Consider the following 115,343-nt stretch of genomic DNA (forward strand, 5'->3'; position numbering starts at 1 on the left):
CCATCGCCCCCTTCATGGCCGCGTAGGTCCCTGAGCCCGGCTGGGTAAAACGGGCCAGCCCGCTGGAGACGTTGAGGATACGTCCCCCGTCGTTAAGCAGCGGCAGCAGGCGCTGGGTCAGGAAGAAAGGCCCTTTGAAATGAATGTTCAACGCTTCATCAAACTGGGCTTCCGTCGTGTCGGCATAGGGTGCATATAAACCCGTCCCGGCATTGTTCAATAAATAGTCAAAGGTTTCACGCTGCCAGACGGTCCTAAGAGTTTCCTGAAGCTGTTGGGCAAAATGTTCAAATCCCGTGATATCCCCGACGTTAAGCTGTAATGCCGCTGCGTTGACGCCTTTTTGCTGAATTTCATGCACAACATCCAGCGCTTCCTGCTGGCTACGGTTGTATGTCAGGATGATTCCCGTGCCGTCTGCCGCCAGCTTTAATGCAGCGTTTTTACCCAGACCACGACTACCACCCGTCACTAATGCGATACGTTCACTCATCATAAACCTCGTTTTGGCTGTTAAGGAGATTGAGAAAGAGCTTATTAGGTGATAGAAAATCAATAAAGATGGATTAAAACGCTTCACTGTTTCAGCAGAAACAACAATGAGCTTCGTCTATGGATAAAATTCACGCAATGCAGTTGTTCGTCCGCGTCGCGGAACTGGAGAGTTTTTCCCGCGCAGCCGAAACATTAACCCTGCCAAAAGGCAGCGTCTCACGGCAGATTCAGGCCCTGGAAAACCGGCTTGGCACTCAGCTATTACACCGCACCACGCGCCGCGTCAGCCTGACGCAGGACGGCATGGTCTATTACGAGCGGGCAAAAGATCTGCTGGCAAACCTTGATGAACTCGACGGTATGTTTCAGCACGATCCCTCCAGCATCAGCGGCCGGCTCCGCGTGGATATGCCCGTCGGCGTTGCTCGAAATTTGGTCATCCCCAAACTGCCTGCTTTTCTGCAGCACTATCCTGGCATTGAACTGGAGCTCAGCAGCAGCGATCGTCTGGTGGATGTGATCCGCGAAGGGTTTGATTGCGTGGTACGCGTCGGCACGCTGAAGGATTCAGGGCTGATTGCCCGTCCACTGGGCAAGCTGTCGGTGATTAACTGCGCCAGCCCGGACTATCTGGCGCGTTTTGGCTACCCGGAAACCCTGGACGATTTAGGCTCGCACGCCGTTATTCACTACACCGCTACGCTGGGAACACGCCCACAGGGCTTTGAGTTTTATAACGGCAGTACAACACAGTGGATAAAAACGGGCGGGGTCTTAACCGTCAACAGCACGGAAACTTACCAGGCTGCCTGTCTCGCCGGACTGGGCATTATTCAGGTGCCGCGGGTTGGGGTGCGCGATTTACTGCGCGCGAAGAAGCTGATTGAGATCCTCCCGCAATACCGGGCCGAACCGATGCCTGTTTCCCTGATTTATCCCCACCGGCGCAACCTCTCCCGCCGGGTCCATCTGTTCATGGAGTGGCTAACCGAACTCACAAAAGCTTACGTGGACTAGTCGCAAGCTATAATTCAATAACATCCAGCCAAACGAAAAGGAAAAGACGCGTGACGCCGGAAAACAACCCGCAACGACCCACCCAACATTTAGAGTATGAGCCCGTCAAAAAGATGGAAACCGGGCCCGAAGAGGCCAAAACGCCAGGTACCGCCAGCAAAGCGCTGGGAACCGTAACCGGCATCGCCGCGAGAATTCAGCAGTTTCCCATGATTGCGCATCTGATACGCGCGACCGAACGCTTTAATGACCGCATGGGAAACCAGTTTGGTGCCGCCATCACCTATTTTTCCTTCCTGTCTATGATACCGATCCTGATGGTGTCGTTCGCGGCAGCCGGTTTTGTCCTCGCGTCGCACCCGACGCTGCTGCAGGATATCTTCAATAAGATCCTGAATAACGTCAGTGACCCGACCCTTGCCAGTACGCTCAAAAGCACTATCAATACCGCCGTTCAGCAGCGTACCACCGTCGGCATCGTCGGCTTGCTGATTGCCCTTTACTCCGGCGTTAACTGGATGGGCAACCTGCGCGAGGCCATTCGCGCCCAGTCGCGCGACGTCTGGGAGCGTAAGCCGCAGGACCAGGAGAAAATCTGGGTCAAGTATCTCCGCGACTTTGTTTCGCTGATTGGCCTGCTGGTCGCGCTCATCGTGACGCTTTCCATTACCTCCGTGGCGGGCTCGGCGCAGCAGATGATCATCTCCGCGCTCTATCTGGATTACATCGAATGGCTGAAGCCCGCCTGGCGCGGCATTGGGCTGGCTATTTCCATCTTCGCCAACTACCTGCTGTTCTTCTGGATCTTCTGGCGCTTGCCCCGGCATCGGCCGCGCAAGAAGGCGCTGCTCCGCGGCACATTGATTGCGGCGATCGGCTTTGAGGTGATCAAAATCGTGATGACTTACACCCTGCCGTCACTGGTTAAATCCCCTTCCGGCGCGGCGTTTGGCTCGGTGCTGGGACTGATGGCCTTCTTCTACTTCTTCGCCCGCCTGACACTGTTCTGCGCGGCATGGATTGCCACCGCCGAGTACAAAGGCGACACGCGAATGCCCGGCAAAACGCACCGCTAGGCCCGCCATCGGGCTGAAATTTCAGCCCGATTCATCATTTCAGCATATAAATCCAGCCCGTAACTTTTATTTAACCGAAAACCAGTTTAATTGACTGGTATTTAAAATCTGTGAAGCATTTCATAGACGTGTTTTGGCTGGTCTGAAAATTATCCGCTTTTTGCTGTTTTTATCACCGGGTCGCGGCTTTGTTACAGATTGAAATGTCGCTTTTGCTGTGCGTAATATGGCCTTTTGTTCGACAAAAATAAGAAAATATTATGCAAGCAACCGCCACCACACTCGACTCAGAAACTGAAAACGTTCCGGTAAACTCGCGCAATAAAGTCGTCGTCGCCTCGCTGATTGGCACCGCCATCGAGTTCTTCGACTTTTATATTTATGCCACCGCCGCGGTCATCGTCTTCCCGCATATTTTCTTCCCGCAGGGCGATCCGACGGCGGCCACGCTGCAGTCTCTGGCGACCTTTGCGATTGCGTTTGTTGCGCGTCCGATTGGCTCCGCGCTGTTTGGACACTTTGGCGATCGCATTGGCCGCAAAGTCACGCTGGTGGCCTCGCTGCTGACGATGGGGATCTCCACCGTAGCCATCGGCCTGCTGCCGACCTACGAAACCATCGGTATTCTGGCGCCGGTCCTGCTGGCGCTGGCGCGTTTTGGCCAAGGTCTGGGGTTGGGTGGTGAATGGGGCGGCGCGGCGCTGCTGGCCACCGAGAACGCCCCGGCGCGCAAGCGCGCGCTGTACGGTTCATTCCCACAGCTTGGCGCTCCGATTGGCTTCTTCTTTGCCAACGGGACGTTCCTGCTGCTCTCCTGGCTGCAGACGGATGAACAGTTCATGAGTTGGGGCTGGCGTATTCCGTTTATCTTCTCAGCCGTGCTGGTGCTGATTGGCCTGTATGTGCGTGTTTCTCTGCATGAGACCCCTGTTTTTGCGAAAGTGGCCGCGGCGAACAAGCAGGTGAAAGTGCCGCTGGGTACGCTTCTGACCAAACACGTTCGCGTGACCGTGCTGGGCACGTTTATCATGCTCGCCACCTATACGCTGTTCTACATCATGACCGTCTATTCCATGACGTTCAGTACCGCCGCTGCGCCGGTTGGGCTGGGGCTGCCGCGTAACGAAGTGCTGTGGATGCTGATGATGGCGGTGATCGGGTTTGGCGTGATGGTTCCTGTTGCGGGCCTGCTGGCGGATAAATTCGGTCGTCGTGCAAGCATGATTACCATCACCACGCTGATCGTTCTATTTGCCCTGTTCGTCTTCCCGCCGCTGCTGGGTTCAGGTAGCCCGGCGCTGGTGATGGCCTATCTGCTGATTGGCCTGAGCCTGATGGGGCTGACCTTCGGCCCGATGGGCGCGCTGCTGCCCGAGCTGTTCCCGACTGAAGTACGTTATACCGGCGCGTCGTTCTCCTATAACGTCTCGTCTATACTGGGTGCGTCCGTTGCGCCATATATCGCCACCTGGCTGCAGGCAAACTATGGTCTGTTCTATGTGGGCGTCTATCTTGCGGCCATGGCGGCGCTGACGCTGATTGCGCTGCTGCTGACGCACGAGACGAAGCACCAGGCTCTGTAATTCACTGCGGCCTGATGCCCTCACCCCGGCCCTCTCCCACAGGGAGAGGGAGAAAGGGAGCTATTTCTTCATCTGCGACAAAATGGTCCGGCACTGATTCGCCTCGCCCTCTGACGGCGAAATCAGTGCCAGCAGCGCTGCGGCTGGGGTAACCAGCGTCGCAAGGGCCGCAGCCACCGCACCGCGCGCAATCAGCGGCCCTGGCTTCACGCCCGCCTGCGGATTTTTGAAGGTCCCGCGCACGTACAGCGGCGAGCGCAGCGTGATAATACGGATCCCCTTACTCTCCGGGTCAATCGTCAGATCAAGCTGCTCCGAAGCCATGCTGGCGGTACCGGTCACGTTAATCACCGCGTTTTCCGTGTCTAAGGCAAAAATCTGCGGGCGCGCCACGCCGTTCACCAGATCCAGATTGGCCGCCGCGCAGTTCACCCGTACCTCATCATCCCCGAAGATTTGCCCGACGACGTAGTTACCGACGTTCAGCCCCAGGATCTCCATCAGGTTTCGGCTCACCAGTCCGTCGTTCATCAGCAGCTTCAGGTTTCCGTTGCCGCTGCCCAACAGCGCCGCCACCGAGTTCCCCACGCCGCGAATGTCGGCATCACCGTTCATTTCACCGAGGGTTTTCTGCATCAGCTCTACGTTCGGCATCAGCTCTTTCAGCTTCAATCGACGCGCCTGGATCTCCGCCCGTCCCTGCATCGGCTTCTTATCGCCTTCCAGGTGAATGTTCGAGGAAATCGTCCCACCCGCCATGCCGAACTTCAGTGGCTGAAGGCGCAGGTCGGCGTTTTTGAGGAGGATATGGGTCGAAAGATTGCTGATCGGCAGCGTACTGCCATGTTCAATTTTCCCGCCTTTGAAACGTACATCCGCATCCATCACGTTCCATTTGTCGGTTTCAAAGCGATCGTAAGGCAGCACTTTTCCCGCAGGCTGAATGTCCTTTTTCACCTCTTTTGATTTTGTGCCTTTGCCGGAATCCACACCGATCAGCGGGCCGAGATCGGCCAGACGCAGCTGACGGGACTCAACGTCCCCTTCCAGTTTCGGCCTCGGTTTTCCGGTGGTGTAGGTCAGCGAGCCGTGGATATCACTGTCGCCGATGCGGCCGTTAAAATCACGGTAGTCAAAAACAGACGCTTTTTCGGTATCGATTTTGGCGACCAGATGCCCGTCCGTTTCGAATGGCGGGGTATCCGGCAGCAGTACGCCGGTCAGTTCATACAGCTCGCCCAGCGAATCACCGGCAAATTTAAGCTGAAGGTCAACGCCGCCCATGTTCATCGGGTCGTTAACCGTTCCCACGAACGCCACGCGGGTGTTACCGGAACGGAAGTCCGCCTGCACAGGGAACGGCGTGCCCTCGCTCCGTAGCGCCAGCATGCCGCCAATTTTCCCTTTACCGCTGAGAGGCTGATCGTTGTAGCGTCCTTTTGCCGTCAGGCCGAAGACATAGTCACCTACGCTTGCCGCGTCGCCTTTTGCTTTCGTGCCCGTGACCTCGCTAAACGGCAGCGGTTTGCCCAACGGATCGACCAGGATCTCCACATCCGCCTTGCTGACCTTATCGTCGATGGCGATCCGTCCGCGATCGAAAAGAATATTGTCGAGATGGAATGACCAGGAAGAAGGCTGGGCATTCGGATCCTTGTCGCCATCGCTGGCAAGGTTAAACGTCCAGTTGTTGGTTTTTTCTGAGAGTCGGATCAGACGCGCATCAGGCTGCTGAAGTTTGATCCACGGCAGATAAACGGTTTTGGTCAGAAGCGCTAACGGCGCTAGCGTGGCCTCCACGCGCGGCAGGTGGACCATGGTGACGTCCGGGATGTCCGGCGGGTTGCCGAGAATGATGTCGTCGGCATGGACGTGTGGCCAGGGGATCCAGCTTCGCCAGCCTGGCTCCTCTTTCTGACGCTCCCATACCACACCTAAATCACCGCGTATGGCGAAGGGGCGGTTCAGTTCGGTTGAGACTTTCTGGTTGATGGTCGGCTTGAGACGGTTCCAGTCAAACGTCGCAATAATGATGGCGACGACCACGATCAACAACAAGAAAATCCCTGCTGTCCAGGAGATTACCCTGGTTGTTCTTGTCATTTTTATCCCCTTTCCTGATGACCTGTCCTGTAAAACTATAGTCCAGACAAAGGGAAGCGGGCTTATCAGAGGGTCGTTATAACGTTATCGAGGCGATCCATGGGCACCGGGCGGGAGAGATAGTAGCCTTGCGCCGCCGCTGCGGGAGAGTTTTGTACATCACGCCACTCTTCCAGCGTTTCCACACCTTCAACAATCACACCCTGGCAATAGCGGTTCATCAGCTGTAATAACAGCGTAAACAGGTTCCGACCTTCCGGGGTCTGACGCAGCATAATGAACAGATCGCGGGCCACTTTAATGTAGTCGTAGCGCACCTCACTGAGGGCGGAGAAATTCGCCATGCCGGTGCCAAAGTCATCCAGCCACAGCGGGCCGTATTCGCATATCGAAGCAAACGAGGAATCCTGCGGCAGACGGACATGCTCCACCAGCTCAAAGCGCATCCACGGCAGGGTGGCGATCAGCTCCTGCAATTTTGCGTTCTGCCGCAGCGCCAGCAGGGTTGGGCCGTCGACGTTCACCGAGGCGAGGATATCGTGCTGTTCGAAAAAGGACTGCTTCGTCGCCAGCATGCGAAGCTGTTCTTCCAGCACATCCAGACGCTGGCGAACGGCAACTTCGGCAAAATAGCGATCCGGCGCGATGCGCTGAGTGGGGTTTGAGGGGTGCGTAACGACGGTCAAAATTTCAATTGCCATCAGTCGACCATCTGTTCGGTAGATCGGCTGATAGGTGTACGCACGCTCACATTGCAGCCAGTAGCGATGCTCCTGCAAGTTCTCAATACTTGCCTCAGGCGTAGTGCTCAGCCGCTGGATAACCTGCTCTGACTTCATTTCAGATGTCCTGTTGTTGGGATAGCCTTTCTGGACTCGTCACAGGATTATCGGCGCGGCAATTGAGAACTTTATGTTCAATTCACCGGGAAAATGAAATTAAGATGACAGAAATGCGCGGGAACACGCGCTGGCTCAAATAAAATAATGGAACGTTGTTTTAATATAGTTGACCGGTTAATTCACTCAGCGCACACTGCTGATTATTCTTCTGTTCAGGTTCACGACTATGTCCAAAAAAATTGCCGTGATTGGCGAATGCATGATTGAACTGTCACAAAAAGGCGCTGAAGTCAGCCGCGGATTTGGTGGCGATACGTTAAACACGTCCGTTTATATTGCCCGCCAGGTCGCGCCTGAGGCGCTCACCGTGAACTACGTTACCGCCCTGGGAACGGACAGCTTCAGCCAGCAGATGCTGGAGGCGTGGCAGAGTGAACATGTTGAAACGTCGCTGATTCAGCGTATGGAAAACCGCCTCCCGGGACTTTATTACATCGAGACCGACAGCACCGGCGAACGCACGTTTTATTACTGGCGTAACGAAGCCGCGGCCAAATTCTGGCTGGAGAGCGACGTGGCTGCGGCCATCTGCGAAGAGCTGGCGACCTTTGACTATCTCTATCTGAGCGGGATTAGCCTTGCGATTTTAAGCCCCACCAGCCGTGAAAAGCTGCTCTCGCTGCTGCGCGAATGCCGTGCAAACGGCGGCAAGGTTATTTTCGATAACAACTACCGCCCGCGCCTGTGGGGCAGCCGCGAAGAGACGCAGCAGGTCTATCAACAGATGCTGCAGTGCACCGACATCGCCTTCCTCACGCTCGACGATGAAGACGCCCTGTGGGGTGAGAAACCGGTAGAGGACGTGATTGCACGCACGCAGGCGGCTGGCGTGAGCGAAGTGGTGATTAAGCGCGGTGCGGAGTCTTGTCTGGTCGCGATTGCGGGTGAAACGCTGGTTGACGTTCCGGCGGTGAAGCTTGCCAAAGAGAAAGTGATTGATACCACGGCGGCGGGGGATTCATTCAGCGCGGGCTATCTGGCGGTACGTCTGACGGGTGGAACGCCGGAAGCGGCGGCACGGCGTGGGCACCTGACGGCCAGCACGGTGATTCAGTATCGCGGGGCGATTATTCCGCGCGAGGCGATGCCAGTTTAAGTAAGGTGCGGGCTGATGCCCTCACCCTAACCCTCTCCCACAGGGAGAGGGAATGTTTAAGCATTACTGCCCCTGCGGAATATCCGACGCGTCCTGGTGTAGATCATCAGCCGTTGCAGCCTGCGCTGGCTGCGGCGCGGTAGCCATAATGGAATCCCATGTCGTCTGAAGTTCCTTCATGTCATATTCCGGCTCGCCCTTCGGCTGCAGGAGGATCAGCGCCATCTCCTGTGACAGCTGCTGACGGAGGTCCTGATTGAGCATCTCGACGGTCAGACCGTTCAGGAAGTCCTGACGCAGCTTCTGGTACTGTTCCGGCGCAATGTCCACCACCTGATTCTGCAGGGAGCGAATACGCTGGCTGATCAGAATGTCGGTATCGGCACGTGCGTAGGTCGCAAACAGCTTCTGCAGCTCGAGTTTTTTCTGAGCCACGAGAGCATTGAATTCCTCTTCGGAAAGCCCCTCTTTACGCACTTTTGCCAGCTCTTTCGCGACCACGCCCAGATTGGCATTCAGCTTATCGCCCGGCGATTCAACGTTAATGGCACACTGCGCGCGCTGGAACAGCACGCGGCAGTCAAAGCCAAGACCAATATTCTTGACGTTGTTCTTGCTCAGCGTCTGCTGAACGTGCCAGAACAGCGCCTCACGCGCCAGATCGGCACGCCAGTAGCGCAGCATTGCCGCTGACTCACGGATGGGCTGCCAGGCGTTATCCCACATGACGGAGAGGCGATCCTGACGCACGGCGTCCGTCATAATGCTGACAGGCTCTGCACGCAGCGGAGAGAGCGTCGGGACAGGGGCTGGCGTTTCACGCTTACCTTTCAAATCACCAAACGCTTTGTTGATCTGCTCCACCACCGCGCGGCTGTCCACGTTACCTACCACGATCAGCGTCATGGCGTCCGGGGTGTACCACTTCTGGTAGAACGATTTTACCTGTTCGGCATCGACCGGCTGTTTCAGCGGTTCGGCCGGGTCATGTCCCAGTAACGTTGAGCCCTTCAGGCGGTAGCGCCACCAGCCCTCTTTGGTATCTCCGGGCCAGGTCGCCACCATGTCACTGTTGCTCAACGCATAGTTAACGGTGTCCGGCGTAATCGCCAGATTGCCAGAGGCATCGGAGAGATACGTAAGCGCTTCTTTAAGCAGGTCGTTACGGTTATTAGGCAGGCTCAGGTTAAACATGGTGTAGTCATACGAGACAACAGCCGGAGGAAGCGGGCGCTTCGGATCGATGGCCTGCTGCCAAAGTGAGCGCACCTGGACCGCTTGCAGGCTGCCGCTCTGCGTGAGCGCCAGTCGGGGAATAAAATGGCTAAAACCGGTTTGCTGGGTGCTTTCCGTGAGGGAACCGGTATTAATGGACAGACGGATTTCTATACGGTCACTGGGACGTTGCGGAGTGGCTAACACCTGCCACTGAAAACCGTTCGCTAATGTCCCTTGTTGCCAGGCCGGGTCTGGCTGGAGCGCATCTGCCTGCACATAACTGGCTGCTGCCATCATCAGCAAACCGCCGGTTAAGAGTCGAATTTTTGTGCCCTGCATGTGAACCCCTGATCAACATTCCTGGTTAAAAAAGAGTGCCTCGCGACGCGCTTCACTCTTAAAGATGACGATGAAAACACGTCGATTAGACCGCGCGTTCGGCAAAACGTCACGGTCCGAAGTGAAATATACCCAAAAAAATCTTGTCGAATTATGACAGGTACGAACAGTTATTATGCGCAGGAGCCCGCATCCCGACAAGGGAATACGGGCATTTGTGACAAGATTAAGAGGTTAAGCCAGGATTTTTGCTGTCAGTTGAACGATTATTCAGAGTATCGTCGAGCTTTTTGTGATCCAGCTCTTTCACCCATTTCGCCACCACCACCGTTGCCACGCCGTTACCCACCAGGTTGGTTAACGCACGAGCTTCTGACATGAAGCGGTCGATACCCAGAATCAACGCCAGACCCGCCACCGGCAGGTGACCTACAGCGGAAATGGTGGCAGCCAGCACGATAAAGCCGCTGCCCGTCACGCCTGCCGCGCCTTTAGAGGAGAGCAGGAGAACCACCAGCAGGGTAATCTGATGGAAAATATCCATATGGCTGTTGGTCGCCTGAGCGATAAACACGGCCGCCATCGTCAGGTATATCGAGGTGCCGTCCAGGTTGAAGGAGTAGCCCGTCGGGATCACCAGCCCGACCACCGATTTACGGCACCCCAGCTTTTCCATCTTGTCGAGCATACGCGGCAGCGCCGATTCTGAAGAGGAGGTCCCCAGAACAATCAGCAGCTCTTCACGGATGTAACGAATAAATTTGAAGATGTTGAAACCCGTCGCGCGGGCGATGGAACCCAGCACCACGACTACGAAAAGGATACAGGTTATATAGAAGCAGATAATCAGCTGACCCAGCTGCACCAGCGTACCGACGCCATACTTACCGATGGTGAAGGCCATCGCACCAAAAGCACCGATCGGCGCCAGGCGCATGATCATATTGATGATGCCGAAGATCACCTGCGAGAAGCTTTCGATTACGTTAAAGATAAGCTGGCCTTTGCTGCCCAGACGGTGCAGGGCAAAGCCAAACATCACGGCGAACAGCAGCACCTGGAGGATGTTTCCGCTGGCGAACGCGCCAATGACGCTGCCCGGTATCACGTCCAGCAGGAAGGCTACCACGCCCTGATCCTTCGCCTGCTCGGCATACACCGCGACCGCTTTGGCATCAAGCGTTGACGGGTCTACGTTCATTCCCGCGCCTGGCTGCACCACGTTGACGATGATCAGACCGATAATCAGCGCAAGTGTACTGACCACTTCAAAATAGAGAAGCGCCACTGCACCGGTACGACCAACCGCCTTCATGCTTTCCATGCCAGCGATGCCCGTTACTACGGTACAGAAGATCACCGGAGCGATGACCATTTTGATGAGCTTAACGAACGCGTCGCCAAGCGGTTTCATTTGCGCGCCCAGCTCAGGGTAATAGTGACCCAGCAGAATACCGATGGCGATGGCTGTCAGGACCTGGAAATAAAGACTTTTGAAGAGTGAGGTTTTCATAAGGTGTCCTTGGGAAGAAAAACCACAGGTTTTGTAAGGTTATGGTTAACCTGCGGCTTTAAAATAACACCCACATAACAGGACAGAAATAAACTCAGTTCAAATTTGAAACACAAATGTTAAGAACTTTGAGCTGGCTCGCACAAGCCAGCAACAAAATTACACTTTTGCGTTATTGTCAGCACCAGAAAGGTATCGTTCTTCAAAGATATCCGAAGGGACTGCGGGGGCAAAAAGGAAGCCTTGTCCGCTCTCCACGCCCGCCTCTGCAAGCCAGGCGCGTTGCGCTTCGGTTTCAATCCCCTCGGCAATAAGATGCAGGTTGAGGCTACGCGCCATCTGGATAATCGCCTGCACCATGCTGCTGTCGCCCGGCAGACCGTCGACAAACGCTTTGTCAATTTTGAGCACATCTACCGGAAGGGTTTTCATGTGCTGAAGCTGACGCAGCCCGGCGTATCCCATGCCAAAATCGTCCAGGGCAATGCGAATACCGGCATTACGCAGCGGTTTGAGAATCGCGACCGCCTGATTAGGATCGTCGATGCGTCGGCTCTCCGTCACTTCCAGAGTTAACGTATCAGGCTTGATTCGGTAACGATGGATCAGCTCCAGCATCTCTGAAACCATGGTCGGGTGCATAAGCTGCATGGCAGACAAATTGACCGACAGCGGCAGCGTCACGCCGCGCTCCTGCCAGGCGGCCAGCTGACGGCAGGACTCTTCCAGCACCCAGTAGCCGACGGTAACCATCAGGCCGCAGGACTCAATGCGCTCAATCAGCCCTTCCGGCAGTTCCCATGAACCATCCGGCTGCTGCACGCGCAGCAGTGCCTCGGCGCTTTTCACTTCTCCCGTCAGCAAATTCATCTGCGGCTGTAGCCAGAGGGCAAACTGCCGGTTATCCAGCGCGGTCAGGATGTCGCTCTCTTCCGTCAGGCGCTGCTGCGCCTTTTCCATCTGCTCCGGTTCAAAGAACTGGATCTGATTTTTCCCTTTGCGCCGGGCGGTAAACGCCGCCGAGAACGCGCGACGATAAAGCTGCTCCGCCGTTAAATCACCATAGTACATGGCGATACCGATACTGGCGCTCGGACGAAGCTGGATACCCTGAATGGGCAACCGCTCATTAATGACAGTGAGTACTTGCTGACCTAAGGTGATCGCATGCCACGGTTCTTTTACACCGTTGGCAATCACCACCAGATCGTAACCGCTGACCTGTGTCAGCACCATGCGCGGGGCAAGGACAGATTTGATCTTTTCCACCAGGGTGAGCAGCAGCATTTCGCGCTGGCTCTCCTGAAGCACGCCAGCCGTATCCTGCAAGGTTTCACAGGCGATAACCATCAGCGCCGTAGTTTGCTGACGGGCAACGGTCTGCTCCAGCATCGCCATCAGGAAGGCTTTATTGGGGAGCTCCGATACCGGAAAACGGGTGGCGCTGCTGTTTAATTCATCCTGCTGACGCTGGATGCGCTGCTGATTGAGGTTGTAGCTGCGCACCAGCATACCTATCTCATCGTCATGATGCAGACGCGGCAGCTCAAGCTGATGTCCCATCTGATCCTGCGGCGCAAGCGTATTCAGCTCACGGGCGATACGGCGCAGCGGATGAACAATCAGCCGGTTAATGCACCAGGTGAGCGCCACGCTGAGAATAAGCGTCATAAGTAAGCAAGTGGTCACTAACGTTACCACCCAGCTCATGACGAATTTATACATGCGGTAGGAGTCCGCCTGCAAAACCAGGTAGGCCAGCGGCTGCGGATTCGCAGGGCGTTCAAGCGAATAAACGGGAAGCGAAATTTGCACCGGCAGTTCAAACAGGCGCATCACCATCATCGGGACGGGACGCTCAGGGATAAAGCTCATCCGCAGCGCCTGAAACTGGTTGGGCAAGACGACATCGGCGCGGCTAACGACGCCGGCAGGCTGAATACGTTTTAAAATGGTTTCCGCTTCGGGAATATCCCCTTTCAGGATAGAGGCAGAAAGCGGGCCACGCACCGAGCGGGCGATACTTTCTAACTGCGAAGCCGTGTTATAGCGATTCTGCTGTACGGAATGAAACAGCAAAATTACGCAGAAGAGCAGGACAAACAGCATGGTGACGGCAGAGACCATCGCCATCTGTTTGATTGTTAAGGAACGGCTGACACGCAAAATGACTCTCCACAAAACTCGAAGCGCAGGGCGCGCCAGGGTGTAAACCCGGCGCGCCTGAGTATACCCGATTGCCGCGCTATTAAGAGAGACTTACAAATGGATTAAGGAAAATCCGATTACCAGTCCGCGTAAGGGATGAGCGGCTGCGGCGGTAAGTCCATATCGCCCTGCCAGCCTGCGGCAGAGTAGCGCACATAGATCAGCGCATGGCTTGGGGTATAGTCTTTCGCCTCCTGAATATCCACGCCCATGCCTACAAACCAGTTGGACGTTACGCGGCGCTCGATAATGGCCCGCGCGGTATAACCCGTTCCTGATGAACTGCTGCCGGTTTCCATTGCGCCCCGGTCGGTATAGCGGTCTGGCTCATCGGTCGGGATCAGATTCTGGATCGGGTAGCGCAGTTCGTCTTTGGTTTTCGAGTGAGACCAGGAGACCGAGCCACCCAGCTCCCAGGACCAGTTCTCCGTGCGTTTACGCCACGTCACCGGCAGTGCGAAGGAGACGTACTCCTGCGGACTGTAGTAACCGCCCTGACCCAGGGTATACCCGCTCAGGTCTTTGTCGTAGTGCCAGAGCATATTGGAGACGCCGACCGTCAGGCGCTCATTGTTTTTATTAATGAGCTTGTAGTAGTAACCCGTCATCCAGCGGACGCGCCAGTTATCCTCAACATTTTTACCCGTCAGCGTTTCCGCATTCAGGCTCGACCAGATGCCGTTCGCTTCACCTTTGTCATAGCTCATGCTTACGCCGCCACCGGTGGCACGTACGCCGCCCCAGGTGGTGCCGGTGTTGGTATCTTTTTGCCCGGCGAACGCCAGCAGAGAGCTGGAGATTGGGCGGCGATGGGCGTTAACGGTATAGCCGATGGGGCCCAGATCGCTGCTGTAGCTTATGCCGCCCACCACGTCGACAACGTCAAAGCCCATCGGCGTGGTGCCAATATCCATCGCCCAGGTTTTATTCTGCCAGCCGACGGCAACGCTTGCGCCATTGTCGGACTGATGGGTATTGCCGCTACACGGCGTTTCGTAGCAGGTCCCCCATTTAGGATCGTAGGTCCCGTTATTGTTATCAAATGAACCAGCGTCCATGTTGACCAGATCGCTTCTGAAGAACATGCGCCCGTCAGAGAGCGGGGCATCCACCTGCAGCATGGTGGTATGCGCTTTCAGGTCGGAATAGCCGCCCGTGCCGCTGGAGCCCCAGTAGTCGTGCTGCAGCGTGACGTTAACATCCTGCTGACGGTACAAGTCACCGGCATCACTGCGCACGCCGCGTTTCAGCCAGTCGTCTTTTTCATCGTTACGCGTCAGACGAGTGAAACTGTCGTTATCCACCGGTCGCGTCGTGGTGATGCCAGACGACACCATCGCGTCTTTGTAGGTTTCCAGTGCCTGCTGAGGCTGCCCGTTCTGCGCCTGGAAACGCGCGGCATCACGCAGCACCAGCGCGTTTTCCATGGAGCCGGGCTGCGATTTAGCCTGCGGAATAATTTTATTGAAGGTCTGTTCTGCGGCGGCGGAATCGCCCAGACCCGCCTGCGCCATCGCGATGCGGCGCTGCATATTGAGCGACAGCGGCTGACCGTTTTGCGCGGCGGGCAGCTTCGCCAGCTCCGAGCGCGCGGCATCTTTGTTACCCTGAGCGCTATAAATCTCGGTCAGGCCGAGGATGGCGTCTTCGTTCTGCGGTTCACGCTGCAGAACGGCGTTGTACGTCGTTTTTGCCGAGTCCAGATCGCCACGCTGCTGCGCCCAGTCCGCCAGCGTCAGGTCGATGCGGGTGGAGGTTGGCTGCTGGCGCAAAAGGTTTTCAGCCTCCTGCTCTTTGCCGCTGTCGCGCAGACGGTTGGCGGTTTCCAGCACCTGGTTACTTTGCAGACGGTCAGCAAGCTCCTGAATATTGCCGTTCCACTGGCTTCGCGGCAGCGTATCCAGATGCGCCAGCGCGGCGCGGTCCTGATCGTTTCCGGAAAGATAGAGCCCGTTAGCATAAACCTGATCCGGGTCGGACGGTTTCTGGCTGGCAAGCTGACGCATAAGGGTATCCGCCTGGCTTCGCTGACCCGCGCTGTAGAGATCGCGCGAGAGACGATAGGTTATCCACACATCGCCGGGAGAGAGCGCCAGACGACGACGCTGAATCTCTGCCGCCTGAGCGTATTTCCCCTGATTTTCAAGCTGCTCGGCCTGGGCGGAGAGCTGTTCGTTGGTCAGGCTACGTTCAATATCATCTATGCTTCTGCGCTGGCTGGCGGAGAGAGACTGGATAAACTGCGAGGCCTTCTCCGGGGACTGCGCGCGGTAAATATTGGCCAGACCGCGGACCGCATTGCTGTTGCCGCTGTCCATTCGCAGCGCCTGACGGTAAAAACGCTCCGCCGCCTCGTTATCTTTACGCGCCGCGGCGGCGTCGCCCAGCCCCAGCACGGCATAGCTGTCGGTATTGTCGATACTGCGTGCCTGCTGATAGTAACGCTCCGCCTGCGCCGGGTTATTCGCCTTCAGCGCCGCATCGCCCTGCTGGATCAGCAGCCAGTAGCGGTTAACCTTCAGCAAACTGTCCCATTTACCCCGGTTATCGCTCTGGGGATCGAGGGCAATTGCCTTTTCAAACTGTGCCACCGCGCGGGCGCGGTCGCCTTTCTGGGAATAAGCCTGTCCCAGGGCACCCACCGCTTCACTGTCGGCATGGTTGGCGCTGACGGCTTTTTGCAGCTCCGCCACCGCCTTACTGCCCTGCCCGGCATCCACCGCCGCCAGCCCTTCCGCTTTCGCACGGAATGCAGGGTCAGCGAGCTGTTTTTGCTGGGCTTCAAGCTGGGCACGCGCCGCCGCGACGCTATCACCGTCGCTGAATACGCTCAGGTATTTTTGCAGCGCGCTAACGCTCGCGCTGCTGGCAGACTGGTCTTTAATTTGGTCATACCACATATCAGACGCCTGGCTGCGCCCGTTGGTGGATTTGGCCATCTCCTGCAATACCGCAAAGCCTTCATCACGGCGTCCGCTCTGGAACAGAAGCTGGGACAGCGTCGCCTGCAGCTGTGTATTTCCGGGGCTGCTGCTGTTTATTTTCTTGAGCTGGTTAATGGCTGCATTCCGGCGAGCAGGATCTTTCGCCACCACGTTCCAGTATTCCGTCGCCACGTCGCCGCCCGGCGGGTTGCCGTCAAACAGCTTGTCATAGGCTGCAATCGCCTCCTGCGTGTGTCCCGTGGTGGCGAGCAATCGCGCCTGCTGGAGCTGCTGGCGGCCATCCGGAGTGGAAAGCAGCATCGTGTTGCGTGATGACTGGTACGCGCTCGAGCCCGGCGCGATCCCTTTCAGACGATCCAGCTCTTTTTGCGCGCCGGCGTTATCGCCCTGGCGCAGCAGGTAGCGAAAGCGTGCGGCAATAACGTCAGGGTTGTTCGGGTCAATCAGCTCCAGACGATAAAGCGACTGACGAACCAAATCCTCACGCTGTGTCGATTCGCCCAGCCGAACCTGTTCCAGCAGCTGTTTCTGCTGCGGTGAGTTGGCGGCCTCAGCCATCGGCATCAGTGCCAGGCCAAGCGATAAAGTGAGTAGATTTACTGTGAACTTGCGCATTCCTGGCCCCAATCCGGTATTAATTCACCTTTTGCGGTGAAGCGAAAACGATGCTCATCCCATCCTTGCCCAAAGAGAGTCAGCACGAAGCTGTAATAGGCATTATTATCGGGAAAATGGTCTGCAACGCGCTGGCGCTGAACCGCCTGGGCATCACGTTGTTGTAAAAACGGCAGCATGGCGGCAGAGAACCCGACCGGACCATTCCCGGTGCGTTTACCCGTCGCCACATCCACTTTCTCCGGCGGCACACCCCGTTTCATTGTCTTGGCCGCCATCGGCTGGAAGCGCGTCAGCAGCCGGGCTTTCTGAGGATCTTTATCACTCATCATTCCCACCCAGAGATAAACGCGGATGGCATCGTAGCCGCCCACCAGCGATTTATCCTGCTGTAACCGCCAGCCTTTGTTTTTCTGATACTGCACCCAGTCCGGCGAAAATCCTTTCGGCGCACTCTCCAGCAGCAGGCGCTGATTGGTTTCACGAAGCGTGGTCCACGGGGTACCAAAACGCGTGAAATAACTCGCTAGCTGCGGAGGAAGATAGCTGGGATTAAAGCGCCATACGTTCTCATCGGCAAAGCCGACTTTACCGGGAAGCAGCATTGCGCCGAGCCCCGGGACTTTCACCACTTCCTCGCTGACAATGCGTTTCAGCAGCGCTTTACCCGTGCGGGTATAATCCGGATGTTTCCACAGTCGACCCGCTTCGAGCAGTGACCAGGCGATCCAGACATCGGCGTCAGAGGCGGAGTTGGTATCAATCACCGCCCACGTCTCTTTATCTTTCTGACCCCATAGCCAGGCGGGCAGATGGTCGTTGAGATCGCCGCTGGCAAGATTATCGCGCGTCCACGTCAGCAACTGGTCAAAAGATTTGCGATCGTTCGCCGCCAGGGCAAAGAACAGGGCGTAGCTTTGCCCTTCCGAGGTCGTAATTTTGCGCGTGTCGCTGGGATCAACGACACGCCCGCCCTCGCTGATGTAGTCCTTTTTAAACTGCTCCCAGGCAGGCCAGGTACAGGCGGCGCGAAGAGGTAGCGCCGCCAGCATCACCGCTGCTAATACACACCAGCGAAAGGCTTTCATCACATCTTACTCATCCGGGTTCAGACGACGACGGCTGATGATTCGCAGCAGACGCCACAGCACCCATGCCAGCAAGACCACGCTGACCGCAGCCAGGATGGCGAGCAGAACCGGATGGTTAGCCAGCGCATACCACAGGCGTTCAAACCACGGCAGATGGCCTACGTAGTACACATCGCCCACGCGCAGGCTATTGACGCCGGACTCACGGATCACCGACACGGAACCAAACATCGCGGCACGTTTACCGCTGTCGTTCATGGCCGTATTGAGCAGTTCATACCCGCGCGGGCTGTCCGCGAGGAGAGCCACCACGCTACGCTGTTCGTTGTAAGGTGACTGGAAGCCCACCACCGCGGCCATTGCCCCCTGAGACGTTACCGTCGTCTGCGCGCTGGCCTGACGATCGTTAACATCCGGCATAATGCTCGGGAACTCGGTCTGGCGCAGCGGCGTGTTAACCCAGGACTGGGCCGCTTTCACCAGCAGATCGATACGTTTGTCATCCTTCAGCTTGTCCGGAATGGTACCGATCACCATGATGTCAGCGTCTTTGTTCTGAATCTGGCTGCCATCGTCCGTCAACGTAACGTTAATCGCCGGTAATCCCGTCTGTCCTCCAACGGTCGCCATGGTATCCAGCAGGGTCGTTACCTGCCCTTCAGTTGGCGCTTTTGGCATTACTACGATGGACTCAGAAAGATCGGCCATGCGGCTGAACGGGAAGCCCGCGTTAGCAAAGGCGCGCAGATCCGGCATCGCCAGGAAGTGATAGTACTTCGAGAAGTCGATGGTCGACTCATCGCCAATCACAACGTGGTTCTGTACGGGCTGGAAGGTGATGCAGTTTTCCGCAGAACCGCCAGGCATTGGGTTCATGTACTGGAAGTCAAAGCGCAGCTGGTTTATCGCGCCAAGCTTCAGTGCCGGAATAGAGACATCCGTTTTGCCATCCAGAAGACCCTGCAGCACCGGCAGGCGAAGCATCAGGCGGTTAGTATCCTGCGTGCTTTGCAGGCTGAAGGATTGCAGGAACTGGTTGTTCAGGCTGATATCCATGCGCGAGCTGTCTTTGGTCGCTGGCGCGGTATAGCGGTAGTTCAGATTGATATCAATGCCGTTGGTACGCAGCAGGTACAGATCCGGCGGCAGATTCAGCGACAGGCTAATCGGCGCTGGCTCAAGCCCCGTCGCCTGCAGCTGTTCTTCATAGGTTTTCAGCTCACCGAATGTCACCGCACGGTCGGTACGCACCCAGTTTGGCGCATCATAAGGTTTACGCGCCAGCAGCGGTTTGACCTCATCCACCACCACGCTGTTGCCGCGGAAAAGGACGTTACCCTGAGCAATGGCTTTTGCTGCCTGCACCAGGTCTTTATCATCACGACCAAAGACCACCAGCAGCTTCACGTACGGGTTTTCCGGGTGGCTTATCATCTCAACGGTCGGCGCTTTGACGTCCGGACGATCGCGCAGGAAGGCCGGGCGTTTCGCGTTGGTCGCAAACACAATGGCATTTCTGTCCGGCAGTTTGTCATACATCGCCGGGAAGCTCTGTCCACGCCAGCCCGCGCGTGAACCAAACCAGGACGCCACAATGGTGGCCGCCAGCTGTTCGGTCACGTCCGGGGACGAGGCAAACACCATCGGCAGCGTGAGCGGACGGTTATCACGCGGATCAAAGAACGGAACCGGGAATGCGGAGAGATCGTTTTTCAGCGCCAGCGACTGGTAGGTCATCTGCAGCGAGGAGTTACGTCCGACGTCCATCCACAGCGTGTTGCTGGCCGGGTTTTCGCAGACATCGCGGTAGTGACCGACAAACTCCAGGCGAATACGGTTAAAATCGGTGATGAACAGCGGGTTGATCGGCACCTGAGCCTGAGTTTTCTTGCCCAGCTGCTCTTTCGTGACCGGCAGTACGTCCATCAGCTCGTCATTCAGGTAGACCTTCAGCTGAGACTGCGTCGGCAGCAGAGACGGCGACGGGGTGTATTCAAGGTTCAGCACCGCATTAGAGACGACCTCATCGCTGCGCATGCCAAACTCAATGCCGCCGTTAGGGTTGATGCCGCGCAGCACCATGCTGCCCGGAGGCGGCGCAATTTGCGCGAAGGTCAGCTTCACGTCGCGCGACGGCGCATTGTCCGCAACGACGGGCGCATTCGCCCCCCGGACGCCCGGCATCACCTGCCCGATGACCTGGCCGTCTGCCGGCAATGTGTTCCCCTCCGTCGGCTGGTTCGGCATGATATTTTCTGTTTGGCTAGGTGCCGCGGTGACAACCGGATCGGTTGCTTGCGCGACGACAGGTACCGTTGGCGCAGGCGTTGCCGCTGCGTTACCCGGGGCTGCGTTAGCCATTGTTGCGGGGATCGCATTCATCCCCATTGCCACTGCACATAACCAGGAAAGTTTTGTTTTCATCGCGTTATCATCATTGTTGAGCCATAACCGGGTCCGCCTGCTTCGCCTCATCCCGCTCAGGACGACGAGGAATGAACGACACGACCCAGGAAACCAGCGAAGTAAGTGACCGGAAAATTAATTTCACCGACGACGGGGCAAATTCTGCAAGGTGACGATAGCCACGGAACCCCAGCTTCAGAATATCCAGCAGGCTTTCCAGAGGTTTATCTTCCGGGAAGCTGTCCTGCCAGAGAGCCCACGTATCCGCGCGGGCAAACGTACACTGCACAAAATCGATATGTTGCTTTTTGGTCAACGGCATCAGCTGCAGACCGACTTCATTGCCCGCCACGCGAACAACCTGCGTCGGGAAGACATACTCCTGCTGACCGCGCTTAAGCAGCAGGTTAACTTTTTGCCCTTCCAGCACCTTCGCCTGGCCGTTGATTTTGATCCCCAGACCGCCGTCAGAGAAGTCATGCACGGTACAGGAGAAGAGGTGGCCATCTTCACGGGCAATCGCCGCAGGCATGCAGATTTCAACACGATGCGCACGACGAACCTGTTTGCTTTCCACCGACACCGCCACCGCGCCGCCGAGGATAATCAGGTTGTAGAAGACCCATGCCATACTGACGAAGACGGTCAGGATTTCGTTTTCCGGGCCGTAGAAGTAACGCCAGATACCCGCAATGACGCCCACGATATTCAGCAGCACCAGGAAGATATACGGCCGGGAGATCACCCAGTCGACGTACTCCTCCTCCACCAGCCCGCCCTTCGCGGTGACGTTGAATTTACCTTTGTGCGGATTAATCAGCGCCACCATCGTCGGCGGCGCGATGTACCAGGCCAGCACCGTTTCGTAGATTTCACTCCAGAAGGAGTGGCGGTATTTACCCTGTATCTTCGAGTTCGTCAGGCTCGCGTGGATCATGTGCGGCAGAACAAACAGCGCAATCATCAGCGCGGGAGCGTAGATGATATAAGCGTGAAGAAGCAGGAACGCCAGCGGCGCGGTCAGGAAGATTAGCCGCGGAATGCCGGACAAGAAGTGGAACATGGCGTTGACGTAGCAGAGACGCTGCGCCAGCTTGAGTCCTTTCCCGATCAGAGGGTTATCGAGACGGAAAATCTGCACCATCCCGCGCGCCCAGCGAATACGCTGGCCAATGTGCGCCGACAGTGACTCCGTTGCCAGACCGGCTGCCTGAGGAATACGCATATAGGCAGAGGTATAGCCACGACGGTGCAGGCGCAGAGAGGTGTGCGCATCTTCAGTTACCGTTTCGACGGCGATACCGCCAATTTCATCCAGCGGTTTACGGCGGATAACCGCACAGGAGCCGCAGAAGAAGGTGGCATCCCACATGTCGTTCCCGTCCTGCACCAGGCCATAGAACAGCGTACCTTCGTTCGGGGTCTTACGGAAGCGGCCAAGGTTACGTTCAAACGGGTCCGGCGAGAAGAAGTGGTGCGGCGTCTGCATCATCGCCAGCTCTTTCTCCTTCAGGAACCAGCCCATGGTCATCTGCAGGAAAGAGCGCGTCGGCACGTGGTCACAGTCAAAGATCGAGACAAACTCCCCGGTGGCATACTTCAACGCGTTGTTGATGTTACCCGCCTTAGCGTGTTCGTGAGTCGGACGGGCGATGTATTCGACGCCGACCTCCTCCGCGAACTGGCGGAACGCCGGGCGGTTGCCGTCATCCAGGATCCAGACCTTGAGCTTGTCTTTCGGCCAGTCGATACCCAGCGCAGCATAAATCGTGTTCTTCACCACGCTCAGGTCTTCGTTGTAGGTCGGCACGAAGAGATCGACGGTTGGCCACTGGGTCGTGTCCTTTGGCAGCGGAACCGGCTGGCGGTTGAGCGGCCAAATCACCTGGAAATAGCCCAGCACCAGCACGATCCAGGCGTAGGTTTCTGCAAACAGCAGCACCAGACCGCATACCAGGCTGACCGGGTCGTCCCAGTTCAGGGTTGAGGTATAACGCCACCAGATGTAGCGACAGGAGACGGTCAGCGACAATACGATCAGCATCAGCGCCGAGAAGCGACCCGGAATACGGCGGACCAGCAGCGCCACGCCCCACAGCAGGATCAGGAAGGTGAACTGCGCCAGAGGGTTGAAAGGTTGCGTAATACAGACCAGCGCCAGAATGAGCGAGAACACGACGATCACACCGAGGATAAAACGCCGCAGGCCCGGATGGAGATGTCCGAGCTCTTTATGGTTATCCAGATGGCTGGTCTTATCGCTGACGCTGTTGGGCAGTCTGTCCAGCCACTGGTGGTAGCGCTCACGTAACTGCTGCACGCGGGAGAAGCTGCGCCAGTGCGGCGTTATTTTCTCTGAGCGCGATGATGTGACCACCAGCCAGATAGCCTGAATGAGATAACGCGCCGGATCCAAAGGACGCGGTCGGTTGGGATTAATGTGCGGATATAGCTCACTGTGGCGGGCGCGTATGCGCTGCCAGCGAGGGTGTTCGAGTGGAATAAACATCCAGGCCAGAATCATCCAGAAACAGCCGAGCGCGGCGCTAAATGCCGACGCACCGTGACGGCGAAAATGCCGGTAATGTTCACTCAAACGCGAACTGACCGGCGGGATGAGTAACCAGCTGGCGAGACGACTCATACATCACTCCCTGCATGCTCCGCCCGGTTGGCGAAGTTCAGCAGACACCAGTTAGCCAGCGTCAGAATCTCTTCTGCCGCCAGTGAATCGCTGCGGTATTCGCCGAGCGGTTGCTTAGACGCAAGACATTCCGCCATTCCCTCATCACGATGAATGACAATAGGAAGCAAACGGCGCTGGCTTTGCAGCCACACCTGATAGAGATCGTCCTGGATCTGGCTGCCAATACGCAAATCGTTAATCAGAATATGAGCGTTCTGAGGTAGCCCCTGCTGGTGCAGGCGGATATGGCAGTTCGCATCAACGTTAACGATCGAGAGGATATGATCGCACTGGGCGATAAGCTGTCTGGTCAGCGTACCGGCGCCGTGGGGCAGATCCAGCAGGATCCATTTGTAGTGCCCCTTTTCTTTCAGGGTCTGCAGCGCCAGCGTGAACTGCGAAAACAGGCGCTGATACGCGGCTTCATTTTCGCGTTCCGTGGTGGTCAGTTGACCAAACGGCAGCAGATCGAGCTGGGAGGTATAGCGCATCCCCGCATCCTGCCAGTCTTTATCATCAAGCAGCGCGCGGGCCCAGCCCTCTTCACGAGTAAAGTCAACGTTAAACGACATACGCAACAAATTATCGGCGCAGGCGTCAATAACCAGCACCGATTCACCTAAAAGCTGTAATGACCACGCCAGCGCCGCGGTAACTGATGTGGTACCCACACCGCCACGGACACCCTGTAATCCGAGTATGGCCATCAATGGCTCCCTTATTGTTGATGGGCGAATTCAGCTAATAACGGCCAGCGTTTAATAGCCGCGGCCAACTGTTCCCGCTGGGAAATATCGGTGTAATCTATTTCAGGTAAAGAAAAGGCCTGCGTCAGCGCCAGAAAATCGTTTTGGAATGTGTAACCCAGAGTCGAGTCGACTGGGGTTCCGGGTTCGTTATTATCCATTCTTTTTCCATCCCTTTAAGGAAAATCGCACGCTAAAGAAGTTGCGGGGCTTCCTGCCCTGACAAATTTCATTTACATGCTAAATCTGATGTTCTTTAATTTCAATGTTAGGTTTATTTCTACGCTTTCGCTAGTAAACTGAGATACAGATAAATTAGACGAAAAGAGGGACACCGTGGACTCCATATTTTCTATTGGCATCCAGTCATTATGGGACGAATTGAGCCACATGCCAGTCGGAGGAGTCTGGTGGATTAATACGGACCGAAATGAAGATGCTATCAGCCTGGTTAACCAGACAATTGCTGCCCAGGATAAGGATTCCCGCGTGGCCGTCATTAGCATGGGCGAAGACCCGAAGAAAATTATCACGCTGGAAAACAATCGCGGGCCTCAGACGGTGCGATTATTTTCCATGACATCGGAAGCCGATAGTCTATACTTTTTGTCCCGCGACGTTCAGTGCTCTATTGATCCGGATCACCATTTGGTGATTCTTAAATGTGCAAATAACGTCCTGCAAAATATCCCTGCTGAAAAACTGTTGCCATGGCTTGAAAAAATCAATAAATGGGCAAAATTTCAAAATTGCACGCTATTGATAGTCAATCCTGGCAGTAATAATGACAAGCTGTTCTCACTTTTAATGGGCGAATATCGCTCCCTGTTCGGTCTGGCAAGCGTTCGCGATCAGGTGGGTAGCTATCTCTACGATATTGCATTCTGGTGTAATGAAAAGGGCGTGAGTGCCAGGCAACAGCTTACCCTGAAACATATTGAGGGCGAGTGGCACATTGCACAGCAGGAAGAAACCGTGGTCCAACCGCGCAGTGATGAAAAACGCATTCTGAGCCATATCGCGGTTTTAGAGGGGGCGCCCGCCCTGTCGGAAAACTGGACACTTTTTGAGTCTAACGAAGCCCTTTTCCATGAAGCCCGAACAACCCAGGCGGCGACCCTTATTTTCTCGCTGATGCAGAATAACCAGATTGAGACGCTGGCACGGCAAATCCACACCCTACGCCGCCAGCGCGGAAGCGCGTTAAAAATCATCGTGCGCGAAAATAATACCAGCCTGCGCGCCACCGATGAGCGCCTGCTTCTGGGCTGCGGCGCCAATATGGTTATCCCATGGAATGCGCCGCTGTCACGCTGCCTGACGCTTATCGAAAGCGTTCAGGGCCAGCAGTTTAGCCGCCATGTACCGGAAGATATTTCCACGCTGCTCTCCATGACGCAGCCGATGAAGCTGCGTGGGTACCAAAAATGGGATACCTTCTGCGACGCCGTCGGCAACATGATGAACAACACTCTTCTTCCTGCTGACGGAAAAGGCGTCATGGTTGCCCTGCGTCCTGTACCGGGTATTCGCGTTGAACAGGCTCTCACCTTATGTCGTCCGAACCGTACAGGGGACATCATGACCATTGGCGACAATCGCCTGGTGCTATTTTTGTCCTTTTGCCGGGTTAACGATCTCGATACGGCGCTTAACCATATCTTCCCCCTGCCTACCGGGGATATTTTCTCGAACCGTATGATTTGGTTCGAAGATAATACGATTAGCGCGGAGCTGGTGCAGATGCGTGCGCTCCAGCCCGAACAATGGGCTAAACCGCTCGCTATCACGAGCGATGCGAAACCGATCCTGAATGCCAGACATGATGGACACGTCTGGCGTCGGGTTCCGGAACCCCTTCGCTTATTAACAGACAACGCGGAGAACGCATCATCATGAATATCAGCGATATTATTCAACTGGTTATATTCTGTGCGCTGATCTTTTTCCCGCTTGGCTACTATGCGCGCCATTCCATACGCCGTATCCGTGATACGGCCAGAGTGCTGTTTATAAAACCTCGCTATGTAAAACCAGCCGGAACACTGACACGGGCATCACACGTCAAGGCAGACCGAAAACATGACTAATTCTACCTATACCGCTTCGTCACCCTCGCCGCTCTGGCAATACTGGCGCGGCCTTTCCGGCTGGAACTTCTACTTTCTGGTGAAGTTTGGTCTGCTGTGGGCAGGCTATCTGAATTTCCATCCCCTTCTCAACCTGGTGTTTATGGCCTTCCTGCTGATGCCGCTGCCGAATATCAGGCTGCATCGATTACGTCACTGGGTCGCCATTCCTGTCGGCTTTGCGCTGTTCTGGCATGATACCTGGCTACCGGGGCCGGATAGCATTATGAGCCAGGGTTCGCAGGTGGCGGGCTTTAGCGCCAGCTATATCCTCGATCTGACCGAGCGCTTTATTAACTGGCAGATGATTGGCGCGGTATTTGTGCTGCTGGTTGCCTGGCTGTTCCTGTCACAGTGGATCCGCGTCACGGTGTTTGTCGTCGCGATTATGATCTGGCTTAACGTGCTGACGCTGGCTGGGCCAAACTTTTCTCTGTGGCCTGCCGGTCAACCAACCACCACGGTGACTACCACTGGGGGAAGCGCAGCGGCAACCGTCACAACGGCAGGCGATACGCCTGTCGTGGGCGATATCCCAACCCAGACCGCACCGCCGACTTCTACCAACCTGAACGCCTGGCTCTCCAGTTTCTATACCGCGGAAGATAAGCGACAGACTAAATTCCCGGATGCGCTTCCGGCGGATGCTCAGCCGTTTGAACTGCTGGTGATAAACATCTGCTCTCTCTCCTGGGCCGACGTGGACGCCGCCGGTTTGATGTCTCATCCGCTGTGGTCACACTTCGATATTCAGTTTAAAGATTTCAACTCTGCCACCTCGTACAGCGGCCCGGCAGCAATCCGCCTGCTGCGTGCTAGCTGCGGTCAGACATCTCATAAAAACCTGTATCAACCCGCCGGCAACCAGTGTTATCTGTTCGATAATCTCGCAAAACTGGGCTTTACGCAGCATCTGATGCTGGGGCATAACGGCCAGTTCGGTAACTTCCTGAAAGAAGTACGCGAACAGGGTGGCATGCAGGCACCGCTGATGGATCAAACCGGTCTTCCAGTCTCTCTTCTGGGCTTCGACGGCTCGCCCGTCTATGACGATACCGCCGTCCTGCAGCGCTGGCTGCAGACCGTCGAAAAAGACAGTAATCCACGCAGCGCGACGTTCTTTAACACCCTGCCGCTCCACGACGGTAACCATTTCCCGGGCGTGAGCAAAACGGCTGATTATAAAGTGCGTGCGCAGAAGTTCTTTGACGAGCTGGATGCGTTCTTCACGGAACTGGAAAAGTCAGGCCGTAAAGTGATGGTGGTAGTGGTACCTGAGCACGGCGGCGCGCTGAAAGGCGACAGAATGCAGGTTTCAGGTCTGCGTGATATCCCAAGCCCGTCGATTACCAACGTGCCTGCTGGCATTAAATTCTTTGGTATGAAAGCACCCCATCAGGGCGCACCGATTGAAATCACCCAGCCGTCCAGCTATCTGGCGATTTCAGAACTGGTTGCCCGTGCCGTTGACGGGAAGCTGTTTGTGGGAGATAGCGTGAACTGGGATCAGCTCACCAGCAACCTGCCGCAAACGGCAGAAGTCTCTGAGAACGCCAACGCGGTCGTCATTCAGTATCAGAACAAACCGTACGTTCGCCTGAACGGCGGAGATTGGGTACCGTATCCGCAGTAACTGATTTACGCCTCACCCTCTCCCCATTGGGGAGAGGGGATAGTCAGTGCGTTATTATTGCGCTGAAATCCACACCAGCATTTTCAGACTTGCCGAATAGTAGTCGTCTTTAGCGGTGATTTCGGGTTCGCCGGAAGACTGTCCCATCGTTAAATCGCGTACAGCCAACAGGCCGCCTTCCATCATATAGGGCGCATATTCGTTGGTCGTGACGTTAACCCAGGCGGGCGTTTGTTCCCGGGGGAACTGACCGAACCAGGCCTTCCACGACGTCAGCAGCGGGCTTTGCTTATCAGACCAGGCGACATACAGCGGAACACGAATCGCGTCATAGCTCATTCGCGGTGGCCAGCCTTTAGCAGGGGTCAGCTTGCCACCTGATGCCAGTGAAACCCAGTCAGTGGGCAGATTCGCTTTACCCGAGCCCATTTTCCCCAGCAGGCGTTTACCATCCTTAATCAAATCACGCCAGACTGGCAAATGACTGCGTCCGGCGAAGGCCTGCCAGGCCGGAAACACAAAATAGGAAGGATTAAGGACCACTTCACCGTCAAGCTTAAATCCCTGGACGCCGGGCAGCATCACGCGGTAACCCGCATAGCGGATCACGCTATGGGCAACCAGCGCTTTTGTAATGGCATCCGATGCGGCGCTGTAGCGTTTGTCATGCCAGCGGGCGTCGGCTTTAAGCAGCGCCCAGGCAATCAGAACGTCACCATCGGCGGCGTTGTTTTTGTCCGCGACCGGGTTGGACTCTGCGGGGTTATACCGCCAGTAAAAGAGACCATTCTCTTTGTTCTTCAGCTGGCTGTCCGTCCATTGCCAGAGCTTATCGAACGTGGCTTTATCGTCGTTGGCGACTGCCATCAGCATGGCAAAGCCCTGACCTTCCGTATGCGACACCCCACCATTACCGGTATCGACAATGCGGCCTTCCGGTTTGAAAAAGCGGGCCTTGTAACGCTCCCAGGCCTGATCCGCCAGAGAGAGAGGCGAGAACAGCACACTCATCATGACGGCCAGCGTCGCGCAGACGGGTTTTCGCATAATTAACTCGATCCGGTTATTCGGCACTTCGCAGGGAAATCTCACCGCCCACCCAGGGTTTAATCGCGCCATCCTGTTCCAGGAGCAGCGCGCCCTGTGCGTCAATACCGCGGGAAGTTCCGTAGATCTCTTTATCACCAATCAGCAATTTCACAGGGCGGTTGATGAAGTTATCCAACTTTTCCCAACGAGACAGGAACGGTGCCAGCCCTTCCTGCTCAAAAAGCGTGAGTGAGCTACGCAACTCTTTAATCATACGCACGGCAAGGGTATTACGATCGATGACAATCCCCGCCTCCTGGAGGTTAGTCCAGGCCTGATTCACCACATCACTTTGTACATTGCGCATCACCATATTGAGGCCTGCGCCAATGACGATTTGCGCCGCGTCGCCCGTTTTCCCCGTCAGTTCGACCAGAATGCCGGCAAGTTTACGATCGTTGAGGTACAGGTCATTAGGCCATTTAACACGTACTTTATCCGCACCCAGATCGTGCAGCACTTCCGCCATGACGATGCCGATAACCAGACTCAAGCCAATGGCAGCGGCCGGGCCCTGATCGAGTCGCCAGTACATGGACAGATAGAGGTTGGCACCAAAGGGGGAAAACCACTTGCGACCGCGACGACCGCGACCGGCCTGTTGGTATTCAGCAACGCAGGCATCTCCGGATTTCAACTCAGGCAGCCGATCCAGAAGATACTGGTTCGTCGAGTCAATCACCGGCAGCACAGCAACATTGCCGTGTCCAATCTGGCTGCGGATCGCTTCTTCATTCAGCAATTGAATCGGCTCCGGCAGGCTGTAACCTTTTCCGGGAACCGTGAACACATCAACACCCCAGTCGCGAAGCGTCTGGATATGTTTATTGATAGCAGCACGGCTCATGCCAAGCTGTTCACCCAGCTGCTCGCCAGAATGAAACTCACCGTCAGCAAGGATGCTAATCAGGGTTAAGGGGATAGTATTGTCCTTCACGCGATAGTCTCCACGGCATTGACTTCACCTGTGCGGCCAATGAAGCGAACTTCTGGCTCCAGCCAGACGTTGAATTTTTCGCCCACACGCTGACGAACATAATGAGCCAGCTGTACAACATCATCGCTGGTCGCATCGCGTTGGTTAATCAGCACCAGAGCCTGATGTTGGTGAACGGCGGCACCGCCTACTGAAGTACCTTTTAGCTGGCATTGATCGATAAGCCACCCCGCGGCCAGCTTCACGCTGCCATCCGCCTGAGGGTAATGTGGCGCAGTTGGCCATCCTTCAAGAAGAATTTTTGCATTTTCGCTGCTGATAACCGGGTTTTTGAAGAAACTGCCAGCGTTTCCGTTAACTTTAGGATCGGGAAGCTTGGTCATCCGCATATGGCAAACTGAGTCAAAAACGTCGCATGCGGTAACGGTAGCCGGATCGAGACGCGTTAAATCTCCGTAGGTCAATACGGGCTGCCAGTTCTTCGACAGACGCAGCCCCACGGCGACAATCACGTAGCGATCCTGATATTCATGTTTGAAGATACTGTCACGATAGCCAAATCGGCACTGTTCTGCCGTTAAACGCTTAGCCGTTCCGGTCGCCAGTTCGATGCAGTCGACATATTCACAGACATGTTTCAGTTCGATGCCGTAGGCGCCGATGTTTTGAATAGGTGACGATCCGGCGCAGCCTGGAATAAGCGCAAGGTTTTCCAGGCCCGGCATCCCTTTTTCGAGGGTAAATTGCACCAGCTGATGCCAGTTTTCTCCGGCCCCCACGTGCAGGTGCCAGCTATCGGCACTCTCTGCAACATCAATTCCCATGATGCGGTTAACGATCACCGTTCCCGCAAAATCGTCGAGAAACAGGACATTACTTCCTTCGCCCAGAATCAGTACGGGTTCGTTATTTTCTGTTGCGCTTTGCCATGCATCCAGCAGCTGATGTGCGGTATCGGCACGTACAATTTGATTAGCATTGCGTTGAATGCCAAAGGTATTCCAGGGCTTAAGGGAGTGGTTCATAGACGCTATCCTGATGCAAAAACGCAGGTAGTTTACCGTATAAGCAGGGCGTTGGGGGATTAGTTTGTGCAGCGCATAAACGCAAAAAGGCCATCCTTTCGGATGGCCTCTTCACTTGTTTGATGCCTGGCAGTTCCCTACTCTCACATGGGGAGACCCCACACTACCATCGGCGCTACGGCGTTTCACTTCTGAGTTCGGCATGGGGTCAGGTGGGACCACCGCGCTAAAGCCGCCAGGCAAATTCTGTTAAATCTGTATCAGGCTGAATTTGATTGTTCTGTCTCTTCGCCAAAACACCTTCGGCGTTGTAAGGTTAAGCCTCACGGTTCATTAGTATCGGTTAGCTCAACGCATCGCTGCGCTTACACACCCGACCTATCAACGTCATAGTCTTTAACGTTCCTTCAGGAGACTTAAAGTCTCAGGGAGAACTCATCTCGGGGCAAGTTTCGTGCTTAGATGCTTTCAGCACTTATCTTTTCCGCATTTAGCTACCGGGCAGTGCCATTGGCATGACAACCCGAACACCAGTGATGCGTCCACTCCGGTCCTCTCGTACTAGGAGCAGCCCCCCTCAATTCTCCAGCGCCCACGGCAGATAGGGACCGAACTGTCTCACGACGTTCTAAACCCAGCTCGCGTACCACTTTAAATGGCGAACAGCCATACCCTTGGGACCTACTTCAGCCCCAGGATGTGATGAGCCGACATCGAGGTGCCAAACACCGCCGTCGATATGAACTCTTGGGCGGTATCAGCCTGTTATCCCCGGAGTACCTTTTATCCGTTGAGCGATGGCCCTTCCATTCAGAACCACCGGATCACTATGACCTGCTTTCGCACCTGCTCGAGCCGTCACTCTCGCAGTCAAGCTAGCTTATGCCATTGCACTAACCTCCTGATGTCCGACCAGGATTAGCTAACCTTCGTGCTCCTCCGTTACTCTTTGGGAGGAGACCGCCCCAGTCAAACTACCCACCAGACACTGTCCGCAACCCGGATCACGGGTCTACGTTAGAACACCAGCCATTAAAGGGTGGTATTTCAAGGACGGCTCCACGCAGACTGGCGTCCACGCTTCAAAGCCTCCCACCTATCCTACACATCAAGGACCAGTGTTCAGTGTCAAGCTATAGTAAAGGTTCACGGGGTCTTTCCGTCTTGCCGCGGGTACACTGCATCTTCACAGCGAGTTCAATTTCACTGAGTCTCGGGTGGAGACAGCCTGGCCATCATTACGCCATTCGTGCAGGTCGGAACTTACCCGACAAGGAATTTCGCTACCTTAGGACCGTTATAGTTACGGCCGCCGTTTACCGGGGCTTCGATCAAGAGCTTCGCGTTGCCGCTAACCCCATCAATTAACCTTCCGGCACCGGGCAGGCGTCACACCGTATACGTCCACTTTCGTGTTTGCACAGTGCTGTGTTTTTAATAAACAGTTGCAGCCAGCTGGTATCTTCGACTGATTTCAGCTCCACCCGCAGGGGCTTCACCTACATATCAGCGTGCCTTCTCCCGAAGTTACGGCACCATTTTGCCTAGTTCCTTCACCCGAGTTCTCTCAAGCGCCTTGGTATTCTCTACCTGACCACCTGTGTCGGTTTGGGGTACGATTTCGTGTTACCTGATGCTTAGAGGCTTTTCCTGGAAGCAGGGCATTTGTTACTTCAGCACCGTAGTGCCTCGTCATCACACCTCAGCGTTAATAAACGACCGGATTTACCTGGTCGTTCCGCCTACATGCTTAAACCGGGACAACCGTCGCCCGGCTAACATAGCCTTCTCCGTCCCCCCTTCGCAGTAACACCAAGTACAGGAATATTAACCTGTTTCCCATCGACTACGCCTTTCGGCCTCGCCTTAGGGGTCGACTCACCCTGCCCCGATTAACGTTGGACAGGAACCCTTGGTCTTCCGGCGAGCGGGCTTTTCACCCGCTTTATCGTTACTTATGTCAGCATTCGCACTTCTGATACCTCCAGCATGCCTCACAGCACACCTTCAACGGCTTACAGAACGCTCCCCTACCCAACAACGCATAAGCGTCGCTGCCGCAGCTTCGGTGCATGGTTTAGCCCCGTTACATCTTCCGCGCAGGCCGACTCGACCAGTGAGCTATTACGCTTTCTTTAAATGATGGCTGCTTCTAAGCCAACATCCTGGCTGTCTGTGCCTTCCCACATCGTTTCCCACTTAACCATGACTTTGGGACCTTAGCTGGCGGTCTGGGTTGTTTCCCTCTTCACGACGGACGTTAGCACCCGCCGTGTGTCTCCCGTGATAACATTCTTCGGTATTCGTAGTTTGCATCGGGTTGGTAAGCCGGGATGGCCCCCTAGCCGAAACAGTGCTCTACCCCCGAAGATGAATTCACGAGGCGCTACCTAAATAGCTTTCGGGGAGAACCAGCTATCTCCCGGTTTGATTGGCCTTTCACCCCCAGCCACAAGTCATCCGCTAATTTTTCAACATTAGTCGGTTCGGTCCTCCAGTTAGTGTTACCCAACCTTCAACCTGCCCATGGCTAGATCACCGGGTTTCGGGTCTATACCCTGCAACTTAACGCCCAGTTAAGACTCGGTTTCCCTTCGGCTCCCCTATACGGTTAACCTTGCTACAGAATATAAGTCGCTGACCCATTATACAAAAGGTACGCAGTCACACCACGAAGGTGCTCCCACTGCTTGTACGTACACGGTTTCAGGTTCTTTTTCACTCCCCTCGCCGGGGTTCTTTTCGCCTTTCCCTCACGGTACTGGTTCACTATCGGTCAGTCAGGAGTATTTAGCCTTGGAGGATGGTCCCCCCATATTCAGACAGGATACCACGTGTCCCGCCCTACTCTTCGAGTTCACAGCCTGTGTGCTTTCGTGTACGGGACTGTCACCCTGTACCGTGCGACTTTCCAGACGCTTCCACTAACACACAAGCTGATTCAGACTCTGGGCTGCTCCCCGTTCGCTCGCCGCTACTGGGGGAATCTCGGTTGATTTCTTTTCCTCGGGGTACTTAGATGTTTCAGTTCCCCCGGTTCGCCTCGTTAACCTATGTATTCAGTTAACGATAGTGCAACGAATTGCACTGGGTTTCCCCATTCGGACATCGCCGGGTCAAAGGTTCATATCACCTCGCCGGCGCTTTTCGCAGATTAGCACGTCCTTCATCGCCTCTGACTGCCAGGGCATCCACCGTGTACGCTTAGTCGCTTAACCTCACAACCCGAAGATGTTTCACTTCAAGATTGCGAAAATTTGAGAGACTCGAACACACCATTAAGATGTGTCGTTTCAATTTTCAGCTTGATCCAGATTTTTAAAGAGCAAATATCTCAAACATGACTCGCAAGTCAGTTTTGAGATATGACGGCAGGTGACTTTCACTCACGAACCAGCAAGTGGCGTCCCCTAGGGGATTCGAACCCCTGTTACCGCCGTGAAAGGGCGGTGTCCTGGGCCTCTAGACGAAGGGGACGTGTAGTCTCAATCGCAAGACGCCTTGCTATTTACTTTTCATCAGACAATCTGTGTGAGCACTACAAAGGCAGGTTCTTTAAGGTAAGGAGGTGATCCAACCGCAGGTTCCCCTACGGTTACCTTGTTACGACTTCACCCCAGTCATGAATCACAAAGTGGTAAGCGCCCTCCCGAAGGTTAAGCTACCTACTTCTTTTGCAACCCACTCCCATGGTGTGACGGGCGGTGTGTACAAGGCCCGGGAACGTATTCACCGTAGCATTCTGATCTACGATTACTAGCGATTCCGACTTCATGGAGTCGAGTTGCAGACTCCAATCCGGACTACGACGCACTTTATGAGGTCCGCTTGCTCTCGCGAGGTCGCTTCTCTTTGTATGCGCCATTGTAGCACGTGTGTAGCCCTACTCGTAAGGGCCATGATGACTTGACGTCATCCCCACCTTCCTCCAGTTTATCACTGGCAGTCTCCTTTGAGTTCCCGGCCTAACCGCTGGCAACAAAGGATAAGGGTTGCGCTCGTTGCGGGACTTAACCCAACATTTCACAACACGAGCTGACGACAGCCATGCAGCACCTGTCTCAGAGTTCCCGAAGGCACCAATCCATCTCTGGAAAGTTCTCTGGATGTCAAGAGTAGGTAAGGTTCTTCGCGTTGCATCGAATTAAACCACATGCTCCACCGCTTGTGCGGGCCCCCGTCAATTCATTTGAGTTTTAACCTTGCGGCCGTACTCCCCAGGCGGTCGACTTAACGCGTTAGCTCCGGAAGCCACGCCTCAAGGGCACAACCTCCAAGTCGACATCGTTTACGGCGTGGACTACCAGGGTATCTAATCCTGTTTGCTCCCCACGCTTTCGCACCTGAGCGTCAGTCTTTGTCCAGGGGGCCGCCTTCGCCACCGGTATTCCTCCAGATCTCTACGCATTTCACCGCTACACCTGGAATTCTACCCCCCTCTACAAGACTCTAGCCTGCCAGTTTCGAATGCAGTTCCCAGGTTGAGCCCGGGGATTTCACATCCGACTTGACAGACCGCCTGCGTGCGCTTTACGCCCAGTAATTCCGATTAACGCTTGCACCCTCCGTATTACCGCGGCTGCTGGCACGGAGTTAGCCGGTGCTTCTTCTGCGGGTAACGTCAATCGATGAGGTTATTAACCTCACCGCCTTCCTCCCCGCTGAAAGTACTTTACAACCCGAAGGCCTTCTTCATACACGCGGCATGGCTGCATCAGGCTTGCGCCCATTGTGCAATATTCCCCACTGCTGCCTCCCGTAGGAGTCTGGACCGTGTCTCAGTTCCAGTGTGGCTGGTCATCCTCTCAGACCAGCTAGGGATCGTCGCCTAGGTGAGCCGTTACCCCACCTACTAGCTAATCCCATCTGGGCACATCTGATGGCAAGAGGCCCGAAGGTCCCCCTCTTTGGTCTTGCGACGTTATGCGGTATTAGCTACCGTTTCCAGTAGTTATCCCCCTCCATCAGGCAGTTTCCCAGACATTACTCACCCGTCCGCCGCTCGCCGGCAAAGTAGCAAGCTACTTTCCGCTGCCGCTCGACTTGCATGTGTTAGGCCTGCCGCCAGCGTTCAATCTGAGCCATGATCAAACTCTTCAATTTAAGTTTGATGCTCGTGAATTAAACTTCGTAATGAATTACGCATGTTCACTCAGAGACTTGGTATTCATTTTTCGTCTTGCGACGTTAAGAATCCATGTCACTTTGAGTGCCCACACAGATTGTCTGATAAATTGTTAAAGAGCAGTGCCGCTTCGCTTTTCGCAGCAGCGCGGGGTGTGCATATTACGCTTTCCCGCTTCAGAGTCAAGCGTTTATTTACGCTGTTCTCTGCTGACCCGGCGGCGTGTGTGCCGTTGTTCCGTGTCAGTGGAGGCGCATTATAGGGAGTTATTCCGACGTGACAAGCACAAAATACAAAAAACTTATCGTTCGCTCACTTTTCAAGCTTAACGCTTATTTAAGTCGCGAATCGCCCGTTAAATGTGCGATTTCCCGGGCAAAACTAGCCACCTGCGACCAGTCGGTATAAACCACTTCTTTACGCGTATCGGTTTCACCTCCGGTCATCTTCATAATAAGACGGATCATAAAGCGGTCATACCAACGATAGCGAGGGTAGCGCAGCGCGCCGGCAAAGACAGCGCAAAGGTCTGGCTGCCACGGCGAGCTGAGTAAAAACTTGCGCGTGTAGCTGTTAGTCTGCGGCGTACGCTTCTCTGCTTTACGTGCGACCAGATTTACCGAGTAAAACGCTCCGGGCAATTTATTGAGCGCCGCGGTGTGCTTTTTCACAAAGCGATCCAGCGCCGGATGGAAATGCCCGTAACGAATTGACGCGCCAATTACCACGCGATCGTAATCCTGCCAGGCTATCTGATCCGCACGGTTCAGGTTTACCACATCCGAATATATCCCCAGCTCTTTGAGTTCAGATGCCAGATACGCGGCAATCTCACGCGTTTGCCCGTCTCGCGTAGAGAAAAGAATGAGTGTTTTCATCAACGGCTCCTTACTCGCGCCAGAATGTAGGGGTGAAGAGCACCAGCAGCGTAAAGACCTCAAGGCGACCAAACAGCATATTGGCGATGAGGATCCATTTCGCGACGGGGTTCATACTCGCAAAGTTATCCGCCACAACCCCCAGGCCAGGCCCGAGGTTATTTAATGTTGCCACCACGGACGCAAAGGCGGAGAAATCATCCACACCCGTCGCGATAATCGCCAGCATACTGACGATAAAGACCAGCGCATACGCCGAGAAGAATCCCCACACCGCTTCGAGGATACGTTCCGGCAGCGCGCGGTTCCCTAGCTTAATGCTGTAGACCGCGTTCGGGTGGACCAGGCGCTTCAGCTCACGGTTGCCCTGCTTGAACAGAAGCAGAATACGAATCACCTTCAGGCCACCGCCCGTGGACCCCGCGCAGCCCCCAATAAATGCAGAGCATAAAAGCAGCACCGGCAGGAACAGCGGCCAACGGGCGATACTGTCCGTGGTAAACCCGGCTGTCGTCGCCATCGATACCACCTGGAAGAACGCCTGATTTAGCGTGGTCAGCGCGGAGTTATAGACATCATGGAACCACAGCACCAGAGTACAGATGATCACCAGCGTAAGCTGGACCCCAATGAACATGCGGAACTCAGGGTCACGCCAGTACACCTTCAGGCTGCGCCCGCTCAGTAAAGAGAAGTGCAAACCGTAGTTACAGCCAGAGATCAGCAGGAAAATGGCAATGATAGTGTTAATCGTTGGGCTGTCGAAGTAGCCCACGCTGGCATCGTGGGTAGAGAACCCGCCAATAGCAATCGTCGCGAAACTGTGTCCGATGGCGTCGAAAGCAGGCATCCCGGCAAACCATAGCGCCAGCGCACAGGCTACCGTCAGCAAGACATAAATCAGCCACAGGGTTTTCGCCGTCTCGGCAATACGCGGGCGCATCTTGTTATCTTTCAGCGGCCCGGGCATTTCGGCGCGATAGAGCTGCATGCCACCAACGCCCAGAATAGGGAGAATAGCCACCGCCAGGACGATGATCCCCATACCGCCGAACCACTGCAGCATCTGGCGATAAAAGAGAATCGCGTGCGGCAGCGAATCCAGCCCGACCAGCGTCGTCGCCCCAGTGGTTGTTAAACCCGAGAACGATTCAAAAAAGGCATCCGTGATGCTCAGATTAGGCTGTTCAGAGAAGATAAAGGGCAGCGAACCGACGCTCCCCAGCACCGTCCAGAACAGGACCACAATCAAAAATCCTTCGCGGGATTTCAGTTCACCTTTCTGACGACGGTTTGGCCACCACAGCAGCGAGCCAATCGCCAGCGCGACAAAGAAGGTCTGGGTGAATGCCCGCCCCGCACCGTCCCGGTAGATAAGCGCCACCAGTCCTGGGAGAATCATCGTCCCGGAAAAGAGTATGACCAGCAGTCCAACGATTCGGGTTATGGCACGAAAATGCATCTCTGCCGCTTCCTTTGGTATTCAAAAGTGAGGTGGGGATTATTCTTCAATCGGCAGCAATTGCAACGAACCACGACTAAAATCAGCCAGTTTTGCTGAAAAAGCAGCCAGCTCCGCCTGAGGAAGCGCCACGCGTAATTGCACCATTGCCTGATATTCGCTGTGTGCGATGACACCGTTAAACTGCCGCAGCAGCGCTTCAATACCCGATAGCTGGGCGTAATCGCATAATAAAGTATATTCGGTAAGCGGCGTTTTGCGGGTAGTGACCAGCATATTAAGCGCCTGCTGCACGCCCCCGCCATAGGCTTTTACCAGCCCACCGGTGCCTAACAAAATGCCGCCGTAGTAGCGCACCACCACGGCGGTTATTTCGCCCACGCCGCTGCCCATCAGCTGCGAAAGCATAGGCTTACCGGCCGTGCCCGCCGGTTCACCGTCGTCGGAAAACCCCAGCTGTTGTGAATCGTCCGGCGGCCCTGCTACCCACGCCACGCAGTGGTGGCGGGCGTCAGGATGCTCAGCCCGAACGGACTCGACAAACGCCTTTGCCGCCTCTACGCCGTCGGTATGCGCCAGCAGCGTAATAAAGCGGCTTTTCTTGATTTCCTCAACAAAGGTGACCGGTTCAGCCGGTATCAGCCAGCTTTCCATCAGGCCAGCTTCAGGTCTCGCGTCATGTTCTCGATACCGTTTTCATGAACCACAACGTTATCTTCGATGCGAATACCGCCAAACGGCTTCAGCGCGTCAATTTTTTCCCAGTTGAAGTACTTGCTGAACTGACCTTCACGCCACGGCGCCAGCAGGGATTCGATAAAGTAGATCCCCGGTTCAATCGTCAGCACCATACGCGGCTCCAGAATACGGGTGCAGCGCAGGTAAGGATATTTAGACGGTGCCGCCAGGTGCGTGCCGGTATCATCCTGCATAAAGCCCGCAACGTCGTGAACCTGCAGGCCCAGCGGGTGGCCGATACCGTGCGGCATGAATGGCCCGGTCAGATCGTTCTCGACCATCGCCTCTTCGCTCATGTCTTTCACAATCTGATGCTTACGCAGCAGTTTAGCAATGCGCTGATGGAACTGAATGTGGTAATCCACATAGCTGGTTCCCGCCTTCATGGTGCCAATAAGCGCCAGCTGTTCATCGTTTACGTCTTTAATAAGCTGCGCGAAATCGGTATCCGCATTCGCCGCCCAGGTACGGGTCAGGTCAGCCGCGTAGCCGTTATATTCTGCCCCTGCGTCCAGCAGGAAGCTGCGCATTTCCGACGGAACATGGTGATCCAGTTTGGTGTAGTGAAGCACAGACGCGTGCTCATTCAGCGCGACGATGTTGCTGTACGGCACGTCGGTATCGCGATGACCGGTGGCGGTCAGGTACGCCTGGTTGATATCGAACTCGCTCATGCCGGACTGGAAGGCTTCATGCGCCGCACGGTGACCGTTCACCGCGGTCTTTTGCGCTTCACGCATGCAGTAAAGTTCGTAGTCGGTTTTATACGCGCGGTAATAGTGGAGGTAATCCAGCACCCCTTTCGGGTTGAGTTTGTCTGCCGCAATATCCAGGCCTAATACACGCTCCGGAACAGGGCCAATATAAGCGATGTTGCCACGCGCGGCAGGCAGCTGGCTGCCAATGCCGTCCGCTTTTGGCAGCGCAATCACCTCAATTTCTTCCGTCCAGAAAGAGGTCGGCAGCGGCTCAACGTTGTGCCAGTAATCAACCGGCAGGTAGAACCACAGTTTCGGCTTGTTCACACCATCTACCAGCAGCCAGCAGTTGGGAACCTGCGTCACCGGCACCCAGGCCTTAAACTGTGGGTTCACCTTAAACGGATAAGCGTGGTCATCCAGAAAGGTATTCATTAGCTCGCCGGAGTGGATCAGCAGCGCATCCAGCTTAAAACGGGCCAGTACATCGCGGGTACGTTCCTGTAGGGTAACGATATGATTTTTATAAAGCGAAGCCAGTGAGTCCATCATTATTCCTTTCGTTTTTTGACCTCAAGTCATCGCATCTTAGCACACCTCACTCCGGCTGCGTGATTTCCACCGACCGTGATCAATGCAGCATTTTCTTAATGAGTAATTTGCATTTTATTAACATAAATCCCACACTCCGATTCATCTGGTATGACCAGATCCAATTGCTGGATTCAGGAGACTGACATGCTCTACAAAGGCGACACCCTGTACCTCAACTGGCTGGAAGATGGCATTGCCGAACTGGTGTTCGATGCCCCCGGCTCAGTGAACAAGCTTGATACCGCGACGGTGGCCAGTCTTGGCCAGGCGCTGGATGTTATTGAAAAACAACCTGAATTAAAAGGGCTGCTGCTGCGTTCGAACAAAGCGGCCTTTATCGTCGGTGCCGATATCACCGAGTTCCTTTCGCTGTTCCTGGTTCCGGAAGAACAGCTGAGCCAGTGGCTGCACTTTGCCAACAGCGTCTTTAATCGTCTGGAAGATCTGCCTGTCCCGACCATTTCCGCCGTTAATGGTTATGCGCTGGGCGGTGGCTGCGAATGCGTGCTGGCGACCGACTACCGCCTGGCGACGCCGGACCTGCGCATCGGCCTGCCGGAAACCAAGCTGGGCATCATGCCGGGCTTTGGCGGCTCCGTGCGTATGCCGCGCATGCTGGGTGCCGACAGCGCCCTGGAGATCATTGCCGCAGGTAAAGATGTCGGCGCCGAACAGGCGCAGAAAATTGGCCTGGTCGACGGCGTTGTAAAACCTGAGAAGCTGGTTGAAGGCGCACTCGCCATTCTGCGTCAGGCAATCAACGGCGATCTCGACTGGAGAGCCAAACGTCAGCCGAAGCTGGAACCGTTAAAACTCAGCAAGATTGAAGCCACCATGAGCTTCACCATCGCCAAAGGCATGGTGATGCAGACGGCGGGTAAACACTACCCGGCGCCGATCACGGCGGTGAAAACCATTGAAGCGGCTGCCCGCCTTGGTCGCGATGAAGCGCTGAAGCTCGAAAATCAGAGCTTTGTCCCGCTGGCGCACACCAATGAAGCTCGCGCGCTGGTCGGTATCTTCCTTAACGATCAGTTCGTGAAAGGGAAAGCCAAACAGCTGACTAAAAACGTTGAGACGCCAAAACATGCGGCGGTACTCGGCGCAGGCATTATGGGTGGCGGCATCGCTTACCAGTCCGCCTGGAAAGGCGTGCCGGTGGTGATGAAAGACATCAGCGAAAAATCCCTGACGCTGGGCATGACCGAAGCGGCCAAGCTGCTGAACAAACAGCTTGAGCGCGGAAAAATTGACGGGCTGAAGCTCGCAGGCGTGATCTCCACCATCCAGCCCGTGCTGGAATACAGCGGTTTTGATCGTGTCGACGTGGTGGTCGAAGCCGTCGTCGAGAACCCGAAGGTCAAAAAAGCGGTGCTGGTGGAAACGGAAGACAAGGTTCGCCCGGATACCGTGCTGGCCTCTAACACCTCCACCATTCCAATCAGCGAACTGGCGAGCGTGCTGAAGCGTCCGGAAAACTTCTGCGGTATGCACTTCTTCAACCCGGTACATCGTATGCCGCTGGTCGAAGTGATCCGCGGGGAAAAAACCTCTGACGACACCATCGCCAAGGTGGTGGCGTGGGCCAGCAAGATGGGCAAAACCCCGATCGTTGTTAACGACTGCCCGGGCTTCTTCGTCAACCGCGTGCTGTTCCCTTACTTCGCCGGATTCAGCCAGCTGCTGCGCGACGGCGCGGACTTCCGCAAAATCGACAAAGTGATGGAAAAGCAGTTCGGCTGGCCGATGGGCCCGGCGTATCTGCTGGACGTTGTAGGCATTGATACCGCCCACCACGCCCAGGCGGTGATGGCGGCAGGCTTCCCGCAGCGCATGCAGAAAGACTATCGCGACGCCATTGACGCGCTGTTCGACGCTAACCGCTTCGGCCAGAAAAACGGTCTGGGCTTCTGGCGCTATAAAGAAGACAGCAAAGGCAAACCGAAGAAAGAAGAAGATGCCGCGGTGGATAGTCTGCTGGCCGACGTTAGCCAGCCAAAACGCGACTTCACCGACGATGAGATCATCGCCCGCATGATGATCCCGATGATCAACGAAGTGGTGCGCTGCCTCGAAGAAGGCATCATCGCCAGCCCGGCAGAAGCCGACATGGCGCTGGTTTACGGCCTGGGCTTCCCTCCGTTCCACGGTGGCGCGTTCCGCTGGCTGGACACGCTCGGCAGCGCTCGCTATCTCGATATGGCTCAGCAATATCAGCACCTTGGCCCGCTTTATGAGGTGCCGGAAGGTCTGCGTAACAAAGCGCGCCATAACGAACCCTACTATCCCGCAGTTGAGCCAGCCCGTCCGGTTGGCGAGCTGAAAACGGCTTAAGGAGTCACAATGGAAAAGGTTGTCATTGTTGATGCGATTCGCACCCCGATGGGCCGTTCAAAAGGCGGCGCGTTCCGTAACGTGCGTGCGGAAGACCTCTCCGCGCACCTGATGCGTAGCCTGCTGGCGCGTAACCCGGCGCTGGATCCGGCTACGCTGGACGATATCTACTGGGGCTGCGTGCAGCAGACCCTGGAGCAGGGCTTCAACATCGCCCGCAACGCGTCGCTGCTGGCGGAAATCCCGCATTCGGTTCCGGCCGTCACCGTTAACCGCCTGTGCGGTTCATCAATGCAGGCGCTGCACGACGCGGCCCGCATGATCATGACCGGTGATGCGCAGGCCTGCCTGGTGGGCGGCGTCGAGCATATGGGGCACGTGCCGATGAGCCACGGGGTCGATTTCCACCCGGGGATGAGCCGCAACGTGGCGAAAGCCGCGGGGATGATGGGTCTGACCGCCGAGATGCTCTCCCGCCTGCACGGCATCAGCCGCGAAATGCAGGATGCCTTTGCCGCGCGCTCTCACGCTCGCGCCTGGGCCGCCACGCAGTCCGGCGCCTTTAAGAACGAGATCATCCCGACCGGCGGCCACGATGCAGACGGCGTTCTGAAGCAGTTCAGCTACGACGAAGTCATCCGCCCGGAAACCACCGTCGAAGCGCTTTCCACGCTGCGTCCGGCGTTTGACCCGGTCACCGGTACGGTCACAGCAGGGACCTCGTCGGCGCTGTCAGACGGTGCCGCCGCGATGCTGGTGATGAGCGAAAGCCGCGCCCGCGAGCTGGGTTTAACGCCTCGCGCTCGGGTACGCTCGATGGCGGTCGTGGGCTGCGATCCTTCAATCATGGGTTACGGCCCGGTTCCGGCTTCAAAGCTGGCGCTGAAAAAAGCGGGCTTAACCGCCAGCGACATCGATCTCTTTGAGATGAACGAAGCGTTTGCCGCGCAGATCCTGCCGTGCATTAAAGATCTGGGGCTGATGGAGCAGATCGACGAGAAGATTAACCTCAACGGCGGCGCGATCGCCCTCGGTCACCCGCTGGGCTGCTCCGGGGCGCGTATCAGCACGACGCTGATCAACCTGATGGAACGCAAAGATGCCCAGTTTGGTCTGGCAACGATGTGTATTGGGCTGGGTCAGGGTATCGCGACGGTGTTTGAGAGAGTGTGATAAAAAACCGGGTCGCAAATGCGACCCGGCAGAAGTTTAGTTGCCGTTCTTCCCGCCTGTCAGGGGCGGGTTTTTTACTTAAATGAAGGCAAACGCATCGCCAAACAGGCGGTCTTCACGCGCGTCACGTTCGTTACAGAACAGGTCACGGGCAATTTTCGCCATCTCAAAACGGCCAGCGATATAGATATCGTGTCCTGCCAGCGTGCCGTGATCCTGCAGCACCGCCGTCAGCACCGTCCCGCTACGCCCGCGCCAGCCCTCTTCCGGCTGCTCAACCACCGGCTCAATCCGCAGGTTAGGATGGGTTACGCTCAGCGCTTCCAGTTCAGACAAGTCATACAGGTGTTTCTCTTCACGGCCACCCCAGTAGATCGTGATATCACGGTCCGGGTTACGCGCCAGGGCGGTTAACAGAATGGATCGCACGTAGGAGAAGCCTGTACCACCGGCAATCAGGATCAGCGGACGGTCTTCGTCATCGCGCAGCCACGCATCGCCGTGCGGAATATCCACCACGATTTCACGTTCCTTCAGGATCCGATCCATCACCGCCATTGCATACAGGTTAAGCTCTGACGCACCAATATGAAGCTCAATAAATTCCTGCTCCGCTGGCGTGGAGGCCATGGAGAAAGGACGCTTATCACGCTCATCCATCACAACCATCAGGTACTGACCCGCGCGGAAAGAGAATGGCGCTTCTGGCACTAAACGGACGCGATATACGGTGTCGGTGATGGCATCTACCGAGGTCACTTTACAGCTTAAGGTTGTCATTCGCTCTCTCTGTCGGGAAGTCTATAGGGCTTAACGGTCAGCTCAGGGTTTACCGTTATTCATTATGGCCAGCTCGTCCCAGATCGCGTCAATGCGCGCGGTCACAGCAGGATCTTTTTTGATCGGGCGACCCCATTCACGGTCGGTTTCGCCAGGCCATTTATTTGTGGCATCCAGTCCCATCTTTGAGCCAAGACCGGAAACCGGCGAGGCAAAATCCAGATAATCAATCGGCGTGTTTTCGACTAACACGGTATCGCGCGCCGGGTCCATTCGCGTGGTAATGGCCCAGATTACGTCATTCCAGTCGCGGGCGTTAACGTCATCATCGCAGACAATAACAAATTTGGTATACATAAACTGGCGCAAGAAAGACCACACACCCATCATCACGCGTTTCGCGTGACCAGGATACTGCTTCTTCATCGTGACCACCGCCATGCGATACGAGCATCCTTCAGGCGGCAGATAAAAATCAACAATTTCCGGGAACTGCTTTTGCAGAATCGGCACAAACACTTCGTTCAGCGCCACGCCCAGTACCGCGGGTTCATCCGGTGGACGCCCGGTATACGTGGAGTGATAAATCGCATCTTCACGCTGCGTAATGTGCGTTACGGTGAACACCGGGAAGTTATCCACTTCGTTGTAATAGCCGGTGTGGTCGCCGTAAGGGCCTTCTGGTGCCATTTCACCCGGTTCAATGTAACCTTCCAGCACAATTTCTGCACTGGCCGGGACTTCGAGATCGTTAGAGATACACTTCACAACTTCCGTTTTCGTCCCGCGCAGCAGGCCTGCAAAGGCATATTCCGAGAGCGTATCCGGTACGGGTGTGACGGCCCCCAGAATGGTGGCCGGATCGGCGCCCAGGGCGACAGATACCGGGAAACGTTCACCCGGGTGTGCAGCACACCACTCCTGAAAATCCAGCGCGCCGCCGCGATGCGACAGCCAGCGCATGATGAGCTTATTCTTGCCAATCAACTGCTGGCGGTAAATACCAAGATTCTGGCGTTCTTTGTGCGGGCCGCGCGTGACGGTCAGTCCCCAGGTGATCAGCGGCGCAGCATCTTCCGGCCAGCACTGCATGATAGGGATTTTAGTCAAATCAACCGCATCGCCTTCCAGCACCTTCTGCTGGCACGGCGCGCCGCGCAGGCGTTTGGTGGGCATGTTCAGCACCTGCTTAAACTGCGGCAGCTTGTCGAACAGATCGCGGAAGCCTTTCGGCGGCTCCGGCTCTTTCAGGAAGGCCAGCAGCTTACCGACTTCACGCAGCGCCGTGACGTCTTCCTGCCCCATCCCCAGTGCGACGCGACGCGGTGTACCAAACAGGTTGCACAGAACCGGCATTGAGTAACCTTTTGGATTTTCAAACAGTAATGCGGGGCCACCGGCACGCAGGGTGCGGTCAGCAATTTCTGTCATCTCCAGATAAGGATCAACAGGAAGTGTAATACGCTTGAGTTCACCCTGCTTTTCCAGCAGCGTCAGGAAGTCGCGGAGATCGTGGTATTTCATGCAGTTAATCATGGCCTCTCTGTAAGCGCTTCATTATACGGCGTAAGCCTGCTTGATGCTGTAATTTTGTTAAATAAGCGTGAACTTATGCGTTCTGTTCCATTTTCCCCCATTATAATCAACTTAGCGATCCCGCCAGGGTTTTGATATGCTTGCGCCCCGAACTAAGGGAAAGAGTGATTATGCAGGCCTGGTATTTACTGTATTGCAAACGCGGGCAACTTCAGCGCGCGCAGGAACATCTTGAACGTCAGTCTGTAAATTGCCTGACTCCCGTGATCACGCTTGAAAAAATGCAGCGCGGGAAGCGCACAACCGTCAGCGAGCCGTTGTTCCCGAACTACCTCTTTGTGGAATTCGACCCGGAAGTCATCCACACCACCACCATCAGCGCAACGCGCGGCGTCAGCCACTTCGTTCGTTTTGGTGCCCACCCGGCAACAGTTCCGTCGACGGTTATTCATCAGCTGTCGATATATCAACAGCCCGAAGGTCTCACCGACCCGGAAACACCCTATACGGGCGATAGCGTCGTGATTACCGAAGGGGCTTTCGAAGGCCTGCAGGCGATTTTTGCCGAGCCGGACGGGGAAGCGCGCTCTATGCTGTTGCTTAATCTGCTGAACAAGCAGGTGCTGCAGAGCGTTAAAAACACCGACTTCCGTAAACTTTAAACATTTATCCCGAACAGCTTACGCACGTTGTCATCCGTCTGTGCCGAAAGCCAGTGCGGATCGTCTCCGCGCCACTTCGCGACGCTCTCAATAATGTGCCCCAGATAAGCGGGCTCATTTCGTCGCGATGCCGGTTTGGGTTTCATATCGCGCGGCAGGAGATAAGGTGCGTCCGTTTCAAGGAGCAACCGGTCAGCCGGGATCGCTGGCAACAGCTCCCGAAGCTCAAGCCCGCGGCGCTCATCGCAAACCCAGCCGGTAATCCCCAGATAAAGCCCACGCTCCAGGCATTCCAGCGCCTCCTGCCGTGAGCCGGTGAAGCAGTGCAGCACCGCGCCGGGCAGTTTCTCGAGCCACGGATCAAGCAGAGTCAGAAAACGCTCATGCGCGTCGCGGCAGTGCATAAATACGGGCATTTCAAGCTCTGCCGCTAGCGCAAGCTGGGCAGTGAATGCCTTTTCCTGCTCTTCAGGCGTGGAAAAGTTACGGTTGAAATCGAGGCCGCACTCGCCAATCGCCACCACTTCTGGTGTCTTTGCCAGCCTGCGTAGGGTGTCGCTACTTTCCGCGGTCCACTGGCTGCTGTCGTGAGGATGCACGCCAGCAGTAGACCAACAGCGATCGTATCGTTGCGCCAGCTGCTGGGCCTGCTCGCTCTCATGCAGGTTGGTGCCCGTCAGCAGCAGCCCTTTCACCCCGGCGGCAAACGCACGCGCAACCACCTCATCACGATCTTTCGCAAACTGCGAGCTGGTCAGGTTGAGTCCGATATCAAACATGCAAATCCCCATATAACAACCGCCCTGACGGGCGGCTGGTTTTACTCTTCAGTGGTCTTGTCGGACGTATCGTCTTCGTCATCCGCTCGACGTCCTTTACCCACGTAGAAACGCGAGAAGAAAACGCCGACCTCAAACAGACAGTACATCGGTATGGCCAGCAGCGTCTGCGAGAACACATCCGGCGGCGTTAGCAGCATGCCGACCACGAAGGCGCCCACCAGAATATACGGACGCTTCTTACGCAGGTCATCCGGGGTCGTAACCCCTACCCAGCAAAGCAGCACAATGGCCACCGGCACTTCGAATGCCACGCCAAACGCCATAAACAGCGCCATCACAAAGCTGAGGTAGCTGGCAATATCCGTCGACACCTGGACCCCTTCCGGCGCGGTATGCGTCAGGAAGCCGAAGGCCAGCGGGAAGACAACGAAATAGGCAAACGCCATGCCGATATAGAACAGCAGCGAGCTGGACACCAGCAGCGGGATAACCAGCTTGCGTTCGTGTTTATACAGCGCGGGCGCCACAAACGCCCATACCTGGTAAAGAATGACGGGCGCAGAGGCTATCAACGACACCCAGAAGGTCAGCTTGATGGGGGTAAAGAACGGAGAAGCCACATCCGTCGCAATCATCGTTGCGCCCAGCGGCATCTGCTTAATTAATGGTGCAGAGACAACCTGGTAGATATCGTTGGCGAAATAAACCAGGCATAGAAAAATAACGAAAACTGCAATAATGCAGTTTAACAGGCGCTTACGCAGCTCTATGAGGTGCGTAATCAGCGGTTGAGTATCATCTACTGCCATGTTTACGCTTTATCACTCGACGAGGGGGATGATTCGGAAACGGACGCAGCGGGCTTTACTTCCGCCGTTTTAGTTACCGGTTCTTCCGGCTGCGCCTGTTTTTTCACTTCGGTTTCCTGCGGCGTCTGTTCTGGCGCAGCAGCCTGATGTTCAGCGCTGGCAGGCGTTACGCCCTCGCGCTGCTCCTCGCTGCCCTTCACCACCGGGTTATGGATGGTGTTCGCTTCATCGCTCGCTTTTTCAGGATCGTTAATGCTGTAGGAGCGCTTCATGGATTCCGCCGCTTCACGCAGTTCATCCATTGAGGCTTTCAGTTCCGGCGTCAGATTATCCATGCTCGCCTTCTCGACCTTTTTGAGGCTTTCCTGAAATTCCTGCAGCTTAAGCTCCTGCGCCAGCTCATTCTGAACGGTCGATGCCAGCGATCTCAGCGCACGCACCCAGCCCGCAACGGTTTTCACCGCCACCGGCAGACGCTGCGGCCCCAGCACGATCAGGCCAATCACAAAGACCAGCAGCAGCTCACCAAAACCAATGTCAAACACGACTTATACCTGCTCTTTATCGTGGCGTTTGGCGTCTTCCTTTTTGGCTTCTTCTTGCTTGTCGGAGATGGATTTAGCAGTAAAGTCAGCGTCCTGGCTGGTTTTATCCTGCTTGCTCTCATCATCGCTCATCGCTTTCTTAAAGCCTTTGATAGACGCGCCCAGATCGGAACCAATAGAACCGAGCTTTTTGGTGCCAAACAGCAGCACGACGATGACGGCAATGATCAACAATTGCCAGATACTGATACCACCCATACATGTTCCTCAGGGATAGATGATTAATGAGTCAGGTCGCATTATACGTATGCGACCCATCGATGGCGACGCAAACTCAGCGCGTTTTTCGCCATCCGGCAAGCCAGACTACCACTCCGCCAGCCATCAGCCAGGCTGGCATCATCTGCCAGTCCGGACGATTGATCAGCAGCAGCGTACCGCTCAACAGCAGCGTTGCGCCAATCCCAAAGAGATAGCGGGACTGTCCCTGGCGAACACGGCTGGACTGAAGCTCGCGGGCGATTTTATCCATGCTGTGCTGAAGGTTCTTGCTCTGACGCAAACTGTCATAAACCAGTTCGGGAATTTCAGGCATTTTTTCTATCCAGAACGGGCCCTTCTCTTTCAGCGAGCGCACCAGCGCCGGAATGCCAACCTGATCCTTAATCCAGGATTCAAGGAAAGGTTTCGCAGTCTTCCACAAGTCTAACTGAGGATAGAGCTGTCGGCCTACACCCTCAACGTAAAGTAATGTTTTCTGAAGTAAAACTAGCTGTGGCTGAACTTCCATATTAAACCGGCGAGCCGTGTTGAACAGGTTCAACAGTACGTGCCCAAAGGAGATTTCCGCCAGCGGTTTTTCAAAAATCGGTTCGCAAACGGTCCGGATCGCAAACTCGAACTCTTCGACGTTGGTGTCCGGCGGAACCCAGCCGGAATCGACGTGCAGCTCGGCCACCTTACGGTAGTCGCGGTTGAAGAACGCGATGAAGTTCTCAGCCAGATACCGTTTATCTTCTTTGTTCAGCGACCCCACAATCCCGCAGTCGATACCGATATATTTCGGGTCCTCAGGGTGTTCGTAGCTCACAAAGATATTGCCCGGATGCATGTCCGCATGAAAAAAGCTGTCGCGGAATACCTGGGTAAAGAAGACCTGTACGCCACGTTCGGCCAGGAGCTTCATGTTTGTTCCCTGCTTCTCCAGGGCTACGACATCCGAAACCGGAATACCGTAGATACGCTCCATCACCATCATGTTCTGGCTGCAGTAGTCAGAATAGACTTCAGGTACATAGAGCATCGGGCTGTTTTCAAAGTTGCGGCGCAGCTGAATGGCGTTTGCCGATTCGCGCAGCAGGTTAAGCTCATCAATCAGCGTTTTTTCATATTCCCGCACCACTTCCAGTGGACGAAGGCGGCGCCCGTCCGGCAGCAAGCGTGGCACCCAGCGCGCCAGACGATAAATCAGCTTCATGTCCGCTTTGATGACTGGCAGGATGTCCGGACGAATAACTTTGATAACGACTTCTTTGCCGTTTTCTTTCAAACGCGCGGTGTGCACCTGCGCGATAGAGGCCGACGCCAGCGGCTGAATATCGAAATCGTCAAACCAGGTCTCGACGGGTACATTTCCCATCGCCTCTTCAATTTGCTTTTTCGCGCGCGCGCCGTCAAAGGGTGCGACGCGGTCCTGAAGCATTGCGAGTTCATCGGCAATGAGAGGCGGGAAGAGGTCGCGGCGGGTCGAAAGCATCTGCCCGAATTTAATCCATACCGGACCGAGTTCCTGCAGCGCCAGGCGCAGACGCTCACCCAGCGGTTGACCTTTGTGGCGATTGGGCATCCAGAACAGCATCCGCCGCCATATGCGAAGCGGCAGCGTGATGCGCATTTTGGGAATAAGCTCATCGAGCCCGTAGCTCAAAAAGGTGCGAATAATAAAATAGAGGCGCCGAATTTCACCAGGCGTCATTTGCCCTCCAGTTTTTCCAGCCGTTTGGTAAACGCATCAACCGCGCGTTCAACAGCAGCGGTTTCTTCCGCAAACCATGCAACTTCCAGTGGCCCGGGCGCCATTCGCCACTCCTCAGTCATCACTTCCGCCACATAGCGTTGTTGGCGCTGGAGGCTTTTACGCGCAAAGGAGGCGCCACCATGAAGGACTTTCCCGATGCCTTCGGCAGCAATGTCGCCGATAAAAGGCGCGAGCAGCTCTGCCGGATCGAACTCCGCCAGATCGGTGAGAGCAACGAAGTTCTGCACGACCTGAATGTCGCCTTCCACCTCCAGCTCACCGCTGCGGATAAGCGCCGTTAATTGCTGGCGATCGCGCAGTTTTGGCAGCACGCTCATGTGCGTGATGACCGAGCAGTCAGCTTCACCTTCCCACGCCCCCAGAACGTCAAGCTGGCGTTCGCTGAATACCAGCACAAGCGGCGTCGAGAACTCTTTTAAAACAATACGTAATATCTTCCCGTTTAGCCGCTGACGCGCTGCTTTCAGCGCCGGAGCACGATAGAGAAAGGCATTCAGTACGTTTTCGATACCTGCGGTGACTAAGGGCTTAAAGGGCACGGGACACCTCCACTCAGAACTTGTAACCGCGATGCAGCGCGACGACACCCGCCGTCAGGTTGAAATATTCAACGTTCTCAAATTCTGCATCCTGCATCATGGCTTTTAATGTGTCCTGATCCGGGTGCATACGGATAGATTCTGCCAGATAGCGGTAGCTTTCAGCGTCGTTAGCCACCAGCTCACCGATGCGCGGCAGCACGTGGAAGGAATAGGCGTCGTAGGCTTTGCTCAGCGGCTCAATAATCGGTTTGGAGAATTCAAGCACCAGCAGGCGTCCACCCGGCTTCAGCACGCGGTACATGGAGCGCAGCGCTTTTTCTTTATCGGTCACGTTACGCAGACCGAAGGAGATAGTGATGCAGTCAAAGGTATTGTCCGGGAACGGCAGCGCTTCGGCGTTTGCCTGCACATATTCAACATTCCCCACCACGCCGATGTTACGCAGCTTTTCGCGTCCCATTTTTAGCATGGAGTCATTAATATCGGCGAGAACAACGCGACCGGTTTCACCCACCAGACGAGAGAATTTCGCGGTTAAATCGCCCGTACCGCCAGCTAAATCCAGCACCGTTTGTCCGCGACGCACGCCGCTACAGTCAATGGTGAAGCGCTTCCACAAGCGATGAATGCCGAACGACATCAGGTCATTCATCACATCGTACTTCGCCGCCACGGAATGAAATACATGGGCCACCATGTCAGCTTTCTGCGCTTTGGCGACAGTCTGAAAGCCAAAGTGCGTTGTGTCTTGTGAATCGTCAGCCATCTTAGAGCCTGCTTATCAGTAAAATGTTCGTGAAGTGTATCAGATTGGGCGCGTTTGCCCTACGTTTCAACCACCGCGAAAAAAACGCGCTGGAATCTCGTCTGGTGATGAATCCGCCGCTAACGTGTTGTCTTCACTGTTTATCTTTTGTTCGTTCGCCCCTTCTCGCAGGCGAAACTCGTCGTCCTGGGCGGTGGCCTGCTCGACCAATTCCGGATTAATCTCGCGTTTAACTTCTACTCCCAGACTGCGGAATGATTCAGCCTGCGCCAGCAGATTGCCACGTCCGGAGGCGAGTTTTTTCATCGCCTGGCGATAGTTATCCTGCGCACGATCCAGGCTTTGCCCGACTGAAGACATGTCGTCCACAAAGAGGCGCATTTTGTCGTACAGCTTGCTGGCACGATCGGCAATCTGCTGCGCGTTGCGGCTCTGGTGCTCATAGCGCCACAGGTTCGCAATGGTGCGTAACGCCACCAGCAGCGTGGTGGGGCTGACCAACATAATATTATTTTTGAGCGCTTCGGTTATAAGCTCAGGCTGTCTGTCGAGTGCCAGCAGAAATGCGGGCTCTACCGGAATAAACATCAGGACATAGTCCAGTGAGCGCAAACCCGGCAACTGCTGGTAGTCTTTTCTGCCGAGCAGGCGAATGTGATTACGCACCGAGGCAATGTGCTCCTGCAGCGCCGATTCGCGGGTGTAGTCGTCCTCCGCGTTGAAGTAACGCTCATACGCTACCAGCGTCATCTTGGCGTCAATCACCACATCTTTGCCCTGCGGCAGCCGCACGATCACATCTGGCTGCATGCGCGAGCGGGCATCGTTTTCGATACTCACCTGCGTTTCGTATTCATATCCTTCCCGCAGGCCGGAAGCTTCCAGTACGCGGGTCAGCACCACCTCACCCCAGTTGCCCTGGGTTTTGTTGTCCCCTTTGAGCGCTCGGGTGAGGTTGACCGCTTCCTGCGCCATCTGTGCATTTAGCTGCTGAAGATTGCGAATCTCATGAGCCAGGGTGTGCCGCTCACGAGCTTCCTGACCAAAACTGTCCTGCACCTGACGACGAAAACCGTCCAGCTGCTCGCGCAGAGGCGTCAGCAGGCTGTTCAGGCTCTGGCGGTTTTGTTCGTCAACGCGGCGGTTGCTGTGCTCAAAAATGCGGTTCGCGAGGTTCTCAAACTGTTCGCTGAGACGCTGCTCGCTGTTGATCATCTGGCGGATTTTGTCTTCCGCATGCAGTTGGGTGGATTCAAGGCGGGTGGTCACTTCGCGGAGATCGGCCTCCAGTGACGTGTTGATATCACGCAGGTTGCGCAGCTCGTTGTTGAGCAACTCACACTCATCGCGCCAGTGTTCGCTCAGCGCAAGCTGCTGTTTTATAGCGCTTAAATCTGCGACCATCTCTTCTCGCTCAGCCAGCTGGTCGGCCTTCTGCTGCGCATGCTGGTAGCTGGAAATCAGCCAGCCAATCCCTAAGCTCACCAACGCAATCACCGCGTAAATCAGGATTGAGATATCCACAATGCCCCCTGCATCAACGTATTACCCGCACAAAATAGAATTGTGCTGTATAAACGTCCAGTTTGAAAGGGTTTTACTGCGAGGAGCTACGCAAAAAATAAAGGCCGAACGTGTCGGCCTTTGATTTAAGAAGAGAGGACTAGATCAGGCGACGCGCTGCTTCCACCACGATTTTCACTGCATGACTTTCGGTCTGCTTCATGGTTTCGGCGTTCGGGATCTCCTGCTGGGTACGGTTGACGATAACGCCCGCCACCATACCGGCACGCAGACCCTGGCTTGCACACATGGTCAGCAGCGTTGCGGATTCCATTTCGTAGTTCATCACACCCATGGACTGCCACTCTTCCATTGAGCCTTTGAAACGGCTAACCACGCGGCCTGAGAAGGTATCGTAACGCTCCTGGCCCGGGTAGAAGGTGTCGGAAGACGCGGTTACGCCCACGTGAGTGGTTGCGCCTACGGATTTCGCAGCTTCAACCAGCGCGGTGGTACATTCGAAATCAGCCACTGCCGGGAATTCCATTGGTGCAAAATGCAGGCTTGCGCCGTCCAGACGGACGGACGCGGTCGTGACCAGAACGTCGCCGACGTTGATATGCGGCTGAATAGCGCCGGTCGTACCGATACGCAGGAAAGTGCGGATGCCCAGCTGCGCCAGCTCTTCAACAGCAATAGACGTAGACGGACCACCGATACCGGTAGAGCACACGATCACCGCTTTGCCATCCAGCTCTGCGCGCCAGGTGGTGAACTCACGATGGGCAGCCAGCTTGACCGGCTTATCCATCAGCGCGGCGATCTTTTCCACACGCTCCGGATCGCCAGGGACGATGGCGAGCGTAGCCCCTTGTAAATCGTTTTTAGTGAGGCCGAGATGAAAAACATCAGACTTAGACATAGGTGACTCCTCTGTGGGTCGGTTAGTCAGAAGAAGTAAAACGGTACTTTACAGAAGCAGTAAGCATATTTTCGTGACGAATCTCACCATGAATAAAAATGGTTACATTGAATTTCCATAAAAAAGTGATTTACATCACATTAACAAGTTATATCGCCAGGTGCTGCACAAAAGATAGACCGTTTAAGGCACTGTGAGTTGTTAACCTGGTGTCTATATTTACCTTTGCGCTAACTCATTGGTACGGAGAATGCCATGACTGAAAAAACCGGTTTTGCACCTGCTGCGGCCCCACATGCTTCAACCATCGTGTCGACTCCAGAAGCGGCAATTACCGCGGGCGAGACCTCTATTCCCTCGCAGGGGGAGAATATGCCTGCTTATCACGCCCGACCAAAATCGGCAGAGGGTCCGCTACCCATCGTGATTGTGATTCAGGAGATATTTGGTGTTCACGAACACATTCGCGACCTCTGCCGCCGGCTGGCGCTGGAAGGGTATCTGGCCGTTGCGCCAGAGCTCTACTTCCGTCAGGGCGATCCGAACGACTACAGTGATATTCCAACATTGCTCAGCAACCTGGTCAGCAAAGTCCCGGACGCGCAGGTGCTGGCCGATCTCGATCATGTCGCCAGCTGGGCGGCGCGCAACGGCGGCGATCCGCATCGTCTGCTGGTCACCGGTTTCTGCTGGGGCGGTCGCATTAGCTGGCTGTATGCCGCGCATAACCCGCAGCTCAAAGCTGCTGTCGCCTGGTACGGCAAACTGGTGGGTGAAAAAACGCTGAATTCGCCTAAACATCCCGTCGATATCGCCACCGAGTTAAATGCCCCCGTGTTAGGGCTTTATGGCGGTCAGGACACCGGTATTTCGCTGGATTCGGTAGAAACCATGCGCCATGCGCTGCGTGCGGCCAATGCGAAGGCGGAGATTGTGGTGTACCCGGATGCCGGGCATGCGTTTAACGCCGATTATCGTCCGAGCTATCACGCGGAATCAGCCAAAGATGGCTGGCAGAGAATGCTGGCGTGGTTTAGCCAGTACGGCGGTAAGAAAGCCTAATAACAATAAGCCCGGAGGCGGTTACGCCTTACCGGGCCATCCAATACCCCTACGCCTGACGCAAATTCTGCGCTGCCTTCACCATGTTCGCCAGCGCTGCGCGGGTTTCAGGCCAGCCGCGGGTTTTCAGTCCGCAGTCCGGGTTTACCCAAAGACGCTCTGCCGGAATACGCTGGGCCGCTTTTTTCAGCAGGGCTTCAATCCACTCCACGCTCGGCACGTTCGGGGAGTGGATGTCGTACACGCCCGGCCCGATTTCGTTCGGGTAGTCGAATTCTTCAAACGACTCCAGCAGCTCCATATCTGAACGCGAGGTCTCAATAGTGATCACGTCGGCGTCCAGCGCGGCAATTGAATCCATGATGTCGTTAAATTCGCAATAACACATGTGGGTGTGGATCTGAGTGTCGTCCTTCGCCACCGCGGCGTTGATGCGGAACGCCTCCACGCCCCACTGCAGGTAGGCGTCCCAGTCGCTGCGACGCAGCGGCAGACCTTCGCGCAGGGCCGGTTCGTCAATCTGAATAATGCCAATGCCTGCGGCTTCCAGATCCGCCACCTCATCACGCAGCGCCAGGGCGATCTGTTTGGCGATGGTTTCACGGGTCACGTCTTCACGCGGGAAGGACCAGCAAAGAATGGTCACAGGACCGGTGAGCATGCCTTTCACCGGCTTGTCGGTCAGGGACTGGGCGTACTTCGCCCACTCAACCGTGATCGCTTCCGGACGGCTGACGTCACCGATGACCACCGGCGGCTTCACGCATCGGGAGCCATAGCTCTGCACCCAGCCGTTCTGGGTAAAGACGAAGCCGTCCAGGTGCTCGCCAAAGTATTCCACCATGTCATTACGCTCTGCTTCACCGTGCACCAGCACGTCCAGCCCAAGGCGTTCCTGCTCGATAATCGCCTGCTTGATGTGTTCCGCGATCCCGGTGCGGTAGTGATTCGCATCCAGATTGCCCTTTTTAAAGTCCAGACGCAGGCCGCGGATCTCGCTGGTCTGCGGGAAGGAACCAATCGTCGTGGTCGGCCACGCAGGTAGATTGAAGCGGGCGCGCTGGGCTTCGGCGCGCACCTCATACGGGCTCTGGCGCTGGCTGTCCTGGGCGGTGATGGCCGCCAGACGTTTTTCCACCGCCGGGTTATGCACGCGCGCGGAGTGGCGGCGCGCCCGGATCGGGGCGCTCCATTCGGTAATTGCCGCCGTGTCGCCGCTGTTCAGCGCGTCGCGCAGCAGGGCCAGCTCTTCACATTTTTGCAGCGCGAAGGCAAACCAGCTCTTTACTTCAGGGTCGAGACGGGTTTCCACGCTCAGGTCGATCGGGCTGTGCAGCAGCGAGCAGGACGAGGCCACCCACAGCTCACGTTTACCGACGATGTCTTTGATTTGTGCGTATTTCTCGGTCAGATCGGCGCGCCAGACGTTACGGCCATTCACCAGACCGGCGGAGAGCAGCCAGTCTGCGGGCAGGCGCTTATGCAGCTCCGTCACATCATCTTTACCGTGTACAAGGTCTACGTGCAGGCCCTGCACCGGCAGCGCGGTAATCGTGTTCAGGTTCGGCGTCACGCCTTCGAAATAGGTTGTCAGTAGCAGCTTCACCTCCCCGGTGAGCGCATCATACGCCGGTTTGAAGGCATCGAGCCATTCCTGAGGCAACTCGAGCACCAGCGCCGGTTCGTCGATTTGCACCCACTGAATGCCGCGTTTGCCCAGCTCAATCAGCACCTGTTTGTAGACCGGCAGAATGTCCTTCAGCAGGCTCAGACGATCGAACTGCTCGCCTTTGACTTTCCCCAGCCACAGATAGGTCACTGGCCCCAGCAGCACGGGTTTAACCTGGTGGCCCAGCGCCAGCGCTTCGTCCACTTCATCCAGAAGCTGCGTCCAGGTCAGTTTAAACTGCTGACCTTTTACGAACTCCGGCACCATATAGTGATAGTTAGTGTTAAACCACTTAGTCATTTCCGCCGCTGCCGCTGGCTCACCCGTTGGCGCACGGCCACGGCCGATGCGGAACAGGGTATCGATATCTACCGATCCATCTTTGTTCTGATGACGAGCCGGCACGTTGCCAAGCAGCAGGCTGGTCGTCAGAACATGGTCGTACCAGGCGAAATCGCCCACCGGCAGCAGGTCAATGCCCGCCTGCTTCTGCTGATCCCAGTGGCGGGCGCGCAGCTCGCGTCCCACCGCCAGCAGCTCTTCACGCGTGGCGTTACCCGCCCAGTAGCTTTCTTGCGCTTTTTTCAGCTCGCGACGCAGGCCAACGCGAGGGAAACCGAGAGTGTGATTGCGGATTGTCATGGTGTACCCCTTGTGAAATTCGTTATTTAGACGTCCAGATGTTTACACTTCTATAATTGGCAGGTACTGTATATTCCTCAAGCGCAAAATGTTCATGGCGAAGTGAAGGACTTTCATGATCGAGATTAAACACCTGAAAACGCTACAAGCGTTGCGAAACTGCGGTTCGCTCGCGGCTGCTGCGGCCACGCTGCACCAGACACAGTCCGCCCTTTCTCACCAGTTCAGCGATCTGGAACAACGCCTCGGCTTCCGTCTTTTTGTGCGTAAAAGCCAGCCGCTACGCTTTACGCCGCAGGGTGAAATTCTCCTTCAGCTGGCGAATCAGGTTCTGCCACAGATCGCGAGCGCGCTGCAGGCGTGTAACGAACCGCAGCAGACCAAACTGCGTATCGCTATTGAGTGCCACAGCTGTATTCAGTGGCTGACCCCCGCGCTTGAGAACTTCCGCCAGAAGTGGCCGCAGGTGGAGATGGACTTTAAATCCGGCGTGACGTTCGACCCGCAGCCCTCGCTGCAGCAGGGCGAGCTGGATCTGGTCATGACCTCTGACATTCTGCCGCGCAGCGGCCTGCACTATTCGCCGATGTTTGATTATGAGGTGCGCCTGGTGCTGGCGCCGGACCACCCGCTGGCGGCCAAAACGCGCATCACGCCGGAAGACCTGGCGACGGAAACGCTGCTGATTTACCCGGTTCAGCGCAGTCGTCTGGATATCTGGCGTCACTTCCTGCAGCCCGCGGGCATTAGCCCGCAGCTAAAAAGCGTGGATAACACCCTGCTGCTGATTCAGATGGTGGCGGCCAGAATGGGTATCGCGGCGCTGCCGCACTGGGTGGTGGAGAGCTTTGAACGCCAGGGTCTGGTGGTGACCAAAACCCTGGGAGAAGGACTGTGGAGCCGGCTGTACGCTGCCGTGCGCGATGGGGAGCAGCGTCAGCCGATTACGGAGGCGTTTATTCGCTCAGCGCGGAACCACGCGTGCGACCATCTTCCATTTGTGCGGAGCGCGGAGCGACCCAGCGTCGATGGACCCACAGCGAAGCCAGGATCACCGCTCCCCCAATAAGGAAGCTTGGCCAGTGCGGCTGTTGCTGCCAGATGGCAAGGTTGACCAGCAGCCCTGCCGGGACATGCACGTTGTTCATAATCCCCAGCGTACCGGCGTCGACCTGCGTCGCGCCGTAGTTCCACATGAAGTACCCCAACCCGGAAGCCACGACGCCCAGCCAGACCAGCACGCCCCACTGCACGGACGTAGTCGGCAACTTTTGCGGGTTACCGAGCATAAACCACGCCGCTACCGCGACAATCGCGGCGCCCATATAAAACCATGCGAACGCGTTATGCTGCGGCATCGGACGGGTTTCCATCAGGCGTTTGTAGCCCACCATGCCGATAGCGAAACTGATGTTGGCGAGCTGGACGAACATCAGCCCGGTCCAGAAGTGATCGCTTACTTTGTCGTAGCGAATAATCGCCGCGCCAATCACCGCCAGCGCCGCGCTCAGCAGGTATCCCCAGCGCAGACGGCGTTTACTCAGCAGATCGTAAATCAGCGTGATGTAGAGCGGCGTCAGCACGGTAAAGAGCAGGAATTCCGAGACGGACAGATAGACGTAAGCCCGGAAGCTGAACAAATACATGATGCCGAGCTGCATCGCCCCCACCAGCATATACAGCACAATCGTTTTCAGCGACTGTCCGCGCGTGCGCAGAAACGGCAGGAACACCAGTGCCGCCAGCCCCACGCGCATCAGCACCGAGAAGTAGCTGTCGACCGAACCGGCAAGGTATTCGCCAATCAGGCTAAAGGAGAAGGCCCACAGGATAGTGGTGATAATGAGTAGCGCCACAATGCTTGTCTCTCAGAAAGAAGGAGAGGCATTGTAGCGAACTCTTTAGTTGACAACTGAGCAATAAACAATCAAGTGAAGATTATTCAAGGAACAGCTTGCGCAGATACTTCGGTACCGCGTTGTCAGCGTTAGAACCAATGACTTCCAGTTCAGGGTGGAGATCCTTCAGACGCTGGTGCGCGTTCTGCATGATGCAGCCCTTGCCTGCCATTGAAAGCATCTCGGCGTCGTTCATGCCGTCACCGAAGGCGATACAGTCTTTCAGCCCGAAGCCCAGGCGTTTCGCAACCGCTTCCAGCGCGTGACCTTTGGAGACGCCACCCGCCATCACTTCAAGACAGGTCAGGGTTGAGAAGCTTACGTTGACGCGATCGCCCCAGCGAGCGTTGATCGCCTGTTCCAGCGGGAGCAGCTCTTCGTGGCTGTCGCAGGTGAAGAACACCTTGCTGATCCCTTCCGGCTCCAGCAGGCCCGGTTCGTAAAGGGAGTAGTTGAATACCGCTTCCTTGAAGAAACGCATTTCATCCGGGCGGTGGCGGTTCATAAACCAGTCGTCGTCGCGGTAAACGTTAGTGACGATAGCCGGGTTGTTATGCACCACGCCAAACAGATCGGCGGCAATATCGCGATCCAGGTTGTGGGTAAAGATCAGGTTGCCGTCGGTATCATGCACGCGCGCACCGTTGGAGGTGATCATGTACGATTTGATCTCGAGATTATCGCGGATCTGCCCCACGTCGACGTGGTGGCGGCCGGTGGCGAACACAAAGTTCACGCCACGGGCAGTCAGGAGTTTTAAGGTCTCTTTCGCGTAAGGCGACAGGGTGTGGTCGGGGGAAAGCAGCGTGCCATCTAAATCAGATGCAACAACCTGGTACATAGGGATTTCAACCTCTGGTGGAAAACAAAAATCAATTATGCCTGTTGAAAAATTCAACAATGGCGTTGAGCGCGACTGAGCGCATAGCGTCCTTTTCAAAAAGGATCTCATGGAACGCGCCGTTAATGACCAGCGGTTTACCCCCTTCACAAGGGTGACCGGCAGCAGCGCGCAGTTCACAATAGCGGTCATGCATGCGGTTATCCACCACACGCTCTTCTTCCGCCTGAATCAGAAGCGTCGGCGTATCATCATCGCCTACGCCCGCCAGCACCTGCTCACCGGCCATAATACCCTCCCGCACCCAGTGCCAGGTCGGGCCGCCGACGCGTAAGCGTGGTTCATCGGCATAAAAGCGCAGGTTGCGGCGATAACGCTGCCGACTGTGGGTTAAGACGTTGATGGCGAACGGCAGCGCGCGCCAGCGTCCTGTACCTATGGCGTAACCTTCACGAATGCGCTGATGGCCCTCAGCCCAGTCAAGAAGATGGCGCACCATCCAGTCAGGAAAACGGATAACGATACCGTACATCGGCGCGGTCAGCGCAATGGCATCGCACTGGTGTTCATAACGCTGCAAAAACAGCGTCGATATCGCGCCCCCCATGGAGTGCGCAAGGATGTATCGCTTACGCCAGGGACCGGGCTGAACGTCCTGCTGCCAGAACGCGGCAAAATCGTCGACGTAATCGCTGAAGCGATCGACGTGCCCACGGTGCGTGTCCGGAAGCATACGTCCGGACAGCCCCTGCCCACGGTGGTCGATAATCAGGACATCGAACCCCATATGGACCAGGTCGTAGGCCAGCTCAGCGTATTTAACGTAGCTTTCAATACGCCCAGGGCAGACCACAATCACCCGGTCATTTTTTTCATTTCGGAAACGAACGAAACGCACCGGGATGCCCCCGACGCCCGTAAACTCATCTTCCTCACGCTGCCGCCAGAAATCGGTCAGCGGCCCCATAGAGAAAGCAGCAAAAGCGTTTTCTCGTGTTTCCCAGTCCTTTTTCTGCTGAAACATTGGGTTTCCACTCACGTAATCCAGGGAATATCGTTTTTTTCGTCACCGGTCACAAAATGACTCAATAATAGCGTATTGTGGCATAAAAATAGACGGTTCGGGAGTTTCAAATGACCTTCGAGTGGTGGTTCGCCTACCTGCTGACATCCATTATCCTCAGCCTTTCTCCGGGTTCGGGTGCTATTAACACCATGACTACCTCCATCAACCACGGTTACCGCGGTGCGGTGGCGTCGATTGCCGGTTTGCAGGCCGGGCTGGGCATTCATATTGTGCTGGTTGGGATTGGTCTGGGGACACTTTTCTCCCGCTCGGTGCTGGCGTTTGAAGTGCTGAAATGGGCCGGGGCAGCCTATCTGATTTGGCTCGGCATCCAGCAGTGGCGCGCTGCAGGTTCCATCAACCTGAATACTCTCGCGCAGACGCAAAACCGCGGCCATCTGTTTAAGCGGGCGGTGTTCGTCAACCTGACCAACCCGAAGAGCATCGTTTTCCTCGCCGCGCTGTTCCCGCAGTTTATCGTTCCGCATCAGCCGCAGGTGATGCAGTACGTGGTGCTGGGCGCGACCACCATTATCGTCGATATCATCGTGATGATTGGTTACGCGACGCTGGCGCAGCGAATTGCGGCGTGGATTAAAGGGCCTAAGCAGATGAAGGCCCTGAATAAAGTCTTTGGCTCGCTGTTTATGCTGGTTGGCGCGCTGCTTGCGTCAGCGCGTCATGCTTAGCGAGAAATAATGAGATGAATGCCGAAGCCGGCGAACAGCGCGCCGGCGCAGCCGTCAATCCACTTCGCGATACGCTGGTAGCCGCGGCGCATCGCCGGTAAGGCGAACAGGCTGGCCACGATAGTAAACCAGGCAAAGGTTTCAACGACGATCAGCAGGAAGATGCCCCAGCGTGCGCCCGCACCGACGCTATCGCCGACAAACAGCGAGAACACGGAGCCGAAATAGATAATCGCTTTTGGGTTCGCCAGATTAGTCAGCAACCCTTTTACAAAGCTGCGACCGCCCGTTGCCAGCTCCACCTTTGGCTCTTCCGGTTTTTTCTCTTCTTTCTTCAGCGCCCCGCGCAGCATCTGGTAGCCCATCCAGCACAGGTACAGCCCGCCGCCGACCATAATGATGTTATGCAGCCAGGCCATCTTCGCCAGGATCAGGTTCAGACCGAGCAGCGCAACGGCCGCCCAGACCATAACACCCATGGTGATACCGAGCACGCCCATCATCGCCTCTTTTCGGGAGCGGCTGACGGCCGTTTGTGACACGAAGAAAAAGTCCGGACCGGGGCTCATCAGCGCAACGATGTGCACTAATGCCACGGTGAGAAATAGCATTAACATAATTAGCTCGCGGGGAAATAATTTAGTGAGTCATCATCCTGGCACTTTTTCGCCCGGCTGACTACTCTTCATCGTCGCCGTCGGCGTGAGAGCGGATGAGCGCCATAAACTCTTTACCGAAGCGCTCCAGCTTGCGCGTCCCCACGCCGTTGACGCTGAGCATCTCGCTGGCGCTAAGCGGCATCTGCTCGGCCATCTCAATCAGCGTCGCGTCGTTGAACACCACGTAAGGCGGGATGTTTTCTTCGTCGGCGATGGCCTTACGCAGCTTGCGCAGTTTGGCGAACAGCTTGCGGTCGTAGTTGCCGCCGTAGGATTTCTGCATCACGCGCGGCTTCAGGGCGATGACGCGCGGCACGGCGAGCTTGAGCTCAACGTCACCGCGCAGGACCGGGCGCGCCGCCTCGGTCAGCTGCAGGGCGGAGTGCTGGGCAATGTTCTGCGTGGCGAAGCCGAGGTGGATTAGCTGGCGAATGATACTCACCCAGTGTTCGTGGCTCTGCTCCTTGCCAATACCGTAGACCGGCAGCTTATCGTGGCCCATATCGCGGATACGCTGGTTATTGGCACCGCGCAGCACCTCCACCACGTAGCCCATCCCGAAGCGCTGGTTCACGCGGTAAATGGTCGAGAGCGCCTTACGCGCGTCCATCAGGCCATCGTACTGTTTCGGCGGATCCAGGCAGATATCGCAGTTGCCGCACGGCTCCTGTCGCCCTTCACCAAAGTAGTTGAGCAGAACCAGACGACGGCAGGTTTGCGCTTCGGCAAACGCGCCCATCGCGTTGAGCTTGTGGCGCTCGATATCCTGCAGCTGTCCCTGCGGCTTCTCTTCCAGACAGCGCCGCAGCCACGCCATATCGGCCGGATCGTAAAACAGCATCGCTTCCGCAGGCAGGCCGTCGCGCCCGGCGCGGCCGGTTTCCTGATAGTAGGATTCGATATTGCGCGGAATGTCGAAATGCACCACAAAGCGCACGTTGGGCTTGTTGATCCCCATCCCAAACGCCACCGTCGCGACCACGATCTGCAGGTCATCGCGCTGGAATTTCTCCTGCACGTCGGCGCGGATGTGGTTCTCTAACCCGGCATGATACGCGGCGGCGCTAAAGCCGCGGTTTTGCAGACGCGCGGCGGTGTCTTCCACCTTTGCACGGCTGTTGCAGTAGATGATGCCGGACTTGCCGCGCTGCTCCTGGACGTAGCGCAGGAGCTGATCCAGCGGCTTGAATTTTTCCATCAGCATATAGCGGATGTTGGGACGGTCGAAGCTGCTGACCTGGATATAGGGGTCGTTCAGCCCGAGCAGGCGAACGATATCCAGCCGCGTGGTGTCATCCGCCGTGGCGGTAAGCGCCATAAACGGCAGCTCGGGGAAGCGCTGACGCAGCTGGCCGAGGGCGGCATATTCCGGGCGGAAATCGTGTCCCCACTGGGAAATACAGTGCGCTTCATCCACCGCCAGCAGGACCGGGTTCCAGTGCGCCAGGTGGTCGAGGAAGTTATCCAGCATCAGGCGCTCCGGCGCGATATACAGCAGGCGGATCTGCCCGGTGCGGCACCCGGCCATGACCTCTTGCTGCTGCTCCCGGGTTTGGGTCGAGTTGAGACAGGCCGCCGCCACGCCGTTGGCGAGTAGCTGGTCAACCTGGTCTTTCATCAGAGAAATGAGGGGGGATACCACGACCGTCAGGCCGTTAAGCACCAGCGCGGGAACCTGATAACAGAGGGACTTGCCGCCGCCGGTCGGCATTACCACCAGGCAATCACGACCTTCCAGCACCGTTTCAATGATGGTTTCCTGGCCAGGGCGGAACTGCTGGTAGCCAAAGGTTTCATGCAAAACCTGTTTAGCCAGCGACTCCTGATTCAATACTTCCGCCTGCGCCACGTTAACCCCATATGCCTGAAATGAAACAGGCGCTATTTTCAGCGCCTGAGAGAGAAACTTCAACGTTTAACGCAAAAACATTCGAACAGCCTAGAGAATATCGTTCAGCATCACGCCCACGCCGACGCGGGTCTGGTTGAAGTTGTAATCGATAAGCGACTCGCCGTAACCGCTGTAGACTTGCGTATAAAGGCGGACATGCTTGCTTACCGGATAGCTTAAGCCCACTTCCGCGCCGCCGTAGCCGGTGTTCCAGTTATACTGACCTTTCGCACTCAGCACGGCATCACCTAACTGGTAGCCGACTTTAAGCTGGTAGTAGCCCATATATTTGGTGATGTCCGGGTTGTCATCAGTGCTGCCGACCACATACCACGGCTTCACTTCGACCATCCAGTTACCGTTCTGCGCCATCAGGCGCGTATAGGCACGGTTCCAGCTACGGGATGTCGGATCGGAACGTCCGTTAGAGTCATGGTTAAAGCCCACTTCCACATCGCGCAACGTCCAGCCCGCAAACTCATAATCCGTTGCAAAGCCGAGGAACAGCTGGGGCTCATAGTTGGTTTCGCGGAACGGCGAGGATTCCCCGCTGTTAGAGAGCTGCCACCAGGACTTCTGCGTATAGGAGGCACCAAACACCGAGTTCGGCCCCAGAATGCCGCGCCAGAACGGGAAAGCGAGGCTGAGCTGGAACTTCACCTCATCTTTACGCGCATTATCAGACCAGTTATAGGAGCTTATCGCCTCTTTGTTGAGATCGCTGGTCTGGGTGTAAATCACGTAGTTGGTGTCATAAGGATAGAGCGTGAACGGATTGTCATGCTCCTGAAGAAGGTTCGCGATAATGCTACCGTGAACGGCAGGCTTATCATGCACCTCTTTGATTGTCGCTTCCTGCGCATAGGCTGTGAGGGGCAGCGAAATCGCCGCCAGTAACCAGGCCAGATACGTCCGCATCGGTGGTGTTCTCCTGCAAAAGAGTAAAATTAGCTAAATAGTTATGTGGCGGACATTCTACAGACTTCTGCGACAACTGCTGCATCCTCGTTTCTGAAAGTGGAATTCCTTGTTGCTGAGGCATAAAATCAACATTTCGTTAACAATAAGGATGTGATGCCTCATGTCAGCCATGCTTACCGCCGAAGAAGTGTTAAAACTCGTGGGCGAGATTTTTGTTTACCATATGCCGTTTAACCGCGCGCTGGGACTGGAGCTGGAGCGTTACGAGAAAGACTTTGCCCAGCTGAGCTTCAACAACCAGCCGATGATGGTAGGGAACTGGGCGCAAAGTATTTTGCACGGCGGCGTGATTGCCTCCGCGCTTGACGTGGCGGCAGGTCTGGTCTGCGTGGGCAGTACGCTGACCCGCCATGACACCATCAACGAAGACGAACTCCGCCAGCGTCTGGCGCGCATGGGCACCATCGATCTGCGCGTCGACTATCTTCGGCCGGGACGTGGAAATCGCTTCACCTGCACGAGCAGCCTGCTGCGCGCGGGGAATAAAGTCGCCGTGGCGCGCGTTGAATTACACAACGAAGAACAGGTGTATATCGCCAGCGCAACCGCCACTTATATGGTGGGTTGAGGCGGCAAAATCGGGTAAAATTAATTCACTTTTTTGTAACGGATTTTCCCGATGGATGCTAAACAGACGCGGCAGGGCGTTTTACTCGCCCTTGCCGCTTATTTTATTTGGGGTATCGCCCCGGCGTATTTCAAGCTTATCGCCTACGTTCCGGCCGATGAGATCCTGACTCACCGCGTCATCTGGTCGTTCTTCTTTATGATTGCGCTGATGAGCCTCAGCCGTCAGTGGTCGGGCGTCAAAACGCTGCTGCAAACCCCGAAGAAGATCTTCCTGCTGGCACTTTCTGCCGTGCTGATTGGCGGCAACTGGTTGCTGTTTATCTGGGCGGTGAATAACCATCACATGCTCGAAGCGAGCCTGGGGTACTTCATTAACCCGCTGGTGAATATCGTGCTGGGGATGATTTTCCTCGGTGAGCGCTTCCGCCGGATGCAGTGGGTGGCGGTGATTCTGGCCTTCTGCGGCGTACTGGTGCAGCTCTGGACCTTCGGCTCGCTGCCGATTATTGCCCTCGGCCTGGCGTTCAGCTTTGCGTTCTACGGCCTGGTGCGTAAGAAGATTGCGGTAGAAGCGCAGACGGGGATGCTGTTTGAAACCTTGTGGCTGCTGCCCGTGGCGGCGATTTATCTTTTCGGCATCGCCGACAGCCCAACCAGCCACATGGGCAGCAACCCGTGGTCGCTAAACCTGATGCTGATGGCGGCGGGCGTGGTGACCACTATTCCACTGCTGTGCTTCACCGGTGCGGCGACGCGCCTGCGTCTCTCCACGCTGGGTTTCTTCCAGTACATTGGCCCGACGCTAATGTTCCTGCTGGCGGTGGTGTTTTACGGCGAGGTGCCGGGGGCGGATAAGATGGTGACGTTCGCCTTTATCTGGGTGGCGCTGGCGATTTTCGTCGCCGATGCGATTTATACCCAGCGCAGGGGACGCAAAGGGCTGTAGTGCCTTTTTGCCGGATGGCGGCTGCGCCTTATCCGGCCTACAGTATCTGTAGGCCCGGTAAGCGTAGCGCCACCGGGCGGATTCTCAAAGCCAGTTCCGGCGCTTAAAGTACAGATACGGTGCCAGCCCCGCGAGGATCATAAAGATAATCGCCCCCGGGTAACCAAAGCTCCACTTCAGCTCCGGCATAAACTCGAAGTTCATCCCGTAGCTGGATGCCACCAGCGTTGGCGGCAGGAACACTACGGACACCACCGAGAAGATCTTGATGATGCGGTTCTGCTCGATGTTGATAAAGCCCATCGCCGCCTGCATCAGGAAGTTGACCTTCTGGAACAGGGATTCGTTGTGCGGCAGCAGGGATTCGATATCGCGCAGGATCTCACGCGCCTGCTCCAGCTGACCGCCCGGCAGACGCGCCTTGCGCACCAGGAAGTTCAGCGCGCGCTGGGTATCCATCAGACACAAACGCACCTTCCAGCCGATATCTTCCAGCTCAGCCAGCGTGGAGAGTGCCTCGTCGTACTCATCGCCCTGATGGCCTTCCATGATCACTCGGCTCAGCTTTTCCAGATCGCTATAGATGTTTTCAATTTCGTCCGCCAGCTGTTCAATTTTGGTCTCGAACAGATCGAGCAGCAGCTCGTAAGCGTTACCATCCACCATTGCCTGGCTGCGGGCGCGCATGCGGTAGAGACGGAATGCCGGCAGCTCGCGCTCGCGCAGCGTAAACAGGCGGCCGTCGCGAATGGTAAACGCCACGGTGGAGTTACCCGCGTGGTCTTCCGCATCTTCAAAGAAGAAGAAGGAGTGAATATGCAGACCGTCTTCGTCTTCAAAAAAACGCGCGGATGCTTCGATGTCTTCCAGTTCCGGGCGGGTTGCCAGGCTTTGCCCCAGCTCAGATTGTACGCGAAGGCGCTCATCGTCGTCCGGCTCGACCAGATCCACCCATACGGCATCAATGAGGGGCTGTGACTCTTCGGCTTCAAGCCGAGTCAGTCGGTTATTTTCGAGTTGAAATGCGCTCAACATGACCGGGACTCCCAATGCAAAAAATATCGGACAGTTCGGTGGGCACACAGAAACAAATTGGGTTTCAGACCATTAAACAGCCTGACTCAGCGCGACGGGAATAATGCAGTCGCTGACAACCACTAAGGCCATCAGCAAGAGGAGATAGCCTTAGGAGTTGTTCCTGGATGACAGGGAATTGAGCCAGTATCTACTGGGTGTGTCCAAGGCGAATGTCCTCTTAGCGTAATCGTGCGCGCATGTTACGCCAGCTATAACTGTGGCGTCAACACGCAACGAAACGCTGAAGGGCATTAATTGACCTTCAACGTATAAGGCTAGCAGATTATTACAAAATAATGATATTTTTCTGAATGTTAGACTGTTTCCAGCTTCGCGTAGGCCGCCACCAGCCATTTGATCCCCTGCCCCTGGAACGCCACCTGCAGGCGGCTGTGCTCGCCGCTGCCTTCCAGATTCACAATGGTGCCCTCGCCAAACTTCGAATGGCGCACGCGCTGGCCCAGCTTGTAGCCAGTGTCGGTTTCCGCAATCGGCGATCCCATGCGCTGATGGCTGACAGGACGACTGATGCTTGCCCGCAGACGCACCTCCTCCACGCACTCTTCCGGCAGTTCACCGATAAAGCGCGACGGACGGTGATAGACCTCTTTACCGTACAGACGGCGGGTTTCCGCATAGGTCAGCGTCAGCTTTTGCATCGCGCGCGTCACGCCCACGTAGGCCAGACGGCGTTCCTCTTCCAGACGGCCGCCTTCATCCAGCGACATCTGGCTCGGGAACATCCCCTCTTCCATCCCGACGATGAACACCTGCGGGAACTCCAGTCCTTTGGCGGAGTGCAGGGTCATGAGCTGAACCGCATCCTGCCAGGTATCCGCCTGCCCTTCCCCCGCTTCCAGCGCGGCGTGGGAGAGGAACGCCTGCAGCGGCATCAGGTCTTCGTCTTCTTCGTTGTAGCTGAACTGGCGCGTTGCCGTGACCAGTTCCTCTAAGTTCTCAATACGGGTCTGGCCCTTCTCGCCTTTTTCCTGCTCGTACATGGTGCGCAGGCCGGAATCTTTAATCACCCGGTCGGTCTGCACGTGCAGCGGCATGTCGGCCGTTTCCTGCGCGAGGGCGTCAATCAGCTCAAGGAAGCGCTGCAATGCGCTGGCGGCACGTCCGGCGAGCGCTTTTTCCTGCAGCAGCTCGCGGCACGCCTGCCACAGCGTCAGCTGGCGGTCGCGCGAGGCCTGACGCACCACGTCCAGCGTACGGTCGCCAATCCCACGGGTGGGCGTGTTGACCACGCGTTCAAACGCCGCGTCGTCGTTACGGTTGGCAATCAGACGCAGATACGACAGCGCATCTTTGATTTCCTGACGTTCGAAGAAGCGCATACCGCCATAAATGCGGTACGGCATGCTCACCTGCAGCAGCGCCTCTTCCAGCACGCGCGACTGGGCGTTGCTGCGATAGAGAATGGCGCACTGCTCCAGCGCGCCGCCGTTGTCCTGCCAGGTTTTAATGCGGTTCACCACGAAGCGCGCTTCGTCGAGCTCGTTGAAGGCGCAGTAAATCGAAATCGGTTCGCCGTCGACGCCGTCGGTCCACAGCTTTTTACCCAGACGCCCGTTGTTGTTCTCAATCAGGGCGTTGGCCGCGCTCAGGATGTTGCTGGTTGAGCGGTAGTTCTGCTCCAGACGGATGGTTTCCGCGCCGGGGAAATCGTTGAGGAAGCGCTGGATGTTCTCCACCTGCGCCCCGCGCCAGCCGTAGATCGACTGGTCATCATCGCCCACGATCATCACCTTGCCGGTATCGCCGGCCAGCAGGCGGATCCACGCGTACTGGATGTTGTTGGTATCCTGGAATTCGTCCACCAGGATATTGGTGAAGCGTTCACGGTAGTGCTGCAGGATGTGCGGTTTGTTCAGCCACAGCTCGTGGGCGCGCAGCAGCAGCTCGGCAAAATCCACCAGACCGGCGCGATCGCACGCTTCCTGATAGGCCTTGTAGACGTTCTGCCAGGTCTGCTCGACCGGGTTGCCGAAGCTCTGAATGTGGTGCGGGCGCAGCCCCTCGTCTTTCTGGCCGTTGATGTACCACATCGCCTGACGCGGCGGCCACTGCTTCTCGTCGAGGTTCATCGCCTTGATCAGGCGTTTCAGCAGACGGAGCTGGTCTTCGCTGTCGAGGATCTGGAAATCCTGCGGCAGGTTGGCGTCCATGTGGTGTGCGCGCAGCAGGCGGTGCGCCAGGCCGTGGAAGGTGCCGACCCACATGCCGCCCTGGCTGGTGCCCATCAGCTGGGCGATGCGGTGGCGCATCTCCGCCGCCGCTTTGTTGGTGAACGTGACCGCCATGATGGAGTACGGCGAGCAGTTTTCCACGCTCTGCAGCCAGGCGATACGGTGAACCAGCACGCGCGTCTTACCACTGCCCGCTCCAGCCAGCACCAGCAGGTTGGTGCGCGAGGCGGCAACCGCGTCACGCTGTTTGTCATTAAGGCTGTCGAGCAGGTAAGAAACGTCCATTGGCACCGTCACGTCATGTCGGGCTGGCGAATAGCATTCGTCAAAACCCTGTTAATTTATACAGAACAATTGATGATTATATCAGCGTCGTGAGGGATGCCAACCGTGAAATTTCCACGTGCGGCAGAAGACGGCTATCGGAGGCGATCATCAGGTCAGCATTTTCCGGCTTGATCCAGCAGGCCTGCATCCCGCAGCGGATGGCGCCGGCCACGTCTGTGGTCAGGTCATCCCCCACGTGCAGGATCTCACCCAGCGGCAGGTTAAGCTTATCTGCCGCCAGATGGTACATGTCACTGAACGGCTTCGCGCGCCCGTGAGGACCCGCACGCAGCACGAATTCAAAATAATCGCTGAGGCCAAACAGCTCCGGCTGGGCATTGCCGTTGGTGATGGCCACCAGCGGCCACTTTTCGGCAAGCTTCGCCAGCGTGTCGTGGGTTTCCTGCGGCACGTCGATACGGCTGCGCCATTTAGCAAAGTTTTCCATGGCCGCTTCCGCCCCAATGGCGGCATCCTGCGTGCTCAGACCCACGTTGAGCATCGCCTGCTCAACCGCGCGACGACGCCATTCGGTCACATCGTGGTAAATGTCCGGCTCGGTCTCACGCAGGGACTGGCGCAGCTTCTGGAAGTCCTTGTTCTGTATCGCCTTCAGTGCGGGATGGTAGTTCTGCACAAACGCCAGGGACTCCTGCTCGGTGCGCAGGATCACCTCGCGGTTGTCATAAAGAGTGTCATCAAGGTCAAACGTCAGGGCTGAGATCTGACCGAGTGGGCGGTAAAAACGCATTATTTCCCCCGTTTGGCGCGTGGATGCGCCGCGTCATACACCGAGGCAAGGTGCTGGAAGTCTAAGTGGGTATAGATTTGAGTGGTCGACAGATTTGCGTGGCCAAGCAGTTCCTGCACGCCGCGCAGATCGCCGCTCGACTCAAGCATGTGTGTCGCAAAGGAGTGGCGCAGCTTGTGCGGGTGAACGTGGCTGTTCAGCCCCTGCTTAATGCCCCACTCCGCAAAGCGCTTCTGCACGTTACGCGCCGAGATCCGCTTGCCGAGCTTCGACAGGAACAGCGCATCCTCTTCGGTGCCAAACAGCCCGCGCAGGTCAAGCCAGTGCTCAATCCAGGAGACAGCATTGCGGCCAATCGGCAGGCGGCGCTCTTTGCTGCCCTTACCCATTACCCACACTTCGCCCGATTCCAGATCGAGATGCTTGAGGTCGAGGTTAACGAGCTCAGACAGACGTAACCCGGCACCGTACATCACCTCCAGCATCGCGCGGTCGCGCACGGCCAGCGGATCGTTAAGGTCGATATCCAGCAGGCGGTTTACGTCGTCAACGTCAATATTTTTAGGCAGATGGCGCGGCGCCTTCGGCGTGGCTATCCCCTTTGCCGGGTTGGCTTTTAAGCCCCCCTGGCTGACCAGCCAGTCGAAGAAGCTGCGCAGCGCTGAGAGCCTGAGCGCCAGGCTCGCCGGGCTGAGATTTTGTTTACGGCTACGCACGACAAACCCGCGTACCGTCGCAGCGTCACATTGTTGCCAGCTTTTCAGGCCGATTTCGTCGGCGATCTGCATGATGGCATCAAGCTGACGCTGATAGTTAAGCAGCGTAATGGGGCTAAGCTGACGTTCCACGCCGAGATAGCGCAGAAAGCGCGAGACGTCAGTGGCGAGCAGTCCGTCCGTCATACGCGCTCAATCCAGCGCTCCAGCAGCTCAGGCAGCATCAGGGCTATCTCCTGCAGCAGGTGCGTGGCTTGCCCCTGCTCGTAGTGATGCGCGTCGCGGCTGGTAAATAATATGACGCCCAGATCGCCATCGCGCCCCATCAGCGACATCGCCACCGAGCCAATCGCTTTGGCTTCCGGTAATACCACCAGCAGCTCAGGCCCGTTAAGCGGCCCCAGATAGTGGTGATCATGGCCCAGACGCTGAATGCGCAGCGGTTCAAATGCCTGACGGCTGAGTGCCAGATGGGTAAATCCCGACGGCGCGCCGATGCGCCAGCGGTCAGGGAAAAGACGAATCGTTGCGCCCGCCAGCCCCAGCTCGCGCGCCCAGCGGTGGAAACGGCTGAGGAACTCGTCGAGGCTGTGCGCCGACGCCAGACGCGCCTGCAGATGCAGCAGTCGATAGAACAGGCTTTCGTTGGTGCTGGCCTGCTCCATCAGCAGCGTCATGTTCTCTTCAAGCTGGCTGATGTAGTTGCGCGAGCGCGCCATGTGCCATTCGACCAGCGACACGGTTCCGCGAACCGGATGCGGCACGCGCATCTCTTCGACGACGCGTGCATTGCGAATAAAAAACTCAGGATTGCGCAGCAGATAATCAACAACAGCCCTGTCGTCCAGTTCCGTCACTGTTTCCTGCAGTTCTTCCCCTGGTTGTTTCATAGATGGATAAACCCGTCATAGACATGTGCCGCCGGGCCAGTCATATACAGTGGATGACCCGGTCCTTTCCAGGCGATATCAAGCCGACCGCCCGGTAATTCCACGCGAACCTCTTCAGCCAGTAACCCCTGGGAGATGCCCACGGCCACCGCAGCACAGGCACCGCTTCCGCAGGCCTGAGTCTCACCCGCGCCGCGCTCGTAAACCCGCAGGCGAATGTGCTCGCGCTTCACCACCTGCATAAAACCGATGTTCGCGCGCTCCGGGAAACGTTCGTGGCTTTCCAGTACCGGGCCGAGCGTTTCGACCGCGGCAGTTTCCACATCATCAACCTGAATCACGCAGTGTGGGTTACCCATTGAGACGACGCCGCACAATACTGTCTGCTCGGCCGCACGCATAATATAGGTCTTTTCCGCTTTGTTTGCGCGAAACGGCACGACGGAGGGCTCGAAGTTAGGCTCGCCCATGTTCACGCGCACCAGCTCATCATCGGTGACGCTGAGCACCATGCGACCATTGGCCGTGCTAACGCGAATATCACGCTTGTTGGTCAGCCCTTTCAGGCGGACAAAGCGGGCGAAACAGCGCGCGCCGTTGCCGCACTGGTTAACTTCGCTGCCGTCCGCGTTAAAAATACGGTAGTGGAAATCAAGATCGGGATCGTACGGTGGCTCGACCACCAGCAGCTGATCGAACCCCACGCCCAGATGCCGATCCGCCAGGCGACGGATCAGTTCAGGCGAGAAAAACACATTCTGCGTTACCGCGTCGACGACCATAAAATCGTTGCCAAGGCCATGCATTTTAGAGAACTGCATCATTTGCTCCATTGCGCGGGTACAGAACGTTGTCGTCAGAGATTAACCTGAGTCGGGCCACCGTTGTCGCCACGGTCGTTAGTATTTGGCGTGGTAGACTCAATGCCGCTGTTAACCGGTTTCGTCGGCGGCGGTGCGGTTTTATCCGCAGGCGGAAAGTACAGTGGTCCCTTCAGTCCGCAGCCAGTCAGGCTAAACAGCGTGATGAGAACGGCAAGCGTTCGGAAAGCGTTTTTCATTATAAAGTTGCCCGTAAGTTCAAATCTGTTTCTATCATCGCAGGAGAAGACACAAAAGCAAGAGTTTGCCGCTTTCCTGCAACGGGAATTATTTAGGGTTATACTGCCGGCATCACGAAAAACAGGAACAAAACCATGAACGACAGTGAATTCCATCGCCTTGCCGACAACCTGTGGATGACCATCGAAGAGCGTCTTGACGACTGGGACGGTGACAGCGATATCGATTGTGAAATCAACGGCGGCATTCTGACCCTGAGCTTCGAAAATGGCAGCAAAATTATTATTAACCGCCAGGAGCCGCTTCACCAGGTGTGGCTGGCCGCTAAACAGGGCGGCTATCATTTCGATCTAAAAGACGGGGAATGGGTTTGCGACCGTAGCGGCGTACCGTTCTGGGATCTGCTGGAGCAGGCGGCGACCGCGCAGGCGGGTGAGAACGTGAGTTTCAGGTAGTTTTCTTGCCCGGTGGCGGCTGCGCCTTACCGGGCCTACACGGCTCGAACCGTAGGCCGGGTAAGCGTGAGCGCCACCCGGCGAAAAGGCTCAGGAGAAATACTGCTGCAACAGCGGGGCGGTGTCCTGATTGGCAGGCGCGGCAGGCGTGACGGATTGGGTGCGGAACGGAATCACCTGCGTACGGCCGTCGACGTTCACAATCTGGTAGAACTGCGGCAGGTTAAAGTTGATAAAGCTTGAGCCGTAGGTAAAGCGGTCATGCGAAGAGGAGTAGAAGCGGCTGACATCGCGCACCAGCTCCTCTTTACTGCCTTCACAATGGTGATACACCTCGGCGCGGTTAGTCTCATCCAGAATGTAAATGTTGAATCCGGCATCGTCGCCCGACTCTTCAAAGAAGAACTGAATAATCCCTTCGCTGGCGAATCCGTCCACCACCTGCGGGAGCTTAACGTGGTTGGTTTCCACCTGCACCGACAGGCCGTGCAGCTTGTTGTGTGAAATCGCGCCGTAAAACTCTATGGCGTTTTCCAGCTTCTGTACCGACACGTTCAGGCGCTCGAAGAACAGTCCCCAGGTCTGACCGGAGACGCGCAGCGCTTTAAAGCGGCCAGTTTCCTGACGGGTACTGGAGAGACGCAGTTCGATACACTCAGAAACCAGCTGCTGCACGCGGGTGCGAATTAAACCGCGCAGGTGCTGGCTGTAGCAGAACACTTCCACGCTGTCCGGCGGCGCGGCATCCTGGTGCATCTTGCCAAGAATCGTTTTCAGCGCTTCGATCATTGCCTGCTCGCCGTTGAAGTGCAGGGTACGCACTTCGTTCCACGAGTTGCGGTACAACAGATCGACACTGCCTACCAGGCAGTTTTGCTGCTCGCCAAAGCTAAAGACGTCCAGCTTGCGGAAGTCAAAGTGAACCACCTGATTGCGGAAGGCCGCCGTCGGGTCGTATTCCAGGTTGACGATAATCGCCAGATGGCGAATCTCACACGGGCTGTAGAGCGCTTTCGGCGTAGGGGCAGGCAGACGCAGCGGGAAGTGGTGCGATACATCCGTGACCATCTCCTGCAGCTTAGCAAGATCAACCACCTCGTTGCCTTTGATAAACAGGCGCGTGCGCGAGGTCAGCAGACCGTTAAACCAGGCCCAGGCCACCAGCTTGTTCAGGTAGCGGTTATACTCCAGCGGCTGATGGCTGATAATTGAATCCATGCTTGGCGCACGGTTGTAAAGATACCACCCGGTGCGGTTTGCACGGCCCGGCGGCACAAAGATAAAGGTCAGATTCGGTTCAGACAGGTCTGGCGAAATCTGCGGGTTAACCAGGGTAACTTTACCCGGCAGCGCTTCAAACGCGGCGTAAAGCTTACGGGTCAATACCCCGATGTCCTGCGGGCTGGCAGAAACGCTGAGGTTGTTACGGCGCGCAAAGCGGATCAGGTTGCGGTAGCTTTGCATCATCGCATCAAGCAGTTCGTTGTGCGCTTCACGCACCTGATCGATTTTCCAGTTGGCCCGGTTATCGAGCATGGACAGACGCGCTTCGTCCCATCCCCACTCTTTCACTAACTGACTGACCACTTCACGACGCCAGCCCACGCAGGCGCGTTCGCGGCTCAATTTCTCACAGACTTTGAGATAGAAACATCGACGCACCAGGTCAAGACGCGTGGTGTCATCGATGGCTTTCAGGTACTCGGTTACGCGCTCCAGCATCATGCAGTAGGCGTCCAGCCCGAAGGAGACGATTTCCCCGTCGTGCAGACGCTGCTTGATATCTTTCGCCAGCAGGCGCGGCGTAGGGTATTCCCAGGAATAGGCTTCCAGCAGCAGCGTTTTCAGCACCGCTTTATACGGTGAGTCGATACTCTTATAGAGCTGCCAGAGGCTTGCGCCAAAATACTCTTCTGCTGACAGAGAGCTGAGGCCGCCGAGATCCAGCCATTCGTTTGGCGTCAGTACGCCCTGCGCGTAAAGCGACATGACGTAGTCATCGTAATGCTCTTCTTCTTCGCACGGGACCATATTCCACAGAATACGCTTCCCGGCCAGACGCACAGCAGTACGGTAGAATTCATCCAGCAATAAGATGTGCTGAGTCGAGCCGCAGTCCTCACCACCCAGACTGCCGCTTTCGTTATGGCGGAAACGGTTTTCATCAATCAGGAAGAAGCTCACTTCCACGCCGAGCGAGGCCGCCCAGCTCTCCAGCAGGCTGCATTTACGCTGCAGTAGCTGACGCTCGTCGTTATCGAGCCAGGACTGATGACAGACCCAGATGTCCAGGTCCGAAGAACAGCTTTGCCCTACCGATGAGGTGCTCCCCATTGAGTAAACGCCGGTAATAGGCAGTTCACCTTTTGGAGATTCCTGTGGCGGCATGCCGCGGTAAAGTTCCAGCTCGTTCAGATAATGCTGTTGGGTTTCATCAGGCGTGAAAAGGCAAATGCCCTGGGGAACGTTACCGTCAAGGTAGCCAGGCATCAGCGGATGGTGATAGTGCAATAATGTCGGCAGCAGACTGTATACCTGCTGGAAAGCAGGGCCCATGGCAGCAAGCGCGCGATCCACACGCAGTTGATTTATGGCATCCAGTCTCTGTTTCAGAGTCTCAATATAGAGGTACAAGACGTATCGCCTGATGTTTCCGGGTGTCGCAAGCTATTCAAAACACGAGTAACAGCGGACCCGCAGTATTTCAAAAAGATAACCGTTACCCTTTTTCGCCCTTATCATTTTTGGTGGTACCGACGAAAAAATGGTCTAAAACGTGATCAATTTAACACCTTGCCGGTTGACCGTAAAGAAAGATGCGCTACATACAAGTGTAGCACCGTTCTGTACGTGTAAATTCCTGAATACGGCTATGGCTGACGAATACGCCGCCTTGTCCCTCTCACGCTCATCAACCGTAAAACTGCCATCCCAGAGTCAACAATGTTAGGATGGTTAGCGATTGATAATGACGGTAACAAGCATGTTAGACAATGTTTTGAGAATTGCCACACGCCAAAGCCCTCTCGCGCTCTGGCAGGCACATTATGTGAAGCAGCGCCTGGAAGCCTGCCACAGTGGATTGCGCGTCGAGCTGGTGCCGATGGTCACACGCGGTGACGTGATCCTCGATACGCCTCTGGCGAAAGTGGGCGGCAAAGGCCTGTTTGTCAAAGAACTGGAACTGGCATTGCTTGAGAACCGCGCCGATATCGCCGTACATTCGATGAAAGACGTGCCCGTCGAGTTCCCGGAAGGGCTGGGGCTGGTGACCATCTGCGAGCGCGAAGATCCGCGCGATGCGTTTGTCTCCAACCACTACGACTCGCTCGACGCGCTGCCGGAAGGTAGCGTGGTTGGCACGTCCAGTTTACGCCGTCAGTGTCAGCTGGCGGAGCGTCGTCCCGATCTGATCATCCGCTCACTGCGCGGTAACGTCGGCACGCGTCTGGGCAAGCTGGATAACGGCGATTACGATGCCATTATCCTCGCCGTTGCCGGTCTGAAGCGTCTGGGGCTGGAGTCGCGCATTCGCGTGGCGTTGCCGCCAGAGCTGTCGCTGCCGGCCGTGGGCCAGGGTGCAGTCGGCATCGAGTGCCGCCTGAACGATGCGCGTACCCGCGAACTGCTCGCACCGCTGAACCATGACGAGACCGCTACCCGCGTAAAAGCGGAACGGGCGATGAATACCCGCCTCGAAGGCGGGTGCCAGGTTCCAATTGGCAGCTATGCTGAATTGACGAATGGCGAACTGTGGCTGCGCGCGCTGGTGGGCGCCCCGGACGGTTCGCAGATGGTACGCGGCGAACGTCGCGGTAAAGCGCAAGATGCCGAGCAGCTTGGCGTGTCGCTGGCGGAAGAATTACTGGATAACGGCGCCCGCGAGATTCTGGCTGACGTTTACAACGGAGAACCCCCTGCATGAGTATTCTCGTCACCCGCCCTTCTCCCGCAGGAGAGCAGTTAGTGAGCCGTCTGCGCGCACTGGGGCAGGTGGCCTGGAGTTTTCCTCTCATTGAATTCTCCCCCGGTCGGGAGCTCTCTGCGCTCGCCGACCAGATGAATACCCTTCAGGACGGCGACCTGCTGTTTGCGCTGTCGCAACATGCGGTGGAATTTGCCCATGCGCAGCTGCAACAGCAGAGTTTGGCCTGGCCAGTAGCCCCCCGCTATTTCGCGATTGGCCGAACAACGGCACTGGCGCTGCATACAGTAAGCGGCGCGGACGTTCGTTACCCGTTAGATCGGGAAATCAGTGAAGTCTTGCTACAATTACCTGAATTACAAACTATTGCCGGAAAGCGTGCGCTCATTTTGCGCGGCAACGGTGGCCGCGAGCTGCTGGGTGAAACGCTGCGTGAACGTGGTGCCGACGTAACGTTCGTTGAGTGCTATCAGCGCTGTGCAAAACACTACGATGGCGCGGAAGAGGCGATGCGCTGGCACGCGCGCGGCATTAATACGCTGGTGGTCACCAGCGGTGAAATGTTACAACAGCTTTGGTCGCTGATACCGCTTTGGTATCGCGAAAACTGGTTACTCCGCTGTCGGCTTCTGGTCGTCAGTGAGCGTCTGGCGAACCAGGCCCGGGAACTGGGCTGGCAGGATATTCGGATCGCTGATAACGCCGACAACGATGCGCTGCTGCGCGCATTACAATAACTCTCAAATGGGAAGCCATAATGACGGAACACGACAAATCCTCCGCCGTGGTTGAAGAGACCAGGGAGACTGTGGAGACGACGCCACAGCCAGAGACGACTGAGAAAACCGCTGAGAAGAAAAACAGCAGCAACAAAACGAGCCTCGCGCTGAGCGCGATTGCCATCGCCATTGCGCTGGCAGCGGGGGGTGGCCTGTACGGGCTGGTGAAACAACAGAGCGCTAACCAGACGTCCACCAGCGACGCGCTGGTGAATCAGCTCACTGCCCTGCAAAAAGAGCAGGAGACGCAGAAAACCGAGCTGGAAGCCGTGATTAAGCAGCAGGCCGCCGCGCTTGCCGAAGCGAACGGCAAACAGGAAGAGCTGACTAAACAGCTGGGTGAAGTACAGCAGAAAGTCGCCACCATTTCCGGCACCGATGCCAAAACCTGGCTGCTCTCGCAGGCTGACTTCCTGGTGAAGCTCGCCGGACGTAAGCTCTGGAGCGACCAGGACGTGACCACCGCCGCCGCACTGCTGAAAAGCGCCGATGCAAGCCTGGCCGACATGAACGATCCAAGCCTTATCACCGCCCGTCGCGCGATAACCGAAGATATCGCCAGCCTCTCTGCCGTTTCGCAGGTGGATTACGACGGCATTATCCTCAAGGTGAACCAGCTTTCGAATCAGATTGATAACCTGCAGCTGGCGGATAATAACGACGACGACTCCCCGATGGATTCCGACGGTACCGAGCTTTCCAGCTCCCTGAGCGAATGGCGCATAAACCTGCAAAAAAGCTGGCAGAACTTTATGGACAGCTTTATCACGATCCGCCGTCGCGACGAAACTGCCGTACCGCTGCTCGCGCCTAACCAGGACATCTATCTGCGCGAGAACATTCGTTCCCGCCTGCTGGTGGCGGCCCAGGCCGTGCCGCGTCATCAGGAAGAGACCTATAAACAGGCGCTTGATAACGTCTCAACGTGGGTACGCGCCTACTACAACACCGATGATGCGACGACCACCGCCTTCCTCGAAGACATTGATAAGTTAAGCCAGCAGAACATCACCATGAACGTGCCGGACAAGCTGGCCAGCCAGCCGATTCTGGAGAAACTGATGCAGACGCGCGTACGCAATCTTCTGGCGCAGCCGGGCGTACCTGCAGAGCAGACGAGCGGAGCGGTACCTGCTCCGGCTCCTGCGCCTGAAAGCGCACCGCAAGGAGAGTAATGATGCTAAAAGTTCTCTTACTCTTCATCCTGCTGATCGCCGGGATCGTCCTCGGGCCTATGCTTGCGGGTCATCAGGGTTACGTCCTGATCCAGACCGATAACTACAACATTGAAACCAGCGTAACGGGTCTGACGATCATTCTGATCCTCGGCGTGGTGGTGCTGTTTGCGATCGAGTGGATCCTGCGCCGTATTTTTCGTACCGGTGCCCATACCCGAGGCTGGTTCGTTGGCCGTAAGCGCCGCCGCGCCCGTAAACAGACCGAGCAGGCGCTGCTTAAGCTCGCCGAGGGTGACTATCAGCAGGTTGAAAAGCTGATGTCGAAAAACGCCGACCACGCCGAACAGCCGGTAGTGAACTATCTGCTGGCGGCCGAAGCGGCGCAGCAGCGCGGTGATGAAGCCCGCGCTAATCAGCACCTGGAGCGGGCGGCTGAGCTGGCTCACGGCGACCCGATTCCGGTGGAAATCACGCGCGTTCGTCTGCAGCTGGCACGCAATGAGAATCACGCGGCTCGCCACGGTATCGACCGTCTCCTGGAAGTCGCGCCACGTCATCCGGAAGTGCTGCGTCTTGCCGAGCAGGCCTATATTCGTACCGGCGCCTGGGGTTCACTGCTGGACATCATTCCGTCAATGGCGAAGGCCGAGGTAGGCGACGATGAACATCGTGACGAGCTTCAGCGTCTGGCGTGGATTGGCCTGATGGATCAGGCGCGCGCTGACCTGGGCAGCGACGGTCTGAAAACGTGGTGGAAGAATCAGAGCCGTAAAACGCGCCAGCAGGTTCCTCTGCAGGTGGCGATGGCGGAACACCTCATTGAGTGTGACGATCACGACACGGCTCAGGAGATCCTCCTCGACGGTCTGAAGCGCCAGTACGACGATCGCCTCGTGATGGTGATCCCGCGCCTGAAAACCAACAATCCTGAGCAAATCGAAAAAGTGCTGCGCCAGCAGATTAAAACCGTTGGTGACCGCCCGCTGCTGTGGAGCACGCTTGGCCAGTCGTTGATGAAGCACGGCGAATGGCAGGAGGCAAGCCTTGCCTTCCGCGCCGCGCTCAAGCAGCGTCCGGATGCCTTCGACTACGCGTGGCTTGCCGATACGCTGGACAAGCAGCATAAGCCGGAAGAAGCGGCCGCCATGCGCCGTGATGGGCTGTTGCTGACGCTGCAAAATAACGGTACGCAGCAGTAATTCATCAGGAGGCCAGATGGCCTCCTTTTTTTATCGCATTTCTCCTGCTACATTCTTTACACCCGCATCAGCAAACGAACCCGCCAATGTAACGATGTCTTTTCATTAACTTTTTTTCACACACGCGCACTTTCTGCAGCGTGGACTAAATCGTTTTTGAAAGGAAATCGTCATGAACTCGCTTTTATATGCGCTTATTGAAGCGCTGCGCTGCCACCGCTGGCTGCGCCTGCTTGCCTGTGCTTTTATCTTTTCTTCGCTGGGGAATGGCTTAACCCAGGTCGTGGTCTTCGGCTTGCTGTTAGCGTGGTCAGCTCCGCCCGGTCTGCTCACACTCGCTTTTCTTTTCGCTACGATACCGGGATTTATCGGCAGTACGATCGGCGAAAAGCTGTGCTCACGCTGTTCTCCGATATCCCTGCTGATACTGACCGAAGGGCTGGGTCTGCTCGCCCTGCTCTTTCCCCTGCTTGGCGTGGGTTACCACAGCGTTGCCGCATTGCTCGCTGTGCAATCCACCGAGGCGATGCTCAGCGGGATGAGCTGGCCCGCGCTGACGTTGCTCTTTAAGCGCGGTCTCAGCGAAGCAGAGCTGCCTGCTGCAACCTGTCTGGAAAATGTGATTTTTGCTTCGCAGGTTTTATTAGGGACAGGCCTGGGCGTGGTGCTGTTCCAGAAGACGTCCGTGTTTACCCTGCTGGCCATTGATGCCGCCAGCTTTCTCGGATCACTGCTCATGCTATGGCTGGCTGGACGCCGGTTTTCTGCGCCTTCACTCCAGCCTCTCGAGGAAGAGGAAGCCCCTGCGGCATTATGCTGGAGGACGTTGACCGTTCGGCAGAAACGCAGTCTGCTCATCCTGCCGTCGCTGGCGGCCGTTGGCTCACCGGCCATGGCGCTGCTTCCGGCCCTGGCACAGCAAATCCATCCTCAGGATGCGGCGGGTCTTGCCCTGCCTCTGCTTTTTGCAAGGAGCATGGGACAGCTTTGCGGCCCCATGCTGCTAAAAAAAGAGAGTCTGACGCGCTTTGCCGCTCGCACACCGCGCATCATCGTTTGTCTGGGCATCTTTCTGGCCGCTTATGGCATGCTGCCGTTTTTGTCCGGGTGGATGGCATGTGCGCTGGGGATGATCTTTATCGCGCATCTGGCCTCGAATATTCTGTTCGCGGCCGGGACGTTTGGCGTACTTAGTAGTTTTCATCTCACGCAAACCGCTTCGGCCAGCGGGAAAGCCTGGCGCTGGCAAACGCTCAGCGCTTCTCTTTTCACCAGTATCGCAGCGGCAGTGGCTGCCGGGTTTGGCTCAGTAGCGGCACTCTATGCTGTCTCCGCAACGGCTCTGGTGATGGTTGCCCTGATCGTGCACCGGTATCGGGAATAAGGAATAAAAAAACGCCTGCTATAAAAGCAGGCGTTAAAACAGGTCTGTAAGACAACATATTTGGTGCTTCACTCAACGTTGTGTCCATGGTGTCTGATGAGGCCGAAGCGACATCTGTCAGTGGACGATAAGCACCGTAAATGGCTCTGCGTCATTCCTGAGTTTATGAGGCACTAAGGCGAACATAAGAGATGGAATGAGCATCTACACGCATATTATTGCACGTAACGTGCCAACATGACAGCCAGAACTTTTACATAACGCAACATTTTAAGATAAAAGGAAATTATGCTGTTAAGCACCGTTTTAAGCTCTACAACGTATCGGGAAAAGGCGGGCATATGTCGCCAGGAGGAGACAGCAAAACCCATAAATGGTTTTTTATCTAACTTTCAATGAGTTGCATGTCGCTGGATTGCGACAACGAAAAGGACATTGTTGGGGAATGACTACAGGGATGAAGAATCTCAGAAAACAAAAAACCCCGCCGAAGCGGGGTTCAAAATTGGTCGGCGAGAGAGGATTCGAACCTCCGACCCACTGGTCCCAAACCAGTTGCGCTACCAAGCTGCGCTACTCGCCGATGTACTGCTTTTTGAATTTTTAGTTCAATTCATTTAAAAAGTCGTGGTGCGAGGGGGGGGACTCGAACCCCCACATCCAAAGGACACTAACACCTGAAGCTAGCGCGTCTACCAATTCCGCCACCTTCGCAATTCACAACTCTTTCAAATAATGGGGTGGCTAATGGGATTCGAACCCACGACAACTGGAATCACAATCCAGGGCTCTACCAACTGAGCTATAGCCACCACTGTATTCTTTCACGCGGTACTGACTACTTCTCAGACCACCGCAGCTCTAGCGCCGGGACTAAAATGGCGCGCCCGACAGGATTCGAACCTGAGACCTCTGCCTCCGGAGGGCAGCGCTCTATCCAGCTGAGCTACGGGCGCTTAGCGCCGTTGCGGGGCTGGATATTACGTACCTCCGTCCCCGCTGTCTAGTGCTTTTTTGAAAAAAATGCGCGTTTGGTTATGGTTTGCACATTTTGCCGCTTATTCCTCCACTTTCTGCGTGGTGGCACGGCGACCCAGGCCAAAAAGCTTATATGCGGCCGTCACAGCCGCCAGGAAGATCACCCCGACAAACAGCGACATGCGGGTATCTTCATTAAAGTACATCCCGATTAATACGCAAATCAGGAACGCCATCGTCAAATAGTTCGCATACGGGAACAGAATTGAGCGGAACGGATGGCTTTCAATCGCTTTTTTATGCGCATGACGGAAACGCAGCTGGCTGATGAGGATAACAAACCACGGCACCATGCCCGGCAGCACGCTGGCGCTGTAAACGTAAACGAACACGCGCTGCGGGTTAGGAATAATGTAATTCAGGCAAGAGCCAATCAGCAGTATTGCAATGGAAACCGCCACACCCGCCACCGGCACGCCGGCACGTGAAACTTTACTCATCACCGCAGGCAGCTGGTTATTCTTCGAAAGCGCATAGAGCATACGCCCACAGCTGTACATCCCACTGTTACAGCCTGACAACGCTGCCGTCAGGACCACAAAGTTGATGATACCCGCCGCTGCCGTGATGCCAATTTTGGCAAAGGTTAAAACAAACGGGCTACCCGTCGTGCCAATTTCGTTCCACGGGAAGATGGTCACGATAACGAAGATCGCGCCCACATAGAAAATCAGGATACGCCACAGCACTTTGCCCACCGCGCTACGCAGCGTGACCTGCGGGTTTTTCGCTTCACCGGCGGTAATACCGATCAGCTCCACGCCCTGATACGAGGCCACAACGATACACAGCGCCGTCAGGAAGCCCTTCCAGCCGCCGGCAAAGAAGCCGCCGTTTTCGGTCAGATTGCCAAAGCCGATAGCGTGTCCACCGTTGCCAAAGCCGAAGAAAATCACGCCCAGGCCGACGACAATCATTACGATAATCGTGGTGACTTTAATCATTGCGAACCAGAACTCAATTTCACCGTAAAGGCGCACGGCAGCCAGGTTTGCCAGCGCCACCAGCCCCACGGCAATGAGCGCGGGTATCCACTGGACCATGTCTGGGAACCAGAACTGGACGTAGACCCCTATCGCGGTGATCTCTGAGATGCCCACCGCCATCCACATAAACCAGTATGACCAGGCCGTCAGGTAGCCGAAGAACGGGCTCATATAACGATGCGCGTAAACGGCGAAGGAGCCGGTTACCGGCTCCAGGAAAAGCATTTCGCCCATGGAACGCATGATGAAGAAAACAAACAGCCCGGCAATAATGTACGCCAGTAATACGGAAGGGCCTGCCCATTTGAGCGTGCTTGCGGAGCCCATAAACAGGCCCACGCCGATAGTGCCGCCCAGCGCTATCAGTTCAATATGACGAGCTTCCAGCCCACGCTGTAGCTCCGGTTTTTTCTCTGCCATAGATCCTCGATTGTGTTTGCTGTTTCCCGGCTTAATACCGGGTATTGTTTTTTAGGGGTACTAAAATACGGAGCGAATGGTTTCTTAAAATCTGCCAAATGGCAAACGATGCATTAAAAAAATGAATGCATTGCACAGATTATCAGCAGTTTTGCAGGCGAGTTGCAGCGCGAATAGCATATCGCGCTACATTTTGATTACATTTTCCCGGTGTAATGCCAGGCGAGGTAGCGAAGCAGACGGATCTGTCGTTTAATGCGCGTCGGTTGCGATAGCAGACGGTACAGCCACTCCAGCCCCAGATTTTGCCAGACCTTGGGCGCACGCTTAACGTGGCCGGTAAAGACATCGTACGTACCGCCGACGCCCATGTAGAGGGCATCCGGACAGACCAGACGGCAGTCGCGCATCAGGATCTCCTGGCGCGGGGAGCCCATCGCCACGGTGACAATCTTCGCCCCGCTGTCACGAACGCGCTCAAACAGAGCCTGCCGATCTTCCGGTTTGAAGTAACCATCCTGACTGCCGACAATATTAACATTCCATTGACGACGCAGTTTCTCCTCCGTCTGGGCCAGTATCTCCGGCTTCCCGCCAATCAGGAACACGGGCGTGCCCTGTTCACCTGCGCGGGCCATAAGCTGCTCCCAGAGATCGGCCCCCGCCACGCGGGAAACATTAGCGTCAGGATACTTTTTACGGATAGAGCGGACCACGCTTATCCCGTCCGCATATTTAAATTCCGCCGCTTCAATCAGGCTTTTGACTTCCGCGTTATCCTCAACCGCCAGCATTTTTTCCGCGTTGATCGCCACCAGCGTACCGGATTTCATCTGGCCGTCGGCGAAAAGAAAGTCCAGCGCGTGCTGCATGTCGCGCCAGCCAATAAGCTGCAGGCCACGTAGCGCATAGCGCGGTGCAGAAATTTTATCAGTCATTACTATCCTTACTCAGACTTGCGACAGCGTTGTGCTGCCCTGCCGCTCGCGCCTGTGCACAAGCCCTGCGCTGTCAAACAGCCAGTACAGCAGTTTGGCCAGTAACAGGCAGAGGCCGAAAACAACCATGAAGAACACCACGCGCGAAACGAACGAGTCCAGCCCTTCGCGCGCCAGAACGATCATATTGAAAATGGCACCAAAGCAGAAACTGTGCAAAATGGCGGCCTTATAGCGGTTGGTCTCTTCGTTGCCACGCACGTAAAGCCAGTCGAACCACTTGATAATCAGCCCCACGGCAACCGCCCCGGGGAGAATGAACCACGCTCCTCCCATCACCACCAGGGAACCAATCAGCGTTGGCGAGATTGCCAGACCAGAATGGTTGTTCAGCACTTCCCAGGTAAAGTAATTTGCCGTGTTAAGCACCACGCCAGGCCGGTCCGGCCATAGCCAGGAAGGGATAAATACGTAGAAGTCGCGAACAATCGGCGCCAGCCCCTGGAAATCAATCTTGTCGTAGTTTTGCAGCAGCAACGCCAGGTTTTCCCACGGCGAGAAGGTATCGCGCGTCAGGTAAAGGAACGTGTAAAACGCCTCATCTCCCGCTACGTTCATTCCATAGCGCTTTAGCGCCAGCCAGAACATACCCACAATGCCAAACGCGCCTGCCGCAACCAGCATCCACAATGAGATCCAGCCGCGGATGATGCCGATAAACAGGAAGATCGCGAAGGCGATGATGATGTTCGCGCGCGTGCCGCCCACGATCATGTAGGTCAGGATGCCAAACGCGACGGTGCTAACCAGGAAGAACAGCCACGCTTTGCTGTCCTGGCGCAGGAAGAAGATCACCAGCATCGCCGGGATGAAGAAGTAGAAGAAACGCTTAAGCGCCACGCCCGAAACCTCGGCCGAAAAAATCTGGCTGTAGGAGTGGAGCTTAAACAGCAGGAAGCCGTTATGCATGAAGAAGATGCCGACGCTGACCAGGGCGATGGTCATCAGCATCACCCACGTCAGGTGGGTCTCCACCCTATTCATGGTAAAGAGCGCCCGACGCGGGGCAGCTGTCTGCGCTGAACGCAGACGCGTTTTATAGGTGACGTAATAGACGGCATAGAAGCAGGTTGCCGCCAGAAGCGCCTGGAGCAGGATTTCCGGCGGCGCGACGCTCACGTCAAAACGGAATACCAGAATGCTGGTTAGCGGGAAGCCGAAAAAGAAGGTCAGCAGAAACAGTAACGAGAAGAACACGTTAAAGTTGAAGCGCACCCGGCGGAATTCAAACCAGGTAAGCGTGGCGATAAACAGGGTGCTCAGAAGCCAGACAATCAGTAAGCCGCTGAATTGCAACTGACTCATACTTTGTCTCCTGAAGCGATACGCAGCGCGCGGTGCCACGGCGTGAGGTAATTCGGGCTGAAAAAATCAATGCTATTTTTATCCACCAGCGTGAGCTGGCGTTGGGCTTCCCGTACCACCTCGACGTTCAGCGTGTCTGAGGTAAACAGCACGGGAATATGCTGCTCGGCCATGTCCTGCCAGAACGGGTTCTCGCGGTTTAGCACGCACGGTACCCCCGCCTGAATCAGCAGACATAGGGTGCCAATCCCCTGCTGTCGGGCAAAGATGAAATAGCCGAGATCGCATTTTCTCAGCAGCGCGAGATATTCCTCAAATTCCAGCTTATCGCTGAGAATGTGCAGATTTTCTGCGCTAAACAGCGCAAGCCCCTGTCGGCGAACCTCATCTATGTAAGCGTCGTTATTGGCGGGATAGCCCATCGGCACCACCACGTTCACCGTGTCGCCGAACTGCTGATGCACCGCCCTGAGCGCCGCGACGTGTTCGTTACTGCGATCGCCGGAATTCCCCACCAGGATCGTTAGTTTGCCTTCACGCACCGTGTCATTCGCCATGGCGTTAAGCGCCGGATCCATGCGGGTGGGGAAATAAAGCAGCTCGCCGCGCACGTTGGGGTGCTGTTTAGCAAAATAGTTGAGATCGCCGCGGGTAGCAAAAACGCAGCCCACGCGCCCCTGCGCCATGCGGCGCAACGGATAGAAAAGACGGAATTTCCAGCCTCGGGAGACTTCGTAAAGATCGGCTCCCCAGATATGCCAGCTGCACTGGGAGGGTTTAATTCCCCCGCTGAGAAGCGCCAGCCACAGGCCGGTATTAAACTGTCCGTGGAAGAAGAATCGTTGCTCGCGGTCGGCTTTCGCTTTGGCGACAACCGCCTTCGCCAGCGTGGCCTTATCCGGCCAAAAGCGAATCGTCAGCGCCTGAAACGCCTCGCTCAGGCCCTTATCCTGACCTGCAACCATAAACTCACGCGCATCTGGATTACCCGATGCCAGCTCGTCGTTGAAAAACCGCAAAACGGTCTGGTTATGGTGTGGGATGTCCGATCCCAGGATGTGAATCAGTGCAGTCATGCGCGTTTACGCCACAATAAAAATACGCCGCAACAGGCAGCGAAATAAACGATATAGGTTGCCATGTAGGCCTGAGCCGCCCCCAGCGCGCCGTGCATGGGTATCAGCCAGTGCGAAAATGCTGTCAGTAACGCAAACTGGCTAATTTCCGCCAGGATATACAGCCGCAGGGACGCTTTTGCAATCACCAGGTAGCCGAAAACGTATGCGCCCACTTTCAGCACATCCCCCACCAACTGCCAGGCAAAGAGATCGCGCATGGCGATGAATTTCGCCGAGAACAGTAGCCATATGGCGACATCGCGCAGTAGCCAGACGGTAAAGCTGGCAGCCGCGACGGCCGGTAACACAAAGCGCAGCGATCGGAAAATCTCGCGCGTTATTTCCTGTCTGGACGTCAGTCGCGATAAGGTTGGCAGCAGGTAAACGCTAAAGGAAGCCGTAATAAACTGGAGATAGGCGTCGGAAATACTGCTTACGCCCTGCCAGATCCCGACCTCATCCCAACTATAATGCGCTGCCAGCAGGTTTCGCATCATCACGTAGGCCACCGGCAGCGTGACGGAGGTAATGAGCGCCATCAGGGTAAATTTACCCAGCTGGCTGGCAAGGACCTTGTCCCATTGCGGTTTCAGGTAGCTAAGAGGGATGACGCCCCGGCGCATCAGCATAAATGCCGCAGGCACAACCACCAGCGCCGGGACCAGCGCAAGCCCCAGCAGTGCGCCTTCATAGCCGCCCAGGCGATAGCAAAAGTAATAGGCAATCACGCCGATGACGCTGCCCAGGATTAACGCAAGCGCGTTTCCGGCAGCATCACGAAACCCTTTCATCAGCGCCAGCAGCAGGTTAGCCCAGGCAATCCCCATCTGAACCAATGCGACCAGACGCACCAGCCCCTGGTAATGGGTGTGCCCGAACAATCCCTGGCTGATGGGTGCCGCCGCCAGCAGAAAGACAATCGCCATCAGGGTTGAAAAACCCGTGACCATAGCCGAAGAGGTGCCCACCACTCTGCGCAGCTGAGCCGCATCATCGTGATACTGCGCAACGTATTTGGTCACGCCGTTGAAGATACCGGCACCGGCCAGCACACCAAGGACGGTGATAAGCTGACGGAAATTACCCGCCAGCCCCACACCAGAGGGGCCAAATGAAACGGCCAGCAGCTTGACGACCAGCAGCCCGGCGCCAATTTTTACAAGCGTGGACGCGGCGGTCCACACCGATGCTTTTGCCAGAGACATATCAGCCGAAATAACTCAGAAGGGTATTAATCACCGTACGCTGGTTAACGGGCGCGAGGTTGTAGAACAGTGGCAGGCGAAGCAAACGCTCACTTTCTTTAGTGGTGTAGCGGTCTTCACCCGCAAACGTGCCAAACGCTTCGCCGGCCGGACTGGAGTGCAGCGGGATATAGTGGAACACCGCCATAATTTCGGCCTCTTTCAGCCAGGCGATGAGCTCGCTGCGGTCCTCGTTATCGCGCAGCTTGATGTAGAACATATGCGCGTTGTGGACGCAATCTGCCGGGATGGTTGGCAGTTCAATACGCCCAGCTTTTGCCAGAGGCTCAAGCGCATCGTAATAGGTTTGCCACAGGGAAAGACGCTGAAGGTTGATACGCTCCGCCGCTTCCAGCTGCGCCCACAGGTACGCAGCCTGCAGATCCGCCATCAAATAGCTGGAGCCGATATCGCGCCAGGTGTATTTGTCTACCTGACCCCGGAAGAACTGGCTGCGGTTAGTGCCTTTTTCGCGGATCACTTCTGCACGCTCCACGAGAGCCCGGTCGTTAATCAGCGTCGCACCACCTTCTCCACCCGCCGTGTAGTTTTTGGTTTCGTGGAAGCTAAAGCAGCCAATGTGTCCGATAGTGCCCAGCGCGCGTCCCTTGTAGGTGGACATCACGCCCTGCGCGGCATCTTCCACCACAAACAGGTTATGTTTTTTGGCGATCGCCATGATGGTGTCCATTTCACAGGCCACGCCCGCGTAGTGAACCGGCACGATCGCGCGCGTTTTGTCAGTGATCGCTGCTTCAATCAGCGTCTCATCAATGTTCATGGTATCCGGGCGGATATCCACAAAAACAATTTTCGCCCCGCGCAGGACAAAAGCATTCGCCGTGGAAACGAAGGTATAGCTCGGCATAATCACTTCATCACCGGGCTGGATATCCAGCAGCAGTGCCGCCATTTCCAGCGATGCCGTACAGGACGGGGTCAGCAGCACTTTGGCGCTGCGAAAACGCTGTTCCATCCACTGCTGACAGCGCCGGGTGAAACCGCCGTCACCACAGAGTTTGCCGCTGCCCATAGCAGACTGCATATAGTCGAGTTCAGTTCCGACAACGGGTGGTGCGTTAAATGGAATCATCTTGTCACCTGTATAACCAGTAGGCGGTGGCGTCGATGTTGGCACCACTCGCAATATAACGTTTAAGCGCCGCGGTGTTGCCCACCTGGGTCGCCACCCGCAGCGTCACAAGCTGTTGCTGTTGCGCCCAGTGCAGCGCCGCCTGCATGAGTTTTTCACCCATGCCGCGCCCGGCTAATAAGCCAATACGCGCCTCGCGCTCGTTGAGCTTACGCAGTGAGACGAACCCCTGGATTTGACCGTCCCCTGCACGGAAAACCAGGCAGACGTGGTCAAAGGTGCCTTTAACCGCATTCTCTACCCACTGGGCATAGAAACGCCCGCTATCGTCAGGTGCATACCAGGGCGCACGAAAGCGGCTCTGCGCAAACGCCTGGGCCGCCATCTGACGCAGGACGGGGATGTCCTGTTCCGTTGCCATTTCCGCACCAGGCACATCGTGCCGGGTAAGGGTTATGGAAAAGTCTACCTCACCTTCAACCAGCTGAAAGCCGTGTTGCTGGAGCGCGTCAAGCAGATCGGCTCGCTCCGCCGGGATCTTAGCCTGCACCCGTTGCCAGGCGGTAAAATCCGGTTCAGTCAGTACCGGCGCGTCATTGCTCAGACGCACGATGGCCGACGGCAGACTGAAAAAGGTACTCTCCCACTGCAGGGGCTCGAGTACCCCGTTCAGGCTGCTCAACGCCAGACACCTTTGGTATCAACTACATACTGCTGACGCACCGCATTAGCGGATGTCGCTTTAAATTCTTTGTGATCCACCAGCAGCACCAGCACGTCCGCCGTCGCGAGCGCTTCATCCAGCGCCGTCAGCGTGCAGTGCCCCGCCAGTTTTGTCGGCAATTCATGGATATTCGGCTCAACCACCAGCGTTTCACCCTTGTGCCATCCGGCAATCATCTCAGCAATTTCCATCGCCGGGCTTTCACGCAGATCGTCAATGTTGGGTTTGAATGCCAGACCGAAACAGGCAATTTTCAGCTCGCTGGCGCGCTTGCCGCTCTCTGCCAGACAATCCGCTACCGTGGTTTTGACCTGATTGAGCACCCAGTGAGGTTTGCTGTCGTTCACTTCACGCGCGGTGCGAATCAGGCGCGCCTGCGCTGGATTCTGCGCCACGATAAACCACGGGTCGACGGCAATACAGTGTCCGCCCACCCCCGGGCCTGGCTGGAGAATATTCACACGCGGATGGCGATTAGCCAGGCTAATCAGCTCCCAGACGTTAATTCCCTGATCGGCGCAGATGAGTGAAAGTTCGTTCGCAAAGGCAATATTCACGTCACGGAAGCTGTTTTCCGTCAGCTTGCACATCTCGGCGGTGCGGGAGTTTGTCACCACGCACTCGCCTTCCAGGAAAATCTTATACAGCGCGCTGGCACGTTCGGAACAGACTGGCGTCATACCGCCAATGACGCGGTCGTTTTTAATCAGTTCGACCATGACCTGGCCCGGGAGTACGCGCTCCGGGCAGTAGGCGATGTTGATATCCGCCTGCTCGCCAACCTGCTGTGGGAAGCTCAGGTCTGGACGGGCCTCTGCCAGCCACTGCGACATCTGTTCAGTCGCCCCCACCGGAGACGTGGACTCGAGGATTACCAACGCCCCTTTTTTCAGCACAGGCGCGATTGATTTTGCCGCCGCCTCGACGAACGCCATGTCGGGCTCGTGGTCGCCTTTAAAGGGGGTTGGGACTGCAATTAGATAGGCATCCGCTTCAACGGGCGTCGTGCTGGCATGCAGGAAGCCTCCTTCCACCGCCTCTTTCACCACACGATCCAGATCGGGTTCCACAATATGAATTTCGCCACGGTTAATGGTTTCTACCGCGCGGGCGTTAATATCCACACCGACAACCTGTTTTTGACGAGAGGCAAACGCGGCCGCAGTAGGCAAGCCAATGTAGCCAAGACCAATGACAGAGATGGTAGTAAAACTCATAGCGATACCCGATTGTGTTTAAGTGCATGCAAAATACGGCCACAAGCCTGCCCGTCTCCATACGGATTATGGGCCCGGCTCATCGCCTGATACGCTTCATCGTCATGCAGCAGGCGCGTGACCTCTTCGACGATGAGCTGCGCGTTGGTGCCGACCAGACGCACCGTACCGGCTTTGACGGCTTCCGGACGTTCGGTCGTTTCACGCATCACCAGTACCGGCTTGCCGAGAGAGGGCGCTTCTTCCTGAATGCCGCCGGAATCGGTGAGGATCAGCCAGGCGTGATTCATTAGCCAGACAAACGGCATGTAGTCCTGCGGTTCAATCAGTAGAACATTGTCGACATGGCCCAGAATGCGATTAACCGGCTCGCTGACGTTAGGATTGAGATGGACCGGATAGACAATTTGCACATCGTCATTTTGCGCAGCGATTTCAGCCAGCGCGTGACAGATTTGCTCAAAACCCCGGCCAAAGCTTTCGCGACGGTGGCCGGTGACCAGGATGGTTTTTTTGCCGTTGTGCAGGAATGGATAGCGGGCAGCGAGGTCTTTCTGAAGATCGCTATTTGCCAGAACGCGGTCACGCACCCAAATTAACGCATCAATGACCGTATTGCCGGTCACAAAGATTTTGTTATCGGCGATATTTTCACGCAGCAGGTTCTGACGAGAATTTTCCGTTGGCGCAAAGTGGTACATCGCCAGATGGCCCGTTAACGTGCGGTTGGCCTCCTCCGGCCACGGCGAATAAAGATTGCCGGTACGCAAACCCGCCTCAACATGCCCCACAGGAATTCGCTGGTAAAACGCGGCCAGGCTTGTCGCCACGGTAGTGGTGGTGTCACCGTGTACCAGCACCACGTCAGGCTTGAATGACTCCAGGATCGGCTTAAGCTCTTGCAGAATGCGACAGGTTATCTCCGTTAAACCTTGCCCCGGTTTCATAATATTGAGGTCGTAATCCGGGACGATGGAAAAGAGCGTTAAGACCTGGTCGAGCATCTCACGGTGCTGGGCCGTGACGCAGACTTTTGCTTCAATATCCGGATCGCTGGCCAGCGCATGAACCAGAGGTGCCATCTTAATGGCCTCCGGCCTGGTGCCAAATACGGTTAGTACTTTCACATCGATTCTCTTCGATTAGGCGATGAAGGCCGCAGCCTTCATCGTAGACGGCGTTCTTAGTTTTTGCGACGACGCGTTAACGCCACGCCAGCGCCCGTCAGTGCGCCTACAATCCCCCACATAATCATCAGGAATGCACGACGCGGACTATCGCGTTTTACAGGTTCTTCAGGCGTTCGCAAATAACGATAGGTCTGAAAACGCGGGTCCAGAGAAGGACCTACATTAAGCGTGTTGAGCATCGCGCGATTTTGATCGTAATCGAGGTCAAAATCAGGACCGACGGCCTGGAGGTTTTCCAGGCGCGCCTGCAGCATGGGGCGGCCAAGGAGGAACATCTCTGAATCAGGCAGCTCATCAGCCGGCACGTCCGTCTCAGTGCGGGAAATATTGTGCTGTTCCGCAATTTTCAGCGCCTGCTCAATATTATGAACACGACGAGCGAAAATGGCTTTAGCCACCTCTTCCTGACGTTTCACCTGTGCTTTCATCTGGATTGTACGAGCCGCCCAGGCGCCTTTAAGCTCTTCGTTAAGATGGCTTGCGGCACGCTGGCTGGCAAACGCGACATACTGACGCAACAGGTTGTTAGCATCCGGCGCGGTTTCTGCAATCAGTTTGACGCTGTCGTTCACGTTACGCAGCGCATCGCCCGGCATAAACTGAATATTGTTAATCAGATCGTCCAGCAGAGCGGCATCGGCTTTAGTGTTATCAACCCGACGCTGCTTGTAATAATCCGTCTGAGACCAGAAGTCGCGGCGCGTATCCCACGAAGCCAGTTGCATCACAAACTCTTTATAAGCCTCATCCATAACGGAGACCTGATCTGGCGTGGCGAGGTTGGCTTTGATATCCAGGTTTCGCAGGAATTGCTGCTGGGAATAGTATCCCCCAAGCATGTTAACCGTTGGTTTGTCCGTGATTGCCGTGGAGCTCCATTCTTGTTTTGCAAAGAACGTATAGGCCAGCGCTAACAGTGCAAAACCCAGCGCGATCCCCGCAATCCAAAGTTTGCCTGCCCATAACACGCGAAACAAACCCCGAATATCCAGTTCATTCTCAGTTACCACTGATTTCGCTCCCGCCAACGGTTGAGTCATCATAGTCCCGGTTTTACTTAGTTAATGTTGTGTTTTTGCCACTGTTACGACGCATCCGGCGTTTAATACGTTTTATGAACCGCGCTACTTTCCATGCGCGCTTGATGCAGTAGCCGTACAGGAAAAATGCCAGCAAGAATAATGCCAACATAACCCACTCAGGAATGATATGAGAATATTCTGCAGCTACGCCAATTGCGGCCAAAATAGCAGCGGCCAGAGTAATCAGCACAAACGCCTGACGAGAAGTAAAACCCGCACGCATGATGAGATGATGAATGTGTTGGCGGTCTGGAGAGAAAGGACTCATCCCTTTGCGCAGGCGGCGATACATAATCGCCACCATATCCATCAATGGAATGGCAATAATCCAAAGCGCGGTTACCGGACTTATCGGGTGGGTTTGACCCTGCGTGGTTTCAAGCAGGATCCAGATAACCGTAAAACCAATCAGCGTACTGCCCGCGTCCCCCATAAAGACTTTATAGCGACGGCCCAGCACGCCGAGGTTTAAGAGGATATAAGGCAGAATGGCGGCAATCATGGCAAAACACCACATTGCCAGGCTGTACTGGCCATCAAACCATAAGATAATGCCAATAGCGGCGAAAGAAACGGATGACAATCCACCGAGCAGGCCGTCAATGCCGTCCACCATGTTGAAAGCATTGATTGCCGCCCAGACGGCAAAGAGCGTCAGGAAGAAGCCAAATGGACCCAGAACTAACTCCCACGGGCCAAACACATAGCCGAGGCTACGCAGATACAGTCCGCCGACAACCATCATCACCACGCCAATGGCCGCCTGAACGGTGGCGCGTATTTTCACCGCGATATCGAAGCGGTCATCAAGAGCCCCGACTAACACCAGGACACCGGCGCAGGCAATATAGAGGGCGGCATGCGGGATATAATAGTCAGCAATACCAAACGTGAAGCAAATCCCTGCGTAAACAGAAATCCCGCCGACTAAAGGAATAAGTCCCTGATGGCGTTTACGAAAATTAGGCTTATCCACCAACCCTATTCGTTTTGCCACCTTGCGCGCAATGAACAAAAAACAGGTTGTGAATAAAAAAATACTGATCAGTTCAGTAACGGCGGTGAATAGATTCACAATGGATTGCTCTCAACAAATGTTAGTCCCGGAAGTATAACCATGAAGCCACAGCCTCAGAAGTAATAAAGATGGCTTCTTACAACTCCCTTTGTATATTTTTCAATCAATTATTTCTTTGGCTGCAGAAACGGCCCTATTGTCGCACCGACCGGTCAAAATTGGGAGTAGATGGTACTAGCGTATAGTCCATAAAAGAAAAACGCCACGTAAAAACGTGGCGTTTGCTGGCTTTATTTGCGTTACGAGCGTTTCATCATGTCAAAGAAATCGTCGTTAGTTTTGGTCATCGCCAGTTTGTTAATGAGGAACTCCATTGCGTCGATTTCACCCATTGGATGGATGATTTTACGCAGGATCCACATTTTCTGCAGCTCTTCCTGGGTGGTGAGCAGCTCTTCTTTACGAGTACCGGAACGGTTGTAGTCGATAGCCGGGAAGACGCGTTTTTCAGCGATTTTACGAGAAAGATGCAGTTCCATGTTGCCTGTACCTTTAAATTCTTCGTAAATCACTTCGTCCATTTTAGAACCGGTATCGATCAGCGCCGTCGCGATGATGGTCAGGCTGCCGCCCTCTTCCACGTTACGTGCTGCACCGAAGAAGCGTTTTGGGCGATGCAGGGCGTTAGCATCCACACCACCGGTCAGGACTTTACCGGACGCCGGCACCACGGTGTTGTAGGCACGCGCCAGACGAGTGATGGAGTCGAGCAGGATGATCACGTCTTTCTTGTGCTCAACCAGGCGTTTCGCCTTCTCAATAACCATTTCCGCTACCTGAACATGGCGAGATGCCGGTTCGTCGAAGGTAGAAGCAACCACTTCACCTTTAACCAGACGCTGCATCTCGGTCACTTCTTCCGGACGTTCGTCAATCAGCAGCACCATCAGCACGCAGTCTGGGTGGTTATAGGCGATGCTCTGAGCGATGTTCTGCAGCAGCATGGTTTTACCCGCTTTTGGCGGCGCCACAATCAGACCACGCTGGCCACGACCAATTGGTGATGCCAGATCCAGTACACGCGCGGTTAAGTCTTCAGTAGAACCGTTACCACGTTCCATGCGCAGGCGAGAGTTCGCGTGCAGCGGCGTTAAGTTCTCAAAGAGGATCTTATTACGCGAGTTTTCCGGTTTGTCGAAGTTAACTTCATTGACTTTCAACAGCGCAAAGTAGCGTTCACCCTCTTTAGGAGGACGAATCTTACCTGAAATGGTGTCACCAGTGCGGAGGTTGAAACGGCGGATTTGGCTGGGGGATACGTAGATGTCGTCAGGGCCGGCGAGGTAGGAGCTGTCTGCAGAGCGGAGGAAACCAAATCCGTCTTGCAATATCTCCAGCACACCGTCGCCAAAGATATCTTCGCCACTCTTAGCGTGCTGCTTCAGGATGGCGAAAATGATGTCCTGCTTGCGCATACGAGCCTGGTTTTCCAGCCCCATATTTTCGCCGAGAGTGATCAGCTCAGAAACCGGCGTATTCTTTAATTCGGTAAGATTCATAATGGTGTGGGTTCTTAAACTCGGGGTGATTCTCGAACTTAATGTTGTGAATGGTATGGCAGGGTCATCCATGCCTGTTTAGCGGCCATCAACTCATGTCTGTTCGCTGTCTGGTCACAGGGAAAGAACGCAGAACTGAAACGACAAGACGGATTGAGCGACAAGCCCGGAATTTAGCCACTTCACGCACTGTTCATGTCAACAACGGGAAGTATCGGGTAAAACAAGATTCAAACAACAAGATATGTTTAAAACGAAGTCATAGCTAACTTAGCACGACTTCAGCCGGGCGTCCAGAGTTCCACATCATTTAGCCGGGAGCTCTGAACGCACAGCGGAGAAACCTTACGCCAGGTTAGCGTCCAGGAACTCTTTCAATTGACCTTTGGACAGCGCACCCACTTTGGTCGCTGCCACTTCGCCGTTTTTGAACAGCAGAAGGGTTGGGATGCCACGGATACCGTATTTTGGTGCGGTGCCCGGGTTCTGGTCGATGTTCAGCTTGGCAACGGTCAGTTTGCCCTGATATTCGTCGGCGATCTCATCCAGAATCGGGGCGATCATTTTGCAAGGACCACACCATTCAGCCCAGAAATCGACGAGGATCAGCCCGTCAGCCTTAAGTACGTCCGTGTCAAAACTGTCGTCAGTCAGGTGAATAATTTTATCGCTCATATATAACTCCACAGGAATAAGCCTGGTACGTTGGTTTTGTCTCCACCAACGACGTGTTGATGTCGCATTAACCAACTAAAGGTTGACTTTATTTCACCGGATACGCTTTCGTAAAGCAATAGTAAGCTGATATTCTACCACACTATGAGCAAAACACATTTAACAGAACAGAAGTTTTCCGACTTCGCGCTGCACCCGAAGGTGATTGAAGCCCTTGAAAATAAAGGGTTTCATAACTGCACGCCCATTCAGGCCCTCGCGCTGCCGCTGACGCTGGCCGGTCGCGATGTTGCCGGGCAGGCGCAAACCGGTACCGGCAAAACGATGGCGTTTTTAACGTCAACGTTTCATTATTTACTTTCTCACCCAGCGATTGCAGACCGCAAAGTTAACCAGCCGCGCGCGCTAATTATGGCCCCGACGCGAGAACTGGCGGTACAGATCCACGCAGACGCTGAACCCCTGGCGCAGGCTACGGGCCTGAAGATTGGCCTGGCCTACGGCGGCGACGGCTACGATAAACAGCTGAAAGTGCTCGAAAGCGGTGTGGATATCCTGATCGGTACCACCGGCCGTCTTATCGACTACGCTAAACAGAACCATATTAACCTCGGCGCAATCCAGGTTGTGGTGCTCGATGAAGCTGACCGCATGTACGATCTCGGCTTCATTAAAGACATTCGCTGGCTGTTCCGCCGTATGCCTCCGGCCAATCAGCGTCTGAATATGCTGTTCTCTGCAACCCTCTCATACCGCGTACGCGAACTGGCGTTCGAACAGATGAACAACGCCGAATATGTAGAAGTGGAACCTGAGCAGAAAACGGGTCACCGCATTAAAGAAGAGCTCTTCTATCCTTCCAATGAAGAGAAAATGCGTCTGCTGCAAACGCTGATTGAAGAAGAGTGGCCAGATCGCGCCATCATCTTTGCGAACACCAAACATCGTTGTGAAGACATCTGGGGCCATCTGGCTGCAGACGGTCACCGTGTTGGCCTGTTGACCGGCGACGTCGCACAGAAAAAACGCCTGCGTATTTTGGAAGAGTTCACCCGTGGCGATCTCGATATTCTGGTCGCAACCGACGTGGCGGCACGTGGTTTACACATTCCAGCCGTGACGCATGTCTTTAACTACGATCTGCCAGACGACTGCGAAGACTACGTACACCGTATCGGTCGTACCGGTCGCGCGGGCGCAAGCGGACACTCTATTAGCCTTGCATGTGAAGAGTATGCGCTGAATCTCCCAGCCATTGAGACTTATATCGGTCACTCTATCCCGCAGAGCAAATACAATCCGGAAGCGCTGTTAAGCGAACTGCCGCCGCCTAAGCGTCTAACCCGCCCACGCTCCGGCAATGGTCCGCGTCGTTCAGGCGGCGCACCGCGTAATCGTCGTCGTTCAGGTTAAGAAAATATGCTCAGCTCCACCTCGCTTTATGCGGCAATTGATCTCGGTTCGAATAGTTTTCATATGCTGGTTGTGCGCGAGGTGGCGGGAAGCATACAAACGCTGACGCGCATCAAGCGCAAGGTCCGCCTCGCGGCGGGCCTGAGCAGCGATAACCACCTCTCACCTGAAGCCATGGAACGTGGCTGGCAGTGTCTGCGACTCTTTGCCGAGCGTCTGCAGGATATCCCGCATGCCCAAATCACCGTCGTCGCCACTGCGACACTTCGCCTGGCGGTTAACGCCGTGGATTTTATTGCCAGAGCGCAGGAAATTCTCGGTTGCCCGGTTCAGGTTATCAGCGGTGAAGAAGAAGCTCGTCTGATTTATCAGGGAGTTGCACACACCACGGGGGGTGACGATCGCCGCCTGGTGGTGGATATCGGCGGTGCCAGTACCGAGCTTGTGACCGGCACCGGCGCGCAGGCAACGTCGCTGTTCAGCCTCTCGATGGGCTGCGTGACCTGGCTTGAGCGCTACTTTACCGATCGTAATCTGGGTAAAGAGAACTTCGACGAGGCGGAAAACGCCGCGCGCGAGGTATTACGCCCGGTCATGGATGAACTGCGCTATCACGGCTGGAAAGTCTGCGTGGGTGCGTCCGGGACCGTGCAGGCCCTGCAGGAAATCATGATGGCGCAGGGAATGGACGAGCGGATTACGCTTGCTAAGCTTCAGCAGTTGAAACAGCGCGCCATTCAGTGCGGACGCCTGGAAGAGCTGGAAATTGAAGGCCTGACGCTCGAACGCGCGCTGGTCTTCCCGAGCGGGCTGGCCATTCTTATCGCTATTTTCACCGAGCTGAACATCCAGTGTATGACCCTGGCCGGCGGTGCGCTGCGTGAAGGCCTGGTCTACGGGATGCTGCATCTGTCGGTCGATCAGGATATCCGTAGCCGTACCCTGCGCAACGTGCAGCGTCGTTTTCTGGTTGATATCGATCAGGCAGGACGCGTATCGCAGCTGGCGTCACGCTTCGCCGATCAGGTCGCTAACGTCTGGGATCTTGATCACCTGAGCCGGGATTTACTCCTGAGCGCGTGCGCGCTACATGAAGTAGGGCTGAGCATTGATTTTAAGCAGGCACCGGCTCACGCAGCGTATCTGGTCCGCAACCTTGATTTACCGGGCTACACGCCCGCGCAGAAAAAATTGCTGGCAACGCTGCTGCTGAACCAAACCAATGCAGTCGATCTCTCCTCTCTGCATCAGCAAAACGCCGTACCGCCGCGCGTGGCCGAGCATCTCTGCCGCCTGCTGCGTCTGGCGATCCTGTTTGCCAGCCGCCGCCGCGATGATTTGCTGCCAGCCATTAATCTTGTGGCCGATGACGAGAAGCTTTCGCTGACGCTGCCGGAAAACTGGATTGAACGTCACCCGTTAGGGGCCGAGATGATCGAGCAGGAGTGCCAGTGGCAGAGCTATGTGCACTGGGTGCTGGAAGTAAAGTAATACGCTGAACATTGCCGGGTGGCGGCTTCGCCTTGCCCGGCTACTCATCATTATCCTTTCTCTTTGGCTTTAGCCAGCATGGCGCGAATGTTCGCCACGTTAGCCTGCCCCTTGTGCATCCGCTCTTCCGCGGTAATCACTTTGCGCTCCTGCTCCCAAATCAGGTCATCCTGCGGCAGTTCCAGCAGGAAACGACTCGGCTCCGGGCGGACGAGTTCGCCATACTGGCGGCGCTCTTTACACAGCGTGAACGTCAGCTCTTTCTGCGCGCGGGTGATCCCCACGTAGGCCAGGCGGCGCTCCTCATCGACGTTATCTTCATCAATGCTGCTCTGGTGCGGCAACAATCCCTCTTCCATACCAACCAGATAGACATACGGAAACTCCAGCCCTTTTGACGCATGCAGCGTCATGAGCTGAACCTGATCGGCCTCTTCTTCGCTCTCACCGCGCTCCATCATGTCGCGCAGGGTAAAGCGGGTGACGACCTGCGTCAGGGTCATAGGCTCGTCGATTTCAGAGCCCTCCAGCATTTCGGTCATCCAGCTGAAAAGCTGGTTAACGTTCTTCATGCGCATCTCAGCCGCCTTCGGGCTGGCTGAGGTTTCATACAGCCAGGACTCATAGTCGATGCCGTGAATGAGATCGCGCACTGCAGCCACCGGCTCGCGCTCCGCGAGACGCTGTACTTCGCCGAGCCAGTGGGTGAAGCGGGTTAACGAGTCATAGCCACGCCCGGTTAACGTCTGGCTCAGCCCCATGTCAAAGCTGGCAGTAAACATACTTTTGTTGCGGGTCATCGCCCACTCGCCGAGCTTTTGCAGCGTCGCCGGGCCTATCTCGCGTTTTGGCGTATTCACAATACGCAGAAACGCGCTGTCGTCATCCGGGTTAGTGAGCACGCGCAGATAAGCCAGCAGGTCTTTGATTTCTGGTCGTGAGAAGAACGACGTGCCGCCCGAAATTTTGTACGGAATGCGGTTCTGCATCAGCATCTTTTCAAAGACGCGCGACTGGTGGTTACCGCGATAGAGGATCGCGTAATCCTTATATTCGGTTTTGTTGACGAAGTGGTGAGCGATGAGTTCTCCCGTGACTCGCTCCGCTTCATGATCCTCATTGTTGGCGCTGAGCACTTTCAGCTCCGTTCCGTAGCCCAGTTCGGAGAAGAGACGCTTCTCGAATACGTGCGGGTTATTGGCAATCAGGATGTTTGCTGCCTTCAGGATACGCCCGGAGGAGCGGTAGTTCTGCTCGAGCTTAATCACCTGCAGCGCCGGGAAATCTTTGCTCAGCAGCACCAGGTTTTGTGGACGCGCGCCGCGCCAGGAGTAAATTGACTGATCGTCGTCGCCTACCACGGTGAAACGCGCCCGATTCCCCACCAGCAGCTTCACCAGCTCGTACTGACTGGTGTTGGTGTCCTGATATTCATCCACCAGCAGGTAGCGGATTTTATTCTGCCAGCGCTCGCGCACCTCTTCATTGCGCTGCAGCAGCAGCGTGGGCAGCAGGATCAGGTCGTCAAAGTCCAGCACGTTGCACGCTTTCATATGCGCATCGTACAGACCGTAGCAGTGGGCGAAAATCCGATCCCGTTCGCCTTTGGCGATCGCCGCGGCCTGCGCCGGGGTCATCAGATCGTTTTTCCAGTTCGAGATCGTCGAGATCAGCTGCTGCAACAGCACTTTGTCATCTTCGATCAGCCCCTCGGTGAGCTCTTTGAGCAACGCCACCTGGTCGGTGTCATCGAAGAGGGAGAAGTTGGACTTCATTCCCAGCGCCGCATACTCGCGTTTGATGATATCCAGCCCCAGCGTGTGGAAGGTGGAGATCATCAGGCCGCGCGCTTCTTTACGGCCAAGCGTCTGACCGACGCGCTCTTTCATCTCACGCGCCGCTTTATTGGTAAAGGTGACCGCCGCAATGTGTCGCGCCTGATACCCGCAGTTGCGGATCAGATGGGCGATCTTGTTGGTGATCACACGGGTTTTACCCGAACCGGCCCCTGCCAGCACCAGGCATGGTCCAGTAACGAATTCGACCGCTTGTTGTTGTCCAGGGTTTAAACGCATGGGAGTGTTGCTCAATCTTCGAACGGGGTGTGGATTGTAGCAGAAAGCCGGGCGCAGATTTACCGGCTAATGATAAAGTGGAGAAATCGCGTTTAACCCGTAGAGCAGAACCATGAAAAAGACCGCAGCAGCCCTGCATATTCTGGTAAAAGAAGAGAAACTGGCCCAGGAGATCCTGGCCAAGCTGGAGCGCGGCATCAGCTTTGATCATCTGGCGAAGCGCTACTCTAAATGCCCTTCCGGGCGCAATGGTGGGGATCTCGGCGAGTTTCAACAAGGTGCGATGGTCGGCCCGTTCGATCAGGCGGTCTTTAGCTGCCCGCTTCTGAAGCCCTACGGCCCGGTAAAAACCAAATTTGGCTACCATATCATTAAGGTGCTTTATCGCCGCTGACGCGTGGTATATTGCGCCCCGATTTATTTCAACCTATTCAAGGCACGATCATGGCAAAAACAGCAGCAGCAGTGCACATTCTCGTTAAAGAAGAGAAACTGGCTTTAGATCTTCTGGAGCAGATTAAAAACGGTGCCGACTTCGGGAAGCTGGCGAAGAAGCACTCCATCTGCCCGTCAGGCAAACGCGGCGGCGATCTGGGTGAGTTCCGCCAGGGTCAGATGGTTCCGGCGTTCGATAAAGTGGTGTTCTCCTGCCCGGTGCTGGAGCCAACCGGCCCGCTGCATACCCAGTTTGGTTATCACATCATTAAAGTGCTGTACCGGAAATAAACAGCAAGGCCTTCTCTTAGAGAAGGCCTTTAATGTTTGCACCCTCTCCCTGTGGGAGAGGGGCGGGGTGAGGGCATCAGCCCGCCCCTGTTGTTAACCCGCTACCGCGATGCGCTTCATATCGGTCATGTAGCCACGCAATTTGTGACCCACTTTCTCGATCTGGTGGCTGCGAATGGCTTCGTTCACATCGCGCAGCTGCGCGTTGTCCACGGCACCTTCTGCAATCGCTTTACCCAGATCGCCAGTCTGCAGAGTAGTCATAAACTCTTTCAGCAGCGGTACGCAGGCGTAAGAGAACAGGTAGTTACCGTATTCCGCGGTATCAGAGATAACCACGTTCATTTCGTACAGACGCTTACGGGCGATGGTGTTCGCAATCAGCGGCAGCTCGTGCAGTGATTCGTAGTACGCGGACTCTTCGATGATGCCGGAATCCACCATGGTTTCGAACGCCAGCTCAACGCCTGCTTTCACCATCGCGATCATCAGCACCCCTTTATCGAAGTACTCTTGCTCGCCGATTTTACCTTCGTACTGTGGCGCGGTTTCGAACGCGGTTTTACCGGTCTCTTCACGCCAGGTCAGCAGTTTCTTATCGTCGTTCGCCCAGTCCGCCATCATGCCGGAAGAGAATTCGCCGGAGATAATGTCGTCCATGTGTTTCTGGAATAGCGGTGCCATGATGGTTTTCAGCTGTTCAGACAGCGCGTAAGCACGCAGTTTTGCCGGGTTGGACAGACGGTCCATCATCAGCGTAATACCGCCCTGCTTCAGCGCTTCGGTGATGGTTTCCCAGCCGAACTGAATCAGTTTTTCCGCATATGCCGGGTCGGTACCCTCTTCCACCAGCTTATCGAAGCACAGCAGAGAACCGGCCTGCAGCATGCCGCACAGAATGGTCTGCTCGCCCATCAGGTCAGATTTCACTTCGGCAACGAAGGACGATTCCAGCACGCCAGCACGGTGACCGCCGGTCGCCGCTGCCCATGCTTTGGCAATCGCCATGCCTTCGCCTTTCGGATCGTTTTCCGGGTGAACCGCGATCAGGGTCGGCACGCCGAAGCCACGCTTGTACTCTTCACGAACTTCGGTACCCGGGCACTTCGGTGCAACCATCACCACGGTGATGTCTTTACGGATCTGCTCGCCCACTTCAACGATGTTGAAGCCGTGGGAGTAACCCAGCGCCGCGCCGTCTTTCATCAGCGGCTGTACGGAACGCACAACGTCTGAGTGCTGCTTGTCCGGGGTCAGGTTAACTACCAGATCCGCCTGCGGGATCAGCTCTTCGTAGGTACCCACTTTGAAGCCGTTTTCGGTCGCTTTACGCCAGGAAGCACGCTTCTCGGCAATCGCTTCTTTGCGCAGGGCGTAGGAGATATCCAGACCGGAGTCACGCATATTCAGGCCCTGGTTCAGACCCTGTGCGCCACAGCCGACGATGACCACTTTTTTACCCTGAAGGTAGCTCGCGCCATCGGCAAATTCGTCGCGCGCCATGAAGCGGCATTTGCCCAGCTGCGCCAGCTGCTGGCGCAAGTTCAGTGTATTAAAGTAGTTAGCCATGGGTGATACCTCGTGATGTTGTGTGTCTTATTGTTCGGTTCGCGTTTCAGCGAGAATGTACCCACATTACAACAGGAAATTTATTGCGGGAATTGATATATTCACAACGTCATGTTGCAATTTTTGCAATGTAAAAAGAGGGAGTGGAATCGGTGGATTTACGCGATCTGAAAATGTTCCTGCACCTGACGGAAAGCCGTCATTTTGGCCGCAGCGCCCGGGCGATGCACGTTAGCCCCTCCACGCTTTCACGCCAGATCCAGCGCCTTGAGGAAGACCTCGGCCAGCCCCTGTTCGTGCGCGACAACCGCACCGTCACCCTCACGGAAGCGGGCGAAGAGCTACGCATTTTTGCCCAGCAGACGCTGCTGCAGTACCAGCAGCTGCGGCACTCGATTGACCAGCAGGGGCCGTCACTTTCCGGCGAGCTGCATATTTTTTGCTCCGTGACCGCCGCCTACAGCCATCTGCCACCCATCCTTGACCGCTTCCGCGCGGCGCATCCGTCGGTTGAAATTAAGCTCACCACCGGCGATGCCTCCGACGCAATGGAAAAAGTGGTGACGGGCGAAGCGGATCTCGCCATTGCCGGGAAACCTGAAACCCTGCCGGGCGCGGTGGCATTCTCCATGCTGGAGAATCTGGCGGTGGTACTCATTGCCCCGGCGCTGCCCTGCCCGGTGCGTAACCAGGTGTCGGTGGAAAAACCGGACTGGTCCACGGTACCGTTTATCATGGCCGATCAGGGGCCGGTGCGCCGTCGTATTGAGCTGTGGTTCCGCCGCCAGAAAATCAGCAACCCGTCGATTTACGCCACGGTCAGCGGCCATGAGGCAATGGTGTCGATGGTGGCGCTCGGCTGCGGCGTGGCGCTGCTGCCGGAGGTGGTGCTGGAAAATAGCCCGGAACCGGTGCGCAATCGCGTGATGATTCTGGAGCGCAGCGATGAGAAAACGCCGTTTGAGCTTGGCGTGTGCGCACAAAAAAAGCGGCTGCATGAGCCGCTTATTGATGCGTTCTGGACGATATTGCCGAACCACTAACCTGCCAGAAAGAACCTGAACGCCGGGTTATGGGTTTCGTCGTGACACTCATAGCCCAGCTCGTTCAGCCGCGTTTCGAAATCCGGCTCGTGCTCGCCCAGTTCAAACGCCGCCAGCACGCGGCCGTAGTCGGTGCCGTGGCTGCGGTAGTGGAAAAGGGAGATGTTCCAGTGCGTGCCCAGCGTGTGCAGGAACTTGAGCAGCGCGCCAGGCGATTCCGGGAACTCAAAGCTGAACAGACGTTCCCTGAGCGGCTTCGATGGACGCCCGCCGACCATGTAGCGCACGTGCAGCTTCGCCATCTCATCGTCGGAGAGATCGACTACGCTATAGCCGCCTTCATGCAGCAGGTTGAGGATCTCTTTACGCTCCTCCACGCCCCGGCTCAGACGCACGCCAACAAAAATGCAGGCGTCTTTAGCATCGGCAAAACGGTAGTTAAACTCCGTCACCGAACGGCCGCCCAGCAGCTGACAAAATTTCAGGAAGCTGCCCTTCTCTTCCGGAATGGTCACCGCCAGCAGCGCTTCACGCTGTTCCCCCAGCTCGCAGCGCTCGGACACGTAGCGCAGACCGTGGAAGTTCACGTTGGCACCAGAAAGCACGTGCGCCAGACGCTCGCCGCGAATGTTGTGCTGCGCGATGTATTTTTTCATGCCCGCCAGCGCCAGAGCGCCGGACGGTTCCGCCACCGCACGAACGTCTTCGAAGAGATCCTTCATCGCCGCGCAGATCGCATCACTATCCACCGTGACGATATCGTCGAGATATTCCCGGCACAGGCGGAAGGTTTCGTCGCCAATACGCTTCACCGCCACGCCCTCGGCAAACAGCCCGACGCGCGGCAGGTCTACCGGATGCCCGGCATCCAGCGCCGCTTTCAGGCAGGCAGAATCTTCCGCTTCCACGGCAATGACTTTGATCTGCGGCATCAGCTGTTTGATCAGCACCGCCACGCCTGCGGCTAAGCCACCGCCGCCCACCGGAACAAAGACGCGGTCGAGATGGGCATCCTGCTGCAGGAGCTCCAGCGCCAGCGTGCCCTGCCCGGCAATCACCATCGGGTGGTCGAACGGCGGCACCCAGGTGAAACCCTGCTGCTGCGCCAGCTCAATCGCTTTGGCTTTTGCTTCGTCAAAGTTAGCCCCGTGGAGTAATACTTCACCGCCGAAACCGCGCACCGCGTCGACCTTGATGTCTGCGGTAGCAACCGGCATCACGATCAGCGCTTTCAGCCCCAGACGAGCAGACGAGAACGCCACGCCCTGCGCGTGGTTGCCCGCCGACGCGGTAATCACGCCGCGCGCTTTTTGCTCATCGGTCAGTCCGGCCATCATCGCGTAGGCACCGCGCAGCTTGAAGCTGTGCACCGGCTGGCGGTCTTCGCGCTTCACCAGAATGACGTTGTCGAGGCGCGAAGAGAGCTTTTCCATTTTCTGCAGGGGCGTGACCTGCACGGCTTCATAGACCGGTGCGCGCAGCACCGCCCTGAGATATTCCGCCCCCTCAGGGGCGGCGGATAAGGGTTGTGACTCGGCCATCGTTAGCCCCCGAGTTTCGATTTATCGCGCACCGCGCCTTTATCTGCACTGGTGGCAAGGCTCGCGTAGGCGCGCAGGGCAAAGGAGACTTCGCGCTGGCGATCTTTGGGCGTCCAGGCTTTGTCGCCGCGCGCTTCCTGCGCTTCACGACGGGCTGCGATCTCCTGGTCACTCAGCTTGAGCTGAATGCCGCGATTCGGAATGTCGATTTCGATCAGATCGCCGTCTTCGATGATGGCAATGTTGCCGCCGCTTGCCGCTTCCGGGGAAACGTGGCCGATAGAGAGGCCGGAAGTACCGCCGGAGAAACGCCCGTCGGTGATCAGCGCGCAGGCTTTACCGAGGCCCATCGATTTCAGGAAGGTGGTTGGGTAGAGCATCTCCTGCATGCCCGGACCGCCTTTCGGCCCTTCGTAGCGAATAACAACCACGTCGCCTTCAACCACTTTACCGCCAAGGATGGCGTCTACCGCTTCATCCTGGCTTTCGTACACCTTCGCCGGACCGGTGAATTTCAGGATGCTGTCGTCCACGCCTGCGGTTTTCACGATGCAGCCGTTTTCCGCAAAGTTTCCGTACAGCACGGCCAGGCCGCCGTCTTTGCTGTAGGCGTGTTCCAGCGAGCGGATGCAGCCTTCGGCGCGGTCATCGTCCAGCGTGTCCCAGCGGCAATCCTGGGAGAAGGCCTGCGTGGTACGAATACCGGCAGGACCGGCGCGGAACATTTTTTTCACCGCGTCGTCTTTGGTCAGCATCACGTCGAACTGGTCCAGCGATTCCGGCAGCGTCAGCCCGAGCACGTTTTTCACGTCACGGTTTAGCAGACCGGCGCGATCCAGCTCGCCCAAAATACCGATTACACCACCGGCACGGTGCACGTCTTCCATGTGGTACTTCTGGGTACTTGGTGCGACCTTACACAGCTGCGGCACTTTGCGGGACAGCTTGTCGATATCGCTCATGGTGAAGTCGATTTCGGCTTCCTGTGCGGCAGCCAGCAGGTGCAGAACGGTATTGGTGGAACCGCCCATGGCGATATCCAGCGTCATGGCGTTTTCGAACGCGGCTTTACTGGCAATGCTGCGCGGCAGCGCGCTGGCGTCATCCTGCTCGTAGTAGCGCTTGGTCAGCTCAACGATGCGCTTACCGGCGTTGAGGAACAGCTGCTTACGGTCGGCGTGGGTCGCCAGCAGCGAGCCGTTGCCCGGCTGAGACAGGCCCAGCGCTTCGGTCAGGCAGTTCATGGAGTTCGCCGTGAACATACCGGAACAGGAGCCGCAGGTCGGACACGCGGAGCGTTCCACCTGATCGCTCTGCTCGTCAGAGACTTTCGGGTCCGCGCCCTGGATCATCGCATCGACCAGGTCGAGCTTGATGATTTTGTCGGAGAGCTTGGTTTTCCCCGCTTCCATTGGGCCACCGGAGACGAAGATCACCGGAATATTCAGACGCAGGGAAGCCATCAGCATCCCCGGGGTGATTTTGTCGCAGTTGGAGATACAGACCATGGCATCGGCGCAGTGGGCGTTAACCATGTACTCTACGGAGTCGGCGATCAGCTCGCGCGACGGCAGTGAATAGAGCATGCCCCCGTGACCCATCGCGATACCGTCATCGACCGCAATGGTGTTGAACTCTTTCGCCACGCCGCCGGAGGCTTCGATTTGCTCGGCTACCAGTTTACCCAGATCGCGCAGGTGCACGTGGCCCGGTACGAACTGGGTGAAGGAGTTCACCACGGCGATAATCGGCTTACCGAAATCGGCGTCGGTCATTCCAGTGGCGCGCCACAGCGCGCGGGCACCCGCCATGTTGCGGCCGTGGGTGGTGGTGGCTGAACGATACTTAGGCATGCTTTATTGACTCCCGTCTGACTATGTAATGGGACGGTGCGTGCCGTCCCAAATTTATGCTTAGTGATTAACCTGATCCAACCAGCCGTATTTATCTTCTGTTTCGCCGGTGAAGAGGCCAAAGAACGCTTTCTGAATGCGTTTGGTGACCGGGCCACAGCGGCCTTCGCCCACCTGAATACCGTCTACGCTGCGCACCGGGGTGATTTCAGCCGCGGTACCGGACATAAACACTTCATCGGCCAGGTACAGGGATTCGCGGGACAGCACCTGCTCGCGCACTTCGATACCCAGGTCTTTCGCCAGCTTGATGATGGCGTCACGGGTGATGCCCGGCAGCGCGGAGGAGGTGAATGGTGGCGTAAACAGAATGCCGTCTTTCACTTCAAACAGGTTTTCACCTGCGCCTTCGGAGATGTAGCCATTCACATCGAGCGCGATACCTTCCTGGTAACCGTGACGGCGCGCTTCGCTGCCGACCAGCAATGAAGAGAGGTAGTTACCGCCCGCTTTCGCGGCGGTCGGGATGGTGTTTGGCGCAACGCGGTTCCAGGAAGAGACCATTGCGTCGATCCCCTGCTCCAGGGCTTCAGCACCCAGGTAAGCACCCCACGGGAACGCGGCAATGATCACATCAGTGGTATAGCCGGCCGGCGGGTTCACGCCCATACCGACGTCACCCACGAAGACCAGCGGACGAATATAGGCGCTGGTGAGGTTGTTCTTACGGATCACGTCGCGGCAGGCTTCCATCAGCTCATCAACGCTCTGAGATACCGGGAAACGATAAATTTTGGCTGAGTCATGCAGACGCTGCATGTGTTCGCGATGGCGGAACACCACTGGCCCTTTGTGAGAATCGTAGCAGCGGATGCCTTCAAACACGGAGGTACCGTAATGCAGCGCGTGGGACATCACGTGGACCTTCGCGTCCTCCCAGCGAACCATCTCACCGTTGAACCAAATGTAATCAGCTTTTTTTGTCGTCATTTTTTCGTCCTGTCACGCTTAAGCGCGGATTTGTTGTGATGTGGTTGTGCTCTGGCAGATGGCAACATGGGCAACGTCTACCAGCTTTGATAACTGACTAAACAGTAAGTCGACCGACCGCGGGCTGGCAACGGTTAATTCGATACTGATATTCCGGGCGTCAGTGGCTGTCTCCATATTCATAGAGCAAATCTGAAAACCACGATGACGCACCACACGCAAAACGCGTTCTAAAGTTTCCGGGTTGAAGCGAGCCTGTACGGCGACCTGATGCTGCATCATGATAATTTCTCCATCATTTGTGAATTACTGGCACCAGGCGGTACCAGCGGCCAGACGTTCTCGAGTTCGTCGATTGAGACATGAAGCAGGTAAGGCCCATCGCTGTTCAGCATGGTGTCGAGCGCCGCTTCAACCTGATCTTTACGGGTGATGTGCTGGCCAGGGATGCCAAAGGCGCTGGCCAGGGTGAGGAAATCGGGGTTATCGGTGAGAGTCGTTTCGCTGTAGCGCTCCTGGAAGAACAGCTGTTGCCACTGGCGAACCATCCCTAAACGCTGGTTGTCGAGCAAGACGATTTTCAGCGGCAACTGCTTGCGTTTAACGGTGCCGAGCTCCTGGACGTTCATCATGAAGGAGCCGTCACCGGAGATACAGATAACGGTATCGTTCGGGCGGGCGACCTGCGCGCCAACGGCTGCTGGCAGACCGAAGCCCATCGTCCCTAACCCGCTGGAGGTGATGAAATTTTCCGGGCGGGTGTAGGTCATATGCTGCGCGGACCACATCTGGTGCTGGCCGACGTCGGTGGTGACGACGCTATCAGCAGGTTTGCGATCTGACAACTGCTTCAACAGCAGCGGCGCGTAGATGGCCTCGCCGGGGTGATCGTAACGCCATGCGTGCTCGGCGCGCATATCGGCGGTGTGCTGACGCCATGCGTTGATATCCAGCGGCTTCTGCAATGCCGGTAAAAGCGCGTTGAGATCGCCCTGCAGCGCAACGTGCGCCTGACGCAGCTTGTTCATTTCCGCCGGGTCGATATCCATATGGATGACTTTAGCGCTCGGCGCAAAGGTATTCAGCTTGCCGGTGACGCGGTCGTCAAAACGGGCACCTACGGCGATGAGCAGATCGCACTCCTGCACCGCCAGGTTTGCCGCTTTGGTGCCGTGCATCCCCAGCATGCCCAGATAGTACGGATAGTCTGCATCTACCGCACCCAACCCTTTCAGCGTGCAGGTGGCAGGTATTTGCGTTACCGCGATAAATTCACGCAGGGCGGGAACGGCCTGCGCCATCCCGACGCCACCGCCGATGTACAGCATCGGCTGTTTCGCCTGCGCCATCATCTGACGGGCCTCTTCAACTTCCGCATGCGGAAACGCGTCGTCGCTTTCAACGGTGGAGAAGTGGGGTTCCAGATCGCCAGGTGCCACCTGGATATCTTTCGGGATATCGACCAGAACCGGACCAGGACGGCCTGAGCTGGCCACTTCGAACGCTTCTGCCATTACGCGCGGCAGCTCTTCCAGAGACTGAACGAGGAAACTGTGTTTGGTGCAGGCCAGCGATAAACCCAGTACATCGACTTCCTGAAAAGCGTCGGTACCGATGAACGGAGACGCCACCTGCCCGGTGATGGCAACAACGGGAACAGAGTCCAGCAGCGCGTCAGCCAGGCCGGTGATGAGGTTAGTTGCGCCCGGGCCTGACGTCGCCATACACACGCCGGTTTTGCCGGTCGCGCGGGCGTAGCCAATGGCCGCCATCACTGCGCCCTGCTCGTGTCGGCACAAGAGATGTTCCACGCCGCCGTCATACAGTGCATCGTAAATCGGCATAATTGCGCCACCTGGATAACCGAATACTGTCTCGACTCCCTGCGCGCGCAACGCATGTACTACCCACTGTGCCCCATTCATAGTTAGTTCCCCGTCATAAATCGGGAGAAACAGAATTTTGTGCTAGTCGTCATTCTCTGCTCCTCATTTACGTTTTTTAGTCATAAAAAAACCCCCGGACCTTTCGGTGCGGGGGTCTTAGTTCGTTAAGGCTTGATTTCTAAGCCTTTCCTCGTCCAAGTGCAGCCCCGCACGGTGGGATAATAATCACCACCACGCTAATCACGACCAGGATAATCACTCGTAGAAGGGCTGTCATTTTCAGTTCTTTTTGCATCTTGTTCGAAGGAATACCTAAAGAGTTATCACAGTTTTTAAATCAAACACAAGATTTATTTATGACGGATTTGATTAGGCAGCGAATCATATTTCTTAAAATCTTTGTTTTATATAAAGAAATTAGAAAATGAATATTTTTCATTTTTTTACTGCAGTTCTTAACGTCAAAACGGGGCTTTTTACATTCTGCGAGGAAGCTTCCACGGTTATGCAATTGTTTCAGCGTGCGCTTAAAATCTCTGAACAGGCGGCGTAAATCAGCAAAATGACGCTAAACAGACAAAAAAGGCGCTGGCATAGTCACACCAGGAGGTAGTGCAAATGTCACTGTCAGTTGTTTATACGCGTGCGGCTCTCGGGGTAAAGGCACCGCTTGTTTCCGTTGAGGTTCATTTGAGTAATGGGCTACCCGGACTCACGCTTGTCGGTTTACCTGAAACGACGGTTAAAGAGGCCAGGGATCGCGTTCGCAGCGCAATAATAAATAGCGGTTATACCTTCCCTGCGAAGAAGATCACCATCAACCTTGCTCCCGCCGATCTGCCTAAAGAGGGGGGACGATACGATTTACCTATCGCAATTGCCCTTCTCGCGGCTTCTGAGCAGCTTAATACGACAAGGCTAGGCTTGTATGAGTTCGTGGGTGAACTCGCGCTCACAGGCGCGTTAAGAGGCGTTCCCGGTGCGATATCAGGAGCGCTGGAGGCCATACGTGCCGGGCGGCAAATCATTGTCGCAAATGAAAACGCATCAGAAGTGAGTCTTATCGCCGAGAAAGGATGCCTCATCGCGGGACATTTACAGGAAGTTTGTGCCTGGCTGGAAGGACGACATGAACTGTCCGAGCCGGAGGAGTGTGACGATGTTATAACCGACGTCCCGGAGGATCTCAGCGAGATTATGGGGCAGGAGCAAGGGAAACGGGCGCTGGAGATTACGGCCGCAGGTGGGCACAATCTTCTGTTGATTGGTCCACCAGGTACGGGGAAAACGATGCTGGCGAGCAGGTTGAGTGGATTGCTTCCACCGCTCAATAATCATGAAGCGCTGGAAAGCGCTGCCATATATAGCCTCATCAGTTCTGCATCGTTGCAAAAACAGTGGCGCCGTCGCCCTTTTCGTTCCCCACATCATAGCGCTTCACTGACCGCAATGGTCGGCGGCGGGTCTATCCCCGGGCCGGGAGAGATCTCACTGGCCCATAA

At 56.0% G+C, this 115,343-nt stretch carries 95 protein-coding genes, 5 tRNA genes and 3 rRNA genes (2 of these 103 only partly in view); 27 read left to right on the forward strand and 76 right to left on the reverse strand.

What is annotated here, in order from left to right:
• Positions 1 to 493 carry the 5' portion of an SDR family NAD(P)-dependent oxidoreductase gene (locus PUP35_RS20710; RefSeq protein ID WP_274243340.1) on the reverse strand. It extends 266 nt beyond the left edge of the window, so only the first 493 of its 759 coding nucleotides appear in the window; it begins with the start codon at positions 491 to 493; its stop codon lies beyond the left edge, outside the window.
• A 119-nt stretch (positions 494 to 612) separates the two neighbouring features.
• Here PUP35_RS20710 and PUP35_RS20715 point away from each other — a divergent pair, with 119 nt between their 5' ends.
• From PUP35_RS20715 to PUP35_RS20725, 3 genes are all read left to right on the forward strand, one after another.
• Positions 613 to 1,512 carry a LysR family transcriptional regulator gene (locus tag PUP35_RS20715; RefSeq protein WP_115876807.1) on the forward strand — a complete coding sequence of 300 codons (900 nt, stop codon included), beginning with the start codon at positions 613 to 615 and terminating at the stop codon, positions 1,510 to 1,512.
• A gap of 50 nt (positions 1,513 to 1,562) precedes the next feature.
• Complete coding sequence (yhjD, locus tag PUP35_RS20720) at positions 1,563 to 2,588, forward strand: inner membrane protein YhjD (protein ID WP_115876806.1); 1,026 nt, start codon at positions 1,563 to 1,565, stop codon at positions 2,586 to 2,588.
• 260 nt (positions 2,589 to 2,848) lie between these two features.
• The gene (locus PUP35_RS20725) at positions 2,849 to 4,171 is read left to right on the forward strand and encodes an MFS transporter (RefSeq protein WP_274241203.1); all 1,323 of its coding nucleotides are present in this window, start codon (positions 2,849 to 2,851) and stop codon (positions 4,169 to 4,171) included.
• A 60-nt stretch (positions 4,172 to 4,231) separates the two neighbouring features.
• Here the strand turns inward: PUP35_RS20725 and PUP35_RS20730 are convergent, their stop codons facing one another.
• Positions 4,232 to 6,274, reverse strand: a complete 2,043-nt coding sequence (locus PUP35_RS20730) for an AsmA family protein (RefSeq protein WP_274241205.1) — start codon at positions 6,272 to 6,274, stop codon at positions 4,232 to 4,234.
• 65 nt (positions 6,275 to 6,339) lie between these two features.
• Positions 6,340 to 7,113 carry a cyclic-guanylate-specific phosphodiesterase gene (gene pdeH, locus PUP35_RS20735; RefSeq protein ID WP_111963703.1) on the reverse strand — a complete coding sequence of 258 codons (774 nt, stop codon included), beginning with the start codon at positions 7,111 to 7,113 and terminating at the stop codon, positions 6,340 to 6,342.
• A gap of 229 nt (positions 7,114 to 7,342) precedes the next feature.
• Between pdeH and PUP35_RS20740 the strand changes: the two genes are divergently transcribed.
• A complete protein-coding gene (locus tag PUP35_RS20740; RefSeq protein WP_274241207.1) occupies positions 7,343 to 8,272 on the forward strand; it encodes a sugar kinase in 930 nt (309 codons plus the stop codon).
• A gap of 63 nt (positions 8,273 to 8,335) precedes the next feature.
• Here PUP35_RS20740 and PUP35_RS20745 read toward each other — a convergent pair whose 3' ends face one another.
• The 9 genes from PUP35_RS20745 to bcsR all read right to left on the reverse strand — a co-directional run bounded on the left by PUP35_RS20745 (position 8,336) and on the right by bcsR (position 24,200).
• A complete protein-coding gene (locus tag PUP35_RS20745) occupies positions 8,336 to 9,829 on the reverse strand; it encodes a M16 family metallopeptidase (RefSeq protein WP_271369587.1) in 1,494 nt (497 codons plus the stop codon).
• Positions 9,830 to 10,055: 226 nt separating this feature from the next.
• A complete protein-coding gene (locus tag PUP35_RS20750) occupies positions 10,056 to 11,342 on the reverse strand; it encodes a dicarboxylate/amino acid:cation symporter (RefSeq protein ID WP_023309587.1) in 1,287 nt (428 codons plus the stop codon).
• A gap of 159 nt (positions 11,343 to 11,501) precedes the next feature.
• A complete protein-coding gene (gene hmsP / locus PUP35_RS20755) occupies positions 11,502 to 13,508 on the reverse strand; it encodes a biofilm formation regulator HmsP (protein WP_115876802.1) in 2,007 nt (668 codons plus the stop codon).
• Positions 13,509 to 13,627: 119 nt separating this feature from the next.
• Complete coding sequence (gene bcsC / locus PUP35_RS20760; RefSeq protein WP_274241212.1) at positions 13,628 to 17,110, reverse strand: cellulose synthase complex outer membrane protein BcsC; 3,483 nt, start codon at positions 17,108 to 17,110, stop codon at positions 13,628 to 13,630.
• Positions 17,092 to 18,198, reverse strand: a complete 1,107-nt coding sequence (gene bcsZ, locus PUP35_RS20765; protein WP_274243342.1) for a cellulose synthase complex periplasmic endoglucanase BcsZ — start codon at positions 18,196 to 18,198, stop codon at positions 17,092 to 17,094. Before bcsZ ends, bcsC begins: the two co-directional genes overlap by 19 nt.
• Before the next feature lie 6 nt (positions 18,199 to 18,204).
• A complete protein-coding gene (bcsB, locus tag PUP35_RS20770) occupies positions 18,205 to 20,625 on the reverse strand; it encodes a cellulose biosynthesis cyclic di-GMP-binding regulatory protein BcsB (protein WP_274241214.1) in 2,421 nt (806 codons plus the stop codon).
• A 10-nt stretch (positions 20,626 to 20,635) separates the two neighbouring features.
• Positions 20,636 to 23,251: a UDP-forming cellulose synthase catalytic subunit gene (bcsA, locus tag PUP35_RS20775; protein WP_115876798.1), complete on the reverse strand. Its 2,616-nt coding sequence runs from the start codon at positions 23,249 to 23,251 to the stop codon at positions 20,636 to 20,638.
• The gene (gene bcsQ / locus PUP35_RS20780) at positions 23,248 to 24,000 is read right to left on the reverse strand and encodes a cellulose biosynthesis protein BcsQ (protein ID WP_115876797.1); all 753 of its coding nucleotides are present in this window, start codon (positions 23,998 to 24,000) and stop codon (positions 23,248 to 23,250) included. The genes bcsA and bcsQ overlap by 4 nt, the downstream gene beginning before the upstream one ends.
• 11 nt (positions 24,001 to 24,011) lie before the next feature.
• Positions 24,012 to 24,200, reverse strand: a complete 189-nt coding sequence (gene bcsR, locus PUP35_RS20785) for a cellulose biosynthesis protein BcsR (RefSeq protein WP_008503237.1) — start codon at positions 24,198 to 24,200, stop codon at positions 24,012 to 24,014.
• A gap of 175 nt (positions 24,201 to 24,375) precedes the next feature.
• Between bcsR and bcsE the strand changes: the two genes are divergently transcribed.
• The 3 genes from bcsE to bcsG are packed head-to-tail and all read left to right on the forward strand — an operon-like array spanning position 24,376 to position 27,801.
• Positions 24,376 to 25,938, forward strand: a complete 1,563-nt coding sequence (gene bcsE, locus PUP35_RS20790) for a cellulose biosynthesis c-di-GMP-binding protein BcsE (RefSeq protein WP_274241215.1) — start codon at positions 24,376 to 24,378, stop codon at positions 25,936 to 25,938.
• Complete coding sequence (gene bcsF, locus PUP35_RS20795) at positions 25,932 to 26,129, forward strand: cellulose biosynthesis protein BcsF (protein ID WP_024908822.1); 198 nt, start codon at positions 25,932 to 25,934, stop codon at positions 26,127 to 26,129. Before bcsE ends, bcsF begins: the two co-directional genes overlap by 7 nt.
• Entirely contained in the window at positions 26,122 to 27,801 is a 1,680-nt protein-coding gene (bcsG, locus tag PUP35_RS20800) for a cellulose biosynthesis protein BcsG (RefSeq protein WP_274241216.1), read from the forward strand. Before bcsF ends, bcsG begins: the two co-directional genes overlap by 8 nt.
• A 54-nt stretch (positions 27,802 to 27,855) precedes the next feature.
• Here the strand turns inward: bcsG and PUP35_RS20805 are convergent, their stop codons facing one another.
• The 11 genes from PUP35_RS20805 to pepQ form a co-directional block, all read right to left on the reverse strand.
• On the reverse strand, positions 27,856 to 28,848 hold the full coding sequence (locus PUP35_RS20805; RefSeq protein ID WP_274241217.1) for a glycosyl hydrolase family 8: 993 nt from the start codon (positions 28,846 to 28,848) through the stop codon (positions 27,856 to 27,858).
• A 16-nt stretch (positions 28,849 to 28,864) separates the two neighbouring features.
• Complete coding sequence (gene birA, locus PUP35_RS20810; RefSeq protein WP_127732572.1) at positions 28,865 to 29,827, reverse strand: bifunctional biotin--[acetyl-CoA-carboxylase] ligase/biotin operon repressor BirA; 963 nt, start codon at positions 29,825 to 29,827, stop codon at positions 28,865 to 28,867.
• Positions 29,824 to 30,852 carry a UDP-N-acetylmuramate dehydrogenase gene (murB, locus tag PUP35_RS20815; RefSeq protein WP_115876793.1) on the reverse strand — a complete coding sequence of 343 codons (1,029 nt, stop codon included), beginning with the start codon at positions 30,850 to 30,852 and terminating at the stop codon, positions 29,824 to 29,826. Before murB ends, birA begins: the two co-directional genes overlap by 4 nt.
• A 124-nt stretch (positions 30,853 to 30,976) precedes the next feature.
• Positions 30,977 to 31,092, reverse strand: a 5S ribosomal RNA gene (gene rrf / locus PUP35_RS20820).
• A 72-nt stretch (positions 31,093 to 31,164) separates the two neighbouring features.
• Positions 31,165 to 34,070: ribosomal RNA gene (locus PUP35_RS20825) — 23S ribosomal RNA — on the reverse strand.
• A gap of 183 nt (positions 34,071 to 34,253) precedes the next feature.
• Positions 34,254 to 34,329: transfer RNA gene (locus tag PUP35_RS20830), tRNA-Glu, on the reverse strand.
• Between the two features lie 84 nt (positions 34,330 to 34,413).
• A 16S ribosomal RNA gene (locus PUP35_RS20835) occupies positions 34,414 to 35,955 on the reverse strand.
• The 16S, 23S and 5S rRNA genes sit together here with 1 tRNA gene alongside, the layout of an rRNA operon.
• 354 nt (positions 35,956 to 36,309) lie before the next feature.
• Positions 36,310 to 36,855 carry a menaquinone-dependent protoporphyrinogen IX dehydrogenase gene (gene hemG, locus PUP35_RS20840; RefSeq protein WP_136196052.1) on the reverse strand — a complete coding sequence of 182 codons (546 nt, stop codon included), beginning with the start codon at positions 36,853 to 36,855 and terminating at the stop codon, positions 36,310 to 36,312.
• Positions 36,856 to 36,865: 10 nt separating this feature from the next.
• Positions 36,866 to 38,317 (reverse strand): Trk system potassium transporter TrkH, encoded by a 1,452-nt coding sequence (gene trkH, locus PUP35_RS20845; RefSeq protein WP_023309600.1) that lies wholly within the window; start codon positions 38,315 to 38,317, stop codon positions 36,866 to 36,868.
• 39 nt (positions 38,318 to 38,356) lie between these two features.
• Positions 38,357 to 38,971, reverse strand: coding sequence for an IMPACT family protein (locus PUP35_RS20850; RefSeq protein ID WP_024908007.1), 615 nt, complete (start codon positions 38,969 to 38,971; stop codon positions 38,357 to 38,359).
• On the reverse strand, positions 38,971 to 40,302 hold the full coding sequence (pepQ, locus tag PUP35_RS20855) for a Xaa-Pro dipeptidase (RefSeq protein ID WP_274243346.1): 1,332 nt from the start codon (positions 40,300 to 40,302) through the stop codon (positions 38,971 to 38,973). Before pepQ ends, PUP35_RS20850 begins: the two co-directional genes overlap by 1 nt.
• 189 nt (positions 40,303 to 40,491) lie before the next feature.
• Here pepQ and fadB point away from each other — a divergent pair, with 189 nt between their 5' ends.
• Positions 40,492 to 42,681: a fatty acid oxidation complex subunit alpha FadB gene (gene fadB, locus PUP35_RS20860; RefSeq protein ID WP_274241218.1), complete on the forward strand. Its 2,190-nt coding sequence runs from the start codon at positions 40,492 to 40,494 to the stop codon at positions 42,679 to 42,681.
• Positions 42,682 to 42,690: 9 nt separating this feature from the next.
• Positions 42,691 to 43,854, forward strand: coding sequence for an acetyl-CoA C-acyltransferase FadA (gene fadA, locus PUP35_RS20865; RefSeq protein WP_058690926.1), 1,164 nt, complete (start codon positions 42,691 to 42,693; stop codon positions 43,852 to 43,854).
• A gap of 78 nt (positions 43,855 to 43,932) precedes the next feature.
• Here the strand turns inward: fadA and fre are convergent, their stop codons facing one another.
• Together fre and ubiD are read right to left on the reverse strand one after the other, a co-directional pair.
• The gene (gene fre, locus PUP35_RS20870) at positions 43,933 to 44,634 is read right to left on the reverse strand and encodes an NAD(P)H-flavin reductase (protein ID WP_008501516.1); all 702 of its coding nucleotides are present in this window, start codon (positions 44,632 to 44,634) and stop codon (positions 43,933 to 43,935) included.
• A 42-nt stretch (positions 44,635 to 44,676) separates the two neighbouring features.
• Positions 44,677 to 46,170 carry a 4-hydroxy-3-polyprenylbenzoate decarboxylase gene (gene ubiD / locus PUP35_RS20875; RefSeq protein ID WP_133295312.1) on the reverse strand — a complete coding sequence of 498 codons (1,494 nt, stop codon included), beginning with the start codon at positions 46,168 to 46,170 and terminating at the stop codon, positions 44,677 to 44,679.
• A gap of 170 nt (positions 46,171 to 46,340) precedes the next feature.
• Here ubiD and rfaH point away from each other — a divergent pair, with 170 nt between their 5' ends.
• Positions 46,341 to 46,832, forward strand: coding sequence for a transcription/translation regulatory transformer protein RfaH (rfaH, locus tag PUP35_RS20880; protein WP_111963548.1), 492 nt, complete (start codon positions 46,341 to 46,343; stop codon positions 46,830 to 46,832).
• Here the strand turns inward: rfaH and tatD are convergent.
• The 9 genes from tatD to udp all read right to left on the reverse strand — a co-directional run bounded on the left by tatD (position 46,829) and on the right by udp (position 54,739).
• Positions 46,829 to 47,611 (reverse strand): 3'-5' ssDNA/RNA exonuclease TatD, encoded by a 783-nt coding sequence (tatD, locus tag PUP35_RS20885; RefSeq protein ID WP_274241224.1) that lies wholly within the window; start codon positions 47,609 to 47,611, stop codon positions 46,829 to 46,831. The two genes, rfaH and tatD, sit on opposite strands and share 4 nt — an antisense overlap.
• 41 nt (positions 47,612 to 47,652) lie before the next feature.
• Positions 47,653 to 48,423, reverse strand: a complete 771-nt coding sequence (gene tatC / locus PUP35_RS20890) for a Sec-independent protein translocase subunit TatC (protein WP_115877026.1) — start codon at positions 48,421 to 48,423, stop codon at positions 47,653 to 47,655.
• Positions 48,424 to 48,425: 2 nt separating this feature from the next.
• Positions 48,426 to 48,968, reverse strand: coding sequence for a Sec-independent protein translocase protein TatB (gene tatB, locus PUP35_RS20895; protein WP_115877025.1), 543 nt, complete (start codon positions 48,966 to 48,968; stop codon positions 48,426 to 48,428).
• A 3-nt stretch (positions 48,969 to 48,971) separates the two neighbouring features.
• Positions 48,972 to 49,226 (reverse strand): Sec-independent protein translocase subunit TatA, encoded by a 255-nt coding sequence (gene tatA / locus PUP35_RS20900; RefSeq protein WP_020882874.1) that lies wholly within the window; start codon positions 49,224 to 49,226, stop codon positions 48,972 to 48,974.
• Positions 49,227 to 49,302: 76 nt separating this feature from the next.
• Positions 49,303 to 50,943 carry a ubiquinone biosynthesis regulatory protein kinase UbiB gene (gene ubiB / locus PUP35_RS20905; protein WP_111963544.1) on the reverse strand — a complete coding sequence of 547 codons (1,641 nt, stop codon included), beginning with the start codon at positions 50,941 to 50,943 and terminating at the stop codon, positions 49,303 to 49,305.
• Positions 50,940 to 51,545, reverse strand: a complete 606-nt coding sequence (ubiJ, locus tag PUP35_RS20910; protein WP_111963543.1) for a ubiquinone biosynthesis protein UbiJ — start codon at positions 51,543 to 51,545, stop codon at positions 50,940 to 50,942. Before ubiJ ends, ubiB begins: the two co-directional genes overlap by 4 nt.
• 13 nt (positions 51,546 to 51,558) lie before the next feature.
• Complete coding sequence (ubiE, locus tag PUP35_RS20915) at positions 51,559 to 52,314, reverse strand: bifunctional demethylmenaquinone methyltransferase/2-methoxy-6-polyprenyl-1,4-benzoquinol methylase UbiE (RefSeq protein ID WP_023309612.1); 756 nt, start codon at positions 52,312 to 52,314, stop codon at positions 51,559 to 51,561.
• Between the two features lie 66 nt (positions 52,315 to 52,380).
• Positions 52,381 to 53,838, reverse strand: coding sequence for a DNA recombination protein RmuC (gene rmuC / locus PUP35_RS20920; RefSeq protein ID WP_271369700.1), 1,458 nt, complete (start codon positions 53,836 to 53,838; stop codon positions 52,381 to 52,383).
• Between the two features lie 139 nt (positions 53,839 to 53,977).
• On the reverse strand, positions 53,978 to 54,739 hold the full coding sequence (gene udp, locus PUP35_RS20925; RefSeq protein ID WP_003860792.1) for a uridine phosphorylase: 762 nt from the start codon (positions 54,737 to 54,739) through the stop codon (positions 53,978 to 53,980).
• Positions 54,740 to 54,994: 255 nt separating this feature from the next.
• Here udp and PUP35_RS20930 point away from each other — a divergent pair, with 255 nt between their 5' ends.
• Positions 54,995 to 55,801, forward strand: coding sequence for a dienelactone hydrolase family protein (locus PUP35_RS20930; protein ID WP_115877022.1), 807 nt, complete (start codon positions 54,995 to 54,997; stop codon positions 55,799 to 55,801).
• 49 nt (positions 55,802 to 55,850) lie between these two features.
• Here PUP35_RS20930 and metE read toward each other — a convergent pair whose 3' ends face one another.
• Positions 55,851 to 58,112, reverse strand: a complete 2,262-nt coding sequence (gene metE, locus PUP35_RS20935; RefSeq protein WP_274241235.1) for a 5-methyltetrahydropteroyltriglutamate--homocysteine S-methyltransferase — start codon at positions 58,110 to 58,112, stop codon at positions 55,851 to 55,853.
• A 115-nt stretch (positions 58,113 to 58,227) separates the two neighbouring features.
• Here metE and metR point away from each other — a divergent pair, with 115 nt between their 5' ends.
• Positions 58,228 to 59,181 carry an HTH-type transcriptional regulator MetR gene (gene metR / locus PUP35_RS20940; RefSeq protein ID WP_274241236.1) on the forward strand — a complete coding sequence of 318 codons (954 nt, stop codon included), beginning with the start codon at positions 58,228 to 58,230 and terminating at the stop codon, positions 59,179 to 59,181.
• Here the strand turns inward: metR and PUP35_RS20945 are convergent.
• From PUP35_RS20945 to pldB, 3 genes are all read right to left on the reverse strand, one after another.
• On the reverse strand, positions 59,069 to 59,968 hold the full coding sequence (locus PUP35_RS20945) for a carboxylate/amino acid/amine transporter (protein WP_274241239.1): 900 nt from the start codon (positions 59,966 to 59,968) through the stop codon (positions 59,069 to 59,071). The genes metR and PUP35_RS20945 overlap by 113 nt on opposite strands.
• Before the next feature lie 82 nt (positions 59,969 to 60,050).
• Positions 60,051 to 60,851, reverse strand: coding sequence for a sugar/pyridoxal phosphate phosphatase YigL (yigL, locus tag PUP35_RS20950; RefSeq protein WP_029741831.1), 801 nt, complete (start codon positions 60,849 to 60,851; stop codon positions 60,051 to 60,053).
• Between the two features lie 31 nt (positions 60,852 to 60,882).
• Positions 60,883 to 61,875, reverse strand: a complete 993-nt coding sequence (gene pldB, locus PUP35_RS20955; protein WP_111963538.1) for a lysophospholipase L2 — start codon at positions 61,873 to 61,875, stop codon at positions 60,883 to 60,885.
• Positions 61,876 to 61,985: 110 nt separating this feature from the next.
• Here pldB and rhtB point away from each other — a divergent pair, with 110 nt between their 5' ends.
• On the forward strand, positions 61,986 to 62,606 hold the full coding sequence (gene rhtB, locus PUP35_RS20960) for a homoserine/homoserine lactone efflux protein (RefSeq protein ID WP_111963537.1): 621 nt from the start codon (positions 61,986 to 61,988) through the stop codon (positions 62,604 to 62,606).
• On the opposite strand, the gene rhtC is transcribed toward rhtB, so the two are convergent.
• The 3 genes from rhtC to pldA all read right to left on the reverse strand — a co-directional run bounded on the left by rhtC (position 62,603) and on the right by pldA (position 66,074).
• Positions 62,603 to 63,223, reverse strand: coding sequence for a threonine export protein RhtC (gene rhtC, locus PUP35_RS20965; RefSeq protein ID WP_111963536.1), 621 nt, complete (start codon positions 63,221 to 63,223; stop codon positions 62,603 to 62,605). The two genes, rhtB and rhtC, sit on opposite strands and share 4 nt — an antisense overlap.
• A gap of 61 nt (positions 63,224 to 63,284) precedes the next feature.
• Positions 63,285 to 65,114, reverse strand: coding sequence for an ATP-dependent DNA helicase RecQ (gene recQ, locus PUP35_RS20970; RefSeq protein WP_029741834.1), 1,830 nt, complete (start codon positions 65,112 to 65,114; stop codon positions 63,285 to 63,287).
• Between the two features lie 90 nt (positions 65,115 to 65,204).
• Positions 65,205 to 66,074, reverse strand: a complete 870-nt coding sequence (gene pldA, locus PUP35_RS20975; RefSeq protein ID WP_045417650.1) for a phospholipase A — start codon at positions 66,072 to 66,074, stop codon at positions 65,205 to 65,207.
• Between the two features lie 163 nt (positions 66,075 to 66,237).
• Here pldA and yigI point away from each other — a divergent pair, with 163 nt between their 5' ends.
• Positions 66,238 to 66,705 carry an acyl-CoA thioesterase YigI gene (gene yigI / locus PUP35_RS20980; protein WP_008501538.1) on the forward strand — a complete coding sequence of 156 codons (468 nt, stop codon included), beginning with the start codon at positions 66,238 to 66,240 and terminating at the stop codon, positions 66,703 to 66,705.
• 51 nt (positions 66,706 to 66,756) lie between these two features.
• Positions 66,757 to 67,653, forward strand: a complete 897-nt coding sequence (gene rarD / locus PUP35_RS20985) for an EamA family transporter RarD (protein WP_008501539.1) — start codon at positions 66,757 to 66,759, stop codon at positions 67,651 to 67,653.
• Between the two features lie 84 nt (positions 67,654 to 67,737).
• Here the strand turns inward: rarD and corA are convergent, their stop codons facing one another.
• From corA to lptM, 8 genes are all read right to left on the reverse strand, one after another.
• Positions 67,738 to 68,688, reverse strand: a complete 951-nt coding sequence (gene corA, locus PUP35_RS20990; protein ID WP_008501540.1) for a magnesium/cobalt transporter CorA — start codon at positions 68,686 to 68,688, stop codon at positions 67,738 to 67,740.
• Between the two features lie 150 nt (positions 68,689 to 68,838).
• The gene (gene ysgD, locus PUP35_RS20995; RefSeq protein ID WP_212743980.1) at positions 68,839 to 68,895 is read right to left on the reverse strand and encodes a YsgD/CorL family protein; all 57 of its coding nucleotides are present in this window, start codon (positions 68,893 to 68,895) and stop codon (positions 68,839 to 68,841) included.
• Positions 68,896 to 69,044: 149 nt separating this feature from the next.
• Positions 69,045 to 71,207, reverse strand: a complete 2,163-nt coding sequence (uvrD, locus tag PUP35_RS21000) for a DNA helicase II (RefSeq protein WP_032646073.1) — start codon at positions 71,205 to 71,207, stop codon at positions 69,045 to 69,047.
• Positions 71,208 to 71,283: 76 nt separating this feature from the next.
• Positions 71,284 to 72,000 (reverse strand): 5-amino-6-(5-phospho-D-ribitylamino)uracil phosphatase YigB, encoded by a 717-nt coding sequence (gene yigB / locus PUP35_RS21005; protein WP_111963534.1) that lies wholly within the window; start codon positions 71,998 to 72,000, stop codon positions 71,284 to 71,286.
• Positions 72,000 to 72,902: a tyrosine recombinase XerC gene (gene xerC / locus PUP35_RS21010; protein WP_274241249.1), complete on the reverse strand. Its 903-nt coding sequence runs from the start codon at positions 72,900 to 72,902 to the stop codon at positions 72,000 to 72,002. Before xerC ends, yigB begins: the two co-directional genes overlap by 1 nt.
• Positions 72,899 to 73,606: a DUF484 domain-containing protein gene (locus tag PUP35_RS21015; protein ID WP_127732592.1), complete on the reverse strand. Its 708-nt coding sequence runs from the start codon at positions 73,604 to 73,606 to the stop codon at positions 72,899 to 72,901. Before PUP35_RS21015 ends, xerC begins: the two co-directional genes overlap by 4 nt.
• Positions 73,603 to 74,427 (reverse strand): diaminopimelate epimerase, encoded by an 825-nt coding sequence (gene dapF, locus PUP35_RS21020; RefSeq protein ID WP_008501545.1) that lies wholly within the window; start codon positions 74,425 to 74,427, stop codon positions 73,603 to 73,605. The genes PUP35_RS21015 and dapF overlap by 4 nt, the downstream gene beginning before the upstream one ends.
• Positions 74,428 to 74,462: 35 nt before the next feature.
• A complete protein-coding gene (gene lptM / locus PUP35_RS21025; RefSeq protein WP_024907980.1) occupies positions 74,463 to 74,666 on the reverse strand; it encodes an LPS translocon maturation chaperone LptM in 204 nt (67 codons plus the stop codon).
• Positions 74,667 to 74,801: 135 nt separating this feature from the next.
• Here lptM and cyaY point away from each other — a divergent pair, with 135 nt between their 5' ends.
• On the forward strand, positions 74,802 to 75,122 hold the full coding sequence (gene cyaY, locus PUP35_RS21030) for an iron donor protein CyaY (RefSeq protein WP_111963531.1): 321 nt from the start codon (positions 74,802 to 74,804) through the stop codon (positions 75,120 to 75,122).
• A 90-nt stretch (positions 75,123 to 75,212) separates the two neighbouring features.
• On the opposite strand, the gene cyaA is transcribed toward cyaY, so the two are convergent.
• Positions 75,213 to 77,756, reverse strand: a complete 2,544-nt coding sequence (gene cyaA / locus PUP35_RS21035) for a class I adenylate cyclase (protein ID WP_115877016.1) — start codon at positions 77,754 to 77,756, stop codon at positions 75,213 to 75,215.
• 349 nt (positions 77,757 to 78,105) lie between these two features.
• On the opposite strand from cyaA, the gene hemC reads away from it, so the two are divergent.
• The 5 genes from hemC to PUP35_RS21060 all read left to right on the forward strand — a co-directional run bounded on the left by hemC (position 78,106) and on the right by PUP35_RS21060 (position 83,587).
• Positions 78,106 to 79,047 carry a hydroxymethylbilane synthase gene (gene hemC / locus PUP35_RS21040; protein ID WP_143345649.1) on the forward strand — a complete coding sequence of 314 codons (942 nt, stop codon included), beginning with the start codon at positions 78,106 to 78,108 and terminating at the stop codon, positions 79,045 to 79,047.
• On the forward strand, positions 79,044 to 79,784 hold the full coding sequence (gene hemD, locus PUP35_RS21045) for a uroporphyrinogen-III synthase (RefSeq protein ID WP_115877015.1): 741 nt from the start codon (positions 79,044 to 79,046) through the stop codon (positions 79,782 to 79,784). The genes hemC and hemD overlap by 4 nt, the downstream gene beginning before the upstream one ends.
• A gap of 20 nt (positions 79,785 to 79,804) precedes the next feature.
• Positions 79,805 to 81,001: a uroporphyrinogen-III C-methyltransferase gene (gene hemX, locus PUP35_RS21050; protein ID WP_274241255.1), complete on the forward strand. Its 1,197-nt coding sequence runs from the start codon at positions 79,805 to 79,807 to the stop codon at positions 80,999 to 81,001.
• 2 nt (positions 81,002 to 81,003) lie between these two features.
• On the forward strand, positions 81,004 to 82,203 hold the full coding sequence (gene hemY, locus PUP35_RS21055; protein WP_008501551.1) for a protoheme IX biogenesis protein HemY: 1,200 nt from the start codon (positions 81,004 to 81,006) through the stop codon (positions 82,201 to 82,203).
• Positions 82,204 to 82,375: 172 nt separating this feature from the next.
• Positions 82,376 to 83,587 carry an MFS transporter gene (locus PUP35_RS21060; RefSeq protein ID WP_274241257.1) on the forward strand — a complete coding sequence of 404 codons (1,212 nt, stop codon included), beginning with the start codon at positions 82,376 to 82,378 and terminating at the stop codon, positions 83,585 to 83,587.
• Between the two features lie 506 nt (positions 83,588 to 84,093).
• Here the strand turns inward: PUP35_RS21060 and PUP35_RS21065 are convergent.
• The 17 genes from PUP35_RS21065 to trxA all read right to left on the reverse strand — a co-directional run bounded on the left by PUP35_RS21065 (position 84,094) and on the right by trxA (position 99,254).
• Positions 84,094 to 84,170, reverse strand: a tRNA-Pro gene (locus tag PUP35_RS21065).
• 45 nt (positions 84,171 to 84,215) lie between these two features.
• Positions 84,216 to 84,301 (reverse strand) — tRNA-Leu (locus tag PUP35_RS21070).
• 22 nt (positions 84,302 to 84,323) lie between these two features.
• Positions 84,324 to 84,399, reverse strand: a tRNA-His gene (locus PUP35_RS21075).
• A gap of 67 nt (positions 84,400 to 84,466) precedes the next feature.
• Positions 84,467 to 84,543, reverse strand: a tRNA-Arg gene (locus PUP35_RS21080).
• 102 nt (positions 84,544 to 84,645) lie between these two features.
• Positions 84,646 to 86,031 (reverse strand): bifunctional threonine/serine APC transporter ThrP, encoded by a 1,386-nt coding sequence (thrP, locus tag PUP35_RS21085; protein WP_111963524.1) that lies wholly within the window; start codon positions 86,029 to 86,031, stop codon positions 84,646 to 84,648.
• A gap of 197 nt (positions 86,032 to 86,228) precedes the next feature.
• Complete coding sequence (gene wecG, locus PUP35_RS21090) at positions 86,229 to 86,969, reverse strand: lipopolysaccharide N-acetylmannosaminouronosyltransferase (RefSeq protein WP_115877011.1); 741 nt, start codon at positions 86,967 to 86,969, stop codon at positions 86,229 to 86,231.
• A 12-nt stretch (positions 86,970 to 86,981) separates the two neighbouring features.
• Complete coding sequence (gene wzyE, locus PUP35_RS21095; protein WP_111963522.1) at positions 86,982 to 88,334, reverse strand: ECA oligosaccharide polymerase; 1,353 nt, start codon at positions 88,332 to 88,334, stop codon at positions 86,982 to 86,984.
• Positions 88,331 to 89,410 (reverse strand): TDP-N-acetylfucosamine:lipid II N-acetylfucosaminyltransferase, encoded by a 1,080-nt coding sequence (locus tag PUP35_RS21100; protein WP_271369691.1) that lies wholly within the window; start codon positions 89,408 to 89,410, stop codon positions 88,331 to 88,333. The genes wzyE and PUP35_RS21100 overlap by 4 nt, the downstream gene beginning before the upstream one ends.
• On the reverse strand, positions 89,407 to 90,657 hold the full coding sequence (gene wzxE / locus PUP35_RS21105) for a lipid III flippase WzxE (protein WP_111963520.1): 1,251 nt from the start codon (positions 90,655 to 90,657) through the stop codon (positions 89,407 to 89,409). The genes PUP35_RS21100 and wzxE overlap by 4 nt, the downstream gene beginning before the upstream one ends.
• A 1-nt stretch (position 90,658) precedes the next feature.
• Positions 90,659 to 91,789: a dTDP-4-amino-4,6-dideoxygalactose transaminase gene (rffA, locus tag PUP35_RS21110; protein WP_274241262.1), complete on the reverse strand. Its 1,131-nt coding sequence runs from the start codon at positions 91,787 to 91,789 to the stop codon at positions 90,659 to 90,661.
• A gap of 4 nt (positions 91,790 to 91,793) precedes the next feature.
• Positions 91,794 to 92,471, reverse strand: a complete 678-nt coding sequence (gene rffC / locus PUP35_RS21115) for a dTDP-4-amino-4,6-dideoxy-D-galactose acyltransferase (protein ID WP_274241264.1) — start codon at positions 92,469 to 92,471, stop codon at positions 91,794 to 91,796.
• On the reverse strand, positions 92,468 to 93,730 hold the full coding sequence (gene wecC / locus PUP35_RS21120) for a UDP-N-acetyl-D-mannosamine dehydrogenase (protein WP_274241266.1): 1,263 nt from the start codon (positions 93,728 to 93,730) through the stop codon (positions 92,468 to 92,470). The genes rffC and wecC overlap by 4 nt, the downstream gene beginning before the upstream one ends.
• Positions 93,727 to 94,857, reverse strand: coding sequence for a non-hydrolyzing UDP-N-acetylglucosamine 2-epimerase (gene wecB / locus PUP35_RS21125; protein ID WP_133295332.1), 1,131 nt, complete (start codon positions 94,855 to 94,857; stop codon positions 93,727 to 93,729). The genes wecC and wecB overlap by 4 nt, the downstream gene beginning before the upstream one ends.
• A 56-nt stretch (positions 94,858 to 94,913) precedes the next feature.
• Positions 94,914 to 95,960, reverse strand: a complete 1,047-nt coding sequence (gene wzzE / locus PUP35_RS21130) for an ECA polysaccharide chain length modulation protein (RefSeq protein WP_111963515.1) — start codon at positions 95,958 to 95,960, stop codon at positions 94,914 to 94,916.
• 13 nt (positions 95,961 to 95,973) lie between these two features.
• Positions 95,974 to 97,077 (reverse strand): UDP-N-acetylglucosamine--undecaprenyl-phosphate N-acetylglucosaminephosphotransferase, encoded by a 1,104-nt coding sequence (wecA, locus tag PUP35_RS21135; RefSeq protein WP_111963514.1) that lies wholly within the window; start codon positions 97,075 to 97,077, stop codon positions 95,974 to 95,976.
• Positions 97,078 to 97,319: 242 nt separating this feature from the next.
• A complete protein-coding gene (rho, locus tag PUP35_RS21140) occupies positions 97,320 to 98,579 on the reverse strand; it encodes a transcription termination factor Rho (protein WP_008501566.1) in 1,260 nt (419 codons plus the stop codon).
• Between the two features lie 345 nt (positions 98,580 to 98,924).
• A complete protein-coding gene (trxA, locus tag PUP35_RS21145) occupies positions 98,925 to 99,254 on the reverse strand; it encodes a thioredoxin TrxA (RefSeq protein WP_006179218.1) in 330 nt (109 codons plus the stop codon).
• A 144-nt stretch (positions 99,255 to 99,398) separates the two neighbouring features.
• Between trxA and rhlB the strand changes: the two genes are divergently transcribed.
• Positions 99,399 to 100,667 carry an ATP-dependent RNA helicase RhlB gene (gene rhlB / locus PUP35_RS21150; protein WP_111963512.1) on the forward strand — a complete coding sequence of 423 codons (1,269 nt, stop codon included), beginning with the start codon at positions 99,399 to 99,401 and terminating at the stop codon, positions 100,665 to 100,667.
• Between the two features lie 6 nt (positions 100,668 to 100,673).
• Entirely contained in the window at positions 100,674 to 102,158 is a 1,485-nt protein-coding gene (gene gppA / locus PUP35_RS21155; protein WP_021242833.1) for a guanosine-5'-triphosphate,3'-diphosphate diphosphatase, read from the forward strand.
• Between the two features lie 50 nt (positions 102,159 to 102,208).
• On the opposite strand, the gene rep is transcribed toward gppA, so the two are convergent.
• Positions 102,209 to 104,233, reverse strand: a complete 2,025-nt coding sequence (rep, locus tag PUP35_RS21160; protein WP_115877002.1) for a DNA helicase Rep — start codon at positions 104,231 to 104,233, stop codon at positions 102,209 to 102,211.
• A gap of 112 nt (positions 104,234 to 104,345) precedes the next feature.
• Here rep and ppiC (PUP35_RS21165) point away from each other — a divergent pair, with 112 nt between their 5' ends.
• Positions 104,346 to 104,627 (forward strand): peptidylprolyl isomerase PpiC, encoded by a 282-nt coding sequence (ppiC, locus tag PUP35_RS21165; RefSeq protein WP_004886860.1) that lies wholly within the window; start codon positions 104,346 to 104,348, stop codon positions 104,625 to 104,627.
• A 50-nt stretch (positions 104,628 to 104,677) separates the two neighbouring features.
• The gene (ppiC, locus tag PUP35_RS21170) at positions 104,678 to 104,959 is read left to right on the forward strand and encodes a peptidylprolyl isomerase PpiC (RefSeq protein ID WP_023309650.1); all 282 of its coding nucleotides are present in this window, start codon (positions 104,678 to 104,680) and stop codon (positions 104,957 to 104,959) included.
• A 93-nt stretch (positions 104,960 to 105,052) separates the two neighbouring features.
• On the opposite strand, the gene ilvC is transcribed toward ppiC (PUP35_RS21170), so the two are convergent.
• Positions 105,053 to 106,528 carry a ketol-acid reductoisomerase gene (gene ilvC, locus PUP35_RS21175; protein ID WP_021242831.1) on the reverse strand — a complete coding sequence of 492 codons (1,476 nt, stop codon included), beginning with the start codon at positions 106,526 to 106,528 and terminating at the stop codon, positions 105,053 to 105,055.
• Positions 106,529 to 106,680: 152 nt separating this feature from the next.
• On the opposite strand from ilvC, the gene ilvY reads away from it, so the two are divergent.
• Positions 106,681 to 107,571, forward strand: coding sequence for an HTH-type transcriptional activator IlvY (gene ilvY, locus PUP35_RS21180; protein WP_111963506.1), 891 nt, complete (start codon positions 106,681 to 106,683; stop codon positions 107,569 to 107,571).
• On the opposite strand, the gene ilvA is transcribed toward ilvY, so the two are convergent.
• From ilvA to ilvL, 7 genes are all read right to left on the reverse strand, one after another.
• Positions 107,568 to 109,112 carry a threonine ammonia-lyase, biosynthetic gene (gene ilvA / locus PUP35_RS21185; RefSeq protein WP_039267211.1) on the reverse strand — a complete coding sequence of 515 codons (1,545 nt, stop codon included), beginning with the start codon at positions 109,110 to 109,112 and terminating at the stop codon, positions 107,568 to 107,570. The two genes, ilvY and ilvA, sit on opposite strands and share 4 nt — an antisense overlap.
• Positions 109,113 to 109,114: 2 nt before the next feature.
• Positions 109,115 to 110,965: a dihydroxy-acid dehydratase gene (gene ilvD / locus PUP35_RS21190; protein ID WP_115877001.1), complete on the reverse strand. Its 1,851-nt coding sequence runs from the start codon at positions 110,963 to 110,965 to the stop codon at positions 109,115 to 109,117.
• Positions 110,966 to 111,025: 60 nt separating this feature from the next.
• Entirely contained in the window at positions 111,026 to 111,955 is a 930-nt protein-coding gene (gene ilvE / locus PUP35_RS21195; RefSeq protein WP_127732610.1) for a branched-chain-amino-acid transaminase, read from the reverse strand.
• An 18-nt stretch (positions 111,956 to 111,973) separates the two neighbouring features.
• Positions 111,974 to 112,237 (reverse strand): acetolactate synthase 2 small subunit, encoded by a 264-nt coding sequence (ilvM, locus tag PUP35_RS21200; protein WP_024907956.1) that lies wholly within the window; start codon positions 112,235 to 112,237, stop codon positions 111,974 to 111,976.
• Positions 112,234 to 113,880 (reverse strand): acetolactate synthase 2 catalytic subunit, encoded by a 1,647-nt coding sequence (gene ilvG / locus PUP35_RS21205; RefSeq protein WP_248175578.1) that lies wholly within the window; start codon positions 113,878 to 113,880, stop codon positions 112,234 to 112,236. Before ilvG ends, ilvM begins: the two co-directional genes overlap by 4 nt.
• Positions 113,881 to 113,882: 2 nt before the next feature.
• Positions 113,883 to 113,933 (reverse strand): peptide IlvX, encoded by a 51-nt coding sequence (gene ilvX, locus PUP35_RS21210; protein ID WP_166792073.1) that lies wholly within the window; start codon positions 113,931 to 113,933, stop codon positions 113,883 to 113,885.
• A gap of 86 nt (positions 113,934 to 114,019) precedes the next feature.
• Positions 114,020 to 114,118: an ilv operon leader peptide gene (gene ilvL, locus PUP35_RS21215; protein WP_071844500.1), complete on the reverse strand. Its 99-nt coding sequence runs from the start codon at positions 114,116 to 114,118 to the stop codon at positions 114,020 to 114,022.
• 341 nt (positions 114,119 to 114,459) lie between these two features.
• Between ilvL and PUP35_RS21220 the strand changes: the two genes are divergently transcribed.
• On the forward strand, positions 114,460 to 115,343 hold the 5' portion of the coding sequence (locus PUP35_RS21220) for a YifB family Mg chelatase-like AAA ATPase (RefSeq protein ID WP_127732614.1). 637 nt of this gene lie beyond the right edge of the window; only the first 884 of its 1,521 coding nucleotides appear in the window; it begins with the start codon at positions 114,460 to 114,462; its stop codon lies off the right edge, out of view.

Origin of the sequence: Enterobacter sp. S-33 (assembly GCF_028735835.1) — a bacterium.
Classification (GTDB): domain Bacteria; phylum Pseudomonadota; class Gammaproteobacteria; order Enterobacterales; family Enterobacteriaceae; genus Enterobacter; species Enterobacter vonholyi.

What these genes read in the sequence shown, in the direction of transcription:
- PUP35_RS20715 (WP_115876807.1), top strand. Translation starts at nt 613, where the DNA reads ATGGATAAAATTCACGCAATGCAGTTGTTCGTCCGCGTCGCGGAACTG.
- PUP35_RS20725 (WP_274241203.1), top strand. Translation starts at nt 2,849, where the DNA reads ATGCAAGCAACCGCCACCACACTCGACTCAGAAACTGAAAACGTTCCG.
- PUP35_RS20730 (WP_274241205.1), bottom strand. Translation starts at nt 6,274, where the DNA reads ATGACAAGAACAACCAGGGTAATCTCCTGGACAGCAGGGATTTTCTTG.
- pdeH (WP_111963703.1), bottom strand. Translation starts at nt 7,113, where the DNA reads ATGAAGTCAGAGCAGGTTATCCAGCGGCTGAGCACTACGCCTGAGGCA.
- PUP35_RS20740 (WP_274241207.1), top strand. Translation starts at nt 7,343, where the DNA reads ATGTCCAAAAAAATTGCCGTGATTGGCGAATGCATGATTGAACTGTCA.
- PUP35_RS20745 (WP_271369587.1), bottom strand. Translation starts at nt 9,829, where the DNA reads ATGCAGGGCACAAAAATTCGACTCTTAACCGGCGGTTTGCTGATGATG.
- PUP35_RS20750 (WP_023309587.1), bottom strand. Translation starts at nt 11,342, where the DNA reads ATGAAAACCTCACTCTTCAAAAGTCTTTATTTCCAGGTCCTGACAGCC.
- bcsC (WP_274241212.1), bottom strand. Translation starts at nt 17,110, where the DNA reads ATGCGCAAGTTCACAGTAAATCTACTCACTTTATCGCTTGGCCTGGCA.
- bcsZ (WP_274243342.1), bottom strand. Translation starts at nt 18,198, where the DNA reads ATGAAAGCCTTTCGCTGGTGTGTATTAGCAGCGGTGATGCTGGCGGCG.
- bcsB (WP_274241214.1), bottom strand. Translation starts at nt 20,625, where the DNA reads ATGAAAACAAAACTTTCCTGGTTATGTGCAGTGGCAATGGGGATGAAT.
- bcsA (WP_115876798.1), bottom strand. Translation starts at nt 23,251, where the DNA reads ATGAGTCGTCTCGCCAGCTGGTTACTCATCCCGCCGGTCAGTTCGCGT.
- bcsQ (WP_115876797.1), bottom strand. Translation starts at nt 24,000, where the DNA reads ATGGCCATACTCGGATTACAGGGTGTCCGTGGCGGTGTGGGTACCACA.
- bcsR (WP_008503237.1), bottom strand. Translation starts at nt 24,200, where the DNA reads ATGGATAATAACGAACCCGGAACCCCAGTCGACTCGACTCTGGGTTAC.
- bcsG (WP_274241216.1), top strand. Translation starts at nt 26,122, where the DNA reads ATGACTAATTCTACCTATACCGCTTCGTCACCCTCGCCGCTCTGGCAA.
- PUP35_RS20805 (WP_274241217.1), bottom strand. Translation starts at nt 28,848, where the DNA reads ATGCGAAAACCCGTCTGCGCGACGCTGGCCGTCATGATGAGTGTGCTG.
- murB (WP_115876793.1), bottom strand. Translation starts at nt 30,852, where the DNA reads ATGAACCACTCCCTTAAGCCCTGGAATACCTTTGGCATTCAACGCAAT.
- hemG (WP_136196052.1), bottom strand. Translation starts at nt 36,855, where the DNA reads ATGAAAACACTCATTCTTTTCTCTACGCGAGACGGGCAAACGCGTGAG.
- trkH (WP_023309600.1), bottom strand. Translation starts at nt 38,317, where the DNA reads ATGCATTTTCGTGCCATAACCCGAATCGTTGGACTGCTGGTCATACTC.
- PUP35_RS20850 (WP_024908007.1), bottom strand. Translation starts at nt 38,971, where the DNA reads ATGGAAAGCTGGCTGATACCGGCTGAACCGGTCACCTTTGTTGAGGAA.
- pepQ (WP_274243346.1), bottom strand. Translation starts at nt 40,302, where the DNA reads ATGGACTCACTGGCTTCGCTTTATAAAAATCATATCGTTACCCTACAG.
- fadB (WP_274241218.1), top strand. Translation starts at nt 40,492, where the DNA reads ATGCTCTACAAAGGCGACACCCTGTACCTCAACTGGCTGGAAGATGGC.
- fadA (WP_058690926.1), top strand. Translation starts at nt 42,691, where the DNA reads ATGGAAAAGGTTGTCATTGTTGATGCGATTCGCACCCCGATGGGCCGT.
- fre (WP_008501516.1), bottom strand. Translation starts at nt 44,634, where the DNA reads ATGACAACCTTAAGCTGTAAAGTGACCTCGGTAGATGCCATCACCGAC.
- ubiD (WP_133295312.1), bottom strand. Translation starts at nt 46,170, where the DNA reads ATGATTAACTGCATGAAATACCACGATCTCCGCGACTTCCTGACGCTG.
- rfaH (WP_111963548.1), top strand. Translation starts at nt 46,341, where the DNA reads ATGCAGGCCTGGTATTTACTGTATTGCAAACGCGGGCAACTTCAGCGC.
- tatD (WP_274241224.1), bottom strand. Translation starts at nt 47,611, where the DNA reads ATGTTTGATATCGGACTCAACCTGACCAGCTCGCAGTTTGCGAAAGAT.
- tatC (WP_115877026.1), bottom strand. Translation starts at nt 48,423, where the DNA reads ATGGCAGTAGATGATACTCAACCGCTGATTACGCACCTCATAGAGCTG.
- tatA (WP_020882874.1), bottom strand. Translation starts at nt 49,226, where the DNA reads ATGGGTGGTATCAGTATCTGGCAATTGTTGATCATTGCCGTCATCGTC.
- ubiB (WP_111963544.1), bottom strand. Translation starts at nt 50,943, where the DNA reads ATGACGCCTGGTGAAATTCGGCGCCTCTATTTTATTATTCGCACCTTT.
- ubiE (WP_023309612.1), bottom strand. Translation starts at nt 52,314, where the DNA reads ATGGCTGACGATTCACAAGACACAACGCACTTTGGCTTTCAGACTGTC.
- udp (WP_003860792.1), bottom strand. Translation starts at nt 54,739, where the DNA reads ATGTCTAAGTCTGATGTTTTTCATCTCGGCCTCACTAAAAACGATTTA.
- PUP35_RS20930 (WP_115877022.1), top strand. Translation starts at nt 54,995, where the DNA reads ATGACTGAAAAAACCGGTTTTGCACCTGCTGCGGCCCCACATGCTTCA.
- metE (WP_274241235.1), bottom strand. Translation starts at nt 58,112, where the DNA reads ATGACAATCCGCAATCACACTCTCGGTTTCCCTCGCGTTGGCCTGCGT.
- metR (WP_274241236.1), top strand. Translation starts at nt 58,228, where the DNA reads ATGATCGAGATTAAACACCTGAAAACGCTACAAGCGTTGCGAAACTGC.
- yigL (WP_029741831.1), bottom strand. Translation starts at nt 60,851, where the DNA reads ATGTACCAGGTTGTTGCATCTGATTTAGATGGCACGCTGCTTTCCCCC.
- pldB (WP_111963538.1), bottom strand. Translation starts at nt 61,875, where the DNA reads ATGTTTCAGCAGAAAAAGGACTGGGAAACACGAGAAAACGCTTTTGCT.
- rhtB (WP_111963537.1), top strand. Translation starts at nt 61,986, where the DNA reads ATGACCTTCGAGTGGTGGTTCGCCTACCTGCTGACATCCATTATCCTC.
- rhtC (WP_111963536.1), bottom strand. Translation starts at nt 63,223, where the DNA reads ATGTTAATGCTATTTCTCACCGTGGCATTAGTGCACATCGTTGCGCTG.
- pldA (WP_045417650.1), bottom strand. Translation starts at nt 66,074, where the DNA reads ATGCGGACGTATCTGGCCTGGTTACTGGCGGCGATTTCGCTGCCCCTC.
- yigI (WP_008501538.1), top strand. Translation starts at nt 66,238, where the DNA reads ATGTCAGCCATGCTTACCGCCGAAGAAGTGTTAAAACTCGTGGGCGAG.
- rarD (WP_008501539.1), top strand. Translation starts at nt 66,757, where the DNA reads ATGGATGCTAAACAGACGCGGCAGGGCGTTTTACTCGCCCTTGCCGCT.
- corA (WP_008501540.1), bottom strand. Translation starts at nt 68,688, where the DNA reads ATGTTGAGCGCATTTCAACTCGAAAATAACCGACTGACTCGGCTTGAA.
- uvrD (WP_032646073.1), bottom strand. Translation starts at nt 71,207, where the DNA reads ATGGACGTTTCTTACCTGCTCGACAGCCTTAATGACAAACAGCGTGAC.
- yigB (WP_111963534.1), bottom strand. Translation starts at nt 72,000, where the DNA reads ATGCGTTTTTACCGCCCACTCGGTCAGATCTCAGCCCTGACGTTTGAC.
- xerC (WP_274241249.1), bottom strand. Translation starts at nt 72,902, where the DNA reads ATGACGGACGGACTGCTCGCCACTGACGTCTCGCGCTTTCTGCGCTAT.
- PUP35_RS21015 (WP_127732592.1), bottom strand. Translation starts at nt 73,606, where the DNA reads ATGAAACAACCAGGGGAAGAACTGCAGGAAACAGTGACGGAACTGGAC.
- dapF (WP_008501545.1), bottom strand. Translation starts at nt 74,427, where the DNA reads ATGCAGTTCTCTAAAATGCATGGCCTTGGCAACGATTTTATGGTCGTC.
- lptM (WP_024907980.1), bottom strand. Translation starts at nt 74,666, where the DNA reads ATGAAAAACGCTTTCCGAACGCTTGCCGTTCTCATCACGCTGTTTAGC.
- cyaY (WP_111963531.1), top strand. Translation starts at nt 74,802, where the DNA reads ATGAACGACAGTGAATTCCATCGCCTTGCCGACAACCTGTGGATGACC.
- hemC (WP_143345649.1), top strand. Translation starts at nt 78,106, where the DNA reads ATGTTAGACAATGTTTTGAGAATTGCCACACGCCAAAGCCCTCTCGCG.
- hemD (WP_115877015.1), top strand. Translation starts at nt 79,044, where the DNA reads ATGAGTATTCTCGTCACCCGCCCTTCTCCCGCAGGAGAGCAGTTAGTG.
- hemX (WP_274241255.1), top strand. Translation starts at nt 79,805, where the DNA reads ATGACGGAACACGACAAATCCTCCGCCGTGGTTGAAGAGACCAGGGAG.
- hemY (WP_008501551.1), top strand. Translation starts at nt 81,004, where the DNA reads ATGCTAAAAGTTCTCTTACTCTTCATCCTGCTGATCGCCGGGATCGTC.
- PUP35_RS21060 (WP_274241257.1), top strand. Translation starts at nt 82,376, where the DNA reads ATGAACTCGCTTTTATATGCGCTTATTGAAGCGCTGCGCTGCCACCGC.
- thrP (WP_111963524.1), bottom strand. Translation starts at nt 86,031, where the DNA reads ATGGCAGAGAAAAAACCGGAGCTACAGCGTGGGCTGGAAGCTCGTCAT.
- wecG (WP_115877011.1), bottom strand. Translation starts at nt 86,969, where the DNA reads ATGACTGATAAAATTTCTGCACCGCGCTATGCGCTACGTGGCCTGCAG.
- wzyE (WP_111963522.1), bottom strand. Translation starts at nt 88,334, where the DNA reads ATGAGTCAGTTGCAATTCAGCGGCTTACTGATTGTCTGGCTTCTGAGC.
- PUP35_RS21100 (WP_271369691.1), bottom strand. Translation starts at nt 89,410, where the DNA reads ATGACTGCACTGATTCACATCCTGGGATCGGACATCCCACACCATAAC.
- wzxE (WP_111963520.1), bottom strand. Translation starts at nt 90,657, where the DNA reads ATGTCTCTGGCAAAAGCATCGGTGTGGACCGCCGCGTCCACGCTTGTA.
- rffA (WP_274241262.1), bottom strand. Translation starts at nt 91,789, where the DNA reads ATGATTCCATTTAACGCACCACCCGTTGTCGGAACTGAACTCGACTAT.
- wecC (WP_274241266.1), bottom strand. Translation starts at nt 93,730, where the DNA reads ATGAGTTTTACTACCATCTCTGTCATTGGTCTTGGCTACATTGGCTTG.
- wzzE (WP_111963515.1), bottom strand. Translation starts at nt 95,960, where the DNA reads ATGACTCAACCGTTGGCGGGAGCGAAATCAGTGGTAACTGAGAATGAA.
- rho (WP_008501566.1), bottom strand. Translation starts at nt 98,579, where the DNA reads ATGAATCTTACCGAATTAAAGAATACGCCGGTTTCTGAGCTGATCACT.
- trxA (WP_006179218.1), bottom strand. Translation starts at nt 99,254, where the DNA reads ATGAGCGATAAAATTATTCACCTGACTGACGACAGTTTTGACACGGAC.
- rhlB (WP_111963512.1), top strand. Translation starts at nt 99,399, where the DNA reads ATGAGCAAAACACATTTAACAGAACAGAAGTTTTCCGACTTCGCGCTG.
- gppA (WP_021242833.1), top strand. Translation starts at nt 100,674, where the DNA reads ATGCTCAGCTCCACCTCGCTTTATGCGGCAATTGATCTCGGTTCGAAT.
- rep (WP_115877002.1), bottom strand. Translation starts at nt 104,233, where the DNA reads ATGCGTTTAAACCCTGGACAACAACAAGCGGTCGAATTCGTTACTGGA.
- ppiC (WP_004886860.1), top strand. Translation starts at nt 104,346, where the DNA reads ATGAAAAAGACCGCAGCAGCCCTGCATATTCTGGTAAAAGAAGAGAAA.
- ppiC (WP_023309650.1), top strand. Translation starts at nt 104,678, where the DNA reads ATGGCAAAAACAGCAGCAGCAGTGCACATTCTCGTTAAAGAAGAGAAA.
- ilvC (WP_021242831.1), bottom strand. Translation starts at nt 106,528, where the DNA reads ATGGCTAACTACTTTAATACACTGAACTTGCGCCAGCAGCTGGCGCAG.
- ilvA (WP_039267211.1), bottom strand. Translation starts at nt 109,112, where the DNA reads ATGGCCGAGTCACAACCCTTATCCGCCGCCCCTGAGGGGGCGGAATAT.
- ilvD (WP_115877001.1), bottom strand. Translation starts at nt 110,965, where the DNA reads ATGCCTAAGTATCGTTCAGCCACCACCACCCACGGCCGCAACATGGCG.
- ilvE (WP_127732610.1), bottom strand. Translation starts at nt 111,955, where the DNA reads ATGACGACAAAAAAAGCTGATTACATTTGGTTCAACGGTGAGATGGTT.
- ilvM (WP_024907956.1), bottom strand. Translation starts at nt 112,237, where the DNA reads ATGATGCAGCATCAGGTCGCCGTACAGGCTCGCTTCAACCCGGAAACT.
- ilvG (WP_248175578.1), bottom strand. Translation starts at nt 113,880, where the DNA reads ATGAATGGGGCACAGTGGGTAGTACATGCGTTGCGCGCGCAGGGAGTC.
- ilvL (WP_071844500.1), bottom strand. Translation starts at nt 114,118, where the DNA reads ATGACAGCCCTTCTACGAGTGATTATCCTGGTCGTGATTAGCGTGGTG.